A 115,343-nucleotide genomic window follows, 5' to 3' on the forward strand; every position below is an offset into this window, starting at 1 on the left:
AACAATCTGATTATTTTTATTTTTTTCAGCCTTAACCATTACTTCAGGACTTGAACCTATCAGATACCATGAGCCAAAATCAAAAAATGACATGTATGGAGAGGGATTAACCATCCTCAAACTTCTGTATAAATTAAAGGGGTCATTATTGACTTGAGTTTGGAATCTCTGACTTATAACTATTTGGAAGATATCTCCCTTTCTTATATATTCTTTTGCAGAGAGTACTGCATCCTCAAAATCTTTTTTCTCCCAATTACTCTCTATATCTAAATTCAAATTCTCATTTTCATTCCAATCTAAAAACTCATTTTCTTTTAGAGGAACTCTCATTAAATTTCTAGTTTTTTTAATTTTAGAAATTGATTTAAGATACAAATCTTCAATCGAGGAATCTTTTGAAGAAGTTGTATCTGCATAAACCACTGCAGTAATACATCTTTTTATTTGATCAAAAACAACTAACTGATCAAAAAACATCCAGGTACCATAAGGGATATTGTTTTCAGGTATTTCATTTATTGGAACACTAGGCTCTATTCGATTTATTAATTCATAACCCCAAGAGCCATATAACTGTCCAATTGATGGTAAGTCATTAAGCATGGTTGACTTATATTTCTTTGTCCAACTCCTTAAAATATCAAAAGGATCACCTTTATGAGTTTCAGTTTTACCATTATTCCAAGTTTTAACTATTTCTTCTCCATAACAAACTGCTTCCCAAAGAGGTTTAGTAGCAACAATACTCCACCTACCCAAACTTTCCCCACCTTCAACGGATTCAAGAAAAACACCATGGGAATCTTTTGAAGATAACTTTAACCAAGTCGACAATGGAGTCTCCAAATCTGCTGGCCAAGTTTGAATGATAGGTATAAAATTTTTACCTTCTTTGTAAGCCTTTAGGAAACTATCTTTATGTGAGCTGATCATATTAATAATGTCAGCCCAAATTATAATTATTTTCTTCTTTTATATCAACTTTAAGGAATTTAATCAAAAGTATTCTTAGTTGTAAATTTCAAACCAGCTGGATTAGGATTCTCACCTATTCTTCTCGGATTATGGCCTACTTTCTCTCTTCCCTCATTTACTTTTTCAGAGAAAACACCATCTTTTGGGTGTAAAAATTCAATATCACCACCTGGGAAAATTCGGTAGATTTTAAAATCTTCAATTCTTGGTTTAAAGGATCTTAATTGTGTCCCTAATGCAAGGCATTGTTCTTTTCTTGCAAAGTACATTAAATTATCACCTTCGTGCATAATAGCCGCTCCACCGGTGGGCAATTCAAATGCTTGCTCCTTTGAGCTTTTCCATACAATTGCATATTTTTCTTCGGTTTCTGCTGAGTTTAATAAACCCCCAGTACTTCCTATATGCTTTGGAAATTGACCAACTAAAGTTTCAGTCATCCTTGATTTTGAGTTATTTATAATAAGAAATTAGCATTCATATTTTGCAAAATTCGAAATTTAAAGGAAATTTTCTACATTATTTAATATATGGAAAACTGATTTCTCATTTTATTTTGAATCTGAAATCGGAAAAAATACTGTCAAACCTGTATCACGCCTTTGTGTGACATGCCCTCCTAAACTAGCTAACAACTTTTGAGTAGCATTTTGACTAAGTTGTAAACTTCCTGTTTGAGGGTTCCAATTTAAAACAGGACCTATATCGGAACCGTTATCTTTTTTTAGAATTTCATTTTGATTACTTTCTAATTTTTGTACTTTTAATTGCAGTTTTAGTTTCTGACCAGCTGGTCTTAATTCTAATATTAATGTACTACCTTCTTTTAATCCTCTAGTATTTTTATCAATTAATCCACTTAACATTAATTCCAATTTTTCAGAATCACTTAAAATTTGCGGAAGTTGATTGGGGATATCAATCTTCAAAGAAATGCCACGTCGATTTAATTGTTTATTCCATAGGGGAGAAAGCTTTTTGAAAATTTCAGCTAAATTAATTTTTGCCAAGTTATTTAATGACGGGACTTCATTACTCACTAATTCTGCTGCATTAAAAATTAAACCAAACCTATCAATTTGTTCATTACATTCATTATCTATTTGAATTAAACGATTTTTCATTGATTCGTCCATCTTATATTTTTTTAAAGTAGAACTAATTAAGGTTCTTATTGTTGCCAAGGGCGTTCTTACTTCATGAGATATTGCACGTAACAATTTTGCTTCAGTTATTTGCAAATTTTTTTCATCGTTTTTTACAGAATTCTGAATATTATGATTGGGAGCAATATTTGCTAATTTTGCCGATAATAGGGGCCAAAATAATTTTTCAAATTGATTATTAATATTAAGATTACCTAAATTATTAATTGCATTACGAAATTTTGCTCCTTCCTCATAATTCTCTTGCTTTAATTTTGCGTGCATTAATTCAATTGAAAGTTTTAGGCTTTCTTCGTCACACTTCATTAATAAAATTTTCTTATCTTTTTCTCCTACAATTGATAATATGCATTGAAAATTTTGGGTTAGTATCATCAAAAAAGGTTCATAACCATCCTCTTGACTAAGATTTAAAACTTTATAATTACTAACTAAATCGAAATCTTTTTTTATTTTGTCTGAATTATTTACTGGCAAAAAAACTGCATTCTCATTTTGAAAATATGGAAACCCCTCAAGAGACCAAAGCCATCCATGAAATTGATTTAAAAATTTTTTATCATTAAAAGTTGGCAAAGGCGAGGCGACCCAAATACCCCCATTTTTATAATTCTGAGATAGAAAATCTTTTTGAATAACTTCTAAAGAAGCCCACCACATTCTTCTGGAAGTATCATTATCCACATATATTGTTTGAACTCCGTTAATCAAATTTTCTTGAATTTTTTTTATAGTTATTTTTGAATTCATCAACTTCTTAATGATCTAGAGCGTTTCAATACAGATAAAACAAATCCAATAGATATAAAATTAGTCACCAATGACGTTCGACCATAGCTCATAAAAGGAAGAGGAATCCCAGTAACTGGTCCTAATCCAATAGTCATAAATAAGTTAATAATTATTTGAAATAAAAAAGTTGAGGCTATTCCAATAACAATTAAAGATTCAAAGTTAGACCTAGCAATTGTTGCAGTATTAATGAGTTTTTTAATCAAAAGAAAAAACAAAAATAAAACTATTATGCACCCCACAAAACCCAATTCTTCGCCTAAGGCACTAAATATAAAATCAGTATGTTGTTCAGGTATAAATTGCAAATTAGTCAGCTTACCTTGTAGCAAACCATTCCCAAATAATCCTCCAGAACCAATTGCAATTTGACTCTGTATCAAATGATATCCACCACCTAATGGATCTCTATTTGGATCTAAAAATAAAACTAATCTATCTTTTTGATATTCTTTTAAGCCATATTGCCACAAAATTGGTGTCAATTTTGCTACTAAAAAATGAAATGAAATGGCGAGAGCAGAAAAAATAATTTTCTTTTTCGAAGATCTATAAGCAAGATATCCCATAACAGGAATCCAAAGAATAAGAAGATTTGGAAAGGTTAAATATAATATAGAGGTGATAATACAAAACACTAATATCAAAATCCACTCTATGGGCATTTGCGACCAATAGAGCATCACACCTGTCAAAACAAGTAAAACTAAAGAGGTACCTAGGTCCGGTTGAAAAAAAATTAATAGCCAAGGAATAACCATTACTAATAAAGGCAATACTAAATCTCTTATTGTTAAAATTATTTTTTTGTCGAGTACTAAAGCAAGAGTTAATATAGTACTTAGTTTAGCTACTTCTGACGGCTGAAAAGAAAAAATTCCCAAGTTTAGCCATCTTTGAGCTCCAGAAACTGAGATCCCAAAAAAATAAATTAGTAATAATGATATTAAAGTACAAAAATAAAATGGAACTAAATACTTTCTAAGTCTCTCTAAAGGTATATAAGAAATAAAAAATGCTAAAAAATAACCTAAAAAACCAGTAAAGATATGGCCTAAATAATTAGATACTAAAAAATCACCCTGAATACTTTTTATTAGTAAACCGGAAATAACAACTAAAAAAAGGGGGATTAATAGTAGTGGAGAAAATAAAAAACCTCTAATGTATTTGTCTTTTTTTGGTAAAAATCCTCTCTTATTTAATACAAAGATTCTCCTAAACATCAATTATCTATAAACAAATTGATTCTTAATTAATTTAGCTAAGTTACCAAATGCAATAGAACTTTCTTTATTGGGCTGGCTTATTGAGATTGGTACACCTTTATTACTTTCATCAACGAGAGGGATTTCAATAGGAATTTGGGCTAATAAAGGTAAATCATTTTCTTTAGCTAAGGTTAATCCTCCACCTTTACCAAAAATTTCATATTTTTTACTAGGCATATCTGGCGGAATAAATACTGACATATTTTCTACAATTCCCAATAAAGGTACTCCAAGTTGTTTAAACATTGCCAATCCCCTCCTTGCATCTTGCAAAGATACTTGTTGCGGAGTAGTAACGACAATAGCTCCAGAAATAGGAACAGATTGTGAAAGGGAAATTTGAGCATCTCCTGTTCCAGGTGGCAAGTCAATCACCAAAAAATCAAGAGGATTCCATTGAACTTGGTAAAGGAATTGACGGATAATACTGTTTAGCATTGGTCCTCTCCATATCACTGGTTGTCCTTCTTCTATAAGAAAACCCATTGATACCAAAGAAATTCCATATTTATTAATAGGTATTAACCTTTGGTCAGTACCACTACCTTCTGTAACCTTTGGATTTTGTTCAGCAACACCCATCATTGAAGGAGTATTAGGTCCATATATATCGGCATCCAGCAAACCAGTTTTAGCGCCTAATTTAGCTAGAGAACAAGCGAGATTAACTGCAATGGTACTTTTACCAACTCCACCTTTACCACTGCTAACAGCTATGATATGTTGAATACCATCAATCTTCTGCAACTCAGGCGCATTACTTTGATTTTGAGGTTCTGTTTTTCGAGGATTATTATCTATCTCTATTTGAACATCATCAATATCTTTAAAATCAAGTAGTACTTTTCTAACCTCTTGTACAATCCTATCTCTCTGAGAATTTGCAAATGATGGTAATGATAGTGTTACGATAACTCTTGGTATTGTTACTCTTACATTTTTAATCCAAGCTAATTCAATTACATTTTTCTGTGATCCAGCATCTAGAACTTTTTGTAAAGCAAAACTCGCATCTTCTATTGTCGTCATTAAATTTTTAAATATTTTGACAAGGTAGTCGACTGTTTAAAAGATTAAGAACTATGTCGAACTATCAAATAATAAGCAATAAGTACCCCCTAAGAGAAATTATAAAGGGAAACTTATAATTAACCAAAAAAATTTTTTTCTTCAAGATTTACTAAATACATGTTGAAAGAACCTCCTAAAAACTCGAGAGAAAAAACAAAAAATCTCTTATTAACTTTACAAGACAAAATTTGTTCAGGGCTTGAAAATGTAGACGGCAAAGGGAAATTTACAGAAGAATCCTGGCTAAGAGATGAAGGGGGCGGTGGAAGATCAAGAGTGTTGAAAGATGGTTCTATTTTTGAGCAAGCAGGAGTAAACTTCTCGGAAGTACAGGGAAAAGAATTACCGCAATCTATCATCTCTCAAAGGCCCGAAGCAAAAGGTCATGAATGGTTTGCTACGGGAACTTCTATGGTATTGCATCCTAAGAATCCCTATATTCCTACAGTTCATCTGAATTATCGATATTTCGAAGCTGGTCCTGTTTGGTGGTTTGGGGGAGGTGCAGACTTAACCCCTTTTTATCCTTATCTTTCTGATGTAAGAAATTTTCATAACGAGCATAAAAAAGCTTGTGAGAAAGTTGATCAAGATTTACATAAAGTTTTCAAACCATGGTGTGATGAATATTTCTTCTTGAAACATAGAAATGAATCTAGAGGCATTGGAGGTATTTTTTATGATTATCAAGATGGTTCAGGTAATATTTATAGAGGAAATCATCAAAATGGGGAGGCATCAAAAGCTTCACAAAGTATTGGTAAATCAAATTTAAATTGGGATAATTTATTTTCTTTAGCGGAAAACTGTGGGCAGGCATTCCTCCCTTCATATTTGCCCATTATTGAAAAAAGAGCTTCTCAAACATATTCATCGAAGGAAAGAGAATTCCAGCTATATCGAAGAGGTAGATATGTCGAATTCAATTTAGTTTGGGATAGAGGGACGATTTTTGGACTACAAACAAATGGCAGAACTGAATCTATATTAATGTCCTTACCACCCTTAGCTAGATGGGAATATGGATATAAACCTAAAAAAGGTTCTCGAGAAGAATTTCTCACATCAATTTTTACAAAACCACAAGATTGGTTAAATGATAAAGAGTTAGAGAAATTCTGTATAGAGAATAATATTTTTAATTAAAAATTATCGAATAAAATTTTAAAGTTTCTTAAATAGGAGTTTTAAATAAAGAACCGTCACTTTTCAACTGAAGTTTTTCTCCAAGTTCATTTTCTAAAGAGATTAATTCATCCCTATGCGCTCTTAGTCTCATGAAAGTTGAATCATTTTCATTTTCGTTGATCAACCTTAATTCAAATTTCTCCTCTCTTGCTGATTTTTTAAAATAAACAATTCCAGACAAAGGGCCCCCAATTAATCCCAAAAGGATAGGCCACCAACCTAATTCAGGATATATTTGGATAATTACTAATCCCAAAGCACAAGAACCAAAACCACCAAGAAAACCCAAAAAAATTGCTAAAAATTTACTAGAAACAACTTGACCCTTGAATATTAAAATTCTTTGTTCAAAATCTCCTCCTGTTTGCTTCCATCCCCTCAAATTAAGCCATTCACATAAACCATTTAAAACTTTAACTGGTTGCTGAGCAGATGAGATCTCAACGATAGTTGTTCTATCTTTACTGGAAGCCCTAAGGAAAAAAAATAATCCTATGGACAAGAGAATTGTCAGCAACAACGTTGAATTTAAGGAATAGGACATTAAAAATTTTTTCTATTAAGCTCGAGAATAAAAACTAAAGTTACATCATATTATAATTTTTTAAAATTATTCTGTAAAATATTCTTATTAGATAAAAATTCTTAATCAAATAAAACCTTAAGTAATATTCTAAATCTTAAATTACTTTAAAAAATTTTAAAAATGACTATTGAAAATAAAAACATTGATCTTCTTTATGGCGATTTAACAATAGATTTATATAATCTTTATAAAAAATCTTCCTATCTAGCTATAGACACTGAAGCGATGGGTTTAATCCATGGAAGAGATAGACTTTGTCTAGTACAAATATGCAATGAATTTAAAAGAACATCCTGTATAAAAATCGAACTTAATACATCTTCTTCACCTCATTTAAAAGCGCTCCTAGAAGATGACAAAATTACTAAAATATTTCACTATGCGAGATTTGATGTAGCAGCTCTAAAATGCAATCTTGAAATTAATACAAAAAACATTTTTTGTACAAAAATTGCCAGTAAGTTGGCAAGAACTTATACAAATAAACACGGTTTAAAAGATTTAATTAATGAATTGTTAGGAATAGAACTGGACAAAAGCTCGCAAAGTAGTGATTGGGGTAGCAACGATGATTTAACAAAAGATCAATTAGATTATGCCGCAAATGATGTTAGATATTTAATCGAAGCAATGCATAAATTAAAAGTTATCTTAGAAAGAGAAAGTAGATATGAATTAGCTCAAAAATGTTTCGAATCAGTTTCTGTACATGCTGATTTAGACATACTAAAATTCTCAAATATTTTTGAACATTAAGAATCAATCTTCAGTTAAAAAATTATCTTCACCATCAAGAGTTTCCATAAGCTTATCAAGCATTCTCGAAGAACTTAATTTATCTCCATCATTTTTTTCACAAATTTCTAAGACATTTTGCGCAACTTGTATTTTTTCTTGAATAGTTTTCGAGCCTTCTTTTGCAATTTGAATTTCTACTTTCTTCTTAGCAGAAGATAAGCTTATACTCATAAGTTTTGCAATTTCTGCGCAAATTTTTAGATATTGCCGATCATTTATTGGATACATACAAAAAATTAATAAGCTAGTGCCATTTACTAAGATAACAAATGAAGGTTTATGGCATCTACGATTTTCTTACTTGCTCCGGATTCCCCCATTCTTTTTTTCCCAATTTTTGCTTGTTCTAACCTCTCAACTTTTCCTTCCAAAAGTAAACTTAAACGTTTTAAAAGAATTTTTTTGTTCTTGCAAACTAAAACACTACCTCCCAATAATCTTGATTGCCTTTTTGCAAATGATTTTGTAAATTGTGGTCCATGTCCCGGTAGAGAAAGAGATGGGATTCCAAGGCCAGTAATTTGCTCCGTAGCAGTTCCTGCATTAGACAAGCCAACTTCTGCCATATTGGCCCATGAATTGAATTTACCTTTTCCAATGGCTACATATTGATCTTTCTTTTTCCATACTGAATCTTCATCAATTAGCAATTTAACTTTACTCTGTTTTATAAAACCATATTTATTTAAATAACTTTGAATTTGAATCACATTTGCATTAATGCTCAAAGGCAAAAGTATTACCAAATCCTTTGAAAAATCAAAATCTTGCAAACAATTAAGAAAATTATCAAGATTTTTAAAAGCTTCAGGGTATCTACTTCCAACTAATAAGATAATTCTTTTAAAAGAAATAATATTTGATATCTTCTCGTTTGATGCGTTAACAAAATCCATCATTGGATTACCCAAGTATTTTGCATCAATACTTTTTCTATTCAAATTATTAGCTGTAATTTTATCTCTCATAATTAAATTTTTACATCTTGGAGATTTCATAAAAAACATTTCCCACGGATCCCACTCAGAACCTTTTAACTTATGATAAAAATCGCTTAAATCCCAACCTGGACCACTACTCCAAGTATGATCACTTTTGGGAGTTCCAATAAAACTAAATTCACATTCTGAACTCCAAGCATAAAGTAATGGCAAAAAATCTCCTACCGCAATAATTTTCCATTTATGTTTTGACTTCCGTTTTACAAGTAGAAAATTTCTTAAATTATCGATTAAAAATCCTGCAAACAAATCAAGCAAAAATCCCTTCAGACTTTGATTACTAAAACCTCCACTAGGCAGCTCTTTTAAATACCCTATTTTACGAAAATTCTTTGATTTTATGGAATTAAATACATCTCCATTTCCTACTAAAGGCAAAACTTCAACATTTTTATTTTTTCTTTTTTTTAGTATTATTTTTATTATTTCCGATGCTATTACATCTTCTCCATGACCATTGCAGATAAATAATATAGAATGAGACACCTTACTGTTAAGATCATAAAAAGACTCAATCGAATCTTTTTCGGCGGCATGGCCAAGTGGTAAGGCAGAGGATTGCAAATCCTTTATCCCCAGTTCGAATCTGGGTGCCGCCTTATTTAATTTTTTTACGCATTGAATTATGAAGTTTTCGAAGAACTTCAATTTCAAATAAAGGGTATAAAGTTTCAATTACTTGTTGATATAAAAAATAGTCTTTTTTATTATTGTTAAATAATACCTTAATTATTAATTGATAAATAAAATTGGATGGATTTATTAATTTTATTCATAAGGTTATTTATTTAGAAATTTGAACTATTTAGTAATCATTATCTGCTACACACATTCCTAAACAACGAACACCATTTGTTGCAGTCCTCTTACAATGATTACATAAAATGGTATCTTTCTCTGAAGTGAGGTTAATTTTTGAATTATTTTGATCTTTAAAATTTATTAACTCTTGTGTTGAATCAAATAGAGTCATTCTTAGAATCATCACTTGAATCGATACTAACAACAAGTGAAGCATTTTTGTTGGAAGAGGGTATATCCATAATTTTTACAGTTTCTTTAGGCTCATCAACAACTTGATTTTCATCAGTACTCTCATCAACTGCACAAGCTTCAAGAGCCTCTCTCAATAGAGAATCAAAAGTTGCTCCAGGCAATCTATGTCTAGCAACCTCAAGAAAAGTTCTCGGTAACGATTCAGATGCAGCATCTCGCAAGGCAGGATTATTCTTTCTATGTTCTTGTTCTTCTTCTATTGATTTAATAAACCTCAGTGTGACATCTCTTTTGGTAGAGGCTTTTATCAGCGTATCGTTTTCAGGATTACTAACATTAGGTTCATTTTCAAGATCACTAAGTCTTTTTTCCAAACTATTTAAAACTTCATTAGCTTCTTTACTAATATGTGCTAATTGACCATCGGACAAATTAGGTAAATCAGCGACAAAAACTTTGCCATGATCCCTTAGTGTCAAGAAAGTTGGTCTTGGGCCTTGAGCCTGTCTACCACTAAATTCTGAATTATTAGCTATTGGTCTTTTTGGAGGTGTAGGGCCTGCTGAACTACGTCTACGTGTAATTCTTTGATTATTTGCAAAGGGCATTGAATAAAGGATTAAATCTTAATACTTAAACTTCCGATATAATTCGGCGGTAATTTTATTATATTACACCTAACTTTTTCATTTGGGTACTAAAAATAATTTTTAAAACTCATTAAAAAAAGATAAAAAAATTTAAGTTAAAATTTCTGGCAAAAATTTATTATTTATTGAATCATTTTTTCGAACTATCTTTCCAATTTCCCAACTATCTATATCATGCTCTTTACAGATACTTAATATCGCTTCCTTAAATTGTTTATCAATAATTAAACAAAATCCCACTCCAAGATTGAAAGTATTCCAAAAATCTTTTTCAGGAATGGACCCTTTGTCTTTAAGGAATTTAAATAAAGTAGGAATTTCCCAAGAACTTGTATTGATATAAGGAATAAAATCAGAAGGTATACATCTTGGTAAATTTTCTGGAATTCCTCCTCCAGTAATATGAGACATTGCTTTAATTTCTATATTTTCAGATAACATTTGATTAATCACATTATTGTAAATTTTTGTAGGTTTCAATAACTCATCATAAAAATTCAAGTGAGAAACTTTTTCAAATTCTTTATCTATTTGATCATTATTTTGAATAATTTTTCTTACTAAACTAAAGCCGTTACTATGAACTCCATTACTTTTTAAAGCAATAATTAAGTCATTTTCAGATACTTTTTTACCATCAATAAGCTTATCCTCATCAACTATTCCAACACAAAATCCTGCAAGATCATACTTATTTTTTGAATAAAATCCTGGCATTTCAGCAGTTTCTCCACCGAGTAATGAACAATTATTTTCTCCGCAGCCATGTGAAATACCCTTAACAACCCTCAATAATTGTTTCTTATCAAGTTTACCAGTAGCAATATAATCAAGAAAAAATAAAGGTTTTGCCCCACTAGTAATGATATCGTTCATGCACATAGCAACTAAATCAATACCAACCTCAAAGTGAAAGTTTTTACTTTGCGCTAATTCTAATTTTGTTCCAACACCATCAGTTCCTGAGACAAGAACTGGTTTTTTAAAACTATCGATAGGAAGTCTAAACAAACCTCCGAACCCACCAATACCCTCAATAACATTAGATGTATGAGTTCCTTCAACTGCTTGTTTAATTTCCGAAACAAATTCTCGCCCAGCTTCTATATCAACACCTGATGTTTTGTAATCCATGAAATAAAAATGATAGACTTTCTCTATATAGATATTCCTCCTAAGATTGCTTTTGTCCAGTAATTATTTATCAAATATATTTATTTTTTAAAAACAAAGTGAAGAAAGTAATCATAAGGAAAACTGAAGAAATAGAAAACTGGAGAAGAAATATAAATAGTGAAATTAACTTCATTCCAACAATGGGAAATCTTCATAATGGACATATAAAACTAATATCAACAGCAAAAAATGATAATTCTAATGTTAATTTAGTAAGTATTTTTATTAATCCACTTCAATTTGATAACAAGTTAGATTTAGAGAATTACCCTAAAACAATTGATAATGATATAAAAATCTCCTTTTCAAATGGCGCAGATGCCATCTTCATCCCAAGTAATGAAGATATATTTCCACCAAATAATAAAAATATTAAATTCCTAAAAGCTCCAATAGAATTATCTTCTGCATTATGTGGATTAAATCGAAATGGGCATTTTGATGGCGTTTGTACAGTAGTTTATAGATTACTTAATCTCATTAAGCCAAAAAATCTTTACTTAGGAGAAAAAGATTGGCAACAACTTTTAATTTTAAAAAATCTTATCCTAAGAATGAAATTAAATGTTGCTATTAAATCTATTCCTACACAGAGAGATTTTGATGGAATTCCTTTAAGTTCACGTAATGTACATTTATCAAAAAACGAAAGAAAATTGATTAAGTTTTTTTCAAGTGAGTTATTAGAAGCAAAAAAAATTTTTCAACAAGAAAAAAAGATCAATTTAAACGAAATAATTAAAAAGCTATCAGCAAAAAAAATTTCGATTGAATATTTAGAACATTTACATCCTTATACACTCCAAAAAGCTAGACTTGAGGATAATATTTCGCTACTAGCTGGTGCGATAATATGTGGAAAGACAAGATTAATTGATCACGTTTTTCTTATGAAAAGAAGGCCGATTATTGCAATAGATGGTCCTGCAGGGTCAGGTAAAAGTACTGTAACAAAGTTAGTAGCCAAGAAACTTAAACTTTTATATTTAGATACTGGAGCAATGTATAGGGCATTGAGTTGGTTTCTGATAAAAGAAAGTATTGATTATAAAAAAGAAAAAAAATTACAGAATATTCTTAAAGATATATCTATTGTCTTCAAGTCGAATACAATTTCAAATCAGGACGTTTATGTAAATAACTACTGTGTTACTAAAGAAATTAGATCGCAAAAGATAAGTTCCATCGTTTCTAAAATTTCCTCAATAAAAGAAGTAAGAAAATTCTTAGTAGAAGAACAAAGAAAAATTGGAGAATCAGGCGGACTTGTAGCTGAGGGAAGAGATATAGGAACTACTGTTTTTCCTCATGCAGAACTTAAAATATTTTTAACTGCTAGCATCGATGAAAGAGCAAAAAGAAGAAAATCTGATAAAAATAGTAAAGACTCACAAGAAATCGACCTTCAAATATTAAAAGAACTTATAAAGAAAAGAGATTTTGAAGATTCCAATAGGGAAATTTCACCTCTAATGAAAGCGAATGACGCAATAGAAATTATTACGGATGGATATTCAATTAATGAGGTAGTGGATAAAATTATTGATCTTTATAATGCCAAGATTCCTAAAGAGACTGAGATCTAATAAATTCAAGAAATACTTTCCAAAAAACCGTTTACAGAGTCTTCTAAAATATCAAGAACATAATCGAAACCCTCATCACCGCCAAAATATGGGTCAGGAACTTCTTGATCATTAAAAACTAATCTAAAATCTTGTATTTTTTTAATTGATGCAAAATCACTTGAAGCTGTTCTATTTTTAAGATCTATAATATTTCTAAAATTTGAGTCGTCCATCGCAAGAATATAGTTAAATTCGTCAAAATCTTTGCTAGTAATTTGGCGAGCCCTGCTTAAGATATTTATATCTCTTCTTTCTGCCGCAATTCTCATCCTATAGTCAGATTTCTTTCCAATATGCCAACTTCCAGTTCCAGCTGAATCTACAATAAAGCCATCGGTTAATCCCTTCCTTTTAATTAAATTTATAAAGATAGCTTCTGCTGCAGGAGACCTACAAATATTTCCTAAACATACAAAAAGAACAGAAATTTTTTTCATATGATTCCAAATTTCAATAAATTATAAGACTTTTAAGTAGTAAATAAAACTTCTTTAATTAAAGATTCAGTAAATTCTTTACCAAACAAGCTCGACAACATTGGCCTTGCCGGATCGTTATCTCTTCTATATTTTAAATAATTATTTTGACCATTTATTAATTCTTTTTGCAGTTCCATATTGGCTTCTTTGCTTTCGAAAAGAATTTCCAAATACAAATCAAGATATTCCTTAAATGTGGTATAAAGCTGGTTAGCAATTAAAAAATCACTTCTTTCTTCTTTTGGTAATTTTGACCAGATTACTCCTGGAGAAAAAAATCTAGCTACATCTGCAGACATTTTTTCGGCAAATGGGAGTGATGAATGACAATAATTTTTGAGTTTTATAAGTTTTTCTAATAACCCATTATTATATTGATTTTGTATTTCTAGTGAAGGTTGAAAGTCTAATACTAATAAATGACTATTAGGTAGAGAAACAAAATCTACTCCAAAAAATGGGACATTATAAATAGTATTAGGAATAATTAAAAAATTTAAAACAGAATAATTTGGACTATTAATACACACTGCTCTTGCGAATTGAATTCTTTTTTTATGCATTACACCCCAAGTAGAGAGATTCACATTTTTTTTTGATTTTTTTGAACCATAAGTAGAATCTTTATATGAATATTCCGAGGGTATTATTTTTTCTAAACAGTTGTATTTACTTAAATTATTAATTAAATATTTTAAAAAATTATGCCATCTCCAATCTGGCCTGTAAAAAATAGTATCTTGTATTAACATTCAATGAATAATCTCATTATTTAATGTAAAAAGAAATTTATTTATAAATTTTTTTGTCCATTTCTCTCCAAAAAAAGATTTAAACAACTTATCTGCAGGGTCTTTTTCAAAACTGTACTTATCATATTTTATTTGATTAATCTTTATTTCTTCTGCATTTAAAAATTGATTAACAGGATTCGATTTATAAATGTTCAAATAATTATTTACAAATGAATGGAATATATCATTTAAATCTCTATCAAGATTTAATTTATTTCCTCTACATATAATCACCCATGGGGAAAAATACTTTTTTGAATCATATATATTCTTCATTTTATTATTATCAAATGCAGAATATTTTTTCTTAATACTACCTAAACTTGAACAATATTTTTCAAGATAATTTCCTTCTTGAATTAAAGGTTGATAATCAAGTATTGCTAATAACTTTTGAGAAGTTCCAAACCATAAAATATCAGCTCCTAAAATAGGTATTTCACTATCAAAATTTGGATATGCGACCGTATTAAACACTTGCAGTTTTTTGCCACCATTTAATCTCGTTATTCGCCACTTTCTATATTCGGGAGATGAGAAAAGCCAATTTTTAATAATATATTTTGAGTCTTCGTTGTGATGTTCTTTGAATTCACTAGATATTTGTACTTCCTGACCATTTAATTCATCAATATTGGTTTTAAGGAAATCAACTAATGAATCAAACATAAATTACTAAGTCTCGGTGCTTCCTTTTCTTACTTTTTTTGTAATGTAATTAAATACAATCTTGCCTAAAACAGCAATCAAGTTGCCTTCAAGCTCCCTAAACATTTTCATATTGTAAGTAAAAGCTTGATTAGCTTCATCAATTATTTGATCAGCAGTAATTTGATTTATTGGAAGTTTATTCAAAGTAAGGGAATATTCTTCTTTGAATTTCTTTTCATCATCAATTAATTCAAATTCATAAAAATTTAAACCATCATTTCCCTGCAAATTTAATGCTTTTTTAGCAATCCTTTTCAAAATTTGCCCCCCAGATAAATCTCCTATATAGCGCGTGTAATGGTGACCAACCAATAGCTCTGGTGAATTTTTTGCGACTTCGCGAATTCTTTCAACATATTCTTTTGCAGATTGAGAAATATTAATTTCATTCTTCCAGTTTTCACCAAAATAAAATTTAAGATCATTTACAAGAGTTTCTTTCCTGAATAATGATTTAAAACCTATAGGTTTTATAACGGGGTGTTCCTCATTGACCAGTCTTTCAATTTCTTCTTCCATAGCTTCATAAACAAAATATAAATCACTAATTAATTTTCTATAAGAGTTTTTTTCAACAACTCCTTTTAAAAAACAAGCCACAAACCCAGTATTTTCTGCCATAGTGTGGGATTTTTTTGTCCCTTCTCTTAATTGTCCTGCAAGAGCGACTGCCATATATTTTGTATTAATTTTGTAAGTGTATTTAATCTACAAGGAAAATACATAAAACAGCTAATTTTTGTTACTAGCAGATGTTTTAGAGAATAACTTATAAAGTTCTTTACAAACCAAAAAAAGATTATCTTTCTGTTCTTTTTGAGGTAAATGAGTACCAGTCATTTCCCAGTCTCCGATAGTAGCTACTCGCCATCTCTCAGAGGGAACAATCATACCCCTCATTATTATTCCTAACAATTTAGGAACTCTATTATTGTTATCATTTTCAATTCTCAATTGTAAGAGTATTGCTCTACATTCAATGCGAGGACTCCACCCAGGAAAATGAAACGCAAAATCAATTGTATCTTGCATGGATTCATCATTTGAATTTTCCCATGGACTAAAGTTTACACTGGCATCTGGAAAATACTTCCGAAACAAAGCTGCAGTAGAAGCAATTTTATTAGCTATTTCAACATTACTTACATTTGAACTCGCATTCATAAGTAGCTGAGTATTTTTTTGAAAATGACATAATTTCCTCTAACTTGCTTATTAACTACTTTTTCTTTTAATAAAGATGTTGAAATGCTGATCAATAAACTATTCTCTATTCACATTTGAATAATAAATTTCTAGGTTTTAAAGATAATAACTCATCGCAAATTACAATACGAGGAACTTCAATGAGTTATCTTTTATTAATTCAATGCTATGCCAAAATTTGAAAAATTAACTTTACCCAATGAAGGCGAGATAATAACTTTTAATCAAGGCAAACCTAATGTTCCTAATCATCCAATTGTCCCATTTATTAGGGGTGATGGTACTGGAGTTGATATTTGGCCTGCAACTCAAATCGTTCTTGATTCGGCTATTAAAAAAAGCTATGGAGACGAAAGAAAAATTAATTGGTTTAAAGTCTATGCAGGTGATGAAGCTTGTGAACTTTATGGAACATATAACTACCTACCTCAAGATACTATTGAAGCAATCAAACACTTTGGCGTAGCCATCAAAGGTCCTTTAACAACTCCCATCGGTGGAGGTATTAGATCTCTTAATGTTGCATTAAGGCAAATATTTGATTTATATAGCTGTGTTAGACCATGCAAATATTATTCAGGAACTCCAAGCCCTCACAAAAATCCCCAAAATTTAGACGTTATTGTTTATAGAGAAAATACTGAGGATATCTACATGGGAATTGAATGGGAAGCGGAAGATAATAATTGTCTTGAATTAATTAATCACTTAAATAACGTTGTCATACCAAAAAGTAAAAATTTAAAAAATAGATCAATACCCGATGGATCAGGTATAGGAATAAAACCAGTGAGTAAATCTGGTAGCCAAAGGCATATTAGAAAAGCTATTGAACATGCCAAAAGATTATCAGGAGATAAAAGGCATGTGACTCTTGTACATAAAGGGAATATTATGAAATATACAGAAGGTGCATTTAGAGATTGGGGATATGAATTAGCAGTAAATGAATTTAGAGATGATTGCATTACAGAAAGAGAAAGCTGGATTTTAGATAATATTCAGAAAAATCCAGAACTTACAATTGAAAATAATGCTCGAAAAATTGAACCAGGTTTTGACAAGCTTACAAATAACAAAAAAGCATTCATTTGCGAAGAAATTAAAGAAGTTATTGCATCAATATCTAATTCTCACGGAGATGGAAAATGGAAAGAACTTATTCTTGTTGATGATCGGATAGCTGATAGTATATTTCAACAAATTCAAACTAGACCTCAAGAATATTCAATTCTTGCAACCTTAAATCTAAATGGAGACTATGTTTCTGATGCAGCTGCAGCCATTGTTGGTGGCCTAGGTATGGCTCCTGGTGCAAATATTGGAGATAATGCAGCAATTTTCGAAGCTACGCACGGTACTGCGCCAAAACATGCAGGCTTAAATAAGATTAATCCAGGCTCAGTAATTCTTAGTGGTGTAATGATGCTTGAATATTTTGGTTGGGATGAGGCAGCTAACTTAATTACTAATGGTTTAAGTAAGGCAATAGAGCAAAAAAAAGTCACCTATGATCTAGCACGCTTAATGGAACCAAAAGTAGAACCCTTATCCTGCAGCAGTTTTGCTGAAGAAATTATCTCAAATTTCTAATTTTAAAAATTATTTTTATTTTCAAATACTTTCCAAATATTAACCAGTGAATCTTTAGTACCAATGTTTCCAGGATGAGTAACAATTGGAAGTTTTGCGCCATTTTTTAGATTGCAAGTCACCACTGAAATGCCAGTAAGTATCTGTCCTTCAAGATAAACATAATCTGCATTAAGTCCTTTACTAAGAATCAAATTTGTTGTTATTCCACCTTTTGAAATCAAATATCCTATTTCATACTTCAAATCTGTGACTAATTCAGCAATAAAACAGGCAAGTAAATTATAAAAATTAAATAGTTCAGAAGAATCTAAAGACATAACTTTTCTTGAAGTAAACAAAACAGGAGTTTTTCCTTTCTCAAAAGAAAATCTAATTTCTTTCAATAATTTATTTTTAAACAAATTCCTTAGCTTCTGATTATTATCTGATGAAGTAATTTTAAAGAATTCAAAAACATCTAATTCAACTGGATTACAATTACTTCTCTCTAATAAATTATTCAATTGTATTGTTGAAAGTTCTACATATGATCCAACAATTATCAGTCCTGGAAGAAAACTCTTTTCTTTATTTCTTATTCTTAAATTAGTGAAAAATATTTCACTATATGAGACACTTTTTTTTTCAGAAATTGAACTTATAAAACTTGCTGCAGTTCGAAAAAGGAATTTTTTTTGTTTAATTAATTTTTTAATTACTAAAGAAAATTTTTTTAGTTGAGAATAATTTTCTACATCTACAACTACATGTTTATTATTCTTCAAGTTCTTTAGTGTTTTAAAAACAATATTATTTTCTTTATCATTTAGCATTTCGATATCTGATAAAAAAAGATTTTGAATATCTTCAAAATTTATTTGCGATTTACTCTGCTGAAATAACAGACTCTTGACATTACTTGTCTCATATCCAAAAATTTTATCTGTTGCAAAAATTGTTTGACTAATAGGAGTTTTATCAACAAAATGAGATCCATTAATTGTTAATCTTTTACCCTCAATAAAAGCTGGGATATGAAAAGTAGCATCAAAAGGACCTAAGCAACTATTTAGAGCAGTTGGCTCTAAAAAGTTATGTCCTCGAAGAGTAGAGTCTCCTCTACTTATAAAAATAATTTCTTCTTCATAGGCTTGAGAAGTAATTACAGTCTTAAGATTTTTGCAAATTTCCTCTATTTTTAATTTCGCATCATGTTCCGATAGTGACCTTGTATTAGCCAAAATAAAAAATAAATTAGATTTTGATTCAAAACCTTTGACTAAAGTTGAGAAGTCCCACTTAAGCAGTAATAAGCAATCGTGAACAGTTTGAGAGCCTGTGGGATCATCATCTATAACGACAAATTTCATAAGTATTGCAAAATTACTTAAGAGATTTTATTTGTATTGAGGCATTTAATCTTTTACTATCATTTGAAGGAATCATAATGTTTCTAAATCCATCAACAAAAGAATTTCGGGGACTAGTCCAAGGTTCGAGACATATCATTCTTCTTGGAGGATCACTCCAAATAACGCCTAAATCAAAAGGATATGGATGATTTAAAGTCACCTCTCTTTTAAAAATCTTATCTCGAAAAGAGCTTCTTCCGGAAGTATACATGAGAAGATCAACTCCTAAATTAATTTTGTTTAATTCATCCAACGTATTACTTATAGTATTTCTTTCTTGATCCTGACAATTAAGTGGATTATCAACAAACTCTAAATTTTTGAAATCTGAAACATTAAAATAAGGATGCAAACCAAAATTTATAGGCATAGCAAAATCTGTTTTGTTATGGATTGTAATTTCAAATTCTAAAAAGTTAATTTTTAACTTTACTTCTATTTTTAGTTCGAAATCGAAAGGATAATATTTTTTGGTTTCTTTAGATGCATTTAAGAATAAGTATAAAAATTTTTCATTTTCATTGAGGGAGTATTGCCATTGCAAATCCCTAGCGAAACCATGTTGTGGTAATTGCAAATAACCATTTCCAAATACTGAACTAGAGGTATTGAGATTCCCACAAATTGGAAACAAAATTGGAATGCCTCCCCTAATACTTTTTGTCTTGTCCATAAATCTTGTTTGATCGAAATAAAGTATTTCATGACCATCTGAAACCCAATTTGTAATAACGCCTCCTCTTTCAGGACAAAATTTGATGTAATTATTTTTATCTAATTGAAAGACAAAAATTCCTTGGTCCTTATTAGATAATTCAAGTTTCACGATTATTACTTAAAGAGAATCAACCCAATCCAAAATATGCTGATTAACTAATTCAGGTATCTCATCATGAGGGCAATGTCCTGCGTCAAGAATAATTTCTTTTGTATTCTTTGGTGTAAATTTTTTATATAAATTTCTTTTTTTTGGAGTGTTCATCCATGGATCTTTTCCTCCCCAAAGAAGTAATAATGGTGCATTTAACTTTGCAAATAGCTTATCTAACGGCAATCCCTGAGGACCTGATGGGTTAAATACACTTCTAAAAACATTAAAAGCTCCGAAATCTAATGAAGGCTTCCTTATTGACTCAACTAAAAAATCATCAACATTTTTTTTATCAACATAAACTTGATTCAAAGTTTTTTTAATATTTTTTGGGTTTCTCATATTTTCAAAAATCAAACGTTGAAGAACAATATTTTTCAAAAATATACCGGCAACTGTTTCAATTGAAGTTTGCAACATATTCTTTTTGATTGTTTTTTCTTCACTAAAATATCCTGCAGCATTCAGTAAGATCACTCCAGCATTTAGATCATTTAATTCTGCACCAGCTGCTAATGCTGCATAACCACCTAATGAATTTCCAACAACAATTGTTGGTTTTTTTATTTTCTCTTGCACATAAGCAACAACCTGATCCTTCCATAAAGATCCTGAGTATTCAACATCTTGGGGCTTAGGACTTTTTCCAAAACCGAGAAGATCAATCGCATGAACTTCATATTTTTTACTCAAAATGGGGATATTGAATCTCCAATGATCCGTAGAGGCCCCGAAACCATGAATTAATAAAATTGCACATTCTTTTGATATTTGCTCGGGCTTAGCAGAAACAGTATGTATTGGGTAATTTAAAAAATTCCATTCATAATTAATATCACTATCAATCAAAGCTGATTTTTCCATTTATTGAAATTTTATTTGTATTGATTCTAATAAACTTATTTCCTAAAGAAGACCAACAGGATCAGCTGCAACATCATCTGAAATTTTATTACCATCATTTGGAGGCTTATCTTTTAGAACAATTCTCAAGAGAACAGGTGCAAGAAATGTAGTTCCAATTACCATAAGTAAAATGGCTGCTTCTAGAGAAGGAGTTAACAATTTAGCGCTTGTTCCTAGCCCAAGGAAAATTAAACCAACCTCTCCTCTAGGCATCATACCCAGACCTACAACTAATCTATTTGTGGGTTTATCACTTGAAAATACCCATCCGGCAGCAATTTTTCCAATAATTGCAACAACTAATAAAAATCCTGCAACTACAAGAGCTGACCTACTTGTTGGATCAAGTGGATTAATAACTGATAAATCCATACCAGCTCCAACCAATACAAAGAAAATAGTTGCGAATAAGGAAACTAAAGGTAAAACCGATTGTTGTATTGCATGATTATTTTTAGAACTACTAAGAATCAATCCAGCTGCAAAAGCACCTAAGGCTGCTTCTAATCCAATAGCTGTTGCGACAAAACAACATAATACAAGTATGACAAAAGATGCCACGACTACAGCTCCAGGTGCTTTCAATCTATCTAATAACCAATCAAATCCTGGTGCTGCTGTTCGACTTAATGCGATAGCAGCAATAACAAATACTACTGCTGCCGCAACTAATTTAATAATTGGAGCAATTTCTAAAGAACCTCCTGCAGCAAGAGCCACAACAACTGCCAGAATAACAATTCCCAAAATATCGTCTAGCACTGCTGCGCCAATAACAATCTGTCCTTCTCTAGTTTTCAAATATCCTAATTCACCGAAAACACTTGCAGTAATTCCTATACTTGTGGCAGTCATCGATGCTCCAGCAAAAACTGCTGGAATTAGATCGACCTGAAAAATAAACATTAATCCGAGAGTTCCAAAGGCAAACGGTAAAATTACCCCAGCCATAGCAACAGTAAAAGCCTGCGCACCGACAGCTACCAATTCCTCTAACTCACTTTCTAATCCTGTTAAAAATAAAAGTGCATATAACCCAAGTGTTGCTACTGCTTGGAGGGATGGGAAACTTTCGAAATAAACCTCAGATACTGAATCCGGCGGAATTGAAGCTAATGAACTAATAACATTTACGAGTCCCTCATTTAGTTCAGTTCCAGCTGAGGGCGGTATCAATAAATGGAGTCCTGATGCTCCTATTACAACCCCTGCAAGAAGCTCACCTACAATAGTTGGCAAACTTAGTCTTACTAATACTTCTGCTAATGCTCTTGCTGCTAAAAAGATCAATAGAAACCTAATTACTCCTATTAACGTTTCAGCAACTTCTAAATCATGTGCACTTAATTCAGCAAGTAAAGGGTACATTTAAGTGTAAAAAATAAACTATCTAATTGGAAGATAGTTTATTGAGGGCCCACTTTAAGAAATATGTAAGAAAAAAGCAAAAATACTCAACAAGTGTGGATCTGAAGTTACAACAAAGAAATTTTCTTAAAAATGGCTATTGTCTGTTATATGGCCAATCCAATGAATTCCAACGAACCCTTCGATCTACGTTTGCCCACACCCGGCTGCTACTTAGATCCTGAGAAAGCTGGCATGGATTCTGATGCTGTTTTCCAAGGAATGACAGCTCATCTTTTCTATACTCTTGGAAAGTTAGCTACTTCTGCAAGTCCTCACGACTTGTATATGGCTTTAAGTTACGCGGTTAAAGATAGGCTAATGACAAGATATTTAGCCAGCCAGGAAGTTATAAGAAAAAAACCACAAAAAACAGTAGCCTACTTATCAGCAGAATTCTTAATAGGCCCTCAATTAAGTAATAATCTTCTCAATCTTGGAATAACTCAAGAGGCAGAAGATGCTTTGAAGAGATTTGGAATTGATTCATTGTCAACAATTCTTGAAGTTGAAGAAGAGCCTGGATTAGGTAATGGTGGACTTGGCAGACTTGCAGCTTGTTATATGGAATCATTAGCATCTTTACAAGTTCCAGCAGTTGGTTATGGTATTCGATATGAATTTGGCATATTTAATCAGTTAATTAGGGATGGTTGGCAAGTTGAAGTAACTGACAAATGGTTAAAAGGTGGATGGCCATGGGAACTTCCACAACCAGATGAATCATGTTTCGTTGGGTTTGGAGGCAGAACTGAAAGTTATAGAGATGATAAAGGGAACTACAGATCAAGATGGATACCTTCAGAACATGCTATTGGAGTTCCTCATGATGTTCCAGTTTTAGGTTACCGAGTAAATACATGTGACAGATTAAGATTATGGAGAGCTGATGCAACCGAAAGTTTTGACTTTTATGCATTCAATATCGGTGATTATTATGGTGCAGTAGAAGAAAAAGTTGCATCTGAAACTCTCTCAAAAGTTTTATATCCGAATGATGGTACTGACGAAGGTAGAAGATTAAGACTCAAACAACAACACTTTTTTGTAAGTTGTTCTCTTCAGGATATGTTGAGAAGCCTCGAAAAAAGATCAATACCAATAACAGAATTCGCTAAGCATTGGACAGTCCAATTAAATGATACCCATCCTGCCATTGCAGTAGCAGAATTAATGAGACTTCTTATTGACCAATATCAAATAGGTTGGGATAAGGCTTGGAACATAACAACCTCCTCAGTAGCTTATACCAATCACACATTACTACCAGAAGCTTTAGAGAAATGGGATTTAGGCTTATTTAATGATCTTCTTCCTCGTCATCTAGAAATTATTTATGAAATTAATTGGAGATTCCTACAGCAACTAAGACTACGTTACCCTGGTGATGACAAAATCCTTCAAAAACTCTCAATAATAGATGAAGAAGGCTCCAAATCAGTTCGTATGGCCCACTTAGCTACAATTGGAGCACATCATATAAATGGTGTAGCAGCTCTTCACTCAGATCTAATAAAAAGACAACTTCTTCCTGAATTTGCAGAACTATGGCCTGAAAAATTTACAAATGTCACTAATGGGGTTACTCCAAGAAGATGGGTTGCCCTATCTAATCCATCATTATCTAACCTTCTAGAAAAAGAAGTTGGTCCTAATTGGATAACAAATATGGAACTTCTTAAAAAATTAGAAGAAAAAAAAGATGACAACAATTTTTTACAAAAATTTGAAGAAACTAAATTAAATGGAAAAAGAAAATTAGCTAGTTTTATTCATTCAAAAACTGGAATACTTGTAGATCCATCAAGTTTATTTGATGTTCAAGTAAAGAGAATTCATCAATATAAAAGGCAACATTTAAATGCCCTACAAATTATTGCTCAATATTTAAGAATAAAAAATAATTTAAATACGCATGAAGTTCCAAGAACAATAATATTCGGAGGTAAAGCTGCACCAGGTTATTTTATGGCAAAGCTAATGATTCGATTCATCAATGGTATTGCTGATGTAGTTAATTCTGATCCAGACATGGATGGTTTATTAAGGGTTGTTTTTTTACCGGACTATAATGTCAAACTTGGTGAAATAGTTTATCCGGCAACTGATCTTTCAGAACAAATTTCAACTGCTGGTAAAGAAGCTTCTGGAACTGGAAATATGAAGTTTGCCATGAATGGTGCTTTAACTATTGGAACCTTAGATGGAGCCAATGTGGAATTAAGAGATCTTGTAAAAAAAGAGAATTTCTTTCTTTTTGGTAAAACTGAAAGCGAAATTATGGATTTAAAAAATAATAATTACTCACCCAAAACTTTTATTGATCAATGCCCAGAGCTTAAAGAAGTGATACGCCTAATTGAAATTGGGCACTTTAGCAATGGGGATAAAGAATTATTTAAACCTTTATTAAATAGCTTGACAGGCCATGACCCATTTTTTGTTATGGCTGACTTTAAAGACTACTTAAATAAACAGGATGTCGTCAGTGAATGCTGGAATAATAAAAAATCTTGGAATAAAATGGCATTATTAAATACTGCTAGATCAGGATATTTTTCTTCAGATAGATCTATTAGAGAGTACTGTAAATCTATTTGGAAAGTCTCTCCAATGCCAGTAGAAATTACTTGCGATGTCGAAGAGTTAACTAATTAATATTTTCCTTATCTGGTGAATCTGGGGTTTGATGAAATAATCTATTCAAAATTAATCGATCTATATTTAATGGGTCTGGCGCTAATTCATTTGCAATTTCTTTAAATTTTGATTCAATACTATTTGCAATTTTTGTATCAAATATTTTTTCAATTAAAGCTTCAATTGAATATAAGTAGGCATTAACACTTTCAAGTTCATCTAAAGCTTCAGTAATTTCTTTATCAGAAATATGTGTTTCTTCAAAAATATTATCTTCATTTGATTCTCTTTCAGATAATTGCCTCTGCAACTCATCAGTGACCTTAGTACAAAGAGTTCTGAACGATTGAATAGATGCCCAATTCAATTCTTGTTGCTGCTTAAAAGTAGGATATTCCCTAATCAGACGATCGTGCTGTTTGTAAAATCTCTGACAATCAGAGCATTGACATGGTTCTTCAGCCAAAAGAAAATATAATTCTTTTTATATCATCTCATTAATTGGGCAAAATTGAAGGACCATCCAATAATTCGTCATTTTCATCAAGTGAATCTGGACTATCTGGCAAAGGTATCTCAATACTAGTAACCAAATTAATGACATCTCTTAGTCTCATAGAATCAGCAAACCATCCCATTGCTTGCTCCGCATCGCCTCTTTTTTCAGCATCATTTGCTTGATCTTCGTGAGCTTCCGCCAATAAAGCAAGCCAGCATAGACATCTTGCTTGAACTATTGAGAGATCTAAATCATTAGGTTGGGATTTAGAAATGCGTTCATGCTCTTGTTGAATTAAGAGCTTTAAACGCATATCATGCAACTTAGCCATAAAAGATTTATTACTAATTATACGCTAGCTAGAGAGTAGCAAGTTTGCACACATACTACATATAGTTTTTTATTTTTACGGGACTGGCGGGAGTCGAACCCACGACCTACGGTTTAGGAAACCGTTGCTCTATCCTGCTGAGCTACAGCCCCAATAGATGATTTTTGGAGTATTAAGTATTATGCTAAATGAAAGCAGGAGAGGCAATCGCGATAAAGTTTTATTTTGTTTCCAAAATAAAACTTTATTGAGGAAAGTCCGGGCTCCCACATGGTCAAGCTTGCTGGGTAATGCCCAGTGCGGGTAACCGTGAGGATAGTGCCACAGAAACATACCGCCTAATACTTTATGTATGGCAAGGGTGCAAGGGTGCGGTAAGAGCGCACCAGCAACATTGAGAAGTGTTGGCTAGGTAAACCCCGGCTGGGAGCAAGGCTTAGTAGATTTATGACCATTAAACAATCTACTTTTAAGCGCCGCTTGAGACTGTGAAGTAATTCCAGTCCTAGATAGATGATTGCCCATCTTAATTAAGATGAACAGAACCCGGCTTATGACCTGCTTTTTAATTGTTGTGATTATTCAAATCAGATGACAAATATAATTAAGGCAAACAGAATAAATCAAATAATTACTTTTTTAAAGTCTTTAGATATCAAATCAAAAAGATTTGCTGAAATACTTAGCAAACAAAATATTTCAGTTATTCAAAATTTTAATCAAGCATTAATCCATTCCTCAGAAGACAAAATAATAAATTACGAAAAACTAGAATTTTTTGGAGATGCAGTTCTGAGATTAGCTGCTTCTAATTTTATTGAAAAAAAATATCCTCAAATGAGTGTAGGAGAAAGATCAGAGTTAAGAGCACAAATTGTAAGTGATGAATGGTTAACTCAATTAGGGAAAAAAATTGACATTGAGAAATTAATAATTAAAGGACCTAAAGCTATTGGTGATGAAAATTCAAAAAATACAATTATTTGTGAATCTACAGAAGCTTTAATCGGTGCCATTTACAAGTGCTTTAATTCAATTCAAGAAGTAAATCTTTGGTTAGATCATATTTGGGAGAAAGATTCCGAAATATTTTTAAACGCTCCATATAAATTCAAATCTAAGACAGTATTGCAAGAGTGGTGCCAAAGTAAAGGTTTTGATTTGCCAATCTATAAAATAATTGAAGTGTCAAAGAAACATGGAGACCCTAAAAGATTTTCTTGCGATATATTTATTGAAGGAATAAAAGAATCATCTGCATTCGGCAAATCCCATAAACAAGCAGAAACAAATGCAGCTAGAGTATTGATAGAAAAATTTATAACTATTGGCAAAATATAATTTTAAACTATTTCTAAATTAGTAAGCTGAAACGTTATAAGTTTATCCCAATTACCCCCTTCAAACAAAACGGCTGCTCTTTTTTTTGTAACTCTCTGTACAAACCCTTTGTATCCTCTGTATATAGAGTTATTATCTTTTACAACAACAAAGGAACCAGGGAGTATGGGTTTAGTAGATGATTCCATAAAACATTTCTTCTAAATACAATATATGATAAATAAAGATGAATGGTTGATCGTTGGTTTGATAACATCATGCCATGGAATTAATGGACAGGTAAAGGTTAAATCTTTAAGTGACTTTGAAGAAAGATTTTTAAAACCAGGAACGAGATGGTTGCAGAAAGAAAATGAACCCCCTTCAAAAATAGAACTTACATCTGGTTTCAGACAGCCTGGGAAAGAAACCTTTATAGTTAAACTTCAAGGAGTAAATACTCGAAATCAGGCAGAACAACTTAAACAATTTAAAATTCTTGTAAAAACCGATAAACTTCCTAGATTAAAAAAGGGAGAATTCCACTTGTTGGAACTTATAAATCTGGAGGTCAAGACTTTAGAAAATAATGAATTAAAAATAATTGGTAAAGTTATTAATTTGGAAAATGAAAAAAATAATTTACTTGTTATTGAACTATTTAAGAATCAAAAAAAAGTTCTTATACCATTTGTTAAAGAAATAGTCCCTTTAGTAGATATAAAAAATAATTTTTTAACCATTAATCCTCCCAAGGGGCTTTTAGATCTATAAAAAACATTTATAAAAGACTAATCATTCAACGGTTACACTTTTGGCTAAATTTCTTGGTTGATCCACGTCAAGGCCTCTATGAGCTGCTATGTGGTAACTCAATAATTGTAAAGGCAATATATTAAGTAAAGGTGAAATCCATTCATTGGAGCAAGGGATCTTCATTAAATAATCAAAGATTTCAGTTCCATTACATTCAGGCGCAATTCCAATCAAATATGAATCTCGAGCTTTTGCTTCTTGTGCATTACTGATAACTTTATCAAAAACTTCTCCAGGGGAGGCAATAGAAATTACAGGTACTTTTTTATCTAACAAAGCTATTGGACCATGTTTCATTTCACCAGCTGGATATCCAGCGGCATGAATGTAACTAATTTCTTTTAGTTTTAATGCTCCTTCAAGAGCAATAGGGTAATTTATGCCTCTTCCTAAAAAAATAACATCTTTAATATTAAAGAAATTATGTGCTAGCTTTTCTGAAGACTCATTATGTTGCTCTAAGAGATCCTCTAACAATGGAGGCAGTTTTATAAGTTCTTTTATTAATTTATCTATTTCATCTGGACTTTGACTTCCTTTAACTTTCGCAAATTTTATAGCTAATCCATAAAAAGCAAGTAATTGAGCAAAAAAAGTTTTTGTCGCGGCAACTCCCACTTCTATTCCTGCGCAGATGTCGATTATATTTGAGACCTGTCTTCCTATCGAGCTTTCTTTTCTATTAGTTATTGCAATAAGATTAGGTTTAAATTTTTTATCTTCAATAGAAGACCTTCTTTTAATCTCCATATCAATAGCTGCAATTGTGTCAGCAGTCTCTCCTGATTGAGTAACTCCAATAGTTAATGTATTTGGCAATAGTGGAGGTGGTGAATATCGAAATTCGCTTGCATAAAAGACATTTGTAGGAATACCAGAAAATTGTTCTAATAAAAAGCTCCCAACCATCGCAGCATGTTTACTTGTCCCACAAGCGATAATTTCAATTCTCTCAACTGCTTCAAAAAACTTTGTATCAAAAGGATAATTAATTTCATATTGCCCATTTTCTAAGTTTTTAATTAAATAATTTTCCAGCCAGTTTTTTGCAGTGCTTGGCTGATCGTATATCTCTTTTAACATATAGTGTTTGAAATTCATCTTATCCATTATTTGTTCAGAGACTTTTAAAGAAACTGGATTTCTATATTGTCTCTCATTATTTGAGTCGTATATTTCTATTCCAAGAGGAGTTAGCAAAGCTATTTCCTCATCCTCCATTGGCAGAATAATATTTGTAAAGTTGGCAATAGCAGGCGTATCACTTGCACAAATAAACTCTCCTTCACCCAAACCAATAATCAAGGGTGCTTGTCTTCTTGCAACCACCAGAGAAGTTGGAGCACCTGTCCATAAAACTGCCAAGGCATAAGATCCTATTAAATCAGATAATACATTTCTTACAGCTACTAATAATTTTGAACCATTATTCTCAAGATTAAGTTTACTTAGTGTATTTAATTCTCTTTCAATAAGATGGGGAATTACTTCTGTATCTGTATCAGAATTAAAAATTACCCCCTCTTTTTCCAATCTAGATTTTATATCTTGGAAATTTTCAATAATACCATTTTGAACGACTGCTATGGTGCCTGAACTATCGGTATGAGGATGCGCATTTTTAAATTCAGGTTTTCCATGAGTTGCCCAACGAGTATGACCTATCCCAACAGTTCCAGGAATATTTTTTTCTTTAAGGTCACTTTTTAAATTTTCAAGTTTTCCTTTTGCTTTGTTACAAGTAATCAAATTTGTTTTTGAATTTATAATTGCAATACCTGCAGAATCATAGCCTCTATATTCAAGTTTTTCTAAACCATTAATTAATAATGGTAAAGCTTTTTTAAAACCAGTTACAGCAACTATTCCACACATACAGAAGTTTTTTTCAATTATATTGAAAAAAAATGTGTAATTCTTAAATTATGGACTCTCTTAAAACTGCACTATTAAAGATTTAGTATGCCAAGCCCATGCTTCTAGACGTCTCATCTCCTAGATAAACACGAATACTTAAGAAATCTGTTGGACATGCTGTTTCGCATCTTTTACAGCCAACACAATCTTCAGTTCTTGGTGATGAGGCAATTTGTCCGGCTTTGCAACCATCCCAAGGAACCATCTCTAAAACATCAAGTGGGCAAGCCCTTACACATTGGGTGCATCCAATGCAAGTGTCATAAATTTTAACTGCGTGTGACATGTAAAAATTGTCTTTTGAACCTCGTTATATAATACTATTGTCTTACAAAGAAATTAAAAAAATTAAGATATGCTTCACTCTTGTTAACTCTAGGGCATAAAATCTTATAGATAATTAGTAAATTCCATAAACTATGTCACAAGAAATCCTCGAAAAAGTCTGTTCTATTGTTTCAGAGCAATTAAGTGTTGAAGCAGGAGAAGTTAAAGCAGATTCAAATTTCCAAAATGATTTAGGTGCAGATTCTCTAGACACCGTTGAATTAGTGATGGCTCTAGAAGAGGCATTCGATATTGAAATTCCTGATGAAGCTGCTGAAGGTATCGCTACAGTTGGAGATGCAGTAAAATTCATCGAAGAAAAAAAAGGTTGATCTAGGATGTCAAGTTTCCATCGAGTAGTTGTTACTGGTATTGGAGCAGTAACTCCAATTGGTAACAACATTGATGAATATTTACTCAGTCTTCAAAAAGGGGTAAATGGTGTCTCAGGTATTACCCTCTTTGATCCTGAACAACATCCTTGCAAATTTGCAGCAGAAGTTAAAAATCTTCAATCTGAAAATTTTATTGAAGCTAAGGAATCCAAAAGATGGGATCGTTTTTCTCAGTTCGGAGTTATTGCCGCCAAGCAAGCCTTTAATGATTCTGGACTGGAAATTACTGAAGCTAATGCATCAAAAATCGGAGTAATTATTGGCTCTGGTGTTGGAGGCTTACTAACTATGGAAAGTCAAGCTCAAATACTTAGTCATAAAGGACCAAAAAGAGTTAGTCCTTTTACAGTCCCTATGATGATTCCAAACATGGCGACTGGACTAGCTGCCATAGCTTTAGGTGCAAAAGGACCAAGTTCCTCAGTTTCCACTGCTTGCGCTGCTGGTTCTAATGCAATTGGCGACTCATTCAGATTACTCCAACTTGGCAAGGCAGATGCAATGATCTGTGGAGGAGCAGAAGCAAGTATTACTCCTCTTGGAGTGGCTGGTTTTGCTAGTGCCAAAGCTCTTTCTTTCAGAAACGAAAGTCCCCAAACAGCTAGTCGACCTTTTGATGCAGAAAGAGATGGATTTGTCATTGGAGAGGGTTCTGGAATTCTTGTTCTAGAAACTTTAGAAAATGCACAAAAAAGAAATGCAAGAATTTATGCAGAAATTATTGGATATGGAACAACATGTGATGCTCATCACATTACTGCCCCCTCCCCTGGTGGAGTTGGAGGCGCAGAAGCTATCAAACTAGCAATTGAAGACAGTTCTATAAGCCTTGAAAAAGTTGATTACATAAATGCTCATGGGACTAGTACATCTGCTAATGACAAAAATGAAACTTCTGCAATTAAATCAATATTTAAAGACAGATCTTACCTTATTCCTGTAAGCTCTACTAAGTCGATGACTGGTCATCTCCTAGGAGGTTCAGGAGGTATAGAAGCTGTAGCTTGTATACTTTCTTTGACACATAATTTTATCCCTCCTACAATTAACTACGTCAATCCAGATCCTGATTGTGATCTTGATTATGTACCAAATAATGCAAGAGAAGCTCAAGTAGGAGTCGCTCTTTCTAATTCCTTCGGCTTTGGTGGTCATAATGTTTGCCTTGCTTTTAGCAAAATGAATTAATTGATGACAACCAATTCTATATTTCCAACTTACTTAATTTAAAAACAATGGTCGCTGCATCTGTTTCATTAGAATCACTTTGTGTAAATAGTATAAGAATGCTTGCTGTAGATGCAGTAAATAAATCTAATAGTGGGCATCCTGGTTTACCAATGGGATGTGCTCCTATGGGTTATGCGTTATGGCATAACATACTTAATCACAACCCGAATAACCCAAAATGGTTCAATAGAGATCGTTTTGTATTATCAGCTGGTCATGGCTGCATGCTGTTATATTCCTTACTTCATTTGACAGGATATAAATCAGTATCTATAGATGATATTAAAGAATTTAGGCAATGGGGATCAAAAACTCCTGGGCATCCAGAAACATTCGAAACTGAAGGTGTTGAAGTTACAGCTGGGCCACTTGGAGCAGGAATTTCAAATGCAGTTGGTTTAGCAATAGCTGAAACTCACTTAGCAGCTAAATTTAATAAGCCTGATTGCAATATTGTTGATCACTATACTTACGTAATAATGGGTGATGGATGTAATCAAGAAGGTATTGCATCAGAGGCCTGCTCACTAGCTGGTCATCTTAAGCTTGGAAAATTAATTGCACTTTACGACGATAACCAAATTACAATTGACGGGCGAACCGACGTTTCTTTCACCGAAGATGTCTTAAAAAGATACGAAGCTTATGGATGGCATGTGCAACATGTTGAAGATGGAAATCATGATGTTAAAGGAATAACTGAAGCTATCGAGAAAGCGAAATTAATTACTGACAAACCTTCAATAATAAAAATTTCTACAACCATAGGTTATGGTTCTCCCAATAAATCAGATACTGCTGGAATTCATGGAGCAGCTGTTGGAGAAGAAGAAGCTGCATTAACGAGAGAGTTTCTTAATTGGGAATATCCTCCATTTGAAATACCAGATGAAGTATATGCGCACTTTAGAAATGCAATAAACAAAGGCGAAAATTTAGAGAAAGAATGGGATTCTAAATTTGAAGAATATCAAAAAAAATATCCCTCTGAAGGAGCCGAGTTAAACAGAATGTTAAAAGGCCAATTACCTGAAAATTGGGACTCAGATCTACCCTCTTATACACCTGATGATAAAGGTTTAGCAACCAGAAAGCATTCACAAATATGTTTAGGTGCTTTAGGACCTAACCTGCCTGAATTAATTGGTGGATCAGCAGATTTAACTCACTCTAACTACACAGATATAAAGGGGGAAACTGGATCATTCCAGCCTCATAGTCCCGAAAAAAGATATTTACATTTTGGTGTGCGGGAGCATGCTATGGCAGCAGTACTTAATGGTATTGCCTACCACAATAGTGGTCTTATTCCTTATGGTGGAACTTTCCTTGTTTTCGCCGATTATATGAGGGGTTCAATGAGGCTTTCAGCACTCAGCGAATTAGGAGTAATCTATGTATTAACCCATGATTCAATTGGTGTAGGAGAAGACGGGCCAACACATCAACCTATTGAAACTATCCCCTCTCTTCGTGCCATGCCTAACATGCTAGTTTTCAGACCAGGAGATGGAAATGAGACAAGTGGAGCTTATAAGCTTGCTATTCAAAATCGAAAAAGACCTTCTGCCCTTTGTTTAAGTAGACAAGGTATGCCAAATCAAGAAAATACTTCGATCGACAAAGTTGCTCTAGGAGGATATATAGTTTCCGATTGTGAAGGAACTCCAGATCTAATATTTATTGGTACTGGAAGCGAACTGAATCTTTGTATTGAAGCAAGTAAGGAAATTTCAAGCTTAGGTAAAAAAATTAGAGTTGTCTCTATGCCTTGCGTAGAACTTTTTGAAGAGCAAGAAGAATCTTACAAAGAAAGTGTTTTACCTAGTAGTGTGAAAAAGAGAGTTGTAGTAGAGGCTGCCCATTCATTTGGTTGGCATAAATATACAGGTTTTGATGGAATTTGTATTACTATGGACAGGTTTGGCGCATCAGCACCAGGTGGCGAATGTATGAAAAATTTTGGATTTACAGTCGAAAACGTAGTAAATAAGACGAAGGAAATTCTATAACTACTAATTAATAATTACGCTGTAGTATTACATTCTTCAAGCTTATCTTTTAACTGATCAAGAGATTCATCAGAAATCTTTGAATTCATTGGACAATGTTTAGGTCCACACATTGAACAAAATTCTGCTTTTTTAAATATTTCTTCAGGTAGTGTCTCATCATGATACTGCTTTGCCCTTTCCGGATCTAGCGAAAGTTCGAATTGTTTATTCCAATCAAAGTTATACCTTGCATGACTAAGTTCATCATCTCGATCACGAGCTCCAGCTCTATGTCTTGCTATATCAGCAGCATGCGCAGCTATTTTATAAGCAATTAATCCTTCTCTTACATCTTCTGCGTTTGGTAGACCTAAATGTTCTTTTGGAGTTACATAACATAACATAGAGGTTCCATACCAGCCCGCCATCGCTGCTCCAATAGCACTTGATATATGGTCGTAACCGGGAGATATATCTGTAACTAATGGGCCAAGGACATAAAAGGGGGCTTCTGAACATTCTTCCATTTGCTTTCTCACATTAAACTCAATTTGATCCATAGGTACATGACCAGGACCCTCAACCATTACTTGAACATTATGTTCCCATGCTCTTCGAGTAAGTTCGCCTAAGGTCTTTAATTCAGCTAATTGAGCATCATCAGAAGCATCATGCAAGCATCCAGGTCTTAATGAATCTCCTAGAGAAAAAGTACAATCATATTTCTTAAAAATCTCACAAATATCATCAAACCTTGTGTAAAGAGGATTTTGCTTAAAATGATGTAACATCCATTGGGCTAAAATACCTCCCCCCCTACTGACAATTCCAGTAATTCTGCCTTTGACCTTCGGCAAATGCTCTATTAACAGGCCAGCATGAATAGTTTGATAATCTACTCCCTGCTGACAATGTTTTTCAATAATATGAAGGAAATCGTCTTCAGTTAGTCTATCTATTGAACCATGTACACTTTCTAAAGCTTGATAAACAGGAACTGTTCCTATAGGAACAGGGGACTCATTAATAATTGCTTGACGTACTTCATCTAAATTTACTCCTCCTGTAGAAAGATCCATAACTGTATCAGCCCCATATTTAACTGCTAACTTGAGCTTCTCCACTTCTTCATTGATATCACTTGCATTAGGTGAGGCACCAATATTAGCATTTACTTTGCATCTAGAAGCAATACCTATAGACATTGGCTCAAGATTCAAATGATTAATATTAGCTGGAATAATTAATCTTCCTCTTGCCACTTCTTCCATTATAAGAGAAGGGGGAAGATTCTCTTTTTTAGCAACAAAATCCATTTCTTCAGTGATATGATCATTTCTCGCAAAGTGCATCTGAGTTACATTATTTTTTCCAAGGCGAGGCTTAATCCAAGAACTTCTCATAATTTACAAAATTTTTAAATAGTATTATTACTAAAGTTTGATCAAATCTTCACTTCCCAGCATCAAGATTAATGATTCAGGTTCAAAGGGTATGATCTCAGCTAAGGTAAATTCCCTAGCACCCCTAGTATTTATCTTATTAATAGCTCTTTTCTAAAAAATAGTCATCTCATATTGCATAAAATAAATAATATTACTTTATTTAAGTTTTTGATAAGACTTTATCTTTTTTAAAATATTTTTCCTATCTACTTGTCTACTAATACCCCTCTCCAAAATAATTACAATCCCCATCAAACCAATAGGAAAATAAAAAATCTTCCGAGAATTGTCTCTAAATATCAAGCCGATAGCTGATATGAGGATCATACAAGGAGCCACAAAAGATAAAATAAATCTTTTATTAATTTTCATTAGCCAATTGTATTAATCTTTTCATTGTTTAATTTTACTATGGATTCTGTTATCACTTTAATACCAACAGCAATAGCTCTTTCATCTGGATCAAATTTCGAACTATGAAGGGGAGCACATCCAGTTGATCTAGAAACGCCGAGCCTAAACATAGCTCCTGGAATCTCATTTAAAAATTCAGCAAAATCCTCAGCTCCTAATGATGGTTTTTGTAATTCGATAACATTTTCTTGACCCAAAACCTTTATTCCCGAATCTCTTAGGACTCTGTTAATCTCAGAATTATTATTAACTGCCGGAGTGATTTCTCTAAACATTACTTTTACTTCCGCTCCGCAACTATTAGCTAAAGAAGTGATATTTTCATTAAGCCAATTACCAATATTCTTAAATACTTTACGATTAGTGCATCTAACCGTACCAGTTAAATTAACCTTTTCTGCAAGAACATTGAATGCGTTGCCTCCATTTATTTTTCCAAAAGTTATTACTACAGGATCTAAAGGATCTAACTTCCGTGTTATTGATTCTTGAATTCCCGAGATAACTCTAGAAGCCACCCAAATAGAATCAACTCCTTCATGAGGTCTAGCACCGTGGCCTGACTTTCCTTTAATCTCCACCTTAAGTTCTCCCGCAGCTGCAGTTAAACTTCCTTCTTTAATGCCAATAGTCCCTACGGATAAATCGGGGTAGACATGAACTCCCAAAATATGGGTTAAACCATTAGTTGCACCATCTTTAATCATCCATCGAGCTCCACTCGCAATTTCTTCAGCGGGCTGAAAAATTATTCGAGTCCCGAAATTTAGTTTTAAATCCTTAATAATTTTTGCCACACCCAATCCAATCGATATATGCAAGTCGTGACCACAGGCATGCATAACACCGTCTACTTTTGAAGAAAAACTTAATTTAGTTTCCTCAAATATTGGCAAAGCATCCATATCCACTCTCAAACCTATAATACCTTTATCTAAGGGCCCAAAATCAGCTATAACTCCTGTCCTACCAATAGATTCTCTAACATTCCAACCAATATTTTTTAAAAAACCACTTATTAAGATCGCTGTTTGATTTTCAAGTCCACTTAATTCCGGATGTGCATGGATATGTCTTCTTAAGTTAATTAATTCATCATTAAACGAATCAATTTTTTTACAAAACTGATCTCTATTCATTACTTATTTTAAATCGACAAAGTTCATTAAATCTTTAATTGGTTCTGGAGGCCATCTTCTTATTTTTTTTAACCATTCTTCATCACTATATCTAGGATCTAATTCAGTGACCGCTATCCAATTACTTTCTGCTTTCCCAGATTCACCTTTAGACCAATTTAAGGCTGTTAAAGCTGCCCTAGCATCTGCAAAAGTTGGATAACGTCTAATTAAATTTTTTAGTTCTTTTTCAGATTCATCAATATTTCCCAACTGGAAATCTGCTAATGCCATACTTGACCTCGCCATCGCAAATCCAGGATTATATAAAGAAGCTTTAGAAAATAAATCTCTCGCCTTTTTCCAATTTGATGTAGATCCTTCTACATTAGCCAAATTATATAATGCAGAGAAATTTGTACTATCTTGCGAAATAACTAACAAATAATCTTCTTTAGCTTGCGACCATAAACCCAATGCTTCCTCTGCTATCCCCCTGTTAATATATGGATCTATTTCACTAGGATTCAAACTTATTGACTTATTTTGGTCTTCTATAGATCCCTCTACATCTCCAATAACAAGTCTTACATTTCCTCTATTGCTCAAACCTGCAGCATCATCAGGATATGAATCGAGATATTGATTCCATGCTTGTAAAGCGAGATTAAATTTTCCACTCGAACTTAGATCTAATGCATTTTGAAACAAATTCTCCCTAAAAGATAATGAATAGCATGGCGAAATATAAAAAATATTCAAAAAAACAAAAATTAATAAAAAACAAACCTTAACTTTTTTAAAAGTTCTCATTCTTTGAATCAATGTACTTTTTCCCTAAAGCAGTAAGCAATCTTCCTCGAGGAGTTCTCGTTAAGAAACCAATTTGGATTAAATATGGCTCAATTACAAATTCTAACATTGAAGAATCCTCACCCAAACCAGCTGCGATTGAATCGAGGCCAGTTGGAATATTATTGTTTTGGTTTAGAAATGATAAATATTGTCTATCTAAAGGATCCAATCCCTTTTCGTCTATTTGGTAAGAATTTAAAGCTTTTTTTATTAAATTAACAGAGATATCATTAGTATTTTTCACAACTTGAGCATAATCTCTAACTCGTCTTAATAATCTCAAAGCAATTCTTGGAGTACCTCGAGATATCTTTGCTAAATCATAAGATGCTTTTTCATCTAAATTAAGGTTGATTAATCGAGAGAAATTAACAATTATTTGCTTTAATTCATCATATGTATAAAGTTCAATTTTCTGAGATATGCCAAATCTATCTCTTAGAGGAGCACTAATTGAGGCTAATTTAGTTGTCGCACCAATAAGAGTGAATCTAGGAAGATTAATTGTTCTGCAACGAGCTCCTCTATTAGCTCCCATAGTTAAATCCAGTCTAAAATCCTCCATTGCTGAATATAACAGCTCTTCAGTTAATTTATTTAAGCGATGTATCTCATCGATAAATAAAACTTCACCTTCTTTTAATCCAAGCAATAAACCTACAATATCTCTAGGTCTTTCAATTGAGGGTGCAGTGGCTATCCTACATTTTGTATGCATTTCATGGGCTATTAAAACAGCTAAAGTAGTCTTACCTAAACCAGGCTGTCCATATAAAAGCGTATGCTCCATGGGTTCTTTCCTATAAATTGAAGCATCAATAGCTATTCTTAAAGAGGACTTAAGTTTTTCTTGGCCAATAAATTCTTGTAAACTAAGAGGCCGAGCTAAGTTAAGATTATTATTATTTCTTTTTTCTTCTGGAATGATTTTTGAATCAACTAGCCTAAGTTCTTTTTTACTAAAAGGAAAGTCATTATTACTTATATTGGAGGAAATTATTGCCATAATGAAAGGTTAATTGCAATTGTTCTGAGTAGAAAGCTTTTTTACAATTAAAATGGCAAAAAATTCAAATAAAGTTCAAAAAAATTCTAAAAAAGAAAATAATTTTAAACGTTTAGCTGAGAATAGATATGCAAAATTTCAATATGCAATATCTGAAACAATAGAAGCTGGAATTGAACTTTTAGGGACAGAAGTAAAGTCTATTAGAAACGGGAAAGCAAATTTAAGAGACGGGTACTGCTCATTCAGAGATGGTGAGATTTTATTGTTAAATGTTCACATTTCACCACACAACAATGTAGGGTCTTTTTTTAATCATGATCCATTAAGGAATAGAAAGTTGTTACTGCATAAGAAAGAAATAATAAAACTGAAATCCAATACTGAAAAAAAAGGAATGACTATTGTGCCATTATCTCTTTATTTAAAAGGGTCATGGATAAAAATAGCTATTGGGGTTGGTAAAGGTAAAAAGTTACATGACAAACGACAAGATGAAAAACAAAAAACTATAAAAAAAGAAATCAACTCTGCACTAAAAAGATAAAAATATTATTCAGACTTATTAAAAACTATTAATCTAAACTTACTGAAATTGGTGGAGGAGAAGGATCTGGATCTGCAATTAACATATGTTGTAGGACAGTTTCAGGCCTCTCACTATCTCTCCAGCGAATTTTGTATGCAGGCATTTTTGTACCCCTGCTAGTAGTTTGCTCTACAGGTTCAATAACCCATCCTCTTCTAGATCGGCCTTGAGGATTTCTTTTCACAACTGCATCCGCATGTTTAAAACGGAAACCAACACGTTCACCACTCATTTCAAAAATTTCGTATTGGATAGATTTACTTATTTTACTTCATTCAAGGGTAATTTTTCATTTTTATTCGAAGTTATTTCTGGTTTTAACAATGGGAAAGGGATTACATCTCTAATTGATGGACTATTGGTAATTAACATAATGAGTCGGTCAATACCTATGCCTAATCCTCCCGTAGGAGGCATGCCAATCTCTAAAGCATTCAAGAAATCTTCATCTATGCAATGCGCCTCAAAATCTCCTTCATCTCTAAGGGATTGCTGTAATTGCATTCTTTCTCTTTGATCTACTGGATCTATCAACTCACTAAAAGCGTTTGCTAGTTCTCTACCAACTATAAATAATTCAAATCTCTGAACCATTTGTTTATTATCAAGATGAGGTCTAGCTAGAGGAGAAATTTCAATAGGATAATCGATAACAAAAGTGGGTTCTATAAGTTCTGACTCGACTTTTTGCTCAAAGACCTCATTTAAAAGTCTCCCAATAGTATTAACTTTATTAGAAAATTCAACATTTATACTTTTAACGGCTTCTTTTGCTGCTTGAAAGTCTCCATCAAATGAATCAAAATCAATTCCTGTATATTTTTTGACTATGTCTTTCATTGATATTCTTGACCAAGGTTTGGAAAAATCAATTTCCTTATTTTGGTAATTTATAACCAAAGAGCCACATGCTTCAGCTACGACGTCTCTAATAAGTTCTTCTGTTAATTGCATCATATCTACATAGTCAGAAAAAGCTTGATAAATTTCAACTGATGTAAATTCTGGATTATGCTTTGTACTTATCCCCTCATTACGGAAAATTCTTCCCAATTCATAAACCTTGTCAAAGCCTCCAACAACCATTCTTTTTAAATGTAATTCAGTAGCTATTCTCAGATAAAGAGGAATATCTAATGTATTGTGATGAGTAATAAATGGTCTTGCCTCCGCACCACCAGCTTCAGATTGCAGAATTGGAGTCTCTATCTCTAAAAAATTTTTATTATCTAGCCATTTTCTTATAAAACTTATACATTTTGCTCTTGTTTTAAATACATTTTTAGAGTGGGGATTAACTATTAAATCTAGGTAACGTTGTCTATATCTTTTTTCGATATCAGTCAATCCATGCCATTTATCAGGTAAGGGAAGTAATGATTTAGATAACATTTCCCATTTTTCTACTTTAACTGAAAGCTCACCTTTATTAGTTTTTTTTATAGTTCCAAGAACGCCAATCCAGTCACCAATATCTACTAATTCCTTAATATCTTGAAAAGAAAGTAACTTTTGGTTTTCTAAATCGCAATTAATGATACTTTTATCTAGATAAAGCTGAATCTGACCTTCTTGATCGCTTATTGTAAAAAAAGCAATTTTACCCATTACCCTTTTCGTCATCACTCTACCAGCAAGAGAAACAGTGAAGTCTTCCTCTTGACCATTTTCTAAATAATCAAATTTTTGAATAAGAAATTTTGAATGATGCGAAACTCTAAAACTTTCTGCATAAGAAGCAAATCCCCTACTAACGAGTGAATTAGCTTTTTGTAGACGGGAATCTCTTATTTCAGACAAAATTTACTTTGGAATATTTGTTTTATTTAATAAAAGTATCAGACTGAGTCTCAACTTGCCAAAGATGTTGCAGTTTCGCCAACTCTCTGAGATGCATATCCAATTCCTCGAACAGTTAATATTAATTCTGGATTTCTTGGATCTGGTTCCAATTTACCTCTTAGTCTAGCTACATATACATCCACAACCCTTAAATCTGCTGCTCTGCGAGGAGGATAACCCCATAACTGTTCTAATATTTCAGCTCTTGGAACAACTTTACCTGGCTCATCGAATAATAATTCTAGGAGGCTAAATTCAGTGTAAGTTAAGCTGATTCTTTCCCCAGCTCTAGAAACTTGTCTACGATTAGTATCAACTACTAAACTTCCAAATTTCATAACTCCTTTGCCAGATGGAACCTCTTTAGTTTCTGTAACAGATACAGTAGGACCCATTCTCCTCAAAATAGTAGCAATCCTAGCTTCTAGCTCTTTTGGGCTAAATGGTTTAGATAAGTAATCATCAGCACCTAAATCCAACCCTGCAACTCTTTCTGAAATTGCCTCTAGAGCGGTTAAAAATATTATTGGAACTACTGATTCTGCTCTAATTCTTCTACAAACTGCGAATCCGTCCATTTTTGGAAGCATAACATCAAGAACTATCAAATCTGGGGAATCTCTGTGGAATGATTCAAGAGCTTCTTCACCGTTAGTAGCTGAATAAACTTGATATCCTGCAAGCTGGAGTCTTGTGACTAATACCTTCAAAACTGCTGGTTCATCATCAACAACTAAAATTCTTGCTTTTGACATAGATTAAAAAAGATTTCAAGATATTTCAAAGCAAAGAATTATTGCATTGAATATATATTCTAACAATTAAAAATATAACATTAAGACATACTCAAAGGGATAATTCCTATGTTTTACAAAAATACTAAATAATTTAAGAAATAAATTTTTTGAACATATCTCACTTCTTTAAAAGTTAATTTTTGTAATTTTCATTGAAGATTTAAAGATTCTCATAAGCTGGGAGCAAATTAAAGGAGCAAAAAGACCTGTAAGAAAAACTTCAGCTAAAATATTTTTAATGCTGGGCATAAAAAGTAAAAAAGTACTATCTGAAAAATTTTTAAACAAAATCTGTAAAAAATAAAGGATCCCACATAAAAAACTTCCAAAGGAACAAATTAAACCATACCTAAAATGACCCACCAAAATGTCCCTATTTAACTTAATTCTCCCGAATAAAATTCCACATAAAATTAAACCTGGTATTTGAGTAAAATTACTATCCAGAGTTAAAGAATCTAAAATTAGTCCTAAAAACAAACCCAATATTAGTCCATTAATTGATCCGTTTATCATTGACCAAGGCAATAACCAAAATAAAGGCCAATATGGCTGAACGCCTAAAAATCCAAGCCAATTAGGATGCCATAAAAAAACAATTGGTACAAAAATAAATGTGAAAAAAGATGATTTTTTTGTGAAAAATTTATTCATTAAATTTTTACTTTTAAAATTTGCACCCAATCAATTACTTGCGGCTTTGCCAAAAGTGATATTTTTGCGGTTTTTTTTGCTTTAGAAGACTTATCTACTGATTGGACAATACCAATAGGGATATTTGGAGGTAATAAAGTGCTAGCAGGAGAAGACGATACAAAATCTCCGACTTTTATATCAGCATCTTTTGAATAAAGTATTAAGCTTGGATGATCATCTCCTAAACCAACCAATAATCCATTAATTTGAATTCTATCCACCCATACACCTACCTTACTTTCAGGTGAAGTTAATAATGTTACCGATGAAGTATATAAAGAAGTATGATTTACCCTTCCTAATAATCCACCAGGGCCAATAACAGTACTACCAATTTCCACGCCATCTTTTGAACCTTTATTTAATATTATCTGTCTCCACCAATTACCAGTTTTTCTCGAAATCACTGCAGCTGAGATATGTTTATTACTAGAAGACTCATGAAGAGATAAAATTTTACGCAATCTTGTATTATCTTTTTTAAGAAGATCTAAATTTATTAAAGACTCTTGGTCAATACTTTTGAGAATAACTTCTTTTTGAAATTGCCCAGGCCAAAAAGGCTTTGAGATGAAATAATAAAAATCCTTGTAAATAGATCCTTTTGATATTCGTACAAAAACTAAAAATAAAAAAATTCCAAAAAATATCCAATTTTTCTTTCTTTGCCACCAACGACTAGTAGAAATTCGTCGGATCTGGAACATAGTATTAATCTCTTATCGCGTTCCTTACAAAATCTGGAGTATCAACAACTCTTTTAAGTTTCTTGAAATCATCCAAAACCTCCCCACAACCATTAACTACGCATAGCAATGGATTTTCTGCTATGTGAGTAAAAATTCCAGTTTCATCGCTCAATAAATCATTGATACCCCTTACTAAAGCTCCACCTCCAGCAAGCATAATTCCCCTATCAACAATATCCGCAGCCAGTTCAGGGGGAGTTCGCTCTAAAGTTCTTTTTACAGCTTCAACGATCTTGCTAAGTGTATCAGCCATAGCTTCTCTAATTTCTCCTGATGTCAAAGTTACTGACCTTGGCAGGCCTGATAAAAGATGTAAACCTCTAACCTCTAAAGTAGTTTTATCAAAATCATCATCTGGAAATGCAGATCCAATTTTGATCTTAATATCTTCTGCAGTTCTCTCTCCAACAACTAAATTGTGAACTTTTTTAAGATATATGGCAATTGATTCATTTATTTCATCGCCAGCTATTCGAACAGATTCACTTAACACAGTTCCACCCAAACTCAATACTGCAACTTCAGTAGTACCGCCACCAATATCGACAATCATAGTCCCAATTGGCTCAGTTACTGGTAATGATGCTCCTATTGCTGCTGCAACTGGTTCATCAATTAAGTGAACTTCTCTAGCTCCAGCTAATCCAGCTTCTCTTACTGCTCTTCGCTCAACACTGGTCACTCCACTTGGAATGCCTATAACTATTCTTGGGGCTAATATACCCTTGCCTTCATTACATTTTTGAATAAATGTTTTTATCATTTGCTCTGCTGCATCAAAATCTGCGATAACACCATCTCTTAGAGGTCTTACAGCTCTTATATTGCCAGGTGTTCTTCCAAGCATTAATTTTGCTTCTTTACCGACAGCCAATGGGATCCCTTCTTCTAAATCCATTGCTACTACTGAAGGCTCTTGTAGAACAACTCCCTTCCCTGATACATGTATGAGAGTATTGGCAGTTCCTAAATCTATGCCAATATCTCTAGAAAATTTGAATCTGTTAAAAATCACAATAAGAATTCTTTCTTAGTAAATAATATATCTATTTTTTGTTAAGCTCTCGTAATTATCTCATTTAGTTATGAATAGCACGCAAAACTTTGAACAGAATCTAGAAATATGATTATTATAAAAAAAAAATTTTATGGACATTAACACTATTAATCTAGTTGGCAGAGCTGGTAGAGAACCAGATGTCAGATACTTCGAATCTGGTAGTATCGTGGCAAATTTCACTATTGCAGTTAATAGAAGAAGCAGAGATGAAGAGCCAGACTGGTTTAATTTAGAAATATGGGGTAAACAAGCTCAAATTGCAGCAGATTACGTTAAAAAAGGATCATTAATTGGAATTACAGGTAGCTTTAAAATTGATAGTTGGAAAGATAAAAATAGTGGGGAAGATAGATACAAACCAGTTGTTAGAGTCGATAGATTAAATTTGCTGAGCTCCCGAAAAGAGTCTGATAATAACCAATATTCTAATAGTAGTAACTCTAGTGAAATCCCTTTTTAAGCTCTATTTTTTTTATAAAATCTAATAAGTATTCTTATGAAGAAATATAAACAAAATAAAATTAAAATTGGCTTTATAAAATATTTGATTTGATCTGAGTAAGTTTCAATGATGGAATAATTTTCACCAAATATATAACCTGCATACGTGAGAAGTGCTACCCATATTAAGCTCCCAAATGTAGTCCAAATCAAAAATTTTCTTAATGGCATAAGTTCTATGCCAGCTGGAACTGAGATTAAAGTTCTTATACCTGGAACTAATCGGCCCCAAAAAACAAGAGAAACCCCGTATTTATCAAACCACCTTTTACTTTTATTTAAATCATTAGAAGAAAGACCTAGATATTTTCCTTTTTTATCTAAATAATTTGAAAGTTTTTTTTCATTTACTAATCTACCTAAATAATACCAAGGCAATGATCCTAAAATAGTTCCAAGTAATCCCCAAAAAACTAAAATATAGAAATTTAATTTTTGTTGATAAACGAAAAAACCTCCCAATGGCATTATTATTTCCGAAGGAATTGGAGGTATTATATTTTCTAAAAACATAGCCAAACAAATAGTAAGGTATGCAATTGTTGAATTTTTTTCAACAGCCAAACTAATATAGTCAGGAATTGAAGTAAGAAAATTTATAAAAATTAAGGTCAAATTTAATATCTATAAAACTCTGGTTTATAAGGTCCTTCAACAGAGACATTAATATAATCAGCTTGTTCCTTAGTTAATTTTGTTAATTTTGCACCAATTTTATCAAGATGTAATCTAGCTACCATCTCGTCTAAATGTTTTGGTAAAACGTAAACCTTTTTAGCATATTTTTCAGACTTATTGAAAAGTTCAATTTGAGCTAGTACTTGATTAGTAAAAGAATTACTCATAACAAAACTCGGATGTCCAGTGGCACAACCTAAGTTAACTAATCTACCTTCAGCTAAAAGGATTATTTTATTACCACTCGGTAAAGTTATATGATCAACCTGCGGCTTAATATTTTCCCATGGATAATCTTTCAATGAGGCCACATCAATTTCATTATCAAAATGGCCGATATTACAGACTATGGCCTCATCTTTCATCTTGACAAGATTTTGATTTGTTATTACCTGATAGTTCCCAGTTGCGGTAACAAATATATCTATATCTTCTACAACATCTTCTAATGTAACAACGCTAAAACCTTCCATTGCAGCTTGGAGGGCACAAATTGGATCAACTTCAGCAACTTTTACAATTGCACCAAGTCCTCTTAGAGACTGAGCTGAACCTTTACCAACATCTCCAAAACCCATCACTAACGCAACCTTCCCAGCAATCATCACATCAGTGGCACGCTTTATACTGTCAACAAGGGATTCTCGGCAACCATATAAATTATCAAATTTGCTCTTGGTTACTGAATCATTAACGTTAATAGCAGGAAAAGGTAAAGCATTTTGCTTTTGCAGTTGATAAAGTCTTGCAACTCCCGTTGTAGTTTCTTCAGTGACACCAATTATATTACTCTTAATTCTAGAGTAGAAGTCACTATCATTTTTCAACTTGGACTTAATAGAATTGAATAAAGCAATTTCTTCTTCATTACTTGGTTTATCTAGAACAGATAAATCTTTTTCTGCTTTACTACCTAGTATCAACAGGCCAGTTGCATCTCCCCCATCATCAAGAATCATATTTGGAGAATCTGACCCCCAATCAAGGATATAGTGGGTATATTGCCAATACTCATCAAGAGTCTCACCTTTTTTTGCGTATACAGAAATTCCTTGATCTGCTATAGCTGCAGCCGCATGATCTTGAGTTGAAAAAATATTACATGAAGCCCATTTAACTTCTGCACCAAGATCAACAAGAGTTTCTATTAAGACTGCTGTCTGAATAGTCATATGAAGACTTCCAGCTATTTTTGCACCTTTTAATGGTTTTTCAGATTGATATTTATCTCTAAGTGCCATTAAGCCAGGCATTTCCGTTTCAGCAATTTTAATTTCTTTACGACCAAAATCTGATAGAGAGATATCAGCAATTACGTAATTAGGTGTAGAGGTCTTCACTGAATTTGCAATAACCATATCTAGTAAATACTTTTTCTATTAAACTATAAATGATTTTTGTGTAATTTTGTGTTTGTTGAGAATTTAAAAGAGACTTTAGATTTAGGGAAAAAACTCTCACACAAATTAAATCCCCAATCAATTGTTTTGTTAAAGGGTCCAATTGGGGCTGGGAAAACTTCATTTGTTCAAGGCATTGCTAAAGGCTTATCAATCTCTGAGGACATTACAAGCCCTACATTTGCTTTGTCGCATCACTATAACTCCGGAAAAATTCCGCTCATTCACCTTGATTTATACAGGTTAGAAAATGTTTCTTCGGCAAAAGAATTTTTTTTTTCAGAAGAAGAAGAGGCCATACAAAAACAGGCTATTTTAGTTATTGAATGGCCAGAATTAATAGAAACAGTTATTGATGATTTTTGGAAAATAGAAATTAGATACGCTAAAAATTATGGTAGACACTACGAGATAAGAGATCCCAAAAATTTATTAACCTTCTCATAATATGGCTGTTGCTCGATAGCCCCTTCACCAAGGCAAGTTAATAAGCCACAAACACTTGCGAACATAATGCAATCTTTTATCTCAAGTTCATTCGTAGGATATCCAGAAGAAATTAATTTTGAAATTAAACCAGCTAGAAAAGCATCACCTGCGCCAGTTGTATCAACAATTTTTTGTGAAGTAGGAGTTTCGGTAATTCCCTGCAATCCATTGATATACCATGAAACAGGATTTTTCCCATCGGTTATTATTACATCTGGTCTATTGGACAATTGTTGAGATATTAGCAAGGGATTTTCATCCTCAAAAAACAAAGTTGATTCTTCCTTAGCAAGTTTTAAGACATTTGCATGATTTAAAAATTTCTTGATTAAATCAACTCTCGCGGCTTCACTAATTTCCAATGAAAAACTTGCATAATCCCAAAATACCTCTCTCCAATTCAAATCAATAACAATTCTTACTTCAAATTTTTTAGCCTGTTCAAGAAGAAAAAAAATAGTCTCTGCTGATATTGGAGATGATAATAAGATCGTTCCGGTAACCAAATATTTTGTTTCTAAAAAAGATTTCTCCAAATTTAAAATTTCTTTTTCGATCAATTTCTTACTGATAACTTCGTCTGCGAAGCATGAATAAGAACTTTCCTCAAAGCCTGAAAAAAAACGATCTCCAAATTGATCTCTATCTACATTCACCACGCGAGTAGATGAATCATTATCTATTTGCAAGAAATCTAGATTAACGCCCAATTCATTAAATTGCGAAATAAATTTTTTTCCATAATCATCACTACCCAAACTTCCTATAAATGTTGAATCTATTTTTAATTTTCTTAATGCACAGGCAACATTAGCAGGCGCACCGCCCAAAAAATCTGTAAATCCCTGATTTGATTTATTTCTGATTCTGTCTATTAAAGCCTCTCCAATACATACGACCTTATTCTTTTCCATAAAATAAACGCTTTCCTTAATTAAGAATAATTTAATAAAAACGAATAATTTTTTTTTGAATTAAAGTTTAATTAAAAGCATATTCATAGTGTCTTTAAATAAATCTAAAACTTGGAAGTGGAAAAATTGGGAAATTTCTTGGTCTTTATCAAAAGAATCTACTTCTGAAAAAAATATTAAAATTTTATTAGTTCATGGATTTGGAGCATCAAAAAACCACTGGAGACATAATCAAGATTTTCTTGGTAAATTTTCTAACTGCTACGCAATTGACTTGTTAGGATTTGGTAAAAGCAGCCAACCTAGTGCTTTATTAAATTACGAACCTGATAGAGAAAATTCAATTAAATATTCATTTGACTTATGGGGTAATCAAATATCAACATTTTGTACAGAGGTAATTAAATCTCCTGTTTACTTGGTAGGAAATTCAATTGGTGGTGTTATTGCATTGAAAGCTGCTGAAATGCTTAAGAATAATTGCAAAGGGGTCATTTTGATAGATTGTGCACAAAGAACGATGGATGATAAACGTTTAAAAAAAAGTGATATCTTAATGAATCTACTTAGACCTGTCCTTAAAACGATAGTTAGACAAAGAATAATTAGTAATACACTTTTTACAAGAGCTGCTAATCCAAAAGTTATAAAGAAAATACTTGAACAAGCTTACCCTTCAGGAAAAAATATAGATAAAGAATTGATTGAAATACTTTATCAACCCTCGCAAAGGAAAAATTCTAAAGAAGCATTTCGTGGCTTCATTAACTTATTTGATGATTATCTTGCTACTGATCTTTTCGATAAAGTTGATGCTCCAATCCAATTAATTTGGGGTGAAAAAGATCCTTGGGAATCTTTAAATGAAGCAAGAGAGTGGCAGAAAAAATTCAGGAATATTAAGAGATTAGATATTATTAATGGGGCTGGTCACTGTCCTCATGATGAAGAGCCTGAAGAAACAAATAAGTTAATATCTGAATTCCTTCAGGAAATAAAATAGGCTTCTACGTTATCACTAAGTCTTCTCAATCCTCTTAATCCATCTCGTTCTAGATTTCTTACTCTATCTCTACTTATACCTAGAACCCTGCCTATGCCTGTAAGAGACATTGGCTCATCACCGTCCATCCCATATCTCATTCTTAAAACCCTACATTGTAGGTCTGGTAATTGATGCAAAAGAGAATGAAGATCACCTCTCATGCAGTCCATTTCTATTTGTTCATCAGGCAAATCCTCACCACCTGCTAGTAAATCTAATAAAACGGTGTCTTCACCATCACCTACTTTAGTTTCAAGACTAACTGGCTGCCCTGCTTTACACATCAAATCTTTAACGTCTTCCTCAGGGAGTTCAACATATTTAGCAAGTTCGCTTACTGTAGGGGTTCTAGAAAGTTCTTGACTTAACTCTCTTTGACCTTTTTTCAACTTATTTAACATTTCAGTAATGTGAATTGGTAGCCTAATTGCCCTACTTTTTTCCGCTATTGCTCTAGTAATACCCTGTCGAATCCACCAGTATGCGTAAGTCGAGAACTTGTAACCTCTAGCTGGATCAAATTTTTCTACCCCTCTTACCAGTCCTATCGTTCCCTCTTGGATTAGATCTAGTAATTCCATGTTTCTTTTAGTGTATTTTTTTGCAACACTTACTACTAACCTTAAGTTAGCTGCAACCATTCTTTCTTTAGCTCTCTGCCCTGCTCTCAATCTTTTTTTTATTATGGAAGTGGTTAAATTTAATTTGCTTGATAATTCCTCGATACTTGGCTTATCTCCTGTTAATTCATAAATTTCCAATTCTGCCCTTTCAACTTGCATATATTCTTGGACCTGCCTACCAAGAGTAATTTCTTGCTCATGAGATAATAGTGGAACTCTCCCTATATCTCTCAAATAAGATCTGACTAGATCAACATCATTACTAGCTTTTAAAGTCGATATTGCTGTCAATTTATTCTCACTTAATGTTTCGGTAGACATGAAAGTTGAATGTTGTTTTGTAAACAATACCATTAAGAAATGTAAAGTTAAACCAAAAAAGCCCCAATTTTACAAAAATGAGAATAAATACCTAGTCGATCTAGACTGAAGAGCTACTTAATAGCCATCTTGCAGTACTTAAATAAATAAATACACCAGCAATATCGGTAACAGTAGTTATGAAAGGAGAGGACATTAAAGCTGGATCTAATCTCATTCTTTCAAATAATAAAGGAAGAATAGCACCTGTTGTAGCAGCTAAAGTTGTTATGGATATTAAGCTTATTCCTACCGCATATGCTATTAAAGGACCTTCTCCTTGCCACCAAGCAAAAGGAAAAACTACCACCATCATCAAAACACCTAAAAGAGCTCCAGTTATTGCCTCCTTTAATACAGCCTTTATGGCACCAAGAGACTTTATTTTTTGAGTACTTAAACCTCTAATGACGACTGTTGAACTTTGCGCTCCAACATTTCCCCCAGTACCTATGAGTAATGGAATAAATGCTGCAAGAAGAACTATTTCTTTTAATATTTGATCATTCATTGCAATAACTTTTGTCGTCAAACCATTAGCAAAAACCAAAATTAAAAGCCATAAAATTCTTCGCCGAACTATCGTAAACAAACTACTTTGAAAATAATCATCTTCATCGCCAGGCTGGACAGCTCCTGCCGCATAAATATCTCTTGTTGCTTCTTGCTCTATAACATCAATTAAATCATCGACAGTGACAATACCAACAAGTCTTTTTTCTTTATCAACTACTGGGAGCGCTAAAAAATCATATCTTTGAATTGCTCTTGCAACCTCCTCTTGATTTGTATTAGTAGAGATATTAACTACATCTTTTGTCATGACATCTCCAATTGGCTTAGATGGATCAGCAGTTACAAGATCTCTCAAGGAAAGAATACCCGTTAAATGTCTTTCTTTGTCAGTAACGTATAAGCTATAAATTGTTTCTGTAAATGGAGCTCTTTTTCTGACTAAAGAAAGAGCCTCAGCCGCTGTTTGCATCTCTTTTAGATCTATGAATTCCGTTGTCATTAATCTTCCAGCAGTTTCAGGCTCATATCCAAGTAATTCAGCTGTTACTTTTCTTTCACCAGGACTAAGGGCAGATAAGAATTTTCGCACAACTTTTGCAGGTAATTCGTCAAAAAGTTGGACCCTATCATCAGGAGACATTTTTTCAACGATTTCTAAAACTTCTCCTGAACGAAGTCTGTCTAACAAAGTTTGCTGAACTATTGGATCTAAATATTCATAAACCTCAATTGCCTCATTTTTCTTTAACAATCTAAATGCAAGTGCCTGCAATATTAATGGAAGGCTTCCAATAGCATCTGCGATATCAACAGGCTGGGAAGGTTCTAAAAGCAACTTTGCCTCATCATAATTGCCTGCCACTAGCAATTCTTCAAGTTGAATAGTAATGTTTTCCCTTATACTTAAATCTGAAGATAAGGATGTAACCGTTTCGAGATTATTTTCATTCATAAATATAAATCCCTCGTCAAAGTAACAACACCATTATATGAAATTTAAGTCATTTTTCTACTTATCCAATACCCAAAATACATTGTAAATAAATTTACAATAATAATGATATTGAAGAAAAATATAAATTTTATCCAATTTCCCTCATTAAGTATTTTATACAAAAAATATATGAATCCGCTAAAAGAGGTAAAACACGAAAAAAAACCACTAAAAAAAATCTTTTTTTTAAGGCAACTTAATTTTTTTGCTGCAACAAAACCAAAAAACAACGATCCAATTAATGAAACAATGAAATTATTATTTATAAGTATCCTTAAGAAAGTAGCTAAATAACAAGCCAGAAGAATGTATAAGCAACTTTTTATTTTCATTGAATAGTTTGCACTAAATAATAACCTAAATAAAAGCAAATAAAAGATAGAATTATCACCTCTATATAGTGAAAAAATAAACGCGTAAATTGCTTCTTTTTTAATAAAGCAAATAGTTGATATACAAAAGAAGAAAATGTACTGAAACTGCCTAAAAATCCAGTATAAAATAAGAATAATTTATTGTTATTAACAAAATTTAATGCAACTAAAATTCCTAAAAAAAAAGACGCTATAAAGTTTACTACTGAAGTATTTTGAATATAAAATCCTATATTAATTTTGAAATTATTTTGTATAAAAATCCTTAGTATTAATCCAAAAGTACTCCCAAATAAAACAAAAATTATTGAGTTTGAATTAATATACAAAACTTACATTTTTATCCAGCCTTTTGTAATTTTATTAGGATCATCTAATAAAACATTAGAAGCTAATTCCACCTTAACCCAAATTTCATTTTTGCTGACTTTCCAATTACGTAAAACTGATAAAGTAGTACCTATATCAAGGACTAATAATTCTTTTGCATAAATTTTCGGGAAAGAATAAAGACAAGTATTGGAACTCAATATAATTTCTTTTGTGTTGGTGGGTAAGTTATTTTGAGTTAAACTTTTTTGAATACCACCAGCAGGCAATGTAACTGGAGCTATTAAAGCAAAAGTAATCAAGCAAAAATTCTTAAGAAGATTGTTCATTAAATATCTAAAGTTGCCATATCTAATTTGCTACTATGAGTTTCAATAAATTCTCTTCTTGGTGCAACTTTATCTCCCATTAAAATATTAAATATTCTATCAGCTTCAAGTGCATCTTCAATTTCAACTCTTTTCATCATCCTAGTTTCAGGATTCATAGTCGTATCCCACAATTGCTTTGGCATCATCTCACCTAATCCCTTAAATCTTTGGATATTGTAATTTGCATTTTCTCCAAAACCTGAAATTGTATCTTTTAATTGATTCTCGTTATAACAGTATTTATGATTCTTACCTCTTTCAACTTTGTAAAGGGGAGGACAAGCAATATATATATAACCTCTTTCAACAAGTTGTCTTTGATATCTATAAAAAAATGTCAATAATAAAGTTCTTATATGAGCCCCATCAACATCTGCATCAGTCATAATTACAACTCTGTGATATCTCAAAGAGTGCACATCAAACTCCTCTCCTTTTATTCCTAAACCAAGAGCTGTGATTAATGACTGAATTTCTGTATTTTTATATATTTTTGTATCATCAGTTTTTTCGATATTAAGAATTTTACCCCTAAGAGGCAAAATAGCCTGAAAATTTCTATCTCTTCCTTGTTTTGCCGAACCTCCAGCAGAATCTCCCTCAACGATATAAATTTCTGATTCTGAGGGATCTCTAGAACTACAATCTGCTAATTTACCTGGCAAAGTTGAACTTTCTAGAACACTTTTTCTTCTTACTAATTCTCTAGCTCTTCTTGCAGCTTCTGCTGCATTAAATGATTGAATTGCTTTTTCAAGAATTGAGTCTAAGATTCCTGGATTGAATTCCATATATTTTGTTAGAGCTTCCCCTACAAGAGAGTCAACAATACCTCTAACTTCAGTATTCCCTAATTTTGTTTTTGTTTGTCCTTCAAATTCAGGTTCTGGAACTTTAACTGATAAAACAACAGTTAAGCCCTCTCTAATATTTTCGCCAGCTAAATTTTTTTCAATCTCTTTTCTTTTGCCTCTCTTTTTTGCAAGATTGTTGAATGTTCTTGTCAAAACTGTCTTAAGTCCCTCTATATGGGTACCTCCATCAATAGTTCTAATATTATTTGCAAACCCTAAGATATTATCTGAATATACATCAGAACACCATTGCAAAGCAGCTTCGACATAAACATTTTCTCTTTGTGAGTCAACATAAATTATCTCAGGATGAATAGACTCCTTTTGTGCATTCATATATTGAACATATTCTTTAATACCACCTTGATATAGGTAAATTTCTTCTTTATAAGAACCATTTGTCAATTCAGTTCTCTCATCTCTAAAAACGATTTTTACTCCACCATTGAGATAAGCTAGTTCCCTTAACCTAGATGAAAGAAGAGCATATTCAAATTCGATTCCTCCAGAAAAAATTGTTTTATCGGGCTTAAAACAAATAGTGGTTCCTGTTTTAAAAGGTTTAATAGACTGCTTTGTTCTTTGCAACTCACCCTTAGATACACCTTTTTCAAATCTTTGATTAAACTCACTACCTTCTCTATAAACAGTCACATTTACCCATTCGCTAAGAGCATTTACTACAGAAATACCTACTCCGTGTAGGCCACCTGAAACTTTATAGCCGCCGCTTCCGAATTTACCTCCCGCATGCAAAACAGTCATTACAGTTTCCAAAGCACTTTTCCCAGTCCTTGAGTGAATATCTGTAGGTATCCCTCGTCCATTATCAGAAATTAAAGCTGATCCATCAGCTCTAAGAACTATTTCTATATGATCGCAATGTCCTGCAAGTGCCTCATCAACTGAGTTGTCAACGACCTCGTATACTAGGTGATGTAAACCTCTAGGCCCTGTAGAACCTATATACATCCCAGGTCGTTTACGAACTGGCTCTAAGCCTTCTAAAACCTGAATCTGTTCAGCACCATAATCATTTGAGATTTTATTAGATCTTTTGTCCTCACTCATTTAATATAAAAAAAAACATTAAACTTTTTAAATATTATTTTTAAAAAGTCTTTCATTAAACTTACCACCGTAATAAGAGAAAGGCTCGTAGTCCTATGAAAATTTTAATTACTTTAATTATATAGCTGATAAATTTTTCTTCAGAAATTTATATGTCTTGTTATCTCCCCCACGTAATTGTCTTAATTGGGCCCACAGCTAGTGGTAAAACTGACTTAGCTATTGAAATTGCGAATCATTTTAAAACTCATATACATAATATTGATTCAAGGCAAATTTATAAATTTATGGATATCGGAACAGCCAAACCATCTAAGGTTCAACAAAAAAAAATAAAGCATTTTTTAATAGATATTGAAGAACCTGTTAATCAAATTAATGTAAAACAATTTCAAGAAATTGCTCAAAAATCAATTAAAAGAGAAATTGAACAAAATTATCTGCCTTTTCTTGTTGGAGGAAGTGGTTTATATATGAACTCAATAACTAAGGGTTTTTTTGTACCAGATGTCCCTCCACAAAATAATTTGAGAAGACAATTAGAAGAACTTGATCAGGAAGAATGTTGGGAACTTTTAAAAAATTGTGATCCAAAATCAACAAAAAAAATTAATTTTGCTGATCATATTAGAACTATAAGGGCTTTAGAAGTCTTTTATGTAACAGGTAAACCTTTTTCAACTCAACAAGTTGAGAACCCGCCTAATTGGAAAATACTTGAGCTTGGATTAGATAGAGATAATATAAAAGAAAGAATTTTGCAAAGAACAAAAAATATGTTTTCGTTTGGAATTGTTGAAGAAACGAAACACCTTATCTCTAAATATGGATCTGACTTGCCAATTTTAAAAACCATTGGATACCTTGAAGCAAAGGATGTCCTTAATAACCGTTTAACGATTGAAGAGGCGATAGAGTTGACCGCCACAAAAACTATCCAATTCGCCAAAAGACAAAAAACATGGTTTCGCAATAAAAATAATCCTATTTGGCTTGATAACAAAAACCTACTAAAAGATGCAATAATTAAGATAGAGTCTTTTTTAGGCTAAATTTTATAAAAAATAGATTTTGTTCATCATCAAATCAATTTATTAACTAAACTGAATGCCACCACGCCCACGCTTTGACCGCCGCGCTCCTGTTAGAGAGCTCCCAAATATAAATGAAAGAATAAAATACCCTCAATTGAGAGTCGTTGATTCAGATGGGAAACAACTAGGTGTGATAGATAGAATGAAAGCATTAGAAATAGCTTCTCAAAGAGAATTGGATTTAGTTTTGGTAAGCGAGAAAGCAAATCCTCCAGTTTGTAGAATCATGGACTATGGAAAATACAAATTTGAACAAGAAAAGAAAGCAAAAGAAGCAAGAAAAAAATCCCATCAAACAGAAGTTAAAGAAGTAAAAATGAGGTACAAAATTGACAAACATGACTATGACGTACGAATAGGTCAGGCTACTAAATTTTTAAAATCCGGAGACAAAGTAAAATGTACTGTGATTTTTAGAGGTAGAGAAATACAACACTCCAATTTAGCTGAGACACTCCTTTTAAAAATGGCTAATGATTTAGAGGAGCAGTCAGAAGTACAACAAAAGCCGAAAAGAGAAGGAAGAAACATGATTATGTTTTTAAGCCCTAGAAAAACTCCTCTCATTAAAAAAGATGCAGGATAAGAAATTATAAATAAAACTATGCCGAATGTTAAAGTGTCACTATAAGTAAAATTTAATTAGTCAGGATTCTTTTAAAGTGAGATACCATATCCAACAAGAAAGTGATATCCCAGCATCGACCCAACTATATAATCAAATTTGCTTCGCAATAGCAGCAAGACATTATCCACCAGGTCACAGATTGCCAAGCACTAGGCAACTTGCGATGCAGACAGGACTTCATCGGAATACTATTAGCAAAGTTTACAGACAACTTGAAATAGATGGGGTTGTTGAAGCGATCGCTGGGTCAGGTATCTATGTAAGAGATAATCTTAGAAAAAAAGACTTTAAAAATTCAATTTACTCAAAAAACAAAATAAGTAAACCACCAGATCAAGAAGCAAAAAAAGCTATAGATAATTTTATAAATCTTGGCTGCACCTTACAAGAAACAAGAGAAATATTAACTAATGAAATTGACTGGCGTATTAAATGTGGAGCAAGAATTATAGTCAGTACACCTAGAGAGGATGTAGGCGCTTCTATGCTTATAGCAGAGGACTTATCTCCAAAAGTTAATGTACCAGTGGAAGTAGTTCCTATGGAAGAATTAGAAAAAGTTTTGAGTAATTCCAATAATGGAACTATTGTAACAAGTAGATATTTTTTACAACCTTTAGAAAAAATTGCTAAACAATATGGAGTTAGAGCTATTACAGTTGACTTGAGTGACTTTCAAAAGGAATTGAAAATTCTCAAAGAATTAGATGCTGGAAGCTGCGTAGGTATTGTTAGTATAAGCCCTGGTTTATTGAGAGCAGCAGAAGTTATTATTCACAGCATGAGAGGGAGTGACTTAATGCTTATGACTGCAATTTCAGATAATAACAATAGATTACTGTCGCTTTTGAAAGCTTCAAACCATATAGTTTGTGATGGACCTAGCTTATCAGTTGTAGAAAACACTTTATTAAAAAATCGGTCTCAGCTTATGAGATTACCTCAAATAATATGTGCAAAAAATTATTTGAGTATAGAGACAATAAATCAATTAAAAAAAGAGATTGGAGTTGTTAATTAGACCATGATACTAAGAACTTTCAAATCAGATATTGACATAATCAAAGAAAGAGACCCTGCTGCTAGAGGGATATTAGAAATTTTTCTCTGCTACCCAGGCTTTCAATCAATAGTTATTCATAGGTTTACTCATAAATTATGGCAATTAAAAATTCCATTAATTCCTCGCTTTTTCAGTCATCTCAATAGATTAATCACAGGCATTGAAATCCATCCTGGGGCCAAAATTGGTAAACGGGTTTTCATTGATCATGGCATGGGTGTTGTAATTGGAGAGACAGCTGAGATAGGAAATAATTGCCTGCTTTATCAAGGAGTAACATTAGGAGGTACTGGAAAAAGTCATGGGAAAAGACACCCAACTTTAATGGAAAATGTTGTAGTGGGAGCAGGTGCAAAAGTTCTTGGATCTATTACTGTAGGATCTAATACACGTATTGGTGCAGGTTCAGTAGTTGTTCGTAACGTGGAAGGGAACAGCACAGTAGTTGGGGTTCCTGGCAGAGTAGTACATCAAAGTGGGGTTAAAATTAATCCATTAGCTCACTCTGCGCTACCAGATGCAGAAGCGAATGTGATAAAAAATCTAATGGATAGAATAGACTCCCTCGAAAATGAAATTCTTAAGTTACAAAAAACTCTAAAATGTTTAGCAAATTCAGAATCTATTGATATTTCAAAACTAGGTGATGCTCAAAATCTTAAAGACAAAGAAATTATAGAATTTCTTGGAGATGATTAACTCTAGATTTAATTTTTATTTTCTGTGTCAGTTTTAGGCTGAAACATAAACATTGAATAAATAACATTTCGTCTCATATTTGTCATCATTTCCAGAAACATATCATACCCTTCATTTTTATATTCAATTAGAGGATCTTTTTGCCCATAACCTCTCAATCCAACTGATTCCCTCAAGGAATCCATGGATTGAAGATGTTCACGCCATAAATTATCAATTTGCTGCAAAATAAAAAATCTTTCAGCTTCTCTCATTAATCCTGGACGAATATTTTCTATTTGTTTTTCTTTTAAATCATAAGCTATTCGCAACCGCTCTTGAAGGTAGTTTTTTAACTCCTCTATTGACAGTAAATTAATATGATCAGCTTTAAGGTCATCTAATAAATATATAAATTCTTTGACTTTGGATATTAATTGGTCAATATTCCATTCTTCTGGAGGAAGATCAGGATTAATATAAGCCTCTACAATTTCACTCATTGTTCTTTCTCCATATCCTATTACTTGCTTCTTTAAATCAATTCCTCGTAAAACTCTTAGTCTTTCGTTATAAACTGCTTTTCTTTGATTATTCATTACTTCGTCATATTCAAAAACTTGTTTTCTTATGTCGTAATAATATGTTTCAACTTTTTTTTGAGCACCTTCTAGAGATCTAGTAAGCATTCCTGATTCTATAGGCAAATCTTCATCAACCCTAAATGCGTTCATAAGATTTGCTACTCTATCACCTCCAAAAATCCTTAATAAATTATCTTCTAATGATAAAAAGAATCTTGTACTTCCAAGATCTCCCTGTCTCCCTGCTCTACCCCTAAGTTGATTATCAACTCTTCTTGATTCATGTCTCTCAGTACCGATGACATGTAAACCTCCAGCTTCTCTAACTTTTTGTTCTTCATAAATCAAAACATTTTCATATTCTTTTTTTACATCAGACAAAGATTCTCTCAAAAGCTTTATCAAGCTATCATCAGTTGGTGCTTTTTCTGCAGCTGTAGCTATTCTGTCATCAAGCTCCAAGACAGAAAGTTGTCTATCTCCCCAATTTTTAACAAGTTCATCAGATAAAAAAGAGAGTTTCTTTTCAATTGCTTCATCTAGTTTGCAAGGAAAAAGACTTGTTTCCGAATTTGAAATACTCTTTTTCAAATTTTTACCAGCTTTCTTAGAAAAACCTACTTTAGATTTTGAATTTCTTTGTTTAGGTATTGGTGGCTTATGTTCATTATCAGGCCTGACTAACAAAGGAATTAAAATTTCTTTTAATTTAAGCCTTGCCATATAATCACTATTACCACCAAGAATTATATCTGTTCCCCTTCCAGCCATATTAGTCGCAATAGTAACAGCACCTGCCCTTCCCGCCTGAGCAACAATTTCTGCCTCACGTTCAACGTTCTCTGGCTTAGCATTTAACAAATTATGTGGGATTTTTTCAGCAGATAAAAGTGTACTGAGTAATTCACTTTTTTCCACACTTGTTGTACCAACTAAAACAGGTCTACCATCTCTATGAATTTGTGCAGTTTCTTTAGCAACGGCTTTCCATTTACCAATCTCTGTCTTAAATACTTGATCAGGCCAATCTTGTCTCTTTCTTATTTGATTTGTCGGTATAACTGTTGATTCTAATTTATAAGTTTTTTCAAATTCAACCTCCTCTGTTTTTGCAGTTCCCGTCATTCCTGCTAAACCGGGATATAAAAGGAAAAAATTCTGATAAGTTATGGATGCTAATGTTTGAGTCTCAGGCTGAATTTTAAGACCCTCTTTTGCTTCTATTGCCTGATGCTGGCCGTCACTCCAACGCCTTCCAGGCATTACCCTACCAGTAAATTCGTCCACTATTACAGCCTCATCGTTCTTAATAATATAATTTACGTCTTTAATAAATAATTCTTTAGCTTTTAGAGCGTTAGTTACATAATGCGCCCAAGGATCTTTAGGGTTATATAAGTCAGTAACTTTTAAATACTCTTCACATTTTGCAAAACCCTGATCAGTTAATATACAACTTCTCTGTTTTTCATCAACTTCATAATCCCCTTCTGGATCAATACCATCTTTACTTAATTCTTTTGCTTTTACTAATGCCAGAGATAATTCTGCAGCTTTTTGATATTTTTCTTGTGGTCTTTCAACTTGACCAGAAATGATTAAAGGCGTTCTTGCTTCATCAATTAATATTGAATCAACCTCATCAATTACGCAGTAATTAAATTTTCTTTGAACTACCTCACTAATATCGGTAGCCATATTATCTCTTAAATAATCAAATCCCAATTCTGAATTTGTAGCATAAGTTATGTCACAATCATAATTTTTCTTTCTCTCAACTGGATTCATATCTTGCTGAATCAAACCAACGGATAAACCTAAAAAACGATGAACTTGTCCCATCCATTCTGCATCCCTTCTAGCTAAATAATCATTTACAGTAACAACATGAACACCTTTTCCCGTAAGAGCATTTAAATAACAAGGTAATGTCGCGACAAGAGTTTTTCCCTCTCCAGTCTTCATCTCAGCAATTTGACACTCATGTAAAACCATCCCGCCAATTAATTGAACATCAAAATGTCTCATATCAAGAACACGTTTACTTGCTTCTCTTACGATTGCAAAGGCTTTAGGAAGAAATTCTTCTAGGAGTTCTTTTTGTTTTTTAAAATCTAATTCAGCTGAAATATTTGATTTAAGAATCTGCGTTTCTTTTCTAAGCTCATCATCAGTCAATTGAGAAATTTCTTCTTCTAAAAAATTTATCTCTTCCACTATTGGTTGATAGCGCTTTAACTTTCGTGTATTCGGATCTCCCAACAAAAGTTTTAGCATAAGTCAAAGTCCTTAAAAAATTCATCTTATTACAAACATTATAAATTAGTGCGTTACAACAGAATGAAGAAAACTATTATCTCTTTATTTTATAGAAACGATCGATTAAGGTATTTAGATTGAAGTCACAAAAATAACCTAGCTGACATCACCTTTCAAAAATCTCTTTAATAAATGAAAGAAATATCTTTAATCAAACATGCCAAAGGAGCTTTAGGGTTAAGGATTTTTGGATTAGGTCCTAATCTTAAACCAACAAATGGATTAATTAAGCTACAAAAATTGCTAGATACCAATGCTTTCTGGGCAAAGCATAGAACAATCAATGATCTAAAAAAATGTCTTGCTAACAGTGATGTAGTAATAAGTCTTTGGGTTGGTAACGAAATAGTTGGTTTTGGTAGGGCTTTAACCGATGGGATTTACCGCGGAGTGCTTTGGGATATTGTTATAGATCAAAATCACCAAGGCAAAGGTTTTGGCACATTAATTTTAAAAAATCTTTTATCTTCTAAAAAAATTAAAAATACAAAAAAATTATATTTAATGACAACAAATAAAAAATTGTTTTATTCTAAATTTGATTTTAAAGAAGTTTCTTCTCAAAATTTATTGATTCGTGAAATATAAAGCACTCTGTTTCTAAAAAAAACAAAATCAAGATATAAATTTACTATAAAGCCATCTTATGAAAGGTCCTAAAATAGGAACTGGTCCAAAAGTTGGGCCGCAAAAATCAAAGTAATCTCTATGCTCTTTGATTAATCCATTTTCACCAAATAATAAACGAGTAGTTCCAGGATAAATGAATTCTTTACCCATAATTTTTAAACCCATTGTCCATTCAACAAATCCACAATCCCCAGTTATGGAAATTGCATGAGTTTCTAAAAAAACATCATCACATCTTTTAACTAGCTTTTCTTGGGCTTTAACATAAGAATCCAAGCCTTCTGTTTCCTGAGTTGGGTCTGTAAAAATAACATTCTCATTATAAAATTCAGCCCATTTTTGTTTTGTTGGTGCATCTATACCATAAGGTTTAGTAAATAATCCCTTTAAATCTTCAATAGAAATAACTCTAGTCATTACAAAATTTTTGCTAAAAATATTCTAAAAGATACAAACATTAAAAGCGGATGAAGAGATTCGAACTCTCGACATTCTCCTTGGCAAGGAGATGCTCTACCACTGAGCTACATCCGCATAACTTTTTTATTTTATCTCAAAGAAGGGGTCAATGATAAAAATAATTAAATTTTTTCAATTAATTTAAATTTTTAATTAAAGTTCCCATCTCAATTGCTTGTAAAGCATAATTCCAACCAAGATTATTTTTAATCCCTGCTCTTTCTAGAGCTTGCTGCATAGTATCAGTAGTTAAAACTCCAAAAATAATTGGAACATTATTTTCATTTGAAACTTGTGAAATACCTTTGCTCGCCTCAGATATAACTACATCATAGTGGGAAGTTTCACCACGGATCACAGCCCCAAGAGCAATTACGACGTCATAACTCTTTTTTTTCATAAGGGTTTTAGCTGCGATTGGTAATTCGAATGAACCAGGAACCCACACTATATCTACTTGATTGCTTAATTCAGAAGTATCTAAACCATGTCTTTTTAAACAATCAAGGCAACCAGATAGAATCTTATTTGTAATTAAGTCATTAAATCTTGCTATTACAATCCCAACTTTTAAAGTAGACGCATTAGTAAAAGTACCCTCAAAAATAGCCATTAAATTTTACTTCGATATATTAATAGACTCTCACGAAAAGGTATTAAGTTCAAACTAATGAAGAAACTATCCCTGTAACAAAAACCAAAACAACCCAAACAGCAGCAATAGAATAGATTTTTCTCCTACTTTCTCGCTGTCCTTCCTCAGTAGAGGGTTGAGTCACATATAAAACAGGTACTCCAACTACCGCAATTAAAGAAGCAAATAATAGAGCATTTACGAAGAAAAAGTTAACAGCCTGCATAATTCAGTCTAAGGTTTCAAATTATTATAAATACTATAGTCTCATGAAAATGATAATTTTTAGAGAAAATTTACATACTTTAGACACTTTAAATGCAAAAAAAAAAAATCTACCTAGTATCTATTTAGGAATTAAAAAAGTATGCAAGAAGATACGATAATTCAAAAGAATTTATTTGCAATTAGTAATGAAAATAATGACCAAAAAGAAATAACAAAAATTCCAGAAGATTTATCTTTGGAAGATTTAAAAAAAGAATCGCAAAAAAGACCTAGACAAAGAAAAAATTCAACTAATTTAATAAATAAATTCAAGACTGATTTAATTTCAAATAACAAAAATATTTGCATCAATGAAGAATCTTATAGCTATAAAACAGTTTCAAAACTGAAATTAACTCCTGTAATAAAGCATTATGTCACTCTAAAAGAGGAAAATAAGGATAGGTTATTACTTTATAGATTAGGAGATTTTTTTGAATGTTTTTTTGAAGACGCTGTATTAATATCTAACCTTTTAGAAATAACTCTTACCAGTAAAGATGCTGGCAAAGAGATTGGTAAGATCCCTATGGCAGGCGTTCCCTATCATGCAATGGAGAGATACTGTGCTGATTTAATTAAAAAAAATTATTCTGTGGTTATATGCGACCAATTAGAAAAAAGTTCTGGAAATTATGGTACTCCAATTAAAAGAGGAATAACAAGAATAATAACTCCAGGAACGGTTATTGAAGAGGGGATGTTGATTGCAAAGAAAAATAATTGGATTACTGCTATTTACTTATCAGAAGGAAACTCAAATGAATTTTATGAATGGGGCATATCAAAAGCTGATGTAAGTACAGGAGAATTAATAACTTTAGAAGGCCAATCTCTATCAAAACTATTTGATGAAATTATTAAATTAGATTCTTCAGAAATCATTGTAGGAAGCAATGAAGTAAGAAATTTATTAATCAAAGGTAATAGTCAAATTACATACACTGTTTCAGAAGAGACTAACTTTGGCATTAATGAAGCAAATTATCTAATAAAAAATTATTTCCAAATTGCAAACCTAGAAGGAATAGGACTTAAAAATTTAAAAAATGCGACTAGATCACTTGGAGGTTTATTAAGTTATTTAGAAAAAATTAATCCTTCAGATTTTGATAAAGATTCTTCTGTAAAAATTTCATTAGACTTTCCACAAATTCAATTTGGTAACAACAAATTAATTATTGATTATCAAACTCAAAAAAACTTAGAAATCAAAAATACACAACGAGAAAACAACTATGTAGGTTCGCTACTATGGAGTATTGATAGAACTTATACTTGCATGGGCGCAAGGTGTTTAAGAAGGTGGATAGATTCACCCCTATTAAACCTTAATGAAATTTATAAAAGACAAAATATAATTACAAACTTTATTGAATCTAAACAATTACGTATTGATACCCAAAATTTACTTAGAGCAATGGGGGATTTAGAAAGACTTGCAGGTAGAGCTTGTGCAGGTCATGCAAGTCCCAGAGACTTAATTGCAATAGCTGAAGGTTTAAAAAAATTGCCTAGACTAAAATCCATAATTGAATTATTCAAATATGATCTCCCAGATTGGACTGATCAATTAAAAAATATTGATGAAGGACTCTTAGAATTAGCTGATACTATAAGTTTTAAACTGATAGAAAATCCTCCTCTGAATATTAGTGAAGGAGGCATGATCCACGATGGTGTTGACCATATATTAGATGGTTTACGCAATTTAATGGATGATTACTCTGAGTGGCTAAATAAAGAGGAATTAAAAGAAAGGAAAATTAGCAAAATTTCAAACCTAAAAATTCAATTTCATAAAAATTTTGGTTACTACATTTCTATAAATAAGTCAAAAGTTAATTTAGCTCCCCAACATTGGATCAAAAGACAAACACTTACTAATGAAGAGAGGTATATCACTTCAGAAATTAAAAGTAAAGAAAATAAGATTTTCCAAATAAAAACTAGAGCTTCATCGAGAGAATATGAAATTTTCTGCGAATTAAGAAATATAGTTGCTGAAAAAACAAAACAAATAAGATCAATCGCAAAATCCATAGCATCTCTTGATGCATTGCTTGGTTTATCAATTACTTCAGTAGAAAACAATTTTATAAAACCTTCGTTAATACCAATAAATGATTCAATGACAAAAAATAGTACAAAAATAATCGCAGGAAGAAATCCAATTGTAGAGCAATTATTAAATGAAAAAAAGTTTATAGCAAACGATATCTCTTTTGAGGAAAATCAAAAATTAATTATATTAACCGGTCCCAATGCAAGCGGAAAAAGTTGCTTTATAAGGCAACTTGGTTTAATACAAATTCTCGCACAAATTGGTAGCTTTGTTCCTGCTACTAATGCTGAAATCAAGATTGCAGATAGAATTTTTACAAGAATTGGGGCGGTTGATGATCAATCATCTGGGCAATCAACATTTATGGTGGAAATGTCTGAAACTGCATCAATTCTAAATCAGGCAACTTCTAGCTCACTAGTTTTACTTGATGAGATAGGTAGAGGAACATCTACTTTTGATGGCCTTTCAATAGCTTGGTCTGTAAGCGAGTATCTTGCAAAAAAAATTAAATGTAACACTATTTTTGCTACACACTATCATGAGCTGAATTATTTAAAAAATTCAAATAAGAATATACAAAATTTTCAAGTATTAGTAGAACAAAATAAAGATCAGCTAATTTTTAGTCACAGGATTGTTAAAGGGGGCTCAAACAAAAGCTATGGTATAGAAGCAGCTAAATTAGCAGGAGTTCCAAAAGAAGTTATAGAAAAAGCAAAATCAGTTTTAAATTCTTTAGAAAATAACAACAAGTTAAATAAAAATATTGATTAGATCATAGGCAAGTTTATAAGATAAATACTTTTAAATAGATTCCCTCAACAAAGCGTTAACAGCAGCAGCTGCCATAGCAGCACCTCCTCGAGTTGAATTCAAAACAATTCTAGGAAGATCTGTAGAAATCAATTTGTTTTTGCTTTTTTCTACTCCAATAAATCCGACGGGCATTCCAATAATTAAACTAGGGAAATCTTTTGCATTATCTAAGATATCAATCAAATACGTTAAGGCTGTTGGCGAACTGCCAATAACTACAATAGGTGATTTTATCCCAGAATTTTGAACAGATAATTCTTTCCAACCTTCAGTTAAGCCATATGCAGTTTTAGTTAATTTTGCCTCTTTATTCTCTTGAAACCAACTTCTTGCTGAAAAGACTTTATTCCTATTAGTATTTTCTGCCATTGATTTTATAGCTGCTGCTGCCATATCGGTATCAGTTAAAATAGGAGCTCCATTTTTAAGCGCCTGAAGGCCCTTTTTACAGGCACCTTCACTAAACTCAAGAAGATTTTGAACAGAAAAATCTCCTGAAGTATGAATTAATCTTTCTAAAACTTTATTTTCCAAATAATTTAGATCATTTTCTCCTACATGAGATCTTATAAATCTGATGCTTTCCAAAAAAATTGGATGATCAATAACCATTAAATTTAATTTATGTTAAAAATAAACATAGTTATTATATGATTTTTATTGAGCGATTATGCCAATACAAATATTATGGGGTAATGATCTAAATGCTCAAAATACATTTATTCGGAAATTAATTGATAAGGAAGTATCCAAAGAATGGAAAGCAATAAACGTAACTAATCTAAATGGAGAAGATGATGAACAAGTAAAAAAAGCTTTTGATGAGGTTCTTACACCTCCTTTTGGAGATGGATACAGAATAGTTACATTGAAAAATAATCCAATTTTTAATGCAAAAAATGAAAATCTAACAAGTAAATTTCAAAAAATCCATAACAATATACCTCAAAATACTTATTTCGTTTTACAAAATACAAAAAAACCAGACTCAAGACTAAAGAGTACTAAATTTTTACAAAAACTTATCAAAAATAATTTAGCCAAAGAAAAATCATTTTCTTTACCAGAAATCTGGGACTATGAGGGACAAAAAAGATTCTTAGAAGATACAGCAAATGAAATGAGTATCAAAATTGATAAAAATGCAGCTGAATTAATTATTGAATCTGTTGGGAATGATAGCTTTAAACTAATAAATGAATTAGCTAAGGCAAAAACATACCTAACAGCAGTCGCAAGTGATTCGAATTCACAACTTTTTCTTAAAAGTATTGATGTAAAAAAAATATTTTGTGATCATCGATCCAACATTTTCAAAATCATTGATCTTCTCTTACAAAAAAACATTAATGAAAGCCTCATCGAAATAAATTATTCCTTACAGAAGGGAGAACCTGCTTTAAGATTAAATGCAGGCTTAATTAGTCAAATCAGAATTCATACCATTGTAAAATTAGCAGTTAATTCAGGAAGTGATAATGCAGAAAAGATTTGTAATCTTTCGGGAATTTCTAATCCAAAAAGAATTTTTCTCGTTCGAAGGAAAGTAAAAAACATATCGCAAAAATATTTAATTAATTTAATGAGTAACTTATTAGATATTGAATCATTACTAAAACAAGGTAATAATCCTATGAATGTTTTTACCGAGAATTTAATAAATTTAAGTTAACCAAATTATAAGTTTAAAAATTTACATTATGATTTAAATATGGCTTTACTAGTAAAAAAATTTGGCGGTACTTCTGTCGGTGATATTAAAAAAATTCAAAATATTGCAAGTAGCATTTGTCAAAGTAAAGAGGCAGGAAACGAAATTGTCGTGGTTGTATCTGCAATGGGGCAAACCACAGACGATTTAAATTGTTTAGCGAAATCAATTAGTAAAAATCCCAATCGAAGAGAATTGGATATGCTTCTCTCAACTGGAGAGCAAGTAACCATAGCTCTTCTATCAATGGCATTAAACGAATGCGGAATACCTGCAATTTCAATGACCGGTAGCCAGGTTGGAATCATTACTGAATCAATACATGGGAAAGCGAGAATTCTCGATATTAAAACAGAGAGAATCCAGAACTATATAAACCAAGGTTTTGTAGTTGTCGTTGCTGGATTTCAAGGAACATCATTAAGTCATACGGGATCAATGGAAATTACAACTCTTGGTAGAGGTGGTTCAGATACCTCCGCTGTAGCATTATCAACAGCTTTAGGAGCTGAAACTTGCGAAATTTATACAGATGTTCCAGGGGTTCTTACTACTGATCCAAGAATTGTACCTAATGCAAAACTCTTAGAAGAAATTAGCTGTGAAGAAATGCTTGAGCTTGCAAGCGTTGGTGCTTCAGTTCTGCATCCAAGAGCAGTAGAAATTGCTCGCAATTATGGAATTAAATTGTGCGTCAAATCAAGCCAAAGTGACTCAAATGGTACTCTCCTGGCGAGTCAAATCCAACCTCTCCCGCTAAAAAGAGGAAGCTTAGAATTAACAAAAACAGTCAATAGTCTTGAAATATTAGAAAACCAAGCAATATTCAGTCTCTCAAACATTCCTGATAGGCCTGGGATTGCTGCACAAATATTTGAAAAACTATCAGAAGCAAGTATTAATGTAGATTTAATCATACAAGCTACAAATGATGGAAATAATAACGATATTACATTTACTGTTAGTGAATTAGAAGTTAAAAAAACTGCAGAACAATGTGAACTTATAACTAGTCAATTAGGAGGAGAATACAATTTAAAAACAAACATGACTAAATTGAGTATTCAAGGAGCAGGCATTATGGGTAGACCAAGTGTTTCGGCCGATTTATTTGATACTTTATCTCAAGCAAATATAAATGTCAGATTAATAGCTACTAGTGAAATTAAAGTCAGCTGCGTAATTGAAATTAATAATATACCAAAAGCTATTAGATTTATTTCTGAGAAATTTAAGTTATCCGATACACAAATATTTATTAATCCCATCAACGAAAAACAAGATCTACCTGAAGTGAGAGGGATTGCATTAGATAAAAACCAAGTTCAAGTAAGTTTTCGAAAACTACCTGATCGTCCAGGTGTAGCAGCATCAATATGTTTAGCATTAGCTGAAAATAATTTACTTTTCGATACGATCGTGCAGTCTGAAAGAATTTCCTCTCTAAAAACTAAGGATATTAGTCTTACAATGAATAAGCAGGATAGAGAAAAAGCTAACTTGGTTTTTGAGGTCTTAACAAAGAAATTACCCGGTTCATACATTGAAGATGGTCCTGCAATAGCCAAAGTAAGTACTGTTGGAGCGGGAATGGCATTTAAAGTTGGAACTGCTGGAAAAATATTTAGAGCACTGGCTAACCAAAATATCAATATTGAAATGATTGCCACTAGTGAAATTAGGACTTCGTGTATTGTCTTAGAAAAAGATTGTGACAAAGCAGTTCATGCGATTCATAATCATTTCGAATTAGAAAAATAAGTTCTTTTTAATTGTTTCTTGCCAATTTTTGTCTTAATTTTTTGATTCTATCCCTCAAATTTGCTGCTTCTTCAAAATTTAACTCTTTTGCAGCGTCTTTCATTTTAATTTCTAACTTTTCTATTAAGTCAGGCAATTCTTCGAGCAAACATTGATTATCACTGGAATTGAGAATTGCGTCAGTTTTGTTATTAACTATATTTATTAAATCTTTAGATAAACCACCAGCATCTAGTTTTCTGGAAAGTTCTAGAAAAGATAATATTGAATTTTCTATTTTTTTGCCTGCAGGTTTTGGAGTAATACCATTGATTTGGTTATATTTTTTTTGAATAGTTCTTCTTCGATCAGTTTCAGATATTGCTCTTTTCATTGAATCTGTGAAGTTATCTGCATAAAGCAAGGCAACACCTTCAACATGTCGGGCAGCTCTACCTATTGTTTGAATCAATGACCTTTCAGCTCTCAGAAAACCTTCTTTATCAGCATCTAAAATGGCGACTAAAGATACTTCTGGAAGATCTAGTCCCTCTCTTAATAAATTAACTCCTACCAAAACATCATATTCGCCCATTCTAAGGTCTTGAATAATTTCAATTCTCTCAATTGAGTGGATTTCGGAATGCAAATATCTAACTCTTACTTTATTTTCAGATAAAAAATCAGTTAGATCTTCAGCCATTCTCTTAGTAAGTGTCGTCACAAGCACTCTTTGATTCTTTTCAGCTCGAATTCTTATTTCAGATAACAGATCTTCTATTTGGCCTTCACTAGGTCTTACATCAATTACCGGGTCTAATACCCCAGTTGGTCTTATAACTTGCTCAATAAATTCACCTTCACATTGATCTAATTCCCATTGACCAGGAGTTGCACTTATAAATAATGTCTGTTTTGATTTTTCCCAAAACTCTTCACATTTTAAAGGTCTATTATCTGCAGCACTTGGCAATCTAAAACCATGATCTATTAACACTTTTTTTCTAGATTGATCACCATTGTACATCGCATGAAGTTGAGGACATGTTACATGACTCTCATCAACTACCAACAACCAATCTTTGGGAAAGTAATCTATTAAGCATTCTGGTGGTGAACCTTCCTCCCTCCCTGATAAATGACGAGCATAATTCTCAACTCCATTACAATAACCAACCTCTTTAAGCATTTCTAAATCATATTTTGTACGTTGTTCTAGACGTTGAGCCTCTAATAATTTTCCTTCGTATGTAAATTTATCGAGTTGAGTTTTTAATTCACTTCTAATTGCACTTATTGCACTCTCAAGTCTTTCTTTTGGAGTCACAAAATGCTTCGCTGGGTAAACGCTAACTTGTTCTAAACTTTCAAGTATTTCTCCTGTAGTAGGGTCAACATATCTAATAGCCTCGACTTCATCACCAAATAACTCAATTCTTATTAATCTATCTTCATAAGCTGGACCGATTTCTAAAACATCACCTTTAATTCTGAATCTACCTCTAGTAATTTCAATATCATTTCTAGTATATTGATTTTCAACAAGAGACCTCAAAGAAGAACGTAGATTTATTGATTTTCCCACTTCAAATTTAACTGCAGCTTTTAAATACTCACTCGGTATACCAAGACCATAAATACAACTTATTGAGGCTACAACAATTACATCTTTTCTTTCAAATAATGAGCGTGTTGCAGAATGCCTAAGCATATCTATTTCTTCATTAATTGAAGCAGTTTTGGCTATGTAAGTATCACTTACAGGTACATAAGCTTCTGGTTGATAGTAATCGTAGTAAGAAATGAAGTACTCAACTGCATTTTTTGGAAAAAATTCCCTTAATTCATTACATAGTTGTGCAGCCAACGTTTTGTTATGGGCTAAAACAAGTGCTGGTCTTCCTGTTTGTTGAATTACATTGGCAATGGTAAATGTTTTACCAGTTCCAGTAGCTCCTAAAAGAGTCTGAAACTGTTTACCATTATTTACGCCTTTAACTAATTTTTTAATAGCTTCTGGTTGATCTCCATTTGGTTCGTAAGGAGCTTGAAGCTTATAGTGGTTCATCAAGCTAGTAGCTAAAGGATGTTGCTATACTAAGAAATTTTTTCTCCAATTATTGAATTTTTCAAAGATTCTTTTAAGCCCCTAACAACCGCAATCATTGATATTAAATCATCTAATTTATTAACCACAGATCCAACGCCAACTGCTGAGGCTCCAGAAGATATTGCTAGTGGACAAGTTACTTGGCTTAATCCAGAGGCACTCATGATTGGTATATTCAGAGATTGTTTCTTAAATTCTTGATGAATAGCATAGGTAGCTGCAAGAGTTGGTACTGATTTTTCAAAAAAACCTTGAATCCCTGGAGAGTAAGGAGCAGAACTAGTACCACCTTCTGTTTGAATAATATCAACGCCTTCTTCCACTAGCTTTACAGCAAGATCAACTTGTTTATCAATAGGCATAGTATGAGGAACAGTTACTGATAAAGGAAAATTAGGCAATAAATCCCTCGTCTCTTTTGTAATGTTTAAAACTTTTTTATCTGAAAAATAAATGCCTTTTTCATAAAAAGTATCGTAATTTCCTATCTCAATTAATGATGCTCCTGCTTTTACACAATCTTGAAAAGATCTAGGCACTACTGAACTAACACAAACGGGTAGTGTTGAATTCTTAAGTGCTAAATCAACGAGTTCAGGTTTACAAGCAATATCGACAAGATCTGCCCCTCCTAATGAAGCAGCCTCAACAATTATTTTCACAGACTGAACATCGAAATTATTCAATCCTGAAATAACTTTGAGTAAGGATTTGCTTCTTAACTCTTCTTTGATTTTTTGTGGCAAAAGATTAATCAGACTCATTTACTTAATGAATTTATTACCCGATTGTGACATTGTTTTAGTAAAACAGTGCATTTTTTAAAAAATATTATCTGAGCAACACAAAATGACTGATAAAAAATTAAGTCAGAAAAATTGGTCATCATGGCATCATCAGCTTCATAAGGAGATTCTTACCAAAAAAATATTTATTCCCAAAGGATCCAATATTTTAATAAGTGTATCGGGGGGTCAAGACTCAATGGCCTTATTAACCCTAATTAATGACCTAAAAAAACTACATAATTGGTCTATTAGTGTTTGGCATGGTGATCATCAGTGGCACGAAAAATCATCACTATATGCTCTTGAATTAAAAGATTATTGCGAAGATAAAAATATTTCATTCTCTTTTGATCAAGCAAATAAAGAAAGTATTTCTTCAGAAGAAAAAGCACGAGAATGGCGATATGAAAAATTATGTGAAAGAGCCAAAACTTTATTAAATAAACACAAGCAAAAACATAATATTTATTTGTTAACTGGTCACACGAGTAGTGATAATGCAGAAACATTTATCCTCAATTTATCTAGAGGAAGCAATTTTGCAGGTCTGAGTAATATTGAGAGTAAAAGATTAATAGAAAATCAAATTTATTTAATAAGACCAATATTAATTTTCAGTAGGGAAGATACAAAACAATTTTGCAATGATATGAAGATCCCAGTCTGGGAAGATCCTACAAATTCAGATCTTAAATTAAAAAGAAATTTAGTAAGAAAAAAAATTATTCCTACCTTAGAAGTTATCTATCCTGGTTGTTCTGAAAGGATAAATAATTTTTCCCAAAAAATGAGCAAATACAATAATGAACGTAATGATCTTAGTGAACTAGCTTATTTATATTGTAAAGATGTTAAGGGTATCGATAGGAATCTCCTAAATGGTATGTGTATTGAAGCGAGGTGCACAATTTTAAATAGATTTTTAAAAGAAATATCTGCAAAGCAATGTAGTTCTAAAAATCTGACAAAATTAGCAACTTCAATTTATGAAAAAAATAAAGGTCAAATTAATCTGCAAGAGTTTTTAAAAATTGTTTGGGATAAAAACTATATAAATTTTGAAAAAAGTTAAGATGTTACAGCAGATCTTCTTCTTCTTGTTCTACCTTCAAATGAATCTTCTGTAGCAGTCTCAGCTGATGGATTCTGTGAAACTTTTGGACTTTTTTGGGTATTTTGTGGGTTATTTGAACTATTAGGATGATTATTGTTTGATTTCTTATGGAAATTATTATTATTTCTATTTCTATTGGAGAAATTTTGCTCTTCGGTAATCTTTGGGATATAAGCACGAGTTCCACTTGGAGCAGGTTGAACTAAACACAAAATAAGTGGTTCAACTTGTAATTCTCTTCTCATTCTTCTCGATAAACCATTTTCAATTTCCCTTTGTACACCAATCCAATCTACCTCAAAATTATTCGGCCCAGTTTGTCTGGATAATTGTTTCCATCTATTTTCTAAGACCCAGCTTATTTCTCGTTCTGTCCACATAGACATTTTTCTTGGCTCTGCAGTAGTAACAACTCCTCTTAAATTAACTCTAGGAGGCGCAACCATCTTTCCATCTGTACTAATAGGAGCTAAAACAGTTACTACACCATCCCCAGCTAATTGCTGCCTTTCCTTTAATACTCGAGCATCTACTATCCCATTTCGTGAGTTATCAAGCAGTTCAACACCAGCTTTTACAGGATCACCCTTTTGAATAGAATTAGGTGTTAACTCAACTACATCTCCATTTTCAATAATTAAGATATTTTCCTTTGGAACCCCCATAGTTTGTGCACTCTTCCCATGACAAACAAGCATTCTATGTTCTCCATGAACAGGAACAAAAAACTTAGGTTTTGCGAGTGCCAACATTAACTTTTGATCTTCTTGAAAACCATGACCAGAAACATGAATATTCTCACCCTTTCCATAAACAACCTTTGCTCCGAGTTTCATTAATCTATCTATTGTATTAACAACAGAAATAGTATTACCAGGAATTGGGCTGGCTGAAAATATTACAGTATCAGTAGTCTTAAGACGAACATGCTGATGTTCACCACGAGAGATTCTGCTTAACGCTGCTAGGGGTTCTCCTTGGCTACCCGTCATCAATAATAAGGTTTCCCTATCTGGCAAATCTCTAATTTGCTTGATAGGAACAAACAAATCATCTGGGCATTTCATATAACCAATATCTCTTGCCTTAGCAATAACATTTATCATCGATCTACCTAACAAACCGACCTTTCTTCCATGTTTCATGGCCAATTCTAAGATCATTGTCACTCTATGGACAGAACTAGCAAAAGTGGTAAGGATAACTCGTTCTTTTGCCTCTGCAATATGTTTTTCTAAAGAGGGATAGATAGTCTTCTCAGAAGGACAAAAACCTGGAACTTCGGCATTAGTAGAATCACTGAACATGCATAAAACACCCTTCTCTCCGTAATGCACCATTCTTTCAATATCAAATTGCTCTCCATCTACTGGCATATGATCAAACTTAAAATCTCCCGTGAAAATAATTGTGCCAACAGGTGTTGTAACTGCTAACGAAAAGCTATCGCAAATAGAATGGGTATTTCGAATAAATTCAACAGAAAAATGTTGTCCCACTTTTACAACATCTCTAGGATTAACTGTCTGTATAGTTGTTCTATCAGATACCCCTGCTTCCTCCATTTTTCCTCTAAGCATTGACATTGCCAGTCTTGGGCCATAAATAATGGGAATATTAAAATGCTTTAAATGATGAGAAATACCTCCAATGTGATCTTCATGCCCGTGAGTGACAATCATTCCTTTTATTCTTCTTTGATTTTCTTTTAAAAAAGTTGTATCTGGCATAACAACGTTTACGCCATGCATACCATCAGATGGGAAAGCTAGGCCAGCATCAACAAGCATTAATTCATCACCATATTCAAAAACGCAAGTGTTTTTTCCTATTTCATGTAGTCCTCCAAGAGGTATTACTCTTAGAGATGGCGTATTACTTTTAGATCTAGATGAATCATGAATAGATCTATTTACAGGTGAATTTGTACTTGATTGCATAATTTTGAAATTTATGAAGGCCTGCTTGTAATCAAATAAGGTTTATTTAAATTTAATTATCAAGTTAAATATAATCCCTATTATAGGGAATTCAGGATAAAAGATAGTTGCTTTTTCATGTCATTGGTTAAAGGTGACAAAGGACTTCTAGGATTACCTACATCCCATCCCATTAGCTCCAAAGCAGCCTTAATTGGGATTGGATTAGTAGTCATAAAGAGTGCTTTGAAAAGAGGCTGAAGTTTTTCATGAATAGCAAGAGCATTGGAAACTTTTCCACTTTGAAAAGAATGAATCATTTCTTTTAATTGCAATCCAACTAAATGACTTGCAACACTTACTACTCCTACAGCACCTACAGATAACATTGGAAGCAACAATGAATCGTCGCCACTATATACAGAGAGTTCGGAGCCACAAATAGCTCTTAGTTCTGTTACTTCTTCTATTCTACCGCTTGCAGCTTTAATACTGAGAATATTTGAAAAATCCATAAGTTTCTTCACAGTATCAGGTAATAAATTGCATCCAGTCCTGCCAGGAATGTTGTAGAGCATAAGAGGCAAATCCTTTGCAGATTTAGCAATAGAACTGAAATGTTTATAAAGACCTTCTTGAGGCGGCTTATTGTAATAAGGAACAACGACCAAAGCACCGTCGGCACCAGAATCGTAAGCTTTTTTTGTAGCTTCCACAGCTTCGCTTGTACAATTGCTACCAGTGCCAACTATTACTTTACAGCTTGCATGCAAAGATCCTTTTACCGCAATAAATAAATCATGCTGTTCCGCCCATGAAAGAGTCGGAGATTCTCCAGTAGTACCACACAACACAATTCCATCAGAACCGTTCTCAAAAAGATAATTTGAAAGTTTTATAGCTAGTTCATAATCTACATCTCCATTCTCAGTGAATGGAGTAACCATTGCAGTCAATATTCTTCCAAATAGTGGATTATTACACTCAGTTTTGTCTGTAATCATTTTTTTGGAATTAATAACTCAGCTATTTGAACAGCATTCAGAGCTGCTCCTTTTCTTATTTGATCTCCACATAACCATAATTCTAATCCATGAGGCTGACTTATATCAGTTCTTAGCCTGCCAACAGCAACATTATCCCTTCCCATAACGTCATTTGGCATAGGAAATCTATTATTTTTGTAATCCTCAATAACTTCAATTCCAGGAGATTTTTTTAATTCTTCAAGAGCATCTTTAGGCTCAACTACATCGGCAAATTCAATATTGATCGATTCAGAATGTGCTCTCAGTACTGGGACTCGAACACATGTAGCAGAGAGCTTCAACTCAGCAATATTTAATATTTTCCTTGTCTCATTAACCATTTTCATCTCTTCTTCGCAGTAATTATTTGAAAGCATAGGAGAATTATGTAAAAACAAATTAAAAGCAAGGGAGTATGGCAAAACTTCACTTTTTTGAGGATTTCCTTGAAGATATTGTTCAGTTAAAAGTTTTAGTTCCTCCATCGCTAGTTGGCCTGCACCACTGACAGATTGATATGTTGAGACAATAACTCTTTGAATAGTCGAAAGTTTGTTTAATGGAGCTAAAACTAATGTCAACAAAATGGTAGTGCAGTTTGGATTCGCTATTACCCCATCATGATTAAGTACGTCACTAGCATTAACTTCTGGGACTATAAGAGGAACGTTCTTATCTAATCTGAAAGCACTTGAATTATCTATCAGTAAAGCATTTTGTTCAATAATGGTAGACAACCATTTTTTTGAAATACTTCCGCCAGCTGAAGCCAAAACTAAATCAAGATTCTTGAATTCTTCCTTAGTTGTTTTTTTTGTAACTAATTCTTCATCTTTCCAAATAATTTTTTTTCCTTCTGACCGCTCTGATGAAAGCAAGACCAATTCTGATATTGGGAAATCACGTTGTTCAAGAATTTTTAGCAATTCAGATCCCACAGCACCTGAAGAACCTAAAACAGCAACTTTTAATGGCCTATTAGGCAAATACGGAGATTGTCTCACACTTTAAAATAATTTTTATCAATAGATTTACTATTTTTTTACTTTATCAAAAAATTAACTTTCAAGGAAATCACATAATGTGAAATAATTAAGATTCGGCTCATAGTAATAACTTAGAAAAACATGGCTAAAGATGCACTAATAGTCAAAACAACACCTCTTCCTCAAAGTAGAATTTCATTCGAATTAGAAATACCATCTGAGACATGCAAAACGTGTGTAAATGAAACAATCAGTTCTATCAGTCGTTCAGCTAAAATTCCGGGATTTAGACTTGGTAAGATTCCTAAACAAGTCTTAATTCAAAGAATTGGCATCACACAATTACATGCTTCTGCTCTGGAAAAAATTATTGATAAATCATGGCAAGAAGCGTTAAAAATAAAATCTATAGAGCCACTAAGTGAGCCAGAATTGGTAGATGGATTTGAATCTTTACTTGCAAAGTTTAGTCCTGAAAAATCACTTAAAGTTACTCTTCAAACTGATGTTGCCCCAGAATTAAAACTTAAAAAATCCAAAGGACTAAGTATTGAAATATCAAAGACAAAGTTTGATCCCAAGTCAATAGATGAAGCGCTAGAAAAATCTAGAAATCAGTTTGCAAACATTATTCCAGTTACCAATAGAGCAGCAAAATTAGGAGATATTGCTGTAGTTAGTTTCAAAGGAAAATATAAAGATTCTGGTAAAGAGATTGATGGTGGAACAAGTGAATCAATGGATCTTGAGTTAGAAAAGAACAAAATGATCCCTGGTTTCGTTGAAGGAATCGTAAAGATGAAAATTGGTGATACTAAAACACTTAACCTTAAATTTCCTGATGATTATTCTCATGAGGATTCAAGAGGCAAAGAAGCAATATTTGAAGTAAATCTTAAGGATCTTAAGGAAAAAGAATTACCTGAACTTAATGACGATTTTGCAAAACAGTCTGGCAACAAAGAATCATTAAAAGAATTAAAGAAAGATATTGAAAAGCAACTTAAAGACAATTTTGAAAAAACTCAAAAAGATATCAAAATTGAAGCTTTATTAGATGCCCTAACAAACGAATTGGTTGCTGAAATTCCAAAATCTATGATTGATATAGAAGTGAGGAATAATATTGAACAAACCGCTCAAAGATTTGCTCAACAAGGTCTTGATGTAAAATCTACTTTCACTCCAGAATTAGTTAAGTCATTAGCAGAGTCCACAAGGCCTCAAGCTGAAAAAAATGTTCAAAGAAATTTAGCTTTAAAAGCATTAGCTGAAAAAGAAAACATAAAAGTCGAGAAAGATGAAATTGATTTAAAAATGCAAGATTATGAAGAAGCAATCTCTCAATCTTCAAAACAAATAGATATTAAAAGATTAACAGAAGTAGTAAGTAACGATCTACTCAAAGAAAAATTAATAATTTGGCTTGAAGAAAATTCTGAAGTAAAAGAAAAAACTACAAAAACTTCTAAAGCTACCAAAACCTCCAAAACAACAAAAGCCACAAAAACTGCGACAAAAACTTCAAAAACTTCAAAAACTCAAAATAAAAAAGAAAAAAAATAATTTATGAAATTTCCTACTAATTAAACAAAAACCCCTTAAATTATTTATAAGACGAAAAATTAATTTGTGAACTCAGAAAAAAAACATTTGATCCAAAGCTCAATAAGTTCTTACGAAAGTAATAATAAAACTATTGCTGCTGTTCCTACCGTTATAGAACAATCAGGTAGAGGAGAAAGAGCTTTTGATATATATTCAAGACTATTGAGGGAGAGAATAATTTTTTTAGGTACTGGAATTAATGATCAAGTATCTGACTCACTTGTTGCACAATTATTATTTCTTGAGGCGGAAGATCCCGAAAAAGACATACAAATATATATTAATTCTCCTGGAGGCTCAGTAACTGCAGGAATGGCCATATACGATACTATGCAACAAATATCCCCTGATGTAGTGACAATATGTTTTGGAGTAGCGGCAAGTATGGGGGCATTTCTACTTTCTGGAGGAGCAAAGGGGAAAAGATTAGCTTTACCTAATTCTAGGATTATGATTCATCAACCACTAGGGGGTGCACAAGGTCAAGCAGTAGAGATTGAAATACAAGCTAAAGAAATACTTTTTCTCAAGAAAACATTAAATTCACTTTTAGCTGAACATACTGGTCAACCTTTAGAAAAAATTAATGAAGATACAGAAAGAGATTACTTTTTATCCCCCTCAGAAGCAGTCGAATATGGATTAATTGATAAAGTTATCAAAAAGTGACAAGGGGTCCTGATTTTTTAAGAATATGATGACGAATCGATATTTATGAGCAATCCTAGTGAATAGGGAATATTTAACACCTTTCACTTTAAAAACTTATAATCGATGGCTAAATTCGACGCCCATCTTAAATGTTCATTTTGCGGGAAGTCACAAGACCAAGTAAGAAAGCTTATAGCTGGTCCTGGGGTTTATATCTGTGATGAGTGCATAGACCTTTGTAATGAGATTCTCGATGAAGAACTACTTGATAATCAAGCGAACACAAACAACTCTCCACAAGTAAAAAAGAAATTACCAACTGATAATCCAAAAAAATCTGTTCCTTTAGAATTAACCTCAATTCCTAAGCCATTAGAAATAAAAAGTTTTCTAGATAATCAAGTTGTTGGACAAGAATCTGCAAAAAAAATATTATCAGTAGCTGTATACAATCACTACAAGCGATTAGCTTGGAAAGTTAAAGAAGACAGTAAAAATAGCAATTCAACTGATTCACAAGCAACTAAATTACAAAAATCAAATATTTTACTCATCGGCCCTACTGGAAGTGGGAAAACATTATTGGCGCAAACTTTAGCAGAGTTTTTAGATGTTCCTTTTGCAGTAGCTGATGCAACGACTTTGACAGAAGCTGGATATGTTGGGGAGGATGTTGAAAACATACTTTTAAGACTTCTTCAGAAGTCAGAAATGAATGTAGAACTAGCTCAAAAAGGAATTATTTATATTGATGAAATAGATAAAATTGCAAGAAAAAGCGAGAATCCTTCAATTACTAGAGATGTCTCTGGTGAAGGGGTACAGCAAGCATTATTAAAAATGCTTGAAGGAACAATTGCTAATGTGCCACCGCAAGGAGGAAGAAAACATCCTTATCATGACTGCATCCAAATTGATACGAGTCAAATATTATTTATTTGCGGGGGAGCTTTTATAGGTTTAGAGGATATCGTTCAAAAGCGCATGGGTAAACACTCGATAGGATTTACCACTAATTCAGATCAAAACAAAGTTAATACAAAAAAAATAGTCGACCCAAGGGATTCCCTGAAAAATTTAGAATTAGATGATTTAGTGAAATATGGACTAATTCCAGAATTTATTGGAAGAATTCCGGTTTGTGCTGTACTAGATCGCCTTACTAAAGAGACTTTAGAATCTATCCTCACACAACCAAGAGATGCACTAGTAAAGCAATTCAAAACTTTGCTAAGTATGGATAATGTTGAATTATCTTTTGAGCCTGATTCTGTTGAAGCGATAGCAAATGAAGCATATAAAAGAAAAACAGGTGCAAGAGCATTAAGATCAATAATTGAGGAACTAATGCTTGACATAATGTACACATTACCTTCTGAAGAAAATGTAAAAGAATTTATAATTACGAAAAAAATGGTAGATAATTTATTCTCATCTAAAATTGTTAAACTACCTTCAGGATCAACAAGAATCATTAAAGAGTCTGCATAAATTATAGAGTTTAATTGTTTTAATTTAATCTCAAATTTTTCTAAATTAATGAAAAATAAATGCCAAATATACATCAGCCTTTTCATCAAAAATATAGACCAAACACCTTAGATGAACTGGTTGGGCAACAATTTATATCCATTACCCTCAAACAAGCACTAATTACAACCAAAATTGCTCCTGCATATCTTTTTAGTGGTCCAAGAGGAACAGGAAAAACATCGAGTGCAAGAATATTTGCAAAATCTTTAAACTGCCAGGCATTCGACCAACCCACGATAAATCCTTGTTGTAAATGTAACTTATGTAAACAAATTACAGATGGGAACGCTCTAGATATTATTGAGATTGATGCAGCATCAAACACAGGAGTTGAAAATATAAGAGAAATTATAGAAAGAGCAAGATTTGCTCCTACTCAAGCGAGATGGAAAGTATACGTTATTGATGAATGCCATATGCTTTCAACAGCAGCTTCTAATGCTTTACTAAAAACTATTGAAGAACCGCCTTCAAGAGTTGTATTTATCCTTGCAACGACAAATCCTGAAAGAGTATTAAATACAATACAAAGTAGATGCCAAAAGTTTGATTTTAGAAGGATAAGTCCCAGTGACATCTTTCAACATTTATCAGAAATCGCAGAAAAAGAATCCATTCAGTATGAAGTTCAGGCTTTAAAAATGATTGCAAAAAGATCTAATGGAGGTATGAGAGATGCACAAAGCCTCCTAGAACAACTGAATCTTTTACCAGAGGGCGTAACAATTAAAAATATCCAAAACCTACTTGGAGAAGTATCAGAAATTGAATTAACAGATCTGATTAAATCATTAGTTGAAAATAATCCAGAGTCATTAATTATCACCTGCAACAAACTATATGATGCTGGAAACGAACCTTATCAAATTATTATTGGATTATTGAATATTACACGAGATCTACTACTGCACACTACAAAAAATAAATATTCAGATCTTTATTATACGTCTGATGAATTTCAAGATGAATTGGATAAAATCTCAAAAACTATACAAAAATCAACAATAATTAATTGGCACAATAATCTGAGAAATATTGAATATCAAATCAAAACAAGTAATAATCCAAGGCTTTGGTTTGAAATACATTTAACTGGTCTTCTAGATAAACAAGAGATAAATAATTTTGAAAATAATGAAGAAAGTAAAAAGTATGCGACTGAGAATAAGTATAAAAGCATAAAAAACATTGCAATAGCTAAAAAAGAAAATGTTTCTAATGAAATTCAAAAACCCAGTATCAAAAAGGAGATGACTTGTGAGGAATTGACCATAACAAAAGACGAAAAATTAGAAAAATTTGACGTTTTTAGGAATGAAAGTATGGACAATATTTCTGATAATACTCAAGATGATCATGGATCAAATGCCTTAAAAGATAAATGGGAATTAATTCTCTCTAAATTAGAGTTACCATCAACAAGAATGTTACTTTCACAACAAGCCGAACTTGAAAGTTTTGAGTCGGAGAAAATCACAATCGCATTATCTCCAAACTGGGAAAATATGATAAAAAGTAGAAAAGTTATAATTGAAAATACTGTAAAAAAGATATTTGGAGATCAAATTAAACTTAATTTTTCAACCAAACAATTAACTAAAAGTAATCCAACAAGCACTCTAGAAACAACCCAAAATGAAGTAAAGAATTTAAAACGAATAAAAAAAATAGAACCAAAAAATAATTCATCAACAAAAATATCTAATGAGGAAACTTATGATGATAGTTCAAAAAACTTAGCAAATTTTTTTAATGGAGAAATTATAGATCTTGATGAATAAATTAGACCCCAGTATGAAGAGTTTTTCGCCAAAGTATCTTTTTGGGGAAAATAGACATCTTTATTGTTACCCAAGGGATAACTAGAAACCAATGTGATAAATAAAAAACTGATACAAATACCATCAAAAAATTACTTTTTTGCAATACAGGTACTTCGCTTTTGCAAGAAGAACCGTACCAAAAAGCAATTCCGGATAAAATAAAAGCTGTAAATGAAATAGGCCAGTAAATTGGTGAATCTAATAACGCAATACTAAGAATTAAATCAAAAATAGAAATAATTGGCAGTGCATATTGCAAGATGAAGAAGTAAGTTAAATCAAATTTTTGCAAATAATTAATTTTATTAGTAACTAATTGATCCCCATAATCAAAGAATCTTTGCAACCCCCCCTCTGCCCATCTTTGCCTTTGCGCTAATAAAGCATTTAAATTCTCAACCGCTTCCTCCATGACAGGAGGATCCCATAAGATTCCAATTTTAGATTTTGATAATAATAACCTTAAACTTAAATCGAGATCATCTGTAACTGTGTCTTCATTAAAAGATCCACAAGCTAATAATGTATCTTTCTTAATTAATTGACCATTTCCCCTTAATTCAGACACTCCAGCAACTGATAATCTTCCATATTGAAAGATTGCGTCCATAGCCATCTCCATTGACTGACATGAAGTTAGAAAATTCTTACTTACATTTGTTACTGATTTTCTTAGTTGAACTGCAGACCAATCACCCTCTTCTACAAAAGAAAATAACCTTATCAAAGAATCTTGTTTTAATTGAGCATCAGCATCCAAAACTAATAGCCAATCACCATGAGTAAACTTCAAGGCATAATTTAGAGCTCCTGATTTTCCTCCTCCTGCGTTTGGAGAACGACTGACTACTTTTAGTTTTTCATATTGTCTAGATAATCGATCTAAAATCAAAGGCGTCTTATCAGAACTGCCATCATCGATTATGTAAATATTTAATTTATTTGTTGGATAATCTAAATTAAATAATCTTTTAACTAATCGAGCTATAACATTCTCTTCATCTCTGGCTGCAACTAAAATATCGAGTGCTGGCAACTCTTTGTTGCTAATTTTACTGCTTAAAGTATTTGAAACTTTGTTCCTTTTGAAATTTCTAGAAATAACTATCAAACCATAAAAAACAATCACAAAAGAAAGAATCAATATGAGATAAAAGAAACTTTCTAGATCGTAAAAATGAGGAAAAAGAGCTACTAAAAAACAAGCGCCAAGAAATATAAACGACTTCAATCTTCGATTTTTATAAAAACCCTTACTCATAAAAGTAAATTGTTAATAATTTAATTTTCATTGAGACAATATCTCAATTTTCTTTAGTTTTGTACCTCGATAGTAATGATTCAATATTTGTTCATAAGAAAATCCTAATTTAGCCATTTCAATTGCTCCTGACTGAGATAAACCTACACCATGACCGAAGCCTCCCCCTCTCAAAAGCCATAAATCATCACTTAATTTATTAATAGTAAATAAATTACTAGGTATAAAACTTAATACACGTCTAATATCATCTTTGACTAAAACAATAGATTTATTAACTTTGTTGGTCTGTATTTCCATTTTTGTTACTCTGCCACTAGACCCGCGTTCGATAGAATTTATATCCAAAACATTTTCATTAATGTTTATAAGTTTGTTTTTAATTAACTTTTCTTTAATTTCCAAACTAGAAATTTTCTTATTCCATCGGAAAAGGGAATGATCACTCCCATAAAACTGTTCTTTATCAAAATTTAATAAATCATTTAAATCAGATCTGCTTGTTATTGGAAGTTTAAAAATTTTATTTAATGATTTAGAACCATCTAAGATTGAATTAAAATAAGAATAATCTTGAATTTGCCAAGATTCGCCTGCAGTAGCTGACAAACCACCATTAGAACCATGGTAAAAAGCATTGATTGGTTGATTTTTATACATGAGAATTAAATTTGAAGTTGCTTCTATAGCTATTTGTACTTTTTTATTTTTAATTTTAGAAGGCTTATAAACTTGGCATTGAGTGCTTATGCATAAATGATATTTATCCATTTTAAATCTGTCAGAATTAAAAATTCCCCAAGTTCTTGCAATCACTGCTTGTGCCTTGAGTGCTTCTAAAGGAGAATTCGGTCCAATTTCGTATGGCAAAACACCTACCAAATAATCATCAAAATCAATTTTTTGAACTAATGTCCAAGTTCCATATGAATCTTTTATTAAATAAAAATTTTTACCAAAAGTGACACCATTTATTTTTATTTCCTCTTCAGAATAAATGTGTATAGGCCCTTCTAGTTTCATAAGACCATAGTCACTTTTAATGGCAGGAGTAATTTGAATATTGTTTATTTTTCTGAAAATCTTATTTTTTAATTCAAATTCTGGCAGATCCTCTTCAAATGGAATCCATACTTCCCAATTTTCAGGGTAAGCAACGGTTGTCTCGAATCCTTTATCTTTAAGATTCTCTGCTTGTTTTTTTGCTGATTCATAACTAGCAAAAGGACCAAAAACAATTCTTTCAATAATTTTTGGATTTTTGATGGGTATATCCACCCAAGTAATATTTATATGTTTCGATTTATATTTAATACCGTTGGAGGATATTAGGTTTAAAAACCCTTTATCAGTTATAAAACTAATATTCTTTTTCCTAGAAAAACTATCTTTTTCCCCGCCAAGATATTGCCTTAAACCAATTAAAAATTTTCCTTTTTTAATTTCTTTATTGAGTTCAACCTTAACCAATTCTTCTGCCATTACATAAGAACTAGATTTAGTGTTTATTAATAAAAGAGAAATACATCCTAAAAATAAGTTTAAAAAGGCAAATTTAAGTTTCATAAGTTAGAACTTTCCTTTTCAATTAAAAACTTTAATTTGCACCAATGCGTATAAAGGTTTAGATTATCCTAATTAAACACATTTGACTTAAATGTCTAAACTAAAAACTCGTAAATCAGCTGCCAAAAGATTTAAAGCTACTGCGACGGGTAAATTCATGAGGAGAAGAGCTTTCCATAATCATTTACTTGATCATAAAAGCTCCAAATTAAAAAGACATCTATCAACAAAAGCCGTAGTTGATGAAAGAGATGCTGATAATGTAAAATTAATGATTCCATACGCATAAATCTTTAATCAATTTTTATTAGATATTCATGGCACGCGTAAAAAGAGGCAACATAGCCAGAAAAAGAAGAAACAAAATCCTAAATCTTGCAAAAGGTTTTAGAGGAGGCAACAAAAATCTTTTCAGAACCGCAAACCAAAGAGTGATGAAAGCTCTTTGTAATGCTTATAGGGATAGAAGAAGAAGAAAAAGAGATTTTAGAAGACTTTGGATTTCTAGAATTAACGCATCTGCGAGGATAAACGGAACAAACTACAGCAAGTTGATAAATGGCATGAAAAATGCAGAAATTATCATCAATCGAAAAATGCTTGCTCAATTAGCCTTAAATGACCCTAAGTGTTTTGAAAAAATTGTTTCTTCCGTTAGTAAGTAGAAAAAAGAATATAATCTAGAAAAGTTAATATAAATAATGGAAATATCTTCCTTTCAATCTTATTTAATAATTCTCTTTGTTGTATTAATAATAATTTCTATTTTTGTATTTAGACAATTTCTAAAAACAAGAAGTGAAGAATTAAATTTAGTAAAATTCGAGCAGAAAGGTTTAGATTCTCTTACTCAAGCTACAGAATTATATGAATTTGGGTCTATTCAGATAAAAAAAAGATTATATTCTGAAGCAACTAAAACTTTTTTAAAAGCAATTGAAAATTATGAAAATGAACCTGATGAAGCCAAAGCGATAATAAATAATGCTTTAGGCTTCTCTTATGCCGCTCAAAATGAATTTAAGAAAGCAATTAAATACTATAACTCTGCAATAAAAGCACTCCCAGAATATCCTATAGCCCTAAATAACCTCGCATCAGCACAACAGCGTTTACTTGAGTACGACTTGGCATATGCAACTTATCAAAAGGTTTTGGTTTTAGATCCAAAAAACAAAACGGCAATTAAAAAAAGTAAGGAGCTAGAAAAAAGAAATAATTATAAACCTTATAAAGGTATTAAAGATAAGGGATTCTAAACATGGAAAATTATTCTTCTTTACTAATTGGTGGAAAACAATTTTCCAGTAGATTAATGGTGGGAACTGGCAAATACAAATCTTCTCAAGATATGGTAGAAAGTTTGTCAAATTCTGAAACGGAAATTATAACCGTCGCTGTTAGAAGAATTAAAAATGATCAGAGCGGAGAAAATTTACTCGAAAAGATCAACTGGAAAAAATACTGGATGCTTCCTAATACAGCTGGTTGTGTGAATTCCGATGAGGCAGTGAGAATAGCAATTTTGGGTAGAGAACTTGCAAAATTGTCTGGTCAAGAAGAAAATAATTTTGTGAAATTAGAAGTTATTCCTGACAAAAAGTATTTGCTACCAGATCCAATAGAAACAATTAAAGCGGCCGAAATTTTAATAAAAAAGGGTTTTGCTGTACTTCCCTATATCAATGCAGATCCTATTCTTGCAAAAAGACTAGAAGAAATAGGTTGTGCAACTGTAATGCCATTGGGCTCGCCTATAGGCTCTGGGCAAGGTTTATTAAATCTATCAAATATAAGAATTATTATTGAGAATGCAAAAGTGCCAGTAATAATTGACGCAGGAATTGGGGTGCCTAGTGAAGCTTCTCAAGCCATGGAAATTGGAGCTGATGGAGTTTTAATAAATAGTGCAATAGCACAAGCTGAAAATCCTCCTCTAATGGCTCAAGCGATAAATTATGGTGTCAAAGCTGGCAGGCAAGCTTTTCTTGCAGGAAGGATTAAAAAACAAGCCTTTGCAGTAGCAAGTTCACCGGAAAAAAATATATCTATCTAATTCTTTTCATTGAGCAAAGTTTAAAAAGATAGTAAAAATTTATTATTTGATTTTATTTATCGTAATTAAGAAAGAAGATTTGAAACTATTTACAATGTTTTTTCGCAAATTGGAAGCACGCTGTAGTAATTTAATAAATATATTATGAATCTATTAATTCTGGAGTTCTGAGTGAAAGTTATTGTTCTTGGTGGAGATGGTTTTTGCGGCTGGCCTTGTGCGGTGAATTTAGCAGAGCAAAATCATGATGTAATTATTGTCGACAACTTAAGTCGTAGAAAAATTGATATTGATCTAGAGGTAGAATCTTTAACTCCAATTGCTTCGATAACAGAACGGCTTTCTGCATGGAAAGAGATTGGAGGTAAGCCTATGAGATTTCTTAACATGGATATCTCTAAGCAATATCAAAAATTACTCAATTTGCTCATTGATGAAAAACCAGATTCCGTGATCCATTTTGCAGAACAAAGAGCAGCACCTTACTCAATGAAATCCAGTTTTACCAAAAGATATACAGTAGATAATAACGTTAATGGCACTCACAATCTTCTTGCTGCAATAGTAGAGAGTAATTTAGATATTCATGTTGTTCATTTAGGAACAATGGGAGTCTACGGATATGGATCACATAGAGGCGCAACAATTCCAGAAGGTTATCTAAAAGTTGAAGTTCCACAACCAGATGGAAGTCGCTTTGAAGAAGAAATATTACACCCCGCAAGTCCTGGTAGTGTCTACCATATGACTAAAACTTTAGATCAATTATTATTTCTTTACTACAACAAAAATGATCTTGTAAGGATCACTGATCTACATCAAGGCATTGTTTGGGGAACAAATACAGAAGCAACCTTAAAAGATCCTAGATTGACAAACCGATTTGACTATGATGGAGATTATGGAACTGTTTTAAATAGATTTCTAATGCAAGCTGCAATTGGATATCCATTAAGTGTTCATGGAACAGGAGGGCAAACAAGAGCATTTATACATATAAAAGACTCTGTAAAATGCGTACAACTTGCTCTTGAAAATCCTCCAAAATCTGGAGAAAGAGTCAAAATCTTTAATCAAATGACTGAGAGTCATCAAGTTGGAGAACTAGCAAAAAAAGTTGCTTCCCTTACAGGGGCTGATATCAATTATTTACCAAATCCAAGGAATGAAGCGGTAGAAAATGATCTAATTGTTGATAATAAATGCTTTATAGAATTAGGTTTAGACCCAACAACTCTTGATAATGGCTTATTAGAAGAAGTTGTTGAAGTTGCTAAAAAATACTCCAATAGATGTGATCTTAAGCGCATACCTTGTATTTCATCCTGGACTAAAAAACAAGCTGAGGCTATAAAGACAAATTAAAATTTCTAAAATAGGTACCTAAGAAAGTGAAAATTGCATTGTTTACTGAAACTTTTTTACCTAAAGTTGACGGCATAGTCACAAGACTTACTAAAACGATTGAATTTTTAATAAAAAATGGTGATGAAGTTATAATTTTTTGTCCAGAGGGGTGTCCAGAATCATATATGGGAGCAACTGTAGTAGGAGTTGCTGCAATGCCATTACCCTTATACCCAGAATTGAAACTTGGTTTACCAGGCCCTGCTGTTTCAGACAAGTTAGAAAAATTCAACCCAGATTTAATACATGTTGTTAATCCAGCTGTGCTTGGCTTAGGTGGCATATGGTTGGCTAAAACCAACAAAATTCCTTTAATTGCTAGCTACCATACTCACCTGCCAAAATATCTGGAACATTACGGTATGGGTATGTTAGAGCCACTTTTATGGGAATTACTTAAAGCAGCTCATAATCAAGCCTTGTTAAATTTATGTACCTCCACTGCTATGGTTAATGAATTAAAAGATAAAGGCATTCAAAGAACTGCTCTATGGCAACGAGGCGTGGATACTTACAGTTTCCGACCAGATTTGCGGAGTGAGAAAATGAGAGAAAAATTATTTGGTAAATATCAAGACGCTAATTACCTATTGATTTATGTAGGAAGATTATCTGCGGAAAAACAAATTGAGAGAATTAAACCAGTCTTAGAAAGCATCCCTAATGCGTGCCTAGCGCTTGTAGGTGACGGACCATATAGAACCCAGCTTGAAAAAATATTCGAAAATACCAAGACTAATTTCATAGGATATTTATCTGGAGATGAACTTGCTAGCGCATATGCATCTGGAGATATATTTTTGTTTCCATCAAGTACAGAAACTCTTGGATTGGTTTTACTAGAAGCAATGGCGGCGGGATGTCCAGTTATCGGGGCCAACAAGGGAGGAATTCCAGACATAATTAGCGATGGCATTAATGGTTGTTTATACGATCCTGATGAAGAAGATAATGGGGAACAAAGTTTGATTGAAGCAACAAAAAAAATTCTGGAGAATGCTGATAAAAGAGAAGTTATGAGGAAAGAAGCACGAAACGAAGCAGAAAAATGGGATTGGAATCAAGCAACATTACAACTGCAAAATTATTATTCAGATACTCTCAAAGAGATAAATTAAATTTAATTCAAATTACGCTACGTTTGGAGGAGTAGGATTGCTATAAGAACTTAGAGGCAATATTAATGTAGCTATATTTTGATTCTTTTCAGGTCTTTTTTTCTTTGAAAATTTTTTACCGAAAGGTACTCTTATAACGTTAGTTCCCTCTATAGCACAAATATTTGAGTTATCTCCTGAAAAATTATTGACAAAATTTGGTAAGTCGACATTTTTAACTGGCAGATGTTTAACATTACCAGATTTAAGATCTTTGGTCATAGCTTCAAATACCCCAAAAAATTTGATGCTCGATTATTTTAATAAAAAAATTTAAAAAAATTCTATAAGAAAATATTAAATTTTTATCCACATTGATAATAACTAAGTAATTAAATGAACGCTAGTCCTTTAAGCACATTTTTTTTCTTCGAAAGTCTCAGCTTGATTTACATTGCAAGAACAAATTAAATTGCGATCACCATATGCATTATTGATCCGAGAAACTGAAGACCAAAACTTAATAGTCGTTGGAGTTTTATAAGGAAAAGAAGCTTTTTCTTTTGAATAAGGATAATGCCAATTATCAGCAATTAACTCTTTCAGCGTATGGGGAGCGTTACTTATTACATTATTATTCTTTAATGCAACATTTTTTTCTATTTCGCTGATTTCTTCTCCAATCAATAGCATAGCCTCGCAAAATCTATCCAATTCAACCAAACTTTCACTTTCAGTAGGCTCTATCATTATCGTCTCTGGAACAGGCCAACTTATAGTTGGGGCATGAAAACTATAATCTATTAATCGTTTAGCTAAATCATTTACACTCAAACCAGTTTTGGATTTTAAATCCCTAAAATCTAAAATACATTCATGTGCGACGAAATTATTTTTTCCTTTATAAAGAATCTTGAATTTATGCTTTAAAGAATGCGCAATATAATTTGCAGATAAAATTGCATGTGCAGTTGCTCTCCTTAAACCACTAAAACCGGCCATTTTTATGTACATCCAACTTATTGGAAGAATACTTGCACTACCATGCTTGGCAGAAGATACGTAATTGGAACTAATAGATAAATTATCCATTAAAGAATGAGTAGGAAGAAATGGGCTTAAAGTTTCTGAAGCAGCAACTGGACCTACTCCTGGACCACCACCTCCATGTGGAATACAGAATGTTTTATGTAAATTCAAATGACAAACATCAACACCATAATTCCCCGGTTTACATAATCCAACCTGAGCGTTCAAATTTGCCCCATCTAAATAGACAAATCCTCCCACAGAGTGAATTAAATCACATATCTTTCTGATTTGTAATTCAAAAACTCCATGAGTAGAGGGATAAGTCAACATTAGAGCCCCTATTTGATTATCAAATTTCTTGACCTTGATTGACAAATCTTGAAAATCAATATTTCCTTCGTCATCACATTCAACAGTTAAAACTTCAAAACCTGCCATAACTGCACTAGCAGGATTTGTTCCATGAGCACTTTTTGGAATTAAACATTTTTTTCTTAACAGTTCACCTTTTGATTCAAAATAAGAATTTATTGCTAATAGACCTGCAAACTCTCCCTGAGAGCCTGCATTTGGTTGAAAAGAAACTGATTTTAAACCAACAATCTCACTTATCCATTTTTCTAGGTCAGATATAATTTTTGAATAGCCTTTAGTTTGATCTGGTGGAGAAAAAGGATGAATGGAAGATAAATTAGCCCAAGAGACTGGATTTAACTCTGCTGCAGAATTTAACTTCATGGTACAGCTTCCCAGTGGCATCATCCCATCTACCAAAGAAAAATCTTTTTCTGCAAGTCGGAATATATATCTCATTAATTCAGTTTCACTTTGGTAATTTGTGAATATATCTTGCTCCATCCATGCACTGGATCTCAAAGCTAGGCTTTCAAGATGAAATTCTTTATCAAATTTTATATGCTCTAAATCTTCTTCTTTTTCTATAGTATTTGCTATGAAAGTCAAAATATCTTTTATTTCTTTTTCATTACTAAGCTCATCTAAAGAGATCCCAAAGCCAGTTGAATTTTCAATAGTTGATCCCAACGGCAAAATTCTTAGGTTATAGCCATTTTTTAAAGCTTCATTATGGATCCTCTGGGAGTGCATAGAATAAACATCAACACTATCAAATCTAATCCCATCAGGGATATCAAAACCTAAAGCAGCTAAACTTGATTCTAGATTTATTCTCAACTCAACTAATCTCTTAGCAATTTGCGTTAATCCAGAGGGTCCATGATAAATAGCATAAAAAGAAGAAATTATGGCTAACAAAGATTGAGCAGTACAAATATTACTAGTGGCTTTTTCCCTTCTAATATGTTGCTCTCTTGTTTGCAATGCTAGTCTTAGTGACTTTTCTCCATTTTTAGATAGAGTTTGCCCAACTATTCTTCCGGGTATTAGCCTTTTATATTTTTCGCTACAAGCAAAATATGCCGCATGGGGGCCACCAAAACCCATCGGAACACCAAATCTTTGCATACTTCCGACTGCTACATCAACACCAAATTCAGAAATTGGTTTAATCAAAACTTGTGCCAGTGGATCAATACATGCAGTAACAATAATTTCTGATCTATGTGCTTGGGATATTAAGAATGTAGGATCATATAATTGTCCATTTTTACCGGGTAATTGCAACAACATTCCAAAAACATCTTCATGATTAGGAAGGTTGCTTTGAGTAAAGCGTTTTAAGGATATTCCCAAAGGTTTTGCTCTGGTTTGTAGAACATTAAAAGTATGATCAAAAACATTTGACTCCACTAAGTACACTTTTGAAGATTTATTTTTTCTTGCGGAAAAACTCATGGCCATTGCTTCTGCTGCAGCAGTACCCTCATCCAACAAAGATGCATTGGCCACAGGGAATCCTGTTAGTTCACAAACAATAGTCTGAAAATTAAATAGAGCTTCTAATCTTCCTTGTGCAATTTCTGCTTGATATGGAGTATAAGACGTGTACCACCTTGGATTTTCAAGAACATGTCTTTGGATTACTTTAGGCATATGATTGTCATAATAACCAAGGCCTATAAGTGATCTCATTTTAGTATTTTTATTCGCAATCTCTTCTAATTCGTTTAAAGCCTCAATTTCCGAACAACCTTGGGGCAATATTTCTGAAGATTTATCTTTAAGCTGAATATCTTCAGGAATAACTAGATTTATAAATTGATCAATATTATTTAAACCAAGCTTGTTCAGCATAATTCTTTCATCATTATCTCCTAGCCCAAGATGCCTATCTATAAACGAATCAGACCCAAATTTGGATGTCATATTGAATTATTTTTCTTTAAAATAGCTCTTTTTAAAAAGTTTGGCTTATTTTGGTACAACCTTTGATTGATATTCCTCAGAAGTCATCAAATCAGCAATTGATGCTTTTGATTCTGGTTTCAAAATGACTAACCAACCGTCTCCAATCGGATCATTCTGTAAAAGCTCAGGGTTCTCAATAACACTTTCATTTACAGATACTATTTCCCCTGAAAAAGGCAGATAGACTTCCTCTACGGCCTTAACTGATTCTATTGTTCCAAAAGTCTCGCCTTTCTCTAAAGTCACCCCTTCATCAGCTAATTCAACAAAAACAATATCTCCTAATTGATCTATAGCGAATTCACTAACTCCAATTTTTAATAATCCATTTTCTTCCAAGACATATTCATGAGTGTCAGCATAGTTGAGGTTGTCTGGAAACTTGTAAGACATAACTAAGTAGATAAAGGAAGTAGAGAATCCTTTGAAATTAATTTTTCCTCTAATAATTCAGATAATAATCGAATTAATGCAATTTTGATGTGAGCTATGTGAGAACCACCTTGAACAAAAATATTGTAAGGATCTCTTAGAGGGGCATCAGCAGAAAATTCACTTGTACTACCTTCAATAAAGGTGCCTCCTGCCATTAATAATTTTGAATCATATCCATCCATTGATGATGGGACAACATTCAGAAAAGAATCTACTGGTGAAGAATTTTGAAAAGATTGACAAACTTTTTGTACCAAATCAGGATTATTCAATCTTACTGACTGAATAAGATCAGATCTATAAGTAGCTGGCTCTGGTAAAACCTTGAATCCCAAATTTTTAAAGACTGCTGCAACCATATCAGCACCTTTTAGTGATTCGTGAACAATTTGTGGTGCTAAAAACAAACCCTGCAAAATTAATCTTCCTAGTCCAAAATTTATTCCTCCAGAAGAACCAATGCCTGGTGAGGTTAATCTAGAGCATGCCATCTCAACCAACTCTGCATCTCCTGCAACGTAGCCACCAGTTGGAACGATTGTTCCTCCCAAATTTTTAATCAGAGATCCAGCAATTATATTTGCCCCTTTAGAAATTGGTTCACTATCTTCAACAAGCTCCCCATAACAGTTATCAACAAAACATATACAATTTGGATCAAGAGAATGAATAAAACTACAAATTTTCTCTATCTGATGATTCGTAAGAGACTTTCTCCAACTATATCCACAACTTTTTTGTATAAATACTAATTTGCATGAATTTTCTTCAAAAGAATGAACAATTTTTTCTTCAAAAGTATCAAAATTATCGCAAATATTTATTTGCTTATATTCAATATCAAAATCTTTAAGTGAGCCTTTTCCTCCTCCCCTTATTCCTATGACTTCTTCTAAAGTGTCATATGGTTGTCCAGTAAGAGATAACATTACATCTCCAGGTCGAAGAATTCCAAATAAGACAGAACTTATTGCATGCGTTCCACTTACAAATTGCATCCTCACAGCAGCCTTTTCAGCAAGAAACAATCTTGCAAAAACCGCATCAATTTTTTCTCTAGATATATCATTATGACCACTACCAGAAGATTGATTGAAATGACTAGTAGAAACTTTTTCTTCCTTATAAATTGTCAAAATATTTTCTAATTTCTGGAAAACCTGATTAGACCTTGCTTGGAAAACATTACTTAAACTCTCTTCGACAGAAAAAACAGCGTTTTCAGCCAATTTTAAGTTATTGTCTAAAGTCATTTATTATGAAAATTCATCTTATTTTTGAGAAGCTAAATTTCTTAATTCTGCGAGGAAAGCATTAGGTCCTCTACCCTGAAAATAAGAAAGTTTTTTTGAAGCCTCATATAAATCAAGAAGTTCTCCATCTAATTCTTCTGCCGTATAATCTCTAATTCCTGCAATTACCTCAGCAAAACGTTCTCTACGGGCAGATTTATTAACAGCATAGGCTTCCATTACCTGCATTTTACATGATCTCCAAGCCTTATTCTGACAAAAATGCACTGAAAGAGCATCACTTAAAGCAGAAGCTTCTTCATCTTCAATGTACCAGTCAAAAGATGAAGGTAGAGGTTTTAATCCTGAAAATATCTCGAATAACTCCCCGGCCGACAATGGATTACCAGAATCATTTTGTAGGGGTAATGCAGACTCTTCCAAAGATTTCCATAACTCTGGGTAATCACTTTCAAAACGATCCCTGATATTTTCAATACCTTGATCAAGAATCGTATTAACTTGAGCTAGAGCAAGAAAAACTTCAGGACCTGGCGAAGATAACTTCCCATTCCTGAGATTAGAAATTTGCGAATTATGAACTTTACCTAAATCAAGAACTTCTGAAAGTAATGGTAATACTCTGTGAGACCAACCATTTCTTTCATGCCAGAGGTGTATCAAATGAGCCATAGCCCTTCGACCTCTAGATAATTTATCGCGATATCCGAGACTCACAGATAATTAAACTTATCAATAGTATAGTATGATAATATTACATATCGGTAATTTTGAAAATAGTATTTCAATATCATGAATTCAGTAATTTTCCAAGAAACAGCAAAATTAAAAAAACCTGTTCCAGCTGAAAAAGTTATAGAACTCTCAGAGAAATTACTAGAACCTTCCAGTCATTCAAAAAGATATCCTCCAAGACTACATAAAACGTGGGGAACAATAGTTTTTATGATTGCAATTCATATTCTTTCTCTTGTCGCTATACAACCAAAATTCTGGAGTCTCCCTGCAGTCACTTCATTATTATTTTTTTACTGGGTAACTGCTTGTTTAGGAGTTACCCTTGGATATCACAGATTGTTATCACACAGATCGTTCATTGTACCAAGATGGTTAGAAAGATTTTTTGCTACCTGTGGAGCCATAAGTTGCCAGCATGGACCAATAGATTGGGTAGGTTTACATAGACATCACCACTCTTTTTCAGACACTGAAGTAGATCATCACAATAGTAAAAAAGGGTTTTGGTGGAGTCATATGGGTTGGATGTTTAAAGACGTAGAAGCACTAAAAGCTGTTCCAAAACTAAGTGCTGATTTAATCAAGGATCCATATTATAGATTTTTAAATAAATATTTTTTATTCTTACAAATTCCTATTGGGCTTTCATTATACGCAATAGGTCAAAAATTAGGAGTTGGAGGATGGGCTCTAGTCCTTTGGGGAATTCCATTAAGGCTTGTGGTTGTTTATCACGTAACATGGCTAGTCAACTCCGCGACACATTGTTGGGGTAAAGCACCTTTTGAAAGCGGTGATTCATCTAAAAACAATGCATGGGTTGCTGCATTAACATTTGGAGAAGGTTGGCATAATAACCATCATGCATTTCCCAATTCGGCAAAACAAGGATTATTTAAAGGACAGATAGACATAACATGGGAACATATTAAGATTCTTGCGAAATTTGGTTTTGCAAAAAAAGTAAAGTTACCCTCCAGGTCGTATTATTAACTATATTGTTCAATATTTTCATGGCTAAAAGAGTACAAGTCGCATTAACTGAATCAATCGCATCACTAGGTAAAGAAGGAGATCTAGTTGATGTAGCACCAGGATACGCAAGAAATTTTCTATTACCTTATGGCAAGGCAATGAATGTAACACCAGCAGTACTTAAACAAATTGAAAGGAAAAAAGAAAAAGAAAAAATCGCTGCTGATAAATTAAAGCAAGAAGCTTTAGATTTCCAAACTGCATTATCTACAATAGGAAGGTTCACTATCAAAAAACAGGTTGGAGAAGATGGAGTCCTTTTTGGAACGGTTACCAATGGGGATGTTGCCGAAGCGATAGAAGCGGCAACTAAAAAAGAAATTGATAGGAGAAACATCACAGTTCCTGATATTCATAATTTAGGTTCCTTTACTGCAAAAATAAAATTACATCCAGAAGTAAATGCAGAAGTAAATATTGAAGTAACAAGTTAATTAATTTGTTGCAATATTTTGAAAAGTAGCCAGAGTATATATCTAAGCAATTAAAGATATGGTTTCAGTACCTTTTCCAAATAATGGGCAAAATAAAAATTTTAAAAAGGATTTTAATAGTGAAAACTCTGGATTAGTACCTCCTCAAAACGTTCAAGCAGAGGAAGCTGTTCTTGGGGGCATACTTCTTGATCCAGATGCGATCGGAAGAATTGCAGACTTAATTAAACCTGAAGCTTTTTATATAAATGCCCATCAAGAGATTTATAGAACAGCATTAATGTTGCATACCCAGGGTAAACCAACTGATTTAACGTCAATGAGTGCTTGGTTAGCAGATAATGGATCACTAGAAAAAATTGGAGGAAACAGCAAACTGGTAGAACTAGTTGAAAATGTTTCCTCTACAGCCTCCATAGAACAAGTTGCTAATTTAATTAACGATAAATTCATGAGAAGGCAACTTATCAGATCTGGGAATGAAGTGGTTCAACTAGGTTTTGATCAAACTCAAGATACTAATGAAGTTCTAGATAAAGCAGAGCAAAAAATATTTGAAATCAGCCAAGAAAAACCTTCAAAAGGCCTGACTCAAGCAGCTGAAATCCTTACAAGTACTTTCAATGAAATAGAGTCAAGATCATTAGGTACTTCAGTAGCTGGTATACCAGTAAATTTCTATGACCTTGATGCGATGACTCAAGGTTTTCAAAGAAGTGATTTAATAATTGTTGCTGGAAGACCTTCAATGGGTAAAACTTCAATAGTTCTTAATCTGGCAAAAAATGTTGCACAATCGCAAGATTTACCTGTGTGTGTTTTTAGCCTTGAAATGAGTAAAGAACAATTGACATATAGATTGCTCTCTATGGAAGTTGGAATCGAGAGTGGCAGGCTAAGAACAGGCAGATTACAGCAAGATGAATGGCCATTGCTCGGAGAAGGTATCAATTCATTAGGTCAATTACCAATTTTTATAGATGACAAGCCTAACTTAAGTGTTTTAGAGATGAGATCTCTCTGCAGAAGATTAATAGCTGAACAAAAAAAAGAACTTGGATTAATTGTGATTGATTACCTCCAGTTAATGGAAGGATCAACCCCTGATAACAGAGTGCAAGAACTTTCACGAATAACAAGAGGTCTTAAAAGCATGGCCAGAGAATTAAAAGTACCAGTAGTAGCTTTATCTCAGCTTAGTAGAGGAGTAGAATCTAGAACAAATAAAAGGCCAATGTTAAGCGATTTAAGAGAATCGGGATCTATTGAACAAGACGCAGATTTAGTATTAATGATTTATAGAGACGAATACTATAATCCAGAGACTGAAGATAGAGGAATTACAGAAATCATTGTCACTAAACATAGAAATGGACCCGTAGGAACTGTTAAATTATTATTTGAACCTCAATTTACGAGATTTAGGAATTTAGCTAATTAAATCGATCCTAAAATGCAAGATCATCACTCAACAAATGAATCTTTTGATGTCATCGTTATTGGTGGAGGTCATGCAGGATGCGAAGCCGCTATAACAACAGCAAAATTAGGATTTTCTACAGCCTTATTTACAATCAATTTAGATAGGATTGCCTGGCAACCATGCAACCCTGCTGTTGGCGGCCCGGCAAAAAGTCAGTTGGTACATGAAGTTGATGCATTAGGTGGAATTATTGGTAAATTAGCTGATAAGACAGCTATACAAAAAAGAATATTAAATGCGAGTAGAGGTCCTGCTGTATGGGCATTAAGAGCTCAGACAGATAAAAGAGAATACTCAAAAAAGATGATAGAAATACTACAAAATACAGATAATTTATCATTAAAAGAAGCAATGATTACTGAACTAGATATCGGAAAAACTGAAGAAATTGGATTAAACTCAAAAAAAATCGTCAAAAAAAGAATAAAGGGTGTAAAGACTTTCTTTGGTAGTTATTATTCAGCAAGATCAGTAATCATTACAGCTGGTACGTTCTTAGAAGGAAGAATATGGATAGGAAATAAATCAATGTCAGCTGGTAGATCGGGCGAACAAGCAGCAAAAGGTCTCACTCAAAATTTGCACGAAATTGGTATCAAAACAGAACGTTTAAAAACAGGGACTCCAGCAAGAGTTGATAAAAGAAGTATCGTTTTTGATGAATTAGATATTCAACCAAGTACTGCAGCAGATAAATATTTTTCGTTTGATCCAGATATCAAAAATAATATGCCCCAAGTTAGTTGTCATATCACTAGAACAACTCCCAAAACACATCAACTAATTCGAGACAATTTACATTTAACTCCCATTTACGGCGGTTTTATTGATAGTAAGGGGCCAAGATATTGTCCATCAATTGAAGATAAAATCGTTAAATTTGCTGATAAAGAATCACATCAAATTTTCTTAGAACCAGAAGGAATTAATACCCCTGAAATATATGTTCAAGGATTCTCTACAGGTTTACCTGAAAATATTCAATTAGAACTTCTAAGAACCTTACCTGGATTAAATGAATGTAAAATGTTGCGACCAGCTTATGCTGTCGAGTATGACTATATACCTGCAACACAACTCCAAACATCACTCGAAACCAAAGAAATTGAATATTTATTTAGCGCTGGACAAATTAATGGAACTACTGGTTATGAAGAAGCAGCAGCACAAGGATTAGTAGCCGGAGTCAATGCGACAAGAAGACTAAACAAAAAAGATCCAATAATCTTCTCTAGAGAAAGCAGCTATATAGGCACAATGATCAATGATTTAATTACCAAAGATCTCAAAGAACCATATAGAGTTCTTACTAGTAGGAGTGAATACAGGTTGACCCTTAGAGGAGATAATGCAGATAGACGATTAACCCCACTAGGTTATGAAATAGGGCTAATTGATGACAAAAGATGGTCGGTCTATCAAGAAAAAATGAAACTCCTTGAAGAAGAGAAATTAAGATTAAAAAACACTCGTTTAAAAAACACGGATGAAATATCAGAAAAACTAGAATTAGCCACGGGATCAAAAATCAAAGGCTCAACAACTTTGAAAGAACTCTTAAAAAGACCAAACTTTCATTATTCAGATTTAATTAAATATAATTTGGCTGAAAAAAATATAGATTCTTCAATACAAGAAGGTGTTGAAATAGATATTAAATACGAGGGTTATCTTAAAAGACAAAAAAACAACATTGAACAAATAAATCGTCAAAGCTATAAATCTCTGCCTGAAGAAATAAATTATGAAAAGATAGATACATTATCTTTAGAAGCTAGAGAAAATTTGAATAAGATAAAGCCAAAAAATTTTGGTGATGCTTCAAAAATTCCGGGGGTTAGCAAAGCTGATTTAACTGCTTTACTTGTTTGGCTAAAAATAAGAGAGATAAAAAAAGATAAGACAAATATTTTTGCCGAAAAAAAGTTATCATCTTAAAAGCACTACGTCAGAGCACTGAATAATAAACTTTTTAACTCTCCAAAAATTTTATGGGAAGAAAAAGCCTCTATTTTTTTAGTGAAGAATTCACTACCAAAAATATCTGGTCCATGGAAATTAATGCTGCTTGGGGATGGAAGTCCAACTAGACATCTGCAGCTTTTAACTAATCAAGAGACAAAAATTAAATTAATTTCAATGCAATTAGATCCTCTATCCACTCAAGAAGGTCCTACAGAATTGAATCAGTTAAATGGCCCTTTAATTAGAAGACAAGTATGGATCAAAAGTAATAATAAAAACCTAGCATGGGCAGAAAGTTGGTGGAATGCAGATCAAGTGAGTGAAAATTTAAAAGCCAAAGAAGAGCCAATTTGGAAGAATTTGACACAAGACAGATCAGAATTATTTAGAGAAGTTGATCGTATTTCACTTGTCAATGCAAAATGGTTAGAAGATCAATTTTGCTTTAAAGGTCCATTCTGGTCAAGAAATTACAGATTTTTTCGGGACAAAAAACCGTTAACAATTATAAGGGAAGTTTTCAATCCAAATTTAGAAAATTTACTGGGGTATTCAGGAATTAAAGAATTTACCAAACTATACTCTTCTTCTTCTTGATCTTGGAAGATTTCTTAATTTTGATTGAACTTGTTGGATTGATTGATCTCTAGAAGTATTATTCTCATTTTCTGAAGCTCTTTGCCATCTTTCAACTTTGAAATCCATTTCATCTGGCCAATCTTCGTCCTTACTCTCTTTCACATAAGGTAATTTTTTTTGCTCATTTGTCTGTAAATTTTTTGGTTGCCTTAAAGATATTGCTTCTAAAGGTCTTTTTGAATGCTGTGTAGTAGATTCATAAGAATTTGATTCTCTGGAAAATGTCTTAATATCGCTTTGATCATCATAAAAATTATCATCATTCCAATCATCATTTTCTTCATCAAAAAATAAATCCACTTTTTCAGATACCCATCTTCCTACTTTTTTAACACTCTTACTTGTTATACCTTGAAAATCTGAGTTCTTTCTTTTACCAGGCCTAGCACCAGATACTCCATCAACGAATTGTCTTCCAGTTTCAAAAATTTTATCAACTTGTTTATCAACAATATTTCTATCAAAACTATTTCTAAGATTTCTAATTCTCCTTGAATCCATAAATTATTGTTCTTTTTAAAATATAAATTACATTAAAAAAATAAATAATTCCAAAGATAGAAACAAAAACACATCTAATTATTTCTAATCAAACAAAATTAAACACTTTTTATTCCAAGATCCATTAAAGAAATTTACACAACATTTTTTACAGGCTATATTCTGTATTCTTTTTCTATAAAAAAATTTCTCACCACAATTTTGACAAGTTCCTATATATTTTAATTCTCTCCTTTCTATAGGAAATGAGTGCCTAACAGCAATTTGAAAATTCTTCTCTTTTGAATTAATTTCATGCATCTTTTCTAAGAAATTTGGACCATGTATCTCATTTTTCATTAATATCCTATCTACCCATGCATGAATCATTTCATGACATAAAGTACTGTTTATTGCACTAGTGGATAATTTACTCAAGATAGGTTTTGATAAGATAATTTCAGAATCTATAAAACCATTAATACGTTTTCTTTTATAAAAACCAGCAGTAGTTTTTAATCTATTATCACTCCATCTAACTTTTACTAAAGGGTGATTATTAACCGTTAAAGAATTTTCAAAATATTGGCTATTAAATCTATGAAATAAGGGTAAGAGGGGAATTACAGGCATTATGGATTAAAATTAGTATTATTTTGACAAAAAAAGCCATCAAAAACGATTTCTTTTCTTAAAGTAATAAAAAACACAAATTAACATGGATGCAACACTAGTCAAAGATATCGGAATTAAAGCATTATTAGTTGGCGGAGCTGTATTAGTTTCTTTTTGGACTTTTAATGCAGTCAAATTAGTTATAAGTGCCAGAGGAATTAATCCATTAGTAAGAAAGTTTTTCGATCAAATAGCTGCTGGCAGAATTGATGCAGCTTATGGTTTAACTACAAAAACTTATAAAACTCACGTAAAGCGACAAGACTTTCTTAAATTTTTAGCTAGTTTAAACCTCAATAAATACAGAAATCTAAAATCAGGAAGACCTAGAGTCCAAGAAGATCAAATCATAATAACTTTGAATTTAAAATCAGAAGACAAACAAGATGAGCTCCCATTAGATTTTACTTTTGCAAAAACTAACAATGATTGGAAAATAGACAGAATAGCTAAAGTTAATTAATAATTCTTGTGATGCAAAAAGAATTGTTTAAAGAAGAAATAATTCATCAATTAGAATTACACCCAAGTAGATTAGATAAAGAAAAAATCATCTCAGAAGCAATGGAAGAAGGTCTAGATGATTTTTTTGAAGGCATACGTATGGCACTAGATCCATTAGTAACTTTTGGTGTAAAAAATGTCCCTGAGAAAGAGAATGAAAAAAGTCAAAATTTTTTATGGGAAGATTTTAGAAAATTAGCCAATAAGCTTATTCAGAGAGAACTTACTGGTCACGCTGCTCGCGATGCAATTCTTACGGCTATGGAATCTGCAACAAAAGAAGAGTGGAATGGTTTTTATAGACGAGTTTTAATTAAAGATCTTAGATGTGGTGTATCTGAAAAAACAATCAACAAGATAGCAAAGAAATTTCCCAAATATGCTATTCCTATTTTTTCTTGTCCTTTAGCTCATGATAGTGCAAATCATGAAAAAAAAATGATAGGAAAAAAGCAAATTGAAATCAAATTAGATGGTGTACGCGTCTTAACTATTATTAGACAAAATAAAGTAGAAATGTTTTCTCGTAATGGGAAACAATTCCATAATTTTGGTCATATTATCTCAGAAATAGAAAACGCCTTAAAAAAAGACCCAGAGCCTTATGACTTAGTACTCGATGGTGAAGTGATGAGCGCTAACTTTCAAGATTTAATGAAACAGGTCCATAGAAAAGATGGCAAACAAACCAAAGACGCAGTTCTCCACCTATTTGACTTATGTCCACTTGAAAACTTTCAAAAAGGGAGATGGAACACTAGTCAAACAAAAAGAAGTTTATTAGTAAAAGAATGGGTAGCAAAACATTCTATGCTTCTAAAACATATACAAACACTTGAATGGGAAAATGTAAATCTCGACACTATTGAAGGACAAAAAAGATTTATAGAGCTGAATAAATCTGCTGTGGAAGGTGGTTATGAAGGAGTAATGATTAAAGATCCTGATGCTATGTATGAATGTAAAAGAACACACAGTTGGTTAAAAGCGAAACCTTTCATTGAAGTCACTTTAAAAGTTGTATCGGTTGAGGAAGGTACAGGTCGCAACAAAGGGAGACTAGGAGCGATCCTGGTAGAAGGAAAAGATGATGGGTATGAATACAGTCTTAGTTGCGGAAGCGGATTTAGTGATATCCAACGTGAAGAATATTGGTCAAAACGTAATCATCTCGTTGGTCAACTTGTAGAAATCAGAGCTGATGCAAAAACCAAGTCAAAAGATGCCGTGGCTTTTAGTCTTAGGTTTCCTAGATTTAAATGCTTTAGAGGATTTAAAGATGGAGAAAAAGTTTAAATTTTAAAAAATAATATTCAACAAAGTAATCAAAGAATAATTTGGTTTTTAAACAAAAAAATTAAAAAACTTGGCTATAAAATGTAAGAATAATTATCAGGACTTTTTGAGAGACTTATGACAAAGAAAACAGTTTTCAACTTCATAAAAACACCTTGTGGACAGGCAAAATATATCGAATTAGAAGCCAACAAAACTTTACTAGGTAAATTAAGGCTTTTCTGGTTTATCTTAATTGCATCAATTAGAGATTGGAATATTAAAGAGTAAATTCTTAAGATTTTTCAAAATATTCTCTGGAGTATTTAGCTGAGAAATATACAACTAAAAAAGTTGAAATAATTCCAATGGTAGTAATATATAAATTATTAGGTGATTGCACATTTTTTAACTCCTGAATGCTTTTTGCCAAACTACCTATTGAGCAATAAAGAAAAGTTCCAGGTATTATTCCAATAAGACCAAGAGCGAAATCTCTAAATTTAACATTATTCAAACCATAAAAATAATTTAGAATACTGAAGGGAAATATCGGCGATAATCTCGCTAAAAAAATTAATTTAAGTCCGCCTTTTTCTAATACTTTTTCCATAACACCTAATTTTGGATAACGGCTAAAAAGATTTTTTAGCTTTTTTGCAAAAAAACTTTTTGATACAAAAAAAGCAACTGATGCGCCTATGGAAGCGGAAATAAAAACGATAATTGATCCTAAATATGAGCCATATAAAAAACCTGATAATAAAGATAACCAAGAAGCTGGAAGTATTAATAAAACAATTAAAATATAAATACAAACAAACGAAAAAATCCCAAAACCAGTATTAAAAAAAAAAGACAAATTATAAATATTTTCAAGAAATATATTCATTCTCAATTCAAAAGTTCAAGTTTTTTAGTGATTCTTTCCTTTTGTACCGAACCCTCATCTAATTTAAATCTGCATTCTTCAACAATATCTTTTGGAGCCTTATCAACGAAATTTTTATTAGATAATCTCTTGTTTAAATTTTCTAATTCAATAGTTACCTTTTTTAAATCCTTAGTTAACCTTTCCTTTAATGCATCTATATTCACAAAATCCTGAAAAGGCAAGTAAACCTCTAAATCACTAATTATCCCGGAAAAAGATTTAGCAAAATCTTTTTTATCAACAGCATTATTTTTAAAAATAAATACTTCAGAGGATTTAGTTAAGGTTCGAATATCATCAACTAAAATTTTTAAAAAATCAATCAATTCATCATTGTCTGAAATTAAATATACAGGACCTTTTTCTGATGGCTTAAGACCTAATTCAGCTCTCAAATTTCTAATCAGCCTAATAATTTCAAAGAGTTGCTGAAAGGAATTATCAAGCTTATTATCAACAAATTTATTTTCGTGAATTGGCCATTTTTGAAGAGATAATAATGCATTATCTGGTTTTAGTTGCAGCACATGCCAAAGTTCCTCAGTAATGTGCGGCATAAAAGGATGAATCATTACCAAAATATCATTGAGCACTTTTATTAAAACTTTTTCAGATATTTGTCTATTTTTAGTCTCTTTATTGTTAAACCTTTGTTTAGCAAATTCTACATACCAGTCACAAAAATCATTCCACGTAAATTCATATAGAAGTTTCGCAGATTCTCCCAATTTATATTCTTTCAACAAAGCAGCGACTTTTATATTTACCTGATTCAATTTCGATAAAATCCACTTATCACATAACTCTAAAAAAGTTTCATCACTCTCATTAAGCGAATAATTATTATTAGAAGTTTTATTAATTAACACAAATTTAGTTGCATTCCATAATTTATTCGCAAAATTTCTTGAAGCTTCAACAGTTGAAGACGTATCTTTTTTCCTATCAAAATCAAGTCGGATATCTTGTCCAGCGCCTGCAACTTCTCGAATTAAAGCAAATCGTAGAGCATCTGAACCATATTTATCAATTAATAGTATTGGATCAATACCATTACCTGAACTTTTACTCATTTTTTTATTGTTTTCATCTCGAACTAGACCATGAATATAAACATCCTTAAAAGGAATATTATTTGTAAAAGTATTTCCCATCATAGTCATTCTTGCCACCCAGAAGAAAATAATATCGAAACCAGTAACAAGAACACTATTTGGATACCATTTTTTAAAATCCTGATCATTTATATTTGGCCAACCAAGGGTTGAGAAAGGCCATAAACCACTTGAAAACCATGTATCCAAAACATCTTTATCACGAACCAATTTAATATTTAATCCAAATTTTTTATTAGCTTCGATTAAGGCATCTTCTTCATTTCTTGCAACGATATATGGAGTATTTTGTTCTATTGAGTCTTGAGATTCATCTAAAACATACCAGGCTGGTATTTGGTGCCCCCACCACAATTGCCTACTGATACACCAATCATTAATATTCTCTAACCAATCCTTATAAACTTTCTCCCAGCGTGGAGGAATAAACGATGGGTTTTTAGAATCAAGTTCATTAAGACATCCTTGTGATATATCATCCATTTTCAAAAACCATTGTGTTGACAATAAAGGTTCAATTGGAACCTTACCTCTATCAGAAAAAGGAACAGTATGTTTATAATCCTCTATCTTTGTCAAAAGGCCTAAGTTATCCAATTCTTTGATAATTTTCTTTCTAGCCTCATATCTATCTAAATTTTGAAAAATACCGGCATTAATATTTAAAGTTCCATCTTTGTTCATTACATTAATCTGTTTTAAATTATGCCTTTTTCCTATTGCAAAATCATTTGGATCATGGGCTGGAGTAACCTTCACACAACCAGTACCAAAATCTTTATCAACATGTGAATCAGCAATAACAGGTATTTCTCTATCAACGAAAGGAACTTTTACTTTAACGCCAATAAATTCTTTATATCTATCATCATCAGGATTAACTGCCACAGCAGTATCACCCAAAAGAGTTTCTGGTCTTGTTGTTGCAACTTCTAAGTACTTATCTAACTGTTTACCACTTTCAGAAATTAAAGGGTATTTAAAATGCCATAAATGACCATTTACTTCTTGCATTTCAACTTCAAGATCACTTACTGCAGATTGAGATTCAGGGCACCAATTAACCAAATATTCGCCTCTATAAATTAAATTCTTTTTATAAAGAATATTAAAAGCCTCAATAACTGCTTCATTTAATTTTTGATCAAGAGTAAATCTTTCTCTAGTCCAGTCAACTGAATATCCTATCCTTTTTAATTGAGAAACTATTCTTCCACCACTTTGTTCTTTCCACTTCCATGCTCTTTTAAGAAATTCATCTCTTCCAATATCCTCACTTGTTTTGCCTTCACTTTTTAATTGTTTTTCGAGAATAGTTTGAACAGCTATTGAAGCATGATCAGTTCCCGGTAAACACAAAACATTCTTACCTAAAAGTCTTTGAAAACGTACTACAACATCTATTAAAGCCGTATTAAATGCATGCCCCATATGCAAAGATCCAGTTACATTTGGTGGTGGAATAACAACACAAAAAGGCTCCCCATCATCCTCAGGGTTAGGACTAAACGCCTTTAGTCTTTCCCATTTTTCTTGCCACTTTTTCTCTACTTCAAAAGGTGAATAATTCTCTAAAGATAATTGATCATTCATCTCTGTCATGTTCAAATTTTATTTCAATAAACTTTTTGTTTATTTTATCTTGAGAGCAGCTAATTATTGAAAATAATATTAGTTTGCAAAAAAAGACACATTCATTCTACAAAAGTTTGAAACCAGAACCACATGAACAACGTTTTGCATTTTTTGGGGTTGAAATAAGAAATCCACCACCGCTCAAATCACCGTAATAATCTAATTTTAAATCTTTCAGTAAATTAAACTTTTTTACATCCGCGTACAAAGTTACTCCTTCAGTTCTTGAAATAGGGGATCCATTACATGTACCTGGCCTTAATTTAATATGCATCCATCCTTCGGAACAATTTTTATCCTCTACCAAATCAATCGACATTTCTCCTGGAGAACCTCCAAAAGAAGCTTGCCTAGATAGTTCTGAAGCAGCACTTTGACTGATTGAAAGATTGACGATCTCAGTCATTAGAAAAATAATAAATGGGCGATCCAGGGTTCGAACCAGGGACATCCTGCTTGTAAGGCAGGCGCTCTACCGCTGAGCTAATCGCCCTTATAATAGATCATTCTAATAGATGAAGTTGAAAAATTTATACTAAGTATTTAAATATTTCATGATTGAGGCAAAATTTAATTAATAAGATATACCCTATGTCCTCAAACAATAGATATAAGTTGGAAAACAATTCTGATTTAGAAACTATAAATAGTTTTAAAATCTTAATATCTAATATCAAAGCATTAAAAGATAAAACTTGGGGCTGCCCATGGCAAAAAATACAATCTCATGTATCATTGATCCCATTTTTGTATGAAGAAAGTAATGAATTTATAGATGCGATATATGAAAAAAATGCAGATAACATATGTGAGGAGTTAGGAGATCTTTTACTACAAATAATGCTTCATGCTGAAATCGGTTACGAAGAAAAAGAATTTACACTAAATGATGTTATAAAAAATCTAAACAAGAAAATTATTAATAGACATCCATATATTTTTAACAAAAAAGAAAAAGTATCATTAAAAAAATCACAACAGATTTGGGTAAATATAAAAAATTTAGAAAAAGAAGCAACTCATATGAAATCTTCAATTAGTAGAAATTTAAATTTGAAAATTAAAAATTTACCGCCAACTGTTGGAACAGATAAAATCACAAATATTGTTAAAGAATATGGTTTCAAATGGGAAAGTACTGATGAGATTTTTAAAAAGTTAGAAGAAGAGATTAATGAATTAAAGGAAGCAATTAATAGTAAAAATGATTCAGAGATAAAAAATGAATTTGGGGATATTTACTTTACCCTTCTTAATCTCTCAAACTTTTTAAAGATTAATCCTGAATCAGCTCTTCAAAAAACTAATATAAAATTTTTAGACAGATTTTCAATCGTCGAAGAGCATGCAGGAGATAATATTAAAAAACAAACTCCTAAAGACTTTCAACGGCTTTGGCAAATAGCCAAACAAAAACTGGCGGGAAAAATTCCAAAAAGCAAATGACAAATATTACAACATGGATAGATGAATATCATAAAGGCTCAAGATTCGGCCTAAATGGGAAAATCCTAATTAAAAAAACCTCAAAATATCAAGAAATTATTGTTATCGAAAATGAATATTATGGTAAAGCTTTAATGTTGGATGGCTGCTGGATGACATCATTAAAAGACGAGAAATATTATCATGAGTGTCTTGTGCATCCTGCATTAAGTAGCATTGACGAGAAATCTAATGTACTAATTATTGGCGGTGGTGACGGTGGTACTGTAAGAGAATGCGTTAAATATTCTCAAATATCAAAAATTGATCTAGTAGAAATTGATGAGGAGGTAATCAAAATATCTAAAAAATTTCTAAAAGAAATTGGAGGCGAAGCATGGAATGACAAAAGGTTAGAAATTCATGTTGATGATGGCGTTAAATGGGTAAAAAAAACAAGAGATAATGTTTACGATGTTATATTTATAGATTGTTCAGATCCCTCAGAATTTTCAAATTTATTATTTTCAGATTCTTTTTATAAAGAATGTAAAAGAATACTTTCACCAAGTGGGATATTAGCAACCCAAAGCGAATCTCCTGAATCCTTCCAAAACATTCACATAAATATTCTGAAAACAATAAAAAATATATTTAAAGTTTCTGAAACAATGTATTCCTTCGTGCCTATATATCCAAGCGGGATATGGAGTTGGACATTTGCTTCTTCAAAAAATCTAAATTTATCAAAGCAAAACTATGATGAAATCCTAAAAATAGAAAAAGGATGTGAAATTTGGAATTTAAATTTTCAAAATGCAGCATTCAAAATGATGCCAAATAAAATTGTAAAAGAACTAGATTCATAAGATGACAAAAAATTTATTTGATAATGAAAATGCAATTTATATGGGAGCAAAAAGAAGTCCTGAGAATTGCTCAATTGGTATATTTGGAGTTAATTATGACGGGACATGTTCGTTTAAACCAGGAGCAAGATTTGGTCCAGAAGCAATAAGACAAGTCAGTTCTTGTTTAGAAACATATTGTCCAAAAATAAAAAAGGACTTAGAGGATATTATGTATGTTGATTTTGGATCAATACTAATTGATAAAAATGACTCAAAGTCCGTTATTGAATCGGTTAAATCAGCAACAAATTATTTAATTAGTAAACGCCTTATTCCTATTATGCTTGGAGGCGAGCACTCTATTACAAGAGGTGCTATTGAAGCATTAGTAAAAAAATATCCAGATTTGATATTGGTTCAACTTGATGCTCATGCAGATTTAAGAGAATCATATATAGGGAATGAACATAGTCATGCTTGTACCATGAAAAGATGCTTAGAAGTGCTACCTGAAAAAAAAGTTTTGCAAGTAGGAATTAGAAGTGGGACTAAAGAAGAATTTGAAATTATGCATAACAACAACCAATTAGTAAACTTTTATCCAGGCGGAAATGCACATGAGTTAAAAGAAGCTCTTCTGCCATACGCTAAGTCTCCAATCTATTTAACAATAGATTTAGATTGGTTTGATCCCAGTTTATTAGCAGGGACGGGCACTCCAGAACCGGGAGGATTTTTTTGGAATGATTTTGAAGAAATACTGAACACTTTAAAAGACCTTAGAATTGTGGCTTCAGATATTGTGGAATTATCTCCAGAAATTGATAAAAGCGGAGTGAGCAGCATAGTTGCAGCCAAAGTACTTAGAAGCTTAATTTTGTCATTAAAAAATATGCAATAAAAAATTTCTAAACTACAGTGTAAAAATACTCAATAAAAACTAAATATCTCATGGATTTGCTAAAAAGTCCTCTTTATTCAAAATATGTTGAATCCAATGCAAAATTAGTGGATTTTGTAGGTTGGGAAATGCCCATATCATTTTCAGGATTAATTAAAGAGCATGAATCAGTTAGATCTTCAGCAGGATTATTTGATATTTCTCACATGGGTGTTATTTCTATAAAGGGAATCAATCCAAAGGATTATATTCAAAAACTTTTTCCTACTAATTTATACTCCTTTTCTGAAGGTCAGGGACTTTATACAGTAATGCTCAATGATAAAGGCGGAATAATAGATGACTTAATAATTTATGACCTTGGTATACAAGAAAATGACATATCAGAATTATTATTAATAGTTAATGCAAGTAGATATGAAGTAGATTTTCAGTGGATAAAAAATAATTTAAATATGTATGAAATTTCGATAACAAACTTTAAAAAAGACAAAGTACTTTTAGCACTACAGGGAAAAAACTCATTCGATTTATTTGAAGAATGGATTGAATCTTCGATCTCACATATCCCTAACTTTGGATGCGAATATAAAATTTTTGAACATATTTCGCCAAAAGAAAAAATTTTCTTTTCAAAGACAGGTTATACGGGGGAAAATGGTCTAGAAATACTTTTATCTAAAAAAGCTGCAATTAATTTATGGGATTTCTCAATTTCCAAAAATGTTGCCCCTTGTGGTTTAGGAGCTAGAGATACGCTTAGACTTGAAGCAGGCATGCATCTTTATGGTCAAGACATAAATGAAAAAACTTCTCCATATGAAGCAGGTTTAGGCTGGCTAGTACATCTAGAAAATAATCACGAATTCTTTGGAAGAAAATTTCTTGAAGAGCAGTCAAGATTAGGTATTCAAAAAAAGTTAGTTGGTCTCTCTATAGAAGGTAAAGCGATAGGAAGAAAAGGTTGCGCAGTTTTTAAAGGTGAAGAAAATATTGGGACTATCACAAGCGGGAGTTGGTCTCCAACTAAACAACAAGCTATAGCTTTTGCATACATCAATACTTCACATGCCTTAATAAGTAATGAAGTTCAAATATTAATAAGAGGCAAAAAATTCAAAGGGGTAATAACAAAGAGAGCGTTTTATAAAAAAAATTATTAACTAAATTTACCCTTAAAGAATTATTATAAGTTATTGATAAATAAATCATACTTAGATGAGAAACAAAATTTGCAAAGAACTCAATAATACAGATATTGGTAAATTAGTTAATTTGTGCGGATGGGTAGATAGAAGAAGAGATCATGGTGGTGTAATTTTTATTGATTTAAGAGACCATAGTGGATTCCTACAAATAACAATTAACCCTGATGATGGTGCAGATCTATTTAAACAAGCAGAAACTCTAAGAAATGAAACAGTAATAATGGTTAGCGGAATTATTAATGAAAGGCCCAAAGATTCCATAAATACAAATTTAAGTACTGGAGAGTTGGAGCTTAAGGTTAAAGATTTGCAAGTTCTCAACCAAATTAAAAACAACTTACCTTTTCCCGTGTCTATACATGATTATGAAAATACAAAAGAGGAACTCAGATTAAAATATAGATACCTTGATTTAAGAAGGGGAAAATTACTAGAAAATTTAAAAACAAGACATAAGATTATTAAAGTTGCTAGAGAATATCTTGATAATTTTGGATTTACAGAAGTAGAGACCCCATTACTTACAAAGTCAACTCCTGAAGGCGCTCGCGATTTTCTTGTTCCTGCACGTCTTTCAAATGGAGAATTTTTTGCTTTACCTCAATCTCCACAACTATTTAAACAACTTTTAATGGTTGGGGGCTTAGATAAGTATTATCAAATCGCAAAATGTTTCCGTGATGAAGACTTAAGGGCAGATAGACAGCCAGAGTTTACTCAATTAGATATTGAGATGAGCTTTATTAGTGAAGAAGAAATAATTTCTTTTAATGAAAGTCTCATAAAAAAAATATGGAAAGAAGTTTTAAATATTAATTTAAATAATGCTTTTCCAAGAATGTCATGGCAGGCAGCAATGGATAATTACGGCACTGATAGACCAGATACTAGATATCAAATGTTATTAAAAGATTTAGGAAGAGTATTAGGTGATATTGGATTTAATATTTTCACCAAGGCAATTAAGTCTGGAGGTTATATAAAATCCATAACAGTCAAAGGAGGCAATTCAAGTATTAGCAACGTAAGAATTAAACCAGGAGGTGACATCTTCCAAGTAGCTCAAGATGCAGGAGCTGGTGGTTTGGCCTTTATAAGGGTCAAAGGAGATGAGCTTGAGACTATTGGGGCAATTAAAAATAATTTAAGTGAAGAGCATATAGCTGATATTTTAAAAATCACAGAAGCAAAAGATGGAGACTTAATCCTCTTAGGAGCTGGAGATAAACAAATTGTCAATCAGTCATTAGATAGGGTTAGACAATATATCGCAAAAGACTTACATCTTATTGATAAAAGTAAATGGAATTTCTTATGGGTAACTGACTTCCCGATGTTTGAGAGAAATGAAGATGAAAATAGATATGAAGCTTTACATCATCCTTTTTGTTCTCCAAAAAATATAAAATCCAAAGATTCTGAAAACTTGAAAAAAGAAATTGAGAACTCTACCGCAAATGCTTATGACTTAGTTCTCAATGGCTTGGAGTTAGGAGGTGGCTCTTTACGTATTCATGAAGCAAACTTACAAAGAGAGGTTCTGAAAACGGTTGGACTCACTGACAAAGAGATTGATGAAAAATTTGGATTTTTAATAGAAGCTTTAGAAATGGGTGCTCCTCCTCATGGTGGAATAGCGTTTGGATTGGATCGTATTACCATGCTGATCATTGGTGCAGATTCAATCAGAGAAACCATTGCTTTTCCAAAAAATCAACAAGCAAAATGTCTTCTCACAAATGCACCTTCAAATGTCTCTGAATCACAATTAAAAGAATTAGATATTGAAATAACAATTGATGAATAAGAATATATATGGATGTTCTAAAAATTTTTTGTTTAAATAAAATATAAGGAGGCTGTGCTTAATTAAAAATATTTAATGTCAAAATTTGTATTTGTCACTGGAGGAGTAGTTTCTAGCATTGGTAAAGGAATTGTAGCTGCAAGCTTAGGAAGATTATTAAAATCTAGAGGATATAGTGTTTCAATATTAAAACTAGATCCATATCTAAATGTTGATCCAGGAACAATGAGCCCTTTCCAGCATGGAGAAGTATTTGTAACCGAAGATGGGGCTGAAACCGATCTAGATTTAGGTCACTATGAAAGATTTACTGATACTGCAATGACTAGGT

General features: G+C 32.3%; 112 protein-coding genes, 4 tRNA genes and 1 other RNA gene (2 of these 117 cut by a window edge). 49 read left to right on the top strand and 68 right to left on the bottom strand.

Features of this window, described 5'->3' with window-relative positions; translation table 11 throughout:
* The 5 genes from HA140_RS08635 to HA140_RS08655 form a co-directional block, all read right to left on the bottom strand.
* Positions 1-936: the 5' portion of an anthranilate synthase component I family protein gene (locus tag HA140_RS08635; protein WP_209040696.1), read on the bottom strand. The gene continues 585 nt to the left of window position 1, outside the view; 936 of the gene's 1,521 nt are visible here — the first part of the coding sequence; it begins with the start codon at positions 934-936; its stop codon lies off the left edge, out of view.
* 59 nt (positions 937-995) lie between these two features.
* Entirely contained in the window at positions 996-1,418 is a 423-nt protein-coding gene (locus HA140_RS08640) for a photosystem I reaction center subunit II PsaD (RefSeq protein WP_209040697.1), read from the bottom strand.
* Positions 1,419-1,529: 111 nt separating this feature from the next.
* Positions 1,530-2,894: a sensor histidine kinase gene (locus HA140_RS08645; protein ID WP_209040698.1), complete on the bottom strand. Its 1,365-nt coding sequence runs from the start codon at positions 2,892-2,894 to the stop codon at positions 1,530-1,532.
* On the bottom strand, positions 2,894-4,162 hold the full coding sequence (gene rodA / locus HA140_RS08650) for a rod shape-determining protein RodA (RefSeq protein ID WP_209040699.1): 1,269 nt from the start codon (positions 4,160-4,162) through the stop codon (positions 2,894-2,896). Before rodA ends, HA140_RS08645 begins: the two co-directional genes overlap by 1 nt.
* A 3-nt stretch (positions 4,163-4,165) precedes the next feature.
* Complete coding sequence (locus HA140_RS08655; RefSeq protein ID WP_209040700.1) at positions 4,166-5,236, bottom strand: Mrp/NBP35 family ATP-binding protein; 1,071 nt, start codon at positions 5,234-5,236, stop codon at positions 4,166-4,168.
* Between the two features lie 159 nt (positions 5,237-5,395).
* Between HA140_RS08655 and hemF the strand changes: the two genes are divergently transcribed.
* On the top strand, positions 5,396-6,424 hold the full coding sequence (gene hemF / locus HA140_RS08660; RefSeq protein ID WP_209040701.1) for an oxygen-dependent coproporphyrinogen oxidase: 1,029 nt from the start codon (positions 5,396-5,398) through the stop codon (positions 6,422-6,424).
* Positions 6,425-6,452: 28 nt separating this feature from the next.
* Here the strand turns inward: hemF and HA140_RS08665 are convergent, their stop codons facing one another.
* Positions 6,453-7,010 carry a cofactor assembly of complex C subunit B gene (locus tag HA140_RS08665; protein ID WP_209040702.1) on the bottom strand — a complete coding sequence of 186 codons (558 nt, stop codon included), beginning with the start codon at positions 7,008-7,010 and terminating at the stop codon, positions 6,453-6,455.
* A 162-nt stretch (positions 7,011-7,172) separates the two neighbouring features.
* On the opposite strand from HA140_RS08665, the gene HA140_RS08670 reads away from it, so the two are divergent.
* Entirely contained in the window at positions 7,173-7,808 is a 636-nt protein-coding gene (locus HA140_RS08670) for a ribonuclease D (protein WP_209040703.1), read from the top strand.
* A 3-nt stretch (positions 7,809-7,811) separates the two neighbouring features.
* On the opposite strand, the gene HA140_RS08675 is transcribed toward HA140_RS08670, so the two are convergent.
* Both HA140_RS08675 and HA140_RS08680 read right to left on the bottom strand, forming a co-directional pair.
* Positions 7,812-8,078, bottom strand: coding sequence for a hypothetical protein (locus HA140_RS08675; RefSeq protein ID WP_209040704.1), 267 nt, complete (start codon positions 8,076-8,078; stop codon positions 7,812-7,814).
* Between the two features lie 29 nt (positions 8,079-8,107).
* Complete coding sequence (locus HA140_RS08680) at positions 8,108-9,337, bottom strand: lipid-A-disaccharide synthase-related protein (protein ID WP_308788977.1); 1,230 nt, start codon at positions 9,335-9,337, stop codon at positions 8,108-8,110.
* Positions 9,338-9,379: 42 nt separating this feature from the next.
* Between HA140_RS08680 and HA140_RS08685 the strand changes: the two genes are divergently transcribed.
* A tRNA-Cys gene (locus tag HA140_RS08685) sits at positions 9,380-9,450 on the top strand.
* Positions 9,451-9,656: 206 nt separating this feature from the next.
* Here HA140_RS08685 and HA140_RS08690 read toward each other — a convergent pair.
* The 3 genes from HA140_RS08690 to purM all read right to left on the bottom strand — a co-directional run bounded on the left by HA140_RS08690 (position 9,657) and on the right by purM (position 11,631).
* Positions 9,657-9,824 carry a hypothetical protein gene (locus HA140_RS08690; protein WP_209040705.1) on the bottom strand — a complete coding sequence of 56 codons (168 nt, stop codon included), beginning with the start codon at positions 9,822-9,824 and terminating at the stop codon, positions 9,657-9,659.
* A complete protein-coding gene (locus HA140_RS08695; RefSeq protein WP_209040706.1) occupies positions 9,811-10,455 on the bottom strand; it encodes a histidine phosphotransferase in 645 nt (214 codons plus the stop codon). Before HA140_RS08695 ends, HA140_RS08690 begins: the two co-directional genes overlap by 14 nt.
* Before the next feature lie 132 nt (positions 10,456-10,587).
* Complete coding sequence (gene purM, locus HA140_RS08700; protein ID WP_209040707.1) at positions 10,588-11,631, bottom strand: phosphoribosylformylglycinamidine cyclo-ligase; 1,044 nt, start codon at positions 11,629-11,631, stop codon at positions 10,588-10,590.
* 98 nt (positions 11,632-11,729) lie between these two features.
* On the opposite strand from purM, the gene HA140_RS08705 reads away from it, so the two are divergent.
* Positions 11,730-13,259 carry a bifunctional pantoate--beta-alanine ligase/(d)CMP kinase gene (locus HA140_RS08705; protein ID WP_209040708.1) on the top strand — a complete coding sequence of 510 codons (1,530 nt, stop codon included), beginning with the start codon at positions 11,730-11,732 and terminating at the stop codon, positions 13,257-13,259.
* A gap of 5 nt (positions 13,260-13,264) precedes the next feature.
* On the opposite strand, the gene HA140_RS08710 is transcribed toward HA140_RS08705, so the two are convergent.
* Genes HA140_RS08710 through HA140_RS08730 form a run of 5 tightly spaced genes read right to left on the bottom strand, consistent with a single transcriptional unit; the run spans position 13,265 to position 16,449 of the window.
* Positions 13,265-13,738 carry a low molecular weight protein-tyrosine-phosphatase gene (locus HA140_RS08710; protein WP_209040709.1) on the bottom strand — a complete coding sequence of 158 codons (474 nt, stop codon included), beginning with the start codon at positions 13,736-13,738 and terminating at the stop codon, positions 13,265-13,267.
* A gap of 32 nt (positions 13,739-13,770) precedes the next feature.
* Positions 13,771-14,532, bottom strand: a complete 762-nt coding sequence (locus HA140_RS08715) for a phycoerythrobilin:ferredoxin oxidoreductase (RefSeq protein WP_209040710.1) — start codon at positions 14,530-14,532, stop codon at positions 13,771-13,773.
* The gene (locus HA140_RS08720; protein ID WP_209040711.1) at positions 14,533-15,243 is read right to left on the bottom strand and encodes a 15,16-dihydrobiliverdin:ferredoxin oxidoreductase; all 711 of its coding nucleotides are present in this window, start codon (positions 15,241-15,243) and stop codon (positions 14,533-14,535) included.
* A 6-nt stretch (positions 15,244-15,249) separates the two neighbouring features.
* Positions 15,250-15,960 carry a heme oxygenase (biliverdin-producing) gene (locus HA140_RS08725; RefSeq protein WP_209040712.1) on the bottom strand — a complete coding sequence of 237 codons (711 nt, stop codon included), beginning with the start codon at positions 15,958-15,960 and terminating at the stop codon, positions 15,250-15,252.
* A gap of 57 nt (positions 15,961-16,017) precedes the next feature.
* Entirely contained in the window at positions 16,018-16,449 is a 432-nt protein-coding gene (locus tag HA140_RS08730; protein ID WP_209040713.1) for a hypothetical protein, read from the bottom strand.
* Between the two features lie 210 nt (positions 16,450-16,659).
* On the opposite strand from HA140_RS08730, the gene HA140_RS08735 reads away from it, so the two are divergent.
* Complete coding sequence (locus HA140_RS08735; protein ID WP_209040714.1) at positions 16,660-18,084, top strand: NADP-dependent isocitrate dehydrogenase; 1,425 nt, start codon at positions 16,660-16,662, stop codon at positions 18,082-18,084.
* Positions 18,085-18,086: 2 nt separating this feature from the next.
* On the opposite strand, the gene HA140_RS08740 is transcribed toward HA140_RS08735, so the two are convergent.
* The 4 genes from HA140_RS08740 to HA140_RS08755 are packed head-to-tail and all read right to left on the bottom strand — an operon-like array spanning position 18,087 to position 22,623.
* Complete coding sequence (locus HA140_RS08740; RefSeq protein ID WP_209040715.1) at positions 18,087-19,436, bottom strand: four-carbon acid sugar kinase family protein; 1,350 nt, start codon at positions 19,434-19,436, stop codon at positions 18,087-18,089.
* A 13-nt stretch (positions 19,437-19,449) separates the two neighbouring features.
* Positions 19,450-20,304 carry a galactose mutarotase gene (locus tag HA140_RS08745; RefSeq protein ID WP_209040716.1) on the bottom strand — a complete coding sequence of 285 codons (855 nt, stop codon included), beginning with the start codon at positions 20,302-20,304 and terminating at the stop codon, positions 19,450-19,452.
* Between the two features lie 9 nt (positions 20,305-20,313).
* Positions 20,314-21,213 carry an alpha/beta fold hydrolase gene (locus HA140_RS08750; protein WP_209040717.1) on the bottom strand — a complete coding sequence of 300 codons (900 nt, stop codon included), beginning with the start codon at positions 21,211-21,213 and terminating at the stop codon, positions 20,314-20,316.
* A 42-nt stretch (positions 21,214-21,255) separates the two neighbouring features.
* A complete protein-coding gene (locus tag HA140_RS08755) occupies positions 21,256-22,623 on the bottom strand; it encodes a cation:proton antiporter (protein ID WP_209040718.1) in 1,368 nt (455 codons plus the stop codon).
* Between the two features lie 150 nt (positions 22,624-22,773).
* Here HA140_RS08755 and HA140_RS08760 point away from each other — a divergent pair, with 150 nt between their 5' ends.
* Positions 22,774-25,320: a glycogen/starch/alpha-glucan phosphorylase gene (locus HA140_RS08760; RefSeq protein ID WP_209040832.1), complete on the top strand. Its 2,547-nt coding sequence runs from the start codon at positions 22,774-22,776 to the stop codon at positions 25,318-25,320.
* Here HA140_RS08760 and HA140_RS08765 read toward each other — a convergent pair.
* The 3 genes from HA140_RS08765 to HA140_RS08775 all read right to left on the bottom strand — a co-directional run bounded on the left by HA140_RS08765 (position 25,313) and on the right by HA140_RS08775 (position 26,284).
* Complete coding sequence (locus HA140_RS08765; RefSeq protein ID WP_209040719.1) at positions 25,313-25,768, bottom strand: hypothetical protein; 456 nt, start codon at positions 25,766-25,768, stop codon at positions 25,313-25,315. The two genes, HA140_RS08760 and HA140_RS08765, sit on opposite strands and share 8 nt — an antisense overlap.
* 31 nt (positions 25,769-25,799) lie before the next feature.
* Positions 25,800-26,132, bottom strand: a complete 333-nt coding sequence (locus tag HA140_RS08770) for a hypothetical protein (protein WP_209040720.1) — start codon at positions 26,130-26,132, stop codon at positions 25,800-25,802.
* A 78-nt stretch (positions 26,133-26,210) separates the two neighbouring features.
* Positions 26,211-26,284 (bottom strand) — tRNA-Arg (locus HA140_RS08775).
* 39 nt (positions 26,285-26,323) lie between these two features.
* Between HA140_RS08775 and rnpB the strand changes: the two genes are divergently transcribed.
* Both rnpB and HA140_RS08785 read left to right on the top strand, forming a co-directional pair.
* An RNA gene (gene rnpB / locus HA140_RS08780) (RNase P RNA component class A) lies at positions 26,324-26,701 on the top strand.
* A 22-nt stretch (positions 26,702-26,723) separates the two neighbouring features.
* Complete coding sequence (locus HA140_RS08785; RefSeq protein ID WP_209040721.1) at positions 26,724-27,473, top strand: ribonuclease III family protein; 750 nt, start codon at positions 26,724-26,726, stop codon at positions 27,471-27,473.
* Between the two features lie 2 nt (positions 27,474-27,475).
* Here the strand turns inward: HA140_RS08785 and HA140_RS08790 are convergent, their stop codons facing one another.
* Entirely contained in the window at positions 27,476-27,661 is a 186-nt protein-coding gene (locus HA140_RS08790) for an NAD(P)H dehydrogenase subunit NdhS (RefSeq protein ID WP_209040722.1), read from the bottom strand.
* Positions 27,662-27,686: 25 nt separating this feature from the next.
* Here HA140_RS08790 and rimM point away from each other — a divergent pair, with 25 nt between their 5' ends.
* Positions 27,687-28,226 carry a ribosome maturation factor RimM gene (rimM, locus tag HA140_RS08795; RefSeq protein ID WP_209040723.1) on the top strand — a complete coding sequence of 180 codons (540 nt, stop codon included), beginning with the start codon at positions 27,687-27,689 and terminating at the stop codon, positions 28,224-28,226.
* A gap of 21 nt (positions 28,227-28,247) precedes the next feature.
* Here the strand turns inward: rimM and glmS are convergent, their stop codons facing one another.
* Together glmS and psaC are read right to left on the bottom strand one after the other, a co-directional pair.
* Complete coding sequence (glmS, locus tag HA140_RS08800) at positions 28,248-30,143, bottom strand: glutamine--fructose-6-phosphate transaminase (isomerizing) (protein WP_209040724.1); 1,896 nt, start codon at positions 30,141-30,143, stop codon at positions 28,248-28,250.
* Positions 30,144-30,225: 82 nt separating this feature from the next.
* Entirely contained in the window at positions 30,226-30,471 is a 246-nt protein-coding gene (gene psaC / locus HA140_RS08805; RefSeq protein ID WP_007099573.1) for a photosystem I iron-sulfur center protein PsaC, read from the bottom strand.
* Positions 30,472-30,604: 133 nt separating this feature from the next.
* Between psaC and acpP the strand changes: the two genes are divergently transcribed.
* From acpP to tkt, 3 genes are read left to right on the top strand one after another with little or no spacing between them, the layout of a single operon-like run.
* Positions 30,605-30,844: an acyl carrier protein gene (gene acpP / locus HA140_RS08810; protein WP_209040725.1), complete on the top strand. Its 240-nt coding sequence runs from the start codon at positions 30,605-30,607 to the stop codon at positions 30,842-30,844.
* Positions 30,845-30,850: 6 nt separating this feature from the next.
* Positions 30,851-32,095 (top strand): beta-ketoacyl-ACP synthase II, encoded by a 1,245-nt coding sequence (fabF, locus tag HA140_RS08815; protein WP_209040726.1) that lies wholly within the window; start codon positions 30,851-30,853, stop codon positions 32,093-32,095.
* Positions 32,096-32,142: 47 nt separating this feature from the next.
* Positions 32,143-34,149 (top strand): transketolase, encoded by a 2,007-nt coding sequence (gene tkt, locus HA140_RS08820; RefSeq protein ID WP_209040727.1) that lies wholly within the window; start codon positions 32,143-32,145, stop codon positions 34,147-34,149.
* Between the two features lie 14 nt (positions 34,150-34,163).
* Here tkt and thiC read toward each other — a convergent pair whose 3' ends face one another.
* The 4 genes from thiC to ruvB form a co-directional block, all read right to left on the bottom strand.
* Entirely contained in the window at positions 34,164-35,534 is a 1,371-nt protein-coding gene (gene thiC, locus HA140_RS08825) for a phosphomethylpyrimidine synthase ThiC (RefSeq protein WP_209040728.1), read from the bottom strand.
* Positions 35,535-35,947: 413 nt separating this feature from the next.
* Complete coding sequence (locus tag HA140_RS08835; protein WP_209040730.1) at positions 35,948-37,129, bottom strand: amidohydrolase; 1,182 nt, start codon at positions 37,127-37,129, stop codon at positions 35,948-35,950.
* A 3-nt stretch (positions 37,130-37,132) separates the two neighbouring features.
* The gene (locus tag HA140_RS08840) at positions 37,133-37,921 is read right to left on the bottom strand and encodes a tetratricopeptide repeat protein (RefSeq protein WP_209040731.1); all 789 of its coding nucleotides are present in this window, start codon (positions 37,919-37,921) and stop codon (positions 37,133-37,135) included.
* Positions 37,908-38,969, bottom strand: a complete 1,062-nt coding sequence (gene ruvB, locus HA140_RS08845) for a Holliday junction branch migration DNA helicase RuvB (RefSeq protein WP_209040732.1) — start codon at positions 38,967-38,969, stop codon at positions 37,908-37,910. Before ruvB ends, HA140_RS08840 begins: the two co-directional genes overlap by 14 nt.
* A gap of 52 nt (positions 38,970-39,021) precedes the next feature.
* Between ruvB and smpB the strand changes: the two genes are divergently transcribed.
* On the top strand, positions 39,022-39,516 hold the full coding sequence (gene smpB / locus HA140_RS08850) for an SsrA-binding protein SmpB (protein WP_209040733.1): 495 nt from the start codon (positions 39,022-39,024) through the stop codon (positions 39,514-39,516).
* A gap of 28 nt (positions 39,517-39,544) precedes the next feature.
* Here the strand turns inward: smpB and HA140_RS08855 are convergent, their stop codons facing one another.
* From HA140_RS08855 to HA140_RS08880, 6 genes are all read right to left on the bottom strand, one after another.
* Positions 39,545-39,790: a hypothetical protein gene (locus HA140_RS08855; protein ID WP_209040734.1), complete on the bottom strand. Its 246-nt coding sequence runs from the start codon at positions 39,788-39,790 to the stop codon at positions 39,545-39,547.
* A 29-nt stretch (positions 39,791-39,819) separates the two neighbouring features.
* The gene (gene lysS, locus HA140_RS08860; RefSeq protein WP_209040735.1) at positions 39,820-41,358 is read right to left on the bottom strand and encodes a lysine--tRNA ligase; all 1,539 of its coding nucleotides are present in this window, start codon (positions 41,356-41,358) and stop codon (positions 39,820-39,822) included.
* A gap of 50 nt (positions 41,359-41,408) precedes the next feature.
* Positions 41,409-42,155 carry a response regulator transcription factor RpaB gene (gene rpaB / locus HA140_RS08865; protein WP_075536992.1) on the bottom strand — a complete coding sequence of 249 codons (747 nt, stop codon included), beginning with the start codon at positions 42,153-42,155 and terminating at the stop codon, positions 41,409-41,411.
* A gap of 168 nt (positions 42,156-42,323) precedes the next feature.
* Positions 42,324-42,851 carry a hypothetical protein gene (locus HA140_RS08870; protein WP_209040736.1) on the bottom strand — a complete coding sequence of 176 codons (528 nt, stop codon included), beginning with the start codon at positions 42,849-42,851 and terminating at the stop codon, positions 42,324-42,326.
* Positions 42,851-43,600, bottom strand: a complete 750-nt coding sequence (gene mreC / locus HA140_RS08875; RefSeq protein WP_209040737.1) for a rod shape-determining protein MreC — start codon at positions 43,598-43,600, stop codon at positions 42,851-42,853. Before mreC ends, HA140_RS08870 begins: the two co-directional genes overlap by 1 nt.
* Before the next feature lie 4 nt (positions 43,601-43,604).
* A complete protein-coding gene (locus HA140_RS08880; protein WP_308788978.1) occupies positions 43,605-44,657 on the bottom strand; it encodes a rod shape-determining protein in 1,053 nt (350 codons plus the stop codon).
* 133 nt (positions 44,658-44,790) lie between these two features.
* Between HA140_RS08880 and HA140_RS08885 the strand changes: the two genes are divergently transcribed.
* Positions 44,791-45,162, top strand: coding sequence for a single-stranded DNA-binding protein (locus tag HA140_RS08885; RefSeq protein WP_209040738.1), 372 nt, complete (start codon positions 44,791-44,793; stop codon positions 45,160-45,162).
* Here the strand turns inward: HA140_RS08885 and HA140_RS08890 are convergent.
* Together HA140_RS08890 and ahcY are read right to left on the bottom strand one after the other, a co-directional pair.
* The gene (locus HA140_RS08890) at positions 45,159-45,818 is read right to left on the bottom strand and encodes a DedA family protein (RefSeq protein ID WP_209040739.1); all 660 of its coding nucleotides are present in this window, start codon (positions 45,816-45,818) and stop codon (positions 45,159-45,161) included. The genes HA140_RS08885 and HA140_RS08890 overlap by 4 nt on opposite strands.
* A 2-nt stretch (positions 45,819-45,820) precedes the next feature.
* The gene (ahcY, locus tag HA140_RS08895) at positions 45,821-47,239 is read right to left on the bottom strand and encodes an adenosylhomocysteinase (RefSeq protein WP_209040740.1); all 1,419 of its coding nucleotides are present in this window, start codon (positions 47,237-47,239) and stop codon (positions 45,821-45,823) included.
* A 51-nt stretch (positions 47,240-47,290) separates the two neighbouring features.
* Here ahcY and tsaE point away from each other — a divergent pair, with 51 nt between their 5' ends.
* Positions 47,291-47,728 carry a tRNA (adenosine(37)-N6)-threonylcarbamoyltransferase complex ATPase subunit type 1 TsaE gene (gene tsaE / locus HA140_RS08900; RefSeq protein WP_209040741.1) on the top strand — a complete coding sequence of 146 codons (438 nt, stop codon included), beginning with the start codon at positions 47,291-47,293 and terminating at the stop codon, positions 47,726-47,728.
* Here the strand turns inward: tsaE and HA140_RS08905 are convergent.
* Complete coding sequence (locus HA140_RS08905; RefSeq protein WP_209040742.1) at positions 47,686-48,684, bottom strand: carbohydrate kinase family protein; 999 nt, start codon at positions 48,682-48,684, stop codon at positions 47,686-47,688. The two genes, tsaE and HA140_RS08905, sit on opposite strands and share 43 nt — an antisense overlap.
* An 88-nt stretch (positions 48,685-48,772) precedes the next feature.
* On the opposite strand from HA140_RS08905, the gene HA140_RS08910 reads away from it, so the two are divergent.
* A complete protein-coding gene (locus HA140_RS08910; RefSeq protein WP_209040743.1) occupies positions 48,773-49,687 on the top strand; it encodes an alpha/beta fold hydrolase in 915 nt (304 codons plus the stop codon).
* On the opposite strand, the gene HA140_RS08915 is transcribed toward HA140_RS08910, so the two are convergent.
* The 5 genes from HA140_RS08915 to gyrB all read right to left on the bottom strand — a co-directional run bounded on the left by HA140_RS08915 (position 49,672) and on the right by gyrB (position 55,222).
* A complete protein-coding gene (locus HA140_RS08915) occupies positions 49,672-50,673 on the bottom strand; it encodes an RpoD/SigA family RNA polymerase sigma factor (protein WP_209040744.1) in 1,002 nt (333 codons plus the stop codon). The genes HA140_RS08910 and HA140_RS08915 overlap by 16 nt on opposite strands.
* Positions 50,674-50,773: 100 nt before the next feature.
* The gene (mgtE, locus tag HA140_RS08920) at positions 50,774-52,180 is read right to left on the bottom strand and encodes a magnesium transporter (RefSeq protein ID WP_209040745.1); all 1,407 of its coding nucleotides are present in this window, start codon (positions 52,178-52,180) and stop codon (positions 50,774-50,776) included.
* Positions 52,181-52,550: 370 nt separating this feature from the next.
* Entirely contained in the window at positions 52,551-52,925 is a 375-nt protein-coding gene (locus HA140_RS08925) for a fluoride efflux transporter FluC (RefSeq protein ID WP_245156250.1), read from the bottom strand.
* Positions 52,926-52,928: 3 nt separating this feature from the next.
* On the bottom strand, positions 52,929-53,255 hold the full coding sequence (locus HA140_RS08930) for a hypothetical protein (protein WP_209040746.1): 327 nt from the start codon (positions 53,253-53,255) through the stop codon (positions 52,929-52,931).
* Positions 53,255-55,222 carry a DNA topoisomerase (ATP-hydrolyzing) subunit B gene (gene gyrB / locus HA140_RS08935; protein ID WP_209040747.1) on the bottom strand — a complete coding sequence of 656 codons (1,968 nt, stop codon included), beginning with the start codon at positions 55,220-55,222 and terminating at the stop codon, positions 53,255-53,257. The genes HA140_RS08930 and gyrB overlap by 1 nt, the downstream gene beginning before the upstream one ends.
* A 152-nt stretch (positions 55,223-55,374) precedes the next feature.
* Between gyrB and miaA the strand changes: the two genes are divergently transcribed.
* The 4 genes from miaA (at position 55,375) to cysE (ending at position 58,706) form a co-directional block, all read left to right on the top strand.
* A complete protein-coding gene (miaA, locus tag HA140_RS08940) occupies positions 55,375-56,274 on the top strand; it encodes a tRNA (adenosine(37)-N6)-dimethylallyltransferase MiaA (RefSeq protein ID WP_209040748.1) in 900 nt (299 codons plus the stop codon).
* A gap of 55 nt (positions 56,275-56,329) precedes the next feature.
* Positions 56,330-56,902, top strand: a complete 573-nt coding sequence (infC, locus tag HA140_RS08945; protein ID WP_209040749.1) for a translation initiation factor IF-3 — start codon at positions 56,330-56,332, stop codon at positions 56,900-56,902.
* A 76-nt stretch (positions 56,903-56,978) separates the two neighbouring features.
* A complete protein-coding gene (locus tag HA140_RS08950; RefSeq protein ID WP_209040750.1) occupies positions 56,979-57,965 on the top strand; it encodes a GntR family transcriptional regulator in 987 nt (328 codons plus the stop codon).
* Between the two features lie 6 nt (positions 57,966-57,971).
* Positions 57,972-58,706, top strand: a complete 735-nt coding sequence (cysE, locus tag HA140_RS08955) for a serine O-acetyltransferase (protein WP_209040835.1) — start codon at positions 57,972-57,974, stop codon at positions 58,704-58,706.
* 8 nt (positions 58,707-58,714) lie between these two features.
* Here cysE and secA read toward each other — a convergent pair whose 3' ends face one another.
* Entirely contained in the window at positions 58,715-61,546 is a 2,832-nt protein-coding gene (gene secA, locus HA140_RS08960; protein ID WP_209040751.1) for a preprotein translocase subunit SecA, read from the bottom strand.
* 174 nt (positions 61,547-61,720) lie between these two features.
* Here secA and HA140_RS08965 point away from each other — a divergent pair, with 174 nt between their 5' ends.
* On the top strand, positions 61,721-62,176 hold the full coding sequence (locus tag HA140_RS08965; RefSeq protein ID WP_209040752.1) for a GNAT family N-acetyltransferase: 456 nt from the start codon (positions 61,721-61,723) through the stop codon (positions 62,174-62,176).
* A gap of 27 nt (positions 62,177-62,203) precedes the next feature.
* Here the strand turns inward: HA140_RS08965 and HA140_RS08970 are convergent, their stop codons facing one another.
* From HA140_RS08970 to psbZ, 4 genes are all read right to left on the bottom strand, one after another.
* Positions 62,204-62,635, bottom strand: coding sequence for a nuclear transport factor 2 family protein (locus HA140_RS08970; RefSeq protein WP_209040753.1), 432 nt, complete (start codon positions 62,633-62,635; stop codon positions 62,204-62,206).
* Positions 62,636-62,680: 45 nt separating this feature from the next.
* Positions 62,681-62,752 (bottom strand) — tRNA-Gly (locus HA140_RS08975).
* A 61-nt stretch (positions 62,753-62,813) separates the two neighbouring features.
* Positions 62,814-63,290: a 6,7-dimethyl-8-ribityllumazine synthase gene (ribH, locus tag HA140_RS08980; RefSeq protein WP_209040754.1), complete on the bottom strand. Its 477-nt coding sequence runs from the start codon at positions 63,288-63,290 to the stop codon at positions 62,814-62,816.
* A gap of 49 nt (positions 63,291-63,339) precedes the next feature.
* Positions 63,340-63,537, bottom strand: coding sequence for a photosystem II reaction center protein PsbZ (psbZ, locus tag HA140_RS08985; protein ID WP_002807211.1), 198 nt, complete (start codon positions 63,535-63,537; stop codon positions 63,340-63,342).
* Positions 63,538-63,678: 141 nt separating this feature from the next.
* On the opposite strand from psbZ, the gene mutS reads away from it, so the two are divergent.
* A complete protein-coding gene (mutS, locus tag HA140_RS08990; RefSeq protein ID WP_209040755.1) occupies positions 63,679-66,420 on the top strand; it encodes a DNA mismatch repair protein MutS in 2,742 nt (913 codons plus the stop codon).
* 30 nt (positions 66,421-66,450) lie between these two features.
* Here the strand turns inward: mutS and HA140_RS08995 are convergent, their stop codons facing one another.
* On the bottom strand, positions 66,451-67,074 hold the full coding sequence (locus tag HA140_RS08995; protein WP_209040756.1) for a precorrin-8X methylmutase: 624 nt from the start codon (positions 67,072-67,074) through the stop codon (positions 66,451-66,453).
* A gap of 58 nt (positions 67,075-67,132) precedes the next feature.
* Here HA140_RS08995 and holA point away from each other — a divergent pair, with 58 nt between their 5' ends.
* Together holA and HA140_RS09005 are read left to right on the top strand one after the other, a co-directional pair.
* Entirely contained in the window at positions 67,133-68,134 is a 1,002-nt protein-coding gene (gene holA / locus HA140_RS09000; RefSeq protein WP_209040757.1) for a DNA polymerase III subunit delta, read from the top strand.
* 39 nt (positions 68,135-68,173) lie between these two features.
* Complete coding sequence (locus tag HA140_RS09005) at positions 68,174-69,934, top strand: aspartate kinase (protein ID WP_209040758.1); 1,761 nt, start codon at positions 68,174-68,176, stop codon at positions 69,932-69,934.
* A 7-nt stretch (positions 69,935-69,941) separates the two neighbouring features.
* On the opposite strand, the gene uvrB is transcribed toward HA140_RS09005, so the two are convergent.
* Both uvrB and HA140_RS09015 read right to left on the bottom strand, forming a co-directional pair.
* The gene (gene uvrB, locus HA140_RS09010; protein ID WP_209040759.1) at positions 69,942-71,981 is read right to left on the bottom strand and encodes an excinuclease ABC subunit UvrB; all 2,040 of its coding nucleotides are present in this window, start codon (positions 71,979-71,981) and stop codon (positions 69,942-69,944) included.
* Positions 71,982-72,010: 29 nt separating this feature from the next.
* A complete protein-coding gene (locus HA140_RS09015; protein ID WP_209040760.1) occupies positions 72,011-72,787 on the bottom strand; it encodes a DUF561 domain-containing protein in 777 nt (258 codons plus the stop codon).
* An 85-nt stretch (positions 72,788-72,872) separates the two neighbouring features.
* On the opposite strand from HA140_RS09015, the gene tilS reads away from it, so the two are divergent.
* The gene (gene tilS / locus HA140_RS09020; RefSeq protein WP_209040761.1) at positions 72,873-73,883 is read left to right on the top strand and encodes a tRNA lysidine(34) synthetase TilS; all 1,011 of its coding nucleotides are present in this window, start codon (positions 72,873-72,875) and stop codon (positions 73,881-73,883) included.
* Here tilS and HA140_RS09025 read toward each other — a convergent pair.
* From HA140_RS09025 to HA140_RS09035, 3 genes are all read right to left on the bottom strand, one after another.
* Positions 73,880-75,865, bottom strand: coding sequence for a ribonuclease J (locus HA140_RS09025; protein WP_209040762.1), 1,986 nt, complete (start codon positions 75,863-75,865; stop codon positions 73,880-73,882). The genes tilS and HA140_RS09025 overlap by 4 nt on opposite strands.
* A gap of 80 nt (positions 75,866-75,945) precedes the next feature.
* Entirely contained in the window at positions 75,946-76,848 is a 903-nt protein-coding gene (gene dapA / locus HA140_RS09030) for a 4-hydroxy-tetrahydrodipicolinate synthase (RefSeq protein ID WP_209040763.1), read from the bottom strand.
* A complete protein-coding gene (locus tag HA140_RS09035) occupies positions 76,845-77,876 on the bottom strand; it encodes an aspartate-semialdehyde dehydrogenase (protein ID WP_209040764.1) in 1,032 nt (343 codons plus the stop codon). Before HA140_RS09035 ends, dapA begins: the two co-directional genes overlap by 4 nt.
* Positions 77,877-77,999: 123 nt before the next feature.
* On the opposite strand from HA140_RS09035, the gene tig reads away from it, so the two are divergent.
* The 4 genes from tig to HA140_RS09055 all read left to right on the top strand — a co-directional run bounded on the left by tig (position 78,000) and on the right by HA140_RS09055 (position 83,431).
* Positions 78,000-79,424, top strand: a complete 1,425-nt coding sequence (gene tig / locus HA140_RS09040; protein ID WP_209040765.1) for a trigger factor — start codon at positions 78,000-78,002, stop codon at positions 79,422-79,424.
* A gap of 66 nt (positions 79,425-79,490) precedes the next feature.
* Complete coding sequence (gene clpP / locus HA140_RS09045; RefSeq protein ID WP_011819266.1) at positions 79,491-80,135, top strand: ATP-dependent Clp endopeptidase proteolytic subunit ClpP; 645 nt, start codon at positions 79,491-79,493, stop codon at positions 80,133-80,135.
* A gap of 105 nt (positions 80,136-80,240) precedes the next feature.
* The gene (gene clpX, locus HA140_RS09050) at positions 80,241-81,608 is read left to right on the top strand and encodes an ATP-dependent protease ATP-binding subunit ClpX (RefSeq protein ID WP_209040766.1); all 1,368 of its coding nucleotides are present in this window, start codon (positions 80,241-80,243) and stop codon (positions 81,606-81,608) included.
* Positions 81,609-81,667: 59 nt separating this feature from the next.
* Positions 81,668-83,431, top strand: a complete 1,764-nt coding sequence (locus HA140_RS09055) for a DNA polymerase III subunit gamma/tau (RefSeq protein WP_209040767.1) — start codon at positions 81,668-81,670, stop codon at positions 83,429-83,431.
* A gap of 1 nt (position 83,432) precedes the next feature.
* Here HA140_RS09055 and HA140_RS09060 read toward each other — a convergent pair whose 3' ends face one another.
* Entirely contained in the window at positions 83,433-84,734 is a 1,302-nt protein-coding gene (locus HA140_RS09060) for a glycosyltransferase family 2 protein (RefSeq protein ID WP_209040768.1), read from the bottom strand.
* Positions 84,735-84,761: 27 nt separating this feature from the next.
* Entirely contained in the window at positions 84,762-86,300 is a 1,539-nt protein-coding gene (locus HA140_RS09065; RefSeq protein WP_209040769.1) for a SpoIID/LytB domain-containing protein, read from the bottom strand.
* A gap of 91 nt (positions 86,301-86,391) precedes the next feature.
* Between HA140_RS09065 and rpmI the strand changes: the two genes are divergently transcribed.
* The 6 genes from rpmI to HA140_RS09095 all read left to right on the top strand — a co-directional run bounded on the left by rpmI (position 86,392) and on the right by HA140_RS09095 (position 90,881).
* Positions 86,392-86,589: a 50S ribosomal protein L35 gene (rpmI, locus tag HA140_RS09070; RefSeq protein ID WP_002806185.1), complete on the top strand. Its 198-nt coding sequence runs from the start codon at positions 86,392-86,394 to the stop codon at positions 86,587-86,589.
* A 28-nt stretch (positions 86,590-86,617) separates the two neighbouring features.
* Complete coding sequence (gene rplT / locus HA140_RS09075) at positions 86,618-86,965, top strand: 50S ribosomal protein L20 (RefSeq protein ID WP_025923700.1); 348 nt, start codon at positions 86,618-86,620, stop codon at positions 86,963-86,965.
* A 36-nt stretch (positions 86,966-87,001) separates the two neighbouring features.
* Entirely contained in the window at positions 87,002-87,559 is a 558-nt protein-coding gene (locus HA140_RS09080) for a tetratricopeptide repeat protein (RefSeq protein ID WP_209040770.1), read from the top strand.
* Positions 87,560-87,561: 2 nt separating this feature from the next.
* Positions 87,562-88,356 (top strand): thiazole synthase, encoded by a 795-nt coding sequence (locus tag HA140_RS09085; RefSeq protein ID WP_209040771.1) that lies wholly within the window; start codon positions 87,562-87,564, stop codon positions 88,354-88,356.
* Between the two features lie 171 nt (positions 88,357-88,527).
* Positions 88,528-89,721 carry an NAD-dependent epimerase/dehydratase family protein gene (locus tag HA140_RS09090; protein ID WP_209040772.1) on the top strand — a complete coding sequence of 398 codons (1,194 nt, stop codon included), beginning with the start codon at positions 88,528-88,530 and terminating at the stop codon, positions 89,719-89,721.
* Positions 89,722-89,747: 26 nt separating this feature from the next.
* Positions 89,748-90,881: a glycosyltransferase family 4 protein gene (locus HA140_RS09095; RefSeq protein ID WP_209040773.1), complete on the top strand. Its 1,134-nt coding sequence runs from the start codon at positions 89,748-89,750 to the stop codon at positions 90,879-90,881.
* A gap of 12 nt (positions 90,882-90,893) precedes the next feature.
* Here the strand turns inward: HA140_RS09095 and HA140_RS09100 are convergent, their stop codons facing one another.
* The 5 genes from HA140_RS09100 to HA140_RS09120 form a co-directional block, all read right to left on the bottom strand.
* Complete coding sequence (locus HA140_RS09100; RefSeq protein WP_209040774.1) at positions 90,894-91,142, bottom strand: hypothetical protein; 249 nt, start codon at positions 91,140-91,142, stop codon at positions 90,894-90,896.
* A gap of 129 nt (positions 91,143-91,271) precedes the next feature.
* Entirely contained in the window at positions 91,272-94,178 is a 2,907-nt protein-coding gene (gene gcvP, locus HA140_RS09105; RefSeq protein ID WP_209040775.1) for an aminomethyl-transferring glycine dehydrogenase, read from the bottom strand.
* Positions 94,179-94,223: 45 nt separating this feature from the next.
* A complete protein-coding gene (gene gcvH, locus HA140_RS09110; RefSeq protein ID WP_209040776.1) occupies positions 94,224-94,613 on the bottom strand; it encodes a glycine cleavage system protein GcvH in 390 nt (129 codons plus the stop codon).
* Between the two features lie 2 nt (positions 94,614-94,615).
* Positions 94,616-95,908 carry an aminotransferase class I/II-fold pyridoxal phosphate-dependent enzyme gene (locus HA140_RS09115; RefSeq protein WP_209040777.1) on the bottom strand — a complete coding sequence of 431 codons (1,293 nt, stop codon included), beginning with the start codon at positions 95,906-95,908 and terminating at the stop codon, positions 94,616-94,618.
* 18 nt (positions 95,909-95,926) lie between these two features.
* Entirely contained in the window at positions 95,927-96,625 is a 699-nt protein-coding gene (locus HA140_RS09120) for a hypothetical protein (RefSeq protein WP_209040778.1), read from the bottom strand.
* Positions 96,626-96,700: 75 nt separating this feature from the next.
* Here HA140_RS09120 and HA140_RS09125 point away from each other — a divergent pair, with 75 nt between their 5' ends.
* From HA140_RS09125 to HA140_RS09145, 5 genes are read left to right on the top strand one after another with little or no spacing between them, the layout of a single operon-like run.
* Positions 96,701-97,639: an acyl-CoA desaturase gene (locus HA140_RS09125; RefSeq protein ID WP_209040779.1), complete on the top strand. Its 939-nt coding sequence runs from the start codon at positions 96,701-96,703 to the stop codon at positions 97,637-97,639.
* Between the two features lie 20 nt (positions 97,640-97,659).
* Positions 97,660-98,115: a 50S ribosomal protein L9 gene (gene rplI / locus HA140_RS09130; protein ID WP_025895206.1), complete on the top strand. Its 456-nt coding sequence runs from the start codon at positions 97,660-97,662 to the stop codon at positions 98,113-98,115.
* A gap of 58 nt (positions 98,116-98,173) precedes the next feature.
* Complete coding sequence (gene dnaB / locus HA140_RS09135; protein WP_025891221.1) at positions 98,174-99,556, top strand: replicative DNA helicase; 1,383 nt, start codon at positions 98,174-98,176, stop codon at positions 99,554-99,556.
* 12 nt (positions 99,557-99,568) lie between these two features.
* A complete protein-coding gene (gene mnmG / locus HA140_RS09140; RefSeq protein WP_209040780.1) occupies positions 99,569-101,536 on the top strand; it encodes a tRNA uridine-5-carboxymethylaminomethyl(34) synthesis enzyme MnmG in 1,968 nt (655 codons plus the stop codon).
* A 48-nt stretch (positions 101,537-101,584) separates the two neighbouring features.
* Positions 101,585-102,160, top strand: a complete 576-nt coding sequence (locus tag HA140_RS09145) for a chorismate lyase (RefSeq protein WP_209040836.1) — start codon at positions 101,585-101,587, stop codon at positions 102,158-102,160.
* On the opposite strand, the gene HA140_RS09150 is transcribed toward HA140_RS09145, so the two are convergent.
* Together HA140_RS09150 and HA140_RS09155 are read right to left on the bottom strand one after the other, a co-directional pair.
* The gene (locus HA140_RS09150) at positions 102,140-102,703 is read right to left on the bottom strand and encodes an RNA helicase (RefSeq protein WP_209040781.1); all 564 of its coding nucleotides are present in this window, start codon (positions 102,701-102,703) and stop codon (positions 102,140-102,142) included. The genes HA140_RS09145 and HA140_RS09150 overlap by 21 nt on opposite strands.
* Before the next feature lie 84 nt (positions 102,704-102,787).
* A complete protein-coding gene (locus tag HA140_RS09155) occupies positions 102,788-103,315 on the bottom strand; it encodes a SprT family zinc-dependent metalloprotease (protein WP_209040782.1) in 528 nt (175 codons plus the stop codon).
* Positions 103,316-103,400: 85 nt separating this feature from the next.
* Here HA140_RS09155 and HA140_RS09160 point away from each other — a divergent pair, with 85 nt between their 5' ends.
* The 3 genes from HA140_RS09160 (at position 103,401) to HA140_RS09170 (ending at position 105,427) form a co-directional block, all read left to right on the top strand.
* Complete coding sequence (locus HA140_RS09160; protein ID WP_011377313.1) at positions 103,401-103,820, top strand: hypothetical protein; 420 nt, start codon at positions 103,401-103,403, stop codon at positions 103,818-103,820.
* A 23-nt stretch (positions 103,821-103,843) separates the two neighbouring features.
* On the top strand, positions 103,844-105,157 hold the full coding sequence (locus HA140_RS09165) for an RNA ligase family protein (protein ID WP_209040837.1): 1,314 nt from the start codon (positions 103,844-103,846) through the stop codon (positions 105,155-105,157).
* A 117-nt stretch (positions 105,158-105,274) separates the two neighbouring features.
* Positions 105,275-105,427, top strand: a complete 153-nt coding sequence (locus tag HA140_RS09170; protein WP_209040783.1) for a hypothetical protein — start codon at positions 105,275-105,277, stop codon at positions 105,425-105,427.
* A gap of 4 nt (positions 105,428-105,431) precedes the next feature.
* Here HA140_RS09170 and HA140_RS09175 read toward each other — a convergent pair whose 3' ends face one another.
* The 4 genes from HA140_RS09175 to HA140_RS09190 all read right to left on the bottom strand — a co-directional run bounded on the left by HA140_RS09175 (position 105,432) and on the right by HA140_RS09190 (position 109,313).
* A complete protein-coding gene (locus HA140_RS09175) occupies positions 105,432-106,028 on the bottom strand; it encodes a TVP38/TMEM64 family protein (RefSeq protein ID WP_209040784.1) in 597 nt (198 codons plus the stop codon).
* Between the two features lie 2 nt (positions 106,029-106,030).
* On the bottom strand, positions 106,031-108,787 hold the full coding sequence (locus tag HA140_RS09180) for a valine--tRNA ligase (protein WP_209040785.1): 2,757 nt from the start codon (positions 108,785-108,787) through the stop codon (positions 106,031-106,033).
* A 97-nt stretch (positions 108,788-108,884) separates the two neighbouring features.
* A complete protein-coding gene (locus HA140_RS09185; protein WP_072013173.1) occupies positions 108,885-109,271 on the bottom strand; it encodes an AIR synthase in 387 nt (128 codons plus the stop codon).
* Positions 109,242-109,313: transfer RNA gene (locus tag HA140_RS09190), tRNA-Val, on the bottom strand. The genes HA140_RS09185 and HA140_RS09190 overlap by 30 nt, the downstream gene beginning before the upstream one ends.
* A gap of 98 nt (positions 109,314-109,411) precedes the next feature.
* Between HA140_RS09190 and mazG the strand changes: the two genes are divergently transcribed.
* The 6 genes from mazG to HA140_RS09220 form a co-directional block, all read left to right on the top strand.
* Positions 109,412-110,266 (top strand): nucleoside triphosphate pyrophosphohydrolase, encoded by an 855-nt coding sequence (mazG, locus tag HA140_RS09195; protein WP_209040786.1) that lies wholly within the window; start codon positions 109,412-109,414, stop codon positions 110,264-110,266.
* Positions 110,263-111,114 carry a polyamine aminopropyltransferase gene (gene speE / locus HA140_RS09200; RefSeq protein WP_209040787.1) on the top strand — a complete coding sequence of 284 codons (852 nt, stop codon included), beginning with the start codon at positions 110,263-110,265 and terminating at the stop codon, positions 111,112-111,114. Before mazG ends, speE begins: the two co-directional genes overlap by 4 nt.
* Before the next feature lies 1 nt (position 111,115).
* On the top strand, positions 111,116-111,997 hold the full coding sequence (speB, locus tag HA140_RS09205) for an agmatinase (RefSeq protein ID WP_209040788.1): 882 nt from the start codon (positions 111,116-111,118) through the stop codon (positions 111,995-111,997).
* 50 nt (positions 111,998-112,047) lie between these two features.
* On the top strand, positions 112,048-113,160 hold the full coding sequence (gene gcvT, locus HA140_RS09210; RefSeq protein WP_209040789.1) for a glycine cleavage system aminomethyltransferase GcvT: 1,113 nt from the start codon (positions 112,048-112,050) through the stop codon (positions 113,158-113,160).
* 55 nt (positions 113,161-113,215) lie between these two features.
* Positions 113,216-115,012: an aspartate--tRNA ligase gene (aspS, locus tag HA140_RS09215; protein ID WP_209040790.1), complete on the top strand. Its 1,797-nt coding sequence runs from the start codon at positions 113,216-113,218 to the stop codon at positions 115,010-115,012.
* 75 nt (positions 115,013-115,087) lie between these two features.
* Positions 115,088-115,343, top strand: the beginning of a protein-coding gene (locus tag HA140_RS09220; protein WP_209040791.1) for a CTP synthase. It continues 1,355 nt past the right edge of the window; the window shows 256 of its 1,611 coding nt (coding positions 1-256); it begins with the start codon at positions 115,088-115,090; its stop codon lies beyond the right edge, outside the window.

It is taken from the genome of Prochlorococcus marinus CUG1417, from assembly GCF_017695975.1.
Classification (GTDB): domain Bacteria; phylum Cyanobacteriota; class Cyanobacteriia; order PCC-6307; family Cyanobiaceae; genus Prochlorococcus_A; species Prochlorococcus_A marinus_AG.

Coding starts and splice junctions, on each gene's coding strand:
- HA140_RS09005 (WP_209040758.1), top strand. CDS start 68,174: ATGGCTTTACTAGTAAAAAAATTTGGCGGTACTTCTGTCGGTGATATT.
- psbZ (WP_002807211.1), bottom strand. CDS start 63,537: ATGCAGGCTGTTAACTTTTTCTTCGTAAATGCTCTATTATTTGCTTCT.
- speE (WP_209040787.1), top strand. CDS start 110,263: ATGACAAATATTACAACATGGATAGATGAATATCATAAAGGCTCAAGA.
- HA140_RS09155 (WP_209040782.1), bottom strand. CDS start 103,315: ATGCCTGTAATTCCCCTCTTACCCTTATTTCATAGATTTAATAGCCAA.
- HA140_RS08715 (WP_209040710.1), bottom strand. CDS start 14,532: ATGTTAATACAAGATACTATTTTTTACAGGCCAGATTGGAGATGGCAT.
- HA140_RS08855 (WP_209040734.1), bottom strand. CDS start 39,790: ATGAGTGGTGAACGTGTTGGTTTCCGTTTTAAACATGCGGATGCAGTT.
- HA140_RS08750 (WP_209040717.1), bottom strand. CDS start 21,213: ATGGAAAAATCAGCTTTGATTGATAGTGATATTAATTATGAATGGAAT.
- rodA (WP_209040699.1), bottom strand. CDS start 4,162: ATGTTTAGGAGAATCTTTGTATTAAATAAGAGAGGATTTTTACCAAAA.
- HA140_RS08710 (WP_209040709.1), bottom strand. CDS start 13,738: ATGAAAAAAATTTCTGTTCTTTTTGTATGTTTAGGAAATATTTGTAGG.
- HA140_RS08885 (WP_209040738.1), top strand. CDS start 44,791: ATGGACATTAACACTATTAATCTAGTTGGCAGAGCTGGTAGAGAACCA.
- dapA (WP_209040763.1), bottom strand. CDS start 76,848: ATGATTACAGACAAAACTGAGTGTAATAATCCACTATTTGGAAGAATA.
- fabF (WP_209040726.1), top strand. CDS start 30,851: ATGTCAAGTTTCCATCGAGTAGTTGTTACTGGTATTGGAGCAGTAACT.
- HA140_RS08835 (WP_209040730.1), bottom strand. CDS start 37,129: ATGAATAGAGATCAGTTTTGTAAAAAAATTGATTCGTTTAATGATGAA.
- HA140_RS08770 (WP_209040720.1), bottom strand. CDS start 26,132: ATGGCTAAGTTGCATGATATGCGTTTAAAGCTCTTAATTCAACAAGAG.
- HA140_RS09175 (WP_209040784.1), bottom strand. CDS start 106,028: ATGAATATATTTCTTGAAAATATTTATAATTTGTCTTTTTTTTTTAAT.
- speB (WP_209040788.1), top strand. CDS start 111,116: ATGACAAAAAATTTATTTGATAATGAAAATGCAATTTATATGGGAGCA.
- mutS (WP_209040755.1), top strand. CDS start 63,679: ATGCAAGAAGATACGATAATTCAAAAGAATTTATTTGCAATTAGTAAT.
- HA140_RS09160 (WP_011377313.1), top strand. CDS start 103,401: ATGGATGCAACACTAGTCAAAGATATCGGAATTAAAGCATTATTAGTT.
- rpaB (WP_075536992.1), bottom strand. CDS start 42,155: ATGTCAAAAGCAAGAATTTTAGTTGTTGATGATGAACCAGCAGTTTTG.
- tig (WP_209040765.1), top strand. CDS start 78,000: ATGGCTAAAGATGCACTAATAGTCAAAACAACACCTCTTCCTCAAAGT.
- rimM (WP_209040723.1), top strand. CDS start 27,687: ATGATAAATAAAGATGAATGGTTGATCGTTGGTTTGATAACATCATGC.
- holA (WP_209040757.1), top strand. CDS start 67,133: ATGCCAATACAAATATTATGGGGTAATGATCTAAATGCTCAAAATACA.
- ribH (WP_209040754.1), bottom strand. CDS start 63,290: ATGGCTATTTTTGAGGGTACTTTTACTAATGCGTCTACTTTAAAAGTT.
- HA140_RS08695 (WP_209040706.1), bottom strand. CDS start 10,455: ATGCCCTTTGCAAATAATCAAAGAATTACACGTAGACGTAGTTCAGCA.
- HA140_RS09015 (WP_209040760.1), bottom strand. CDS start 72,787: ATGAGTCTGATTAATCTTTTGCCACAAAAAATCAAAGAAGAGTTAAGA.
- mreC (WP_209040737.1), bottom strand. CDS start 43,600: ATGTTCCAGATCCGACGAATTTCTACTAGTCGTTGGTGGCAAAGAAAG.
- HA140_RS08995 (WP_209040756.1), bottom strand. CDS start 67,074: ATGGTTATTGATCATCCAATTTTTTTGGAAAGCATCAGATTTATAAGA.
- HA140_RS08965 (WP_209040752.1), top strand. CDS start 61,721: ATGAAAGAAATATCTTTAATCAAACATGCCAAAGGAGCTTTAGGGTTA.
- HA140_RS09100 (WP_209040774.1), bottom strand. CDS start 91,142: ATGACCAAAGATCTTAAATCTGGTAATGTTAAACATCTGCCAGTTAAA.
- HA140_RS09080 (WP_209040770.1), top strand. CDS start 87,002: ATGGAAATATCTTCCTTTCAATCTTATTTAATAATTCTCTTTGTTGTA.
- HA140_RS08640 (WP_209040697.1), bottom strand. CDS start 1,418: ATGACTGAAACTTTAGTTGGTCAATTTCCAAAGCATATAGGAAGTACT.
- HA140_RS08930 (WP_209040746.1), bottom strand. CDS start 53,255: ATGAACAATCTTCTTAAGAATTTTTGCTTGATTACTTTTGCTTTAATA.
- HA140_RS08690 (WP_209040705.1), bottom strand. CDS start 9,824: ATGACTCTATTTGATTCAACACAAGAGTTAATAAATTTTAAAGATCAA.
- HA140_RS08730 (WP_209040713.1), bottom strand. CDS start 16,449: ATGAATGCGAGTTCAAATGTAAGTAATGTTGAAATAGCTAATAAAATT.
- mazG (WP_209040786.1), top strand. CDS start 109,412: ATGTCCTCAAACAATAGATATAAGTTGGAAAACAATTCTGATTTAGAA.
- ruvB (WP_209040732.1), bottom strand. CDS start 38,969: ATGGCAATAATTTCCTCCAATATAAGTAATAATGACTTTCCTTTTAGT.
- secA (WP_209040751.1), bottom strand. CDS start 61,546: ATGCTAAAACTTTTGTTGGGAGATCCGAATACACGAAAGTTAAAGCGC.
- HA140_RS08645 (WP_209040698.1), bottom strand. CDS start 2,894: ATGAATTCAAAAATAACTATAAAAAAAATTCAAGAAAATTTGATTAAC.
- gcvP (WP_209040775.1), bottom strand. CDS start 94,178: ATGACATCCAAATTTGGGTCTGATTCGTTTATAGATAGGCATCTTGGG.
- HA140_RS09125 (WP_209040779.1), top strand. CDS start 96,701: ATGAATTCAGTAATTTTCCAAGAAACAGCAAAATTAAAAAAACCTGTT.
- HA140_RS08905 (WP_209040742.1), bottom strand. CDS start 48,684: ATGGAAAAGAATAAGGTCGTATGTATTGGAGAGGCTTTAATAGACAGA.
- HA140_RS09180 (WP_209040785.1), bottom strand. CDS start 108,787: ATGACAGAGATGAATGATCAATTATCTTTAGAGAATTATTCACCTTTT.
- HA140_RS08790 (WP_209040722.1), bottom strand. CDS start 27,661: ATGGAATCATCTACTAAACCCATACTCCCTGGTTCCTTTGTTGTTGTA.
- infC (WP_209040749.1), top strand. CDS start 56,330: ATGCCACCACGCCCACGCTTTGACCGCCGCGCTCCTGTTAGAGAGCTC.
- rplI (WP_025895206.1), top strand. CDS start 97,660: ATGGCTAAAAGAGTACAAGTCGCATTAACTGAATCAATCGCATCACTA.
- HA140_RS09055 (WP_209040767.1), top strand. CDS start 81,668: ATGCCAAATATACATCAGCCTTTTCATCAAAAATATAGACCAAACACC.
- hemF (WP_209040701.1), top strand. CDS start 5,396: ATGTTGAAAGAACCTCCTAAAAACTCGAGAGAAAAAACAAAAAATCTC.
- tkt (WP_209040727.1), top strand. CDS start 32,143: ATGGTCGCTGCATCTGTTTCATTAGAATCACTTTGTGTAAATAGTATA.
- miaA (WP_209040748.1), top strand. CDS start 55,375: ATGTCTTGTTATCTCCCCCACGTAATTGTCTTAATTGGGCCCACAGCT.
- aspS (WP_209040790.1), top strand. CDS start 113,216: ATGAGAAACAAAATTTGCAAAGAACTCAATAATACAGATATTGGTAAA.
- HA140_RS08675 (WP_209040704.1), bottom strand. CDS start 8,078: ATGTATCCAATAAATGATCGGCAATATCTAAAAATTTGCGCAGAAATT.
- dnaB (WP_025891221.1), top strand. CDS start 98,174: ATGGTTTCAGTACCTTTTCCAAATAATGGGCAAAATAAAAATTTTAAA.
- HA140_RS08760 (WP_209040832.1), top strand. CDS start 22,774: ATGGCCAATCCAATGAATTCCAACGAACCCTTCGATCTACGTTTGCCC.
- HA140_RS08740 (WP_209040715.1), bottom strand. CDS start 19,436: ATGAAATTTGTCGTTATAGATGATGATCCCACAGGCTCTCAAACTGTT.
- uvrB (WP_209040759.1), bottom strand. CDS start 71,981: ATGAACCACTATAAGCTTCAAGCTCCTTACGAACCAAATGGAGATCAA.
- HA140_RS09065 (WP_209040769.1), bottom strand. CDS start 86,300: ATGAAACTTAAATTTGCCTTTTTAAACTTATTTTTAGGATGTATTTCT.
- gcvT (WP_209040789.1), top strand. CDS start 112,048: ATGGATTTGCTAAAAAGTCCTCTTTATTCAAAATATGTTGAATCCAAT.
- HA140_RS09115 (WP_209040777.1), bottom strand. CDS start 95,908: ATGACTTTAGACAATAACTTAAAATTGGCTGAAAACGCTGTTTTTTCT.
- HA140_RS09025 (WP_209040762.1), bottom strand. CDS start 75,865: ATGCAATCAAGTACAAATTCACCTGTAAATAGATCTATTCATGATTCA.
- HA140_RS09170 (WP_209040783.1), top strand. CDS start 105,275: ATGACAAAGAAAACAGTTTTCAACTTCATAAAAACACCTTGTGGACAG.
- psaC (WP_007099573.1), bottom strand. CDS start 30,471: ATGTCACACGCAGTTAAAATTTATGACACTTGCATTGGATGCACCCAA.
- tilS (WP_209040761.1), top strand. CDS start 72,873: ATGACTGATAAAAAATTAAGTCAGAAAAATTGGTCATCATGGCATCAT.
- HA140_RS09060 (WP_209040768.1), bottom strand. CDS start 84,734: ATGAGTAAGGGTTTTTATAAAAATCGAAGATTGAAGTCGTTTATATTT.
- HA140_RS08655 (WP_209040700.1), bottom strand. CDS start 5,236: ATGACGACAATAGAAGATGCGAGTTTTGCTTTACAAAAAGTTCTAGAT.
- purM (WP_209040707.1), bottom strand. CDS start 11,631: ATGGATTACAAAACATCAGGTGTTGATATAGAAGCTGGGCGAGAATTT.
- HA140_RS09085 (WP_209040771.1), top strand. CDS start 87,562: ATGGAAAATTATTCTTCTTTACTAATTGGTGGAAAACAATTTTCCAGT.
- HA140_RS08970 (WP_209040753.1), bottom strand. CDS start 62,635: ATGACTAGAGTTATTTCTATTGAAGATTTAAAGGGATTATTTACTAAA.
- acpP (WP_209040725.1), top strand. CDS start 30,605: ATGTCACAAGAAATCCTCGAAAAAGTCTGTTCTATTGTTTCAGAGCAA.
- HA140_RS08670 (WP_209040703.1), top strand. CDS start 7,173: ATGACTATTGAAAATAAAAACATTGATCTTCTTTATGGCGATTTAACA.
- HA140_RS09150 (WP_209040781.1), bottom strand. CDS start 102,703: ATGGATTCAAGGAGAATTAGAAATCTTAGAAATAGTTTTGATAGAAAT.
- HA140_RS09185 (WP_072013173.1), bottom strand. CDS start 109,271: ATGTCCCTGGTTCGAACCCTGGATCGCCCATTTATTATTTTTCTAATG.
- mnmG (WP_209040780.1), top strand. CDS start 99,569: ATGCAAGATCATCACTCAACAAATGAATCTTTTGATGTCATCGTTATT.
- HA140_RS08785 (WP_209040721.1), top strand. CDS start 26,724: ATGACAAATATAATTAAGGCAAACAGAATAAATCAAATAATTACTTTT.
- clpX (WP_209040766.1), top strand. CDS start 80,241: ATGGCTAAATTCGACGCCCATCTTAAATGTTCATTTTGCGGGAAGTCA.
- rpmI (WP_002806185.1), top strand. CDS start 86,392: ATGTCTAAACTAAAAACTCGTAAATCAGCTGCCAAAAGATTTAAAGCT.
- thiC (WP_209040728.1), bottom strand. CDS start 35,534: ATGAGAAGTTCTTGGATTAAGCCTCGCCTTGGAAAAAATAATGTAACT.
- HA140_RS08735 (WP_209040714.1), top strand. CDS start 16,660: ATGCCAAAATTTGAAAAATTAACTTTACCCAATGAAGGCGAGATAATA.
- gcvH (WP_209040776.1), bottom strand. CDS start 94,613: ATGTCTTACAAGTTTCCAGACAACCTCAACTATGCTGACACTCATGAA.
- ahcY (WP_209040740.1), bottom strand. CDS start 47,239: ATGGTTATTGCAAATTCAGTGAAGACCTCTACACCTAATTACGTAATT.
- HA140_RS08870 (WP_209040736.1), bottom strand. CDS start 42,851: ATGAATAAATTTTTCACAAAAAAATCATCTTTTTTCACATTTATTTTT.
- HA140_RS08665 (WP_209040702.1), bottom strand. CDS start 7,010: ATGTCCTATTCCTTAAATTCAACGTTGTTGCTGACAATTCTCTTGTCC.
- mgtE (WP_209040745.1), bottom strand. CDS start 52,180: ATGAATGAAAATAATCTCGAAACGGTTACATCCTTATCTTCAGATTTA.
- glmS (WP_209040724.1), bottom strand. CDS start 30,143: ATGTGTGGAATAGTTGCTGTAACTGGTTTTAAAAAAGCTTTACCATTA.
- gyrB (WP_209040747.1), bottom strand. CDS start 55,222: ATGAGTGAGGACAAAAGATCTAATAAAATCTCAAATGATTATGGTGCT.
- HA140_RS08840 (WP_209040731.1), bottom strand. CDS start 37,921: ATGAGAACTTTTAAAAAAGTTAAGGTTTGTTTTTTATTAATTTTTGTT.
- HA140_RS08755 (WP_209040718.1), bottom strand. CDS start 22,623: ATGTACCCTTTACTTGCTGAATTAAGTGCACATGATTTAGAAGTTGCT.
- HA140_RS08915 (WP_209040744.1), bottom strand. CDS start 50,673: ATGTCTACCGAAACATTAAGTGAGAATAAATTGACAGCAATATCGACT.
- rplT (WP_025923700.1), top strand. CDS start 86,618: ATGGCACGCGTAAAAAGAGGCAACATAGCCAGAAAAAGAAGAAACAAA.
- HA140_RS08720 (WP_209040711.1), bottom strand. CDS start 15,243: ATGTTTGATTCATTAGTTGATTTCCTTAAAACCAATATTGATGAATTA.
- smpB (WP_209040733.1), top strand. CDS start 39,022: ATGGCAAAAAATTCAAATAAAGTTCAAAAAAATTCTAAAAAAGAAAAT.
- HA140_RS08725 (WP_209040712.1), bottom strand. CDS start 15,960: ATGGCAGTCGCTCTTGCAGGACAATTAAGAGAAGGGACAAAAAAATCC.